Here is a 115,343-nt window from a genome sequence, read left to right on the forward strand (position 1 = left end):
ATCGAGGCGCCCCTCGCGGGCTGGACGTCGCCGCTCATCCTGACGTTCGCGGGAACGGCCGCGCTGTCCCTCGTGGGGCTCCTCGTGTACGAACCGCGGCGGACGGAGCCGCTGATCGACCTGCGGTTCTTCCGGAGCGCGCCGTTCAGCGGCGCGACGGTGATCGCCGTGTGCGCGTTCGCCGCACTCGGCGGCTTCCTCTTCATCAACACCCTGTACCTCCAGGACGTACGCGGGTTCTCCGCCCTGCGCGCCGGCCTCTGCATGCTCCCCATGGCGGCCCTGACGTTCGTCTGCGCACCGCTCTCGGGAAGGCTCGTCGGCAGCCGCGGACCACGGCTGCCGCTCCTGGTGGCCGGGGTCGCGATGGCGGCGAGCGGGGTGCTGTTCGCCGCCTTCGAGGCGGAGACGTCCACGCCCCTGCTGTTCACCGGTTACGTCCTCTTCGGCCTGGGCTTCGGCATGGTGAACGCGCCGATCACCAACACCGCCGTGTCCGGGATGCCGCGCGCCCAGGCGGGCGTCGCCGCCGCGGTCGCCTCGACCAGCAGGCAGGTCGGCACGACGCTGGGCGTCGCCGTGATCGGCGCGGTGCTCGCGGCCGGGGTGCACGGACGGTCGTACGACGACACCTTCGTGGCGGCGAGCAGGCCGGCCTGGTGGATCCTCACCGGCTGCGGACTGTGCGTACTGCTGGTGGGGGCGCTGACCAGCGGGCCGTGGGCGCTGAGGACGGCGCGGCGGACGGCGGCCCGGCTGGAGGGGGCCGGGACCGGCCGGGACCCGGCGGGCGCGGTGCGCTGAGGACGGGCCGGGCACAGGCGTGGGCCCGGACCGCCGTACGCGGCCCGGGCCCACTGCTGTGCCGGAAAACAGGTCAGCCCTGGGCGTCCTGGGCGCCCTCCGCGGTCGCCTCGCCGCCGTCTTCGCCCTCTTCCCCGGCGGTGCGCTCGCGCATCTTGCGCAGCAGCTCGTCCTTCTGCTCGGCGGCCGTCCTGCGGTCGGCGTTGCGCGTGGGGCCGTTGTCCGCGAGTTCGGCGCGGGACATCCTCTTGCGCTGCCCGCCTACGCCGAGAAGGTTGTTGCGGCTCTTTGCCACGGGGTTCTCCCGAAGTGATGAGAAGTGATCTGCGGATTCGTCGGGTGGGGGGCGGACGTGCGATCCGCCGCGCGCTCACTCGTAGATCTGGAAGAACATGCTTGTGAGGGTACCGGGCCGCGGCGCCGCCGGTCACCAGATTTTCCGCCGCCCGGCCCCGGCCGGTGAACGCGAAGACCCCGGCTCCGCCGTGCGGAACCGGGGTCTCGGGGACGTACGCGTACGTCCGGACGGCGTCAGCAGGTCAGCAGCCGAGGAGGCGGCCGCCCAGGTAGGACTGGATCTGGTCCAGCGAGACGCGCTCCTGCTTCATGGTGTCGCGCTCGCGCACCGTCACCGCGTTGTCGTCGAGGGTGTCGAAGTCGACGGTCACGCAGAACGGCGTACCGATCTCGTCCTGGCGGCGGTAGCGGCGGCCGATGGCGCCCGCGTCGTCGAACTCGATGTTCCAGTTCTTGCGCAGGTCGGTCGCCAGACCCTTGGCCTTCGGCGACAGCTGCGGGTTGCGCGACAGCGGCAGCACGGCCACCTTGACCGGGGCCAGGCGCGGGTCGAGGCGCATCACGGTGCGCTTCTCCATGACGCCCTTGGCGTTCGGGGCCTCGTCCTCGATGTACGCGTCGAGCATGAAGGCGAGCATGGCGCGGTTCACGCCGGCCGCCGGCTCGATGACGTACGGGGTCCAGCGCTCGCCGGCCTCCTGGTCGAAGAACGACAGATCCTGGCCCGAGGCCTTGGAGTGGGCCTTGAGGTCGAAGTCGGTGCGGTTGGCCACACCCTCCAGCTCGGAGAACTCGCTGCCGCCGAAGTTGAAGCGGTACTCGATGTCGGCGGTGCGCTTCGAGTAGTGCGAGAGCTTCTCCGCCGGGTGCTCGAACCAGCGCATGTTCTCCTCACGGAGACCAAGCTCGCGGTACCAGCTCCAGCGCTGCTCCATCCAGTATTCCTGCCACTGCTCGTCCTCGCCCGGCTTGACGAAGAACTCCATCTCCATCTGCTCGAACTCGCGCGTGCGGAAGATGAAGTTGCCCGGAGTGATCTCGTTCCGGAAGGACTTGCCCATCTGCGCGATGCCGAACGGCGGCTTCTTGCGCGACGTCTGCTGCACCTGGGCGAAGTTGGTGAAGATGCCCTGCGCGGTCTCGGGACGCAGGAAGGCGCGGGAGCCGGTGTCCTGGGTCGGGCCGAGGTGCGTCTCCAGCATGCCGGAGAACTGCTTGGGCTCGGTGAACTGGCCCTTGGTGCCGCAGTTCGGGCAGTTGACGTCGGCCAGGCCGTTCTCGGGGGCGCGGCCGTTGTGCTTGGCCTCGTACGCCTCGATCAGGTGGTCCGCGCGGTGCCGCTTGTGGCAGGCGGTGCACTCGGTGAGCGGGTCGGAGAACGTCGCGACGTGACCGGACGCCTCCCAGACCTCGGGCGCCAGGATCACGGAGGAGTCGAGACCGACCACGTCCTCGCGCGCGACGACCATGGAGCGCCACCACTGGCGCTTGATGTTCTCCTTGAGTTCGACACCCAGCGGTCCGTAGTCCCAGGCGGCCCGGGAGCCGCCGTAGATCTCACTGCACGGGTAGACGAAGCCACGGCGCTTGCTCAGGCTGACGATGGTGTCGATCTTGTCGGCGGCCACGGTGCTCTCTTCATTACGACGACGACGAACGCGAATGATTCAGATTACCGGCGCTCACACCCCTCGGATCAAATCGGTGTCCCGGTAAGGGAGCCGGGCCCGGATCACACCCGACATTATTGACAATCGTTTCCAGTTTTGTTGAAAATGGGTGTCATGAACGTACGACGACGCCTCATACCCACCGCCGCGACCGCCGGAGCCGTCGCCCTCGGCCTGATGGCCGTGAGCGCCTGCTCTTCCTCCTCCGGCGCCGCCGACAAGGACGGCAACGGCAAGCTCGACGTGGTGGCGTCGTTCTATCCCCTGCAGTACCTGGCCGAGGAGATAGGCGGCGAGCACGTCGCCGTGTCGACCCTGACGAAGCCCGGCGTGGAGCCGCACGACCTGGAGCTCAGCCCGAAGCAGACCGCCGGGCTCGGCGAAGCCGACTTCATCCTCTACCTCAAGGGCCTCCAGCCCGCCGTCGACGAGGCCGTCGCGCAGTCCGGTGTGAAGAACACCGTCGACGCCGCCGGCCTCACCCACCTCGAAGAGCACGGCACCGAGGCCGGCCACGACGAGCACGAGGGCAAGGAGCACGAGGGCGAGGAGCACGCCGACGAGCACGCCGCCGAAGACGGGCACGACCACGCCGGCGCCGCCGGCGACCCCCATGTCTGGCTGGACCCCGTGAAGTACTCCGAGGTCGCCGAGGGCGTCGGCAAGGCCCTGGAGAAGGCCGACCCCGACAACGCCGCCGCGTACGAGAAGAACACCGCCGCCCTGGTCGGCAAGCTCGACGGCCTGCACGCGAAGTTCGAGAAGGGCCTGAAGAACACCGACACCAGGACCTTCATCACCACCCACGCCGCCTTCGGCTACCTCGCCGAGCGCTACGACCTCAAGCAGGAGGGCATCAGCGGCCTCGACCCCGACTCCGAGCCCAGCCTGTCCCGCATGAAGGACCTCCAGAAGACCGCCGAGCAGGACGAGGTCACCACGGTCTTCTTCGAGACGCTCGCCAGTGACAAGACCGCCAGGACCCTCGCGGGCGACGCCGGCCTCAGGACCGACGTGCTGGACCCGCTGGAGGGAATCACGGACAAGTCCAAGGGCGCTGACTACACCGAGGTCATGGAGTCCAACCTCGCCGCGCTGGAGAAGGCCCTCGGCGCGAAGTGAAGCAGGCCTCCTCCCACCACCCGGCATCACCCGCAGTATCGGAGGCGCGAGCCATGAAGCCAGAGCCAGAGCAGCCCGTCATATCCCTGCGCGGCGCCACGGCCACGCTCGGCTCCCGCCCCGTGCTGCGCGGCGTCGACCTCGCCGTGCACCGCGGTGAGGTCGTCTCCCTGCTCGGCGCCAACGGCTCCGGCAAGTCGACGGCCGTGCGTTCCGTGATCGGCCAGGTGCCGCTCACCGGCGGCGCCGTCGACCTCTTCGGTACGCCGCTGCGCCGCTTCCGCGACTGGGCGCGCGTCGGGTACGTACCGCAGCGCACCACGGCCGCGAGCGGCGTTCCCGCGACCGTGTACGAGGTCGTCTCCTCCGGCCGCCTCTCCCGCGCGAAGCTGCGCTGGCCCTCGAAGGCCGACCGCGCCGCCGTGCACCGCGCCATCGAGCTCGTCGGGCTCGCGGACCGCGCCAAGGACTCCGTGAACGCCCTCTCCGGCGGCCAGCACCAGCGCGTGCTCATCGCGCGGGCCCTCGCCGCCGAGCCGGAACTGCTGATCATGGACGAGCCGATGGCGGGCGTGGACCTGGCCAGCCAGGAGATCCTCGCGTCGACCCTGCGCGAGCAGGTGGTGGCCGGTACGACCGTGCTGCTCGTCCTGCACGAACTCGGTGCGCTGGAGCCGCTGATCGACCGCGCGGTGGTCCTGCGCGACGGCTGCGTCACGCACGACGGTCCGCCCCCGGAGTCCCTGGGCCAGCACGCGCTGCCCGGCCACGACCACGTACACCCGCACGCGGCTTCCGAGCCCGTCCGCACAGGACTGCTGACCTGACTGATGGAAATCCTCGAAACAGCCTTCATGCAGCGGGCCCTGCTCGCCGCCGTCCTCGTCGGCGTCACCGCCCCCGCCGTCGGCATCTACCTCGTGCAGCGCCGCCAGGCCCTGATGGGCGACGGCATCGGCCACGTCGCGATGACCGGCGTCGGCCTCGGCTTCCTGCTGAGCGCCAACCCGGTGTGGATGGCCGCGCTCGTCTCGATCGCCGGCGCCGTCGCGATGGAGCTGATCCGCTGGTACGGGCGCATGCGCGGCGACATGGCGCTGGCCATGCTCTTCTACGGCGGCATGGCGGGCGGTGTCCTGCTGATCAACCTCGCGCCGGGCGGCTCCAACTCGAACCTCACCTCGTACCTCTTCGGTTCGCTGTCGACGGTCTCGGACGCGGACGTCGTCGCGATCTGCCTGCTCGCCGCCTTTGTGATGCTGGTCACTGTCGGTCTGCGGCGCCATCTCTTCGCGGTCAGTCAGGACGAGGAGTTCGCACGGGTGACCGGTCTGCCGGTGCGCGCCCTGAATCTGCTGATCGCGGTCACCGCGGCCGTCACGGTCACCGTCGCCATGCGCGTCGTCGGGCTGCTGCTGGTCAGCGCGCTGATGGTGGTGCCGGTGGCGGCGGCGCAGCAGATCACCCGGTCGTTCAAGGTCACGTTCGTCCTGTCCGTGGTCATCGGCACGGTCGTGACGCTGGCCGGCACGGTGACCTCGTACGAGTACGAGGTGCCGCCGGGCGCGACGATCGTGCTGCTGGCCATCGCCGCCTTCTTCGTCCTGACCGCGCTGGCCGCTCCCCTCGCGAGGCGCCGGGCACGGGCCCTGGACGGGGCGGGGACCGGGTCCGCGGGCGGCTGTAGCGTGGAGGCGGGCGGCCTGCCGGACACCCGGCGCCCGGCTGACGACGTGAAGGTCTGACCGGCGGTCGGCAACGACCTGGCAGAATGGCCCGGCATACGTACGGGCGACCAGAGGAGGCACCTGTGACGACTGCGGGAACCCCATCCCCGGTGCGTGGCCGGTCCACCCGGCAGCGGGCCGCCGTAGCGGCCGCGCTCGACGAGGTGGACGAGTTCCGCAGCGCGCAGGAGCTCCACGACATGCTCAAGCACCGGGGCGACTCGGTCGGGCTGACGACGGTCTACCGCACTCTGCAGTCCCTCGCCGACGCCGGCGAGGTGGACGTACTGCGCACCAGCGAGGGCGAGGCGGTGTACCGGCGCTGCTCCAGCGGTGAGCACCACCACCACCTGGTGTGCCGGGTGTGCGGCAAGGCCGTCGAGGTCGAGGGCCCCGCGGTCGAGAAGTGGGCGGAGGCCATCGCGGCCCAGCACGGGTACGTGAACGTCGCCCACACCGTGGAGATCTTCGGCACCTGTGTGGAGTGCGCGGCGAAGGTCTGAGACGTACGGGAGGGCCCGCGCCGGACGCGTCCGGTGCGGGCCCTCCCGTGTTTGTTGCACGCAGGCGTGTCCTGAGCCCTCTGAGCCGCCGCAGGTCGCGGGCGAGGACCGCCGGCAGTCGCTCCGCGTCGGCCGGGTCGCCGGGTCCCCGCTCGGGGAGGGCCTCCACGCCCGCGGCGTTCGGGTCGCCGGTGAGCAGGACGACGTGGTCGCGGGTCTCCTGGTGGCCCCGGAAGAACGAGCAGCGCATGGTCGGAGCGACGTACTCGTCGGCGGTCGACACGCCCGCGCCGGTGACCGCCGTACGGTGTTCGCCGTACGGTGTTCGCCGTACGGTGTTCGCCGTACGGTGTTCGCCCTGCCACGCCGCCGTGCGCAGCACGTGCCTGGCCCGGAGGCGCGGGGCCGACCGGACGAACAGGGCGACCGGTCCGTACACGAGGACGTTCATCGCCCCGGCGCCGCCCGGCGCATCGTCAGCAGCAGGCCGAGCCCCGCGACCAGCGCCCGCCGGAGCGCGTCGGGCCGCCGGACGCGGTCGCGCACCCGGATGCCCGCCGCGATGTCGCCGCGCGTCGGCCGGCAGGTCAGCTCGACGGTCTCCGCGGCCTGGATCATGTCCCGCCCCTGATCATCCATGGGGCGGAATCCTCGCCACGTCGTCCGGGCGGGTCCGCGCCGCCCTACATGCTGCCCGCGGCGAGCTGCTCCTCGTTCGGGACGGCGCCGCCGAAGCGGCGGTCGCGGGAGGCGTACTCGACGCAGGCGCGCCACAGGTCGCGGCGGTCGAAGTCGGGCCACAGGACGTCCTGGAAGACCATCTCGGCGTACGCGCTCTGCCAGATCAGGTAGTTGGACGTGCGCTGCTCGCCGCTGGGGCGCACGAAGAGGTCCACGTCCGGCATGTCCGGGTAGTACAGGTACTTCGCCAGGGTCTTCTCGTTGACCTTCGACGGGTCGAGCCTGCCCGCCGCGACGTCGCGCGCGATCGCCTGCGCCGCGTCCGCGATCTCCGCGCGCCCGCCGTAGTTGACGCAGAAGTACAGCGTCATCGCGTCGTTGTCCTTGGTCTGCTCCTGGGCGACCTGGAGCTCCTGGACGACGGACTTCCACATCTTCGGCATGCGGCCGGTCCAGCGGATGCGGATGCCGAGCTCGTCCATCTCGTCCCGGCGGCGGCGGATGACGTCCCGGTTGAAGTTCATCAGGAAGCGCACCTCCTCGGGCGAGCGCTTCCAGTTCTCGGTGGAGAAGGCGTACAGGGAGAGGTTCTTGACGCCCATTTCCAGGCAGCCCTTGAGCACGTCGAGCACGACGCCCTCGCCGACCTTGTGGCCCTCGGTGCGCGGCAGTCCGCGCTCCTTCGCCCAGCGGCCGTTGCCGTCCATGACGATCGCCACGTGCTCCGGAACCAGCTCGCCGGGGATCTTCGGCGGCCGCGCACCGGACGGGTGCGGTTCCGGCGTCTTGTATTCGCGCCGGTTACGGCCGAGAATCCCGCGTCGCGCCATGAGCTTTTCTCCCTCGATTCACTTCTCTACTTCTCCACGTACCGCAGCGAGCGCAGTCCGCGTTCCAAGTGCCAGTGCAGATAGGCCGACACCAGCCCGCTGCCCTCCCTGACGTGCCGGGCCTCGCAGCTGTCCGCGGTCTCCCAGTCCCCCGTGAGCAGCGCGCTGAGCAGACCGACGGCCTCCGCCGAGGGTACGACGCTTCCGGGCACCCGGCAGTCGCCGCACACGACGCCGCCGGCCGCCACCGAGAAGAACCGGTTCGGCCCGTCGAGGCCGCAGCGCGCGCAGTCGGTGAAGCTGGGCGCGTAGCCGTTGACGGCGAGCGAGCGCAGCAGGAAGGCGTCCAGGATCAGGTGGGGGGCGTGCTCGGCGCGGGCGAGGGTACGCAGGGCGCCGACGAGCAGCAGGTACTGCTGTACGGCGGGCTCGCCCTCGTGGTCGGTGAACCGCTCGGCGGTCTCCAGCATCGCCGTACCGGCGGTGTAGCGGGCGTAGTCCGTGACGATGCCACCGCCGTACGGGGCGATGATCTCGCCCTGCGTGCACAGCGGCAGTCCGCGCCCGACCAGCTCGCTGCCGCGCGAGAAGAACTGCACGTCGACGTGCGAGAAGGGCTCCAGGCGGGCCCCGAACTTCGACTTGGTCCGCCGGACCCCGCGCGCGACGGCGCGTACCCGCCCGTGACCGCGGGTGAGCAGTGTGATGATCCGGTCCGCCTCGCCCAGCTTCTGGGTGCGCAGCACGATGCCGTCGTCGCGGAACAGACTCATACGTCCATTCTCGCCCACCGCACGGCCGCACCCGCCTCACCGGACGCCGCAGTGCATGGCGTACGTCACAGGGCCGGTCTCGCCGATCCCGTGCCACCGGGTCTGTGCCACCGGGCCCAGGTCACCGGGCCGCTTCCCCTCCGGTCACCGCCCACGCCGGCTGAGGGCATTGGCCGCCGCGACCTTGGCGTGCATCGTCTCGGCGAGGGTGGCGGGACGCGCGTCGCCGGGAGGGCAGTCCCATTCCCGTCCGCCGACGACGGGCCGGAGCCGGAGCCGCGGCCCCTCGTTCCCCCTGACACACCCCACGCGCCCGGTGCGCGTATCGATGACGTAATCGCCTTCTTCCATTCCCTTTGACACCATGCACGCCTCTTTCTTACCCTTTTCCCTTTTCTTCCCCCACCTTGAGGCCACGCATCGGAAATCGGCAGGACGACATGCTCTACAACCCGTCGTCACCACAAGGGAGTTAACCCATGGCCAACACATGCGGCAGCCCGCCCCCATCAAGGCGACCTATGAGAAGTCATAAGTACGGCTTATGAGGTCATAGGCAGGAGTCAGGTACCTGACCGGGTATTTTCCTGCCTAGGGTGACGCTTGAGACAGTTGTCCAGTTGTCGCCGCTCGAAGGGAACCCCCATGCCCCGCCCCCTGCGGATAGCGATCGTCGGTGCCGGCCCCGCCGGGATCTACGCCGCCGACGCCCTGCTGAAATCCGAGGCGGCCTCCGAGCCCGGCGTTTCCATCGACCTCTTCGAGCGGATGCCCGCGCCCTTCGGTCTGATCCGTTACGGCGTCGCGCCCGACCACCCCCGCATCAAGGGCATCATCACCGCCCTGCACCAGGTCCTCGACAAGCCGCAGACACGCCTCTTCGGCAACGTCGACTACCCGTCCGACATCGGCCTGGACGACCTCCGCACGTTCTACGACGCGGTGATCTTCTCCACCGGCGCGAGTGCCGACCGGGCGATGGACATCCCCGGCATCGGGCTGGACGGCTCGTACGGGGCGGCCGACTTCGTCTCCTGGTACGACGGCCACCCGGACGTCCCGCGCACCTGGCCGCTGGAGGCCGAGAAGGTCGCCGTCCTCGGCGTCGGCAACGTGGCCCTGGACGTGGCCCGCATCCTCGCCAAGACCGCCGACGAACTGCTGCCCACCGAGATCCCGCCGAACGTCCACGACGGCCTCGCCGCCAACAGGGCGCGCGAGATCCACGTCTTCGGGCGGCGCGGCCCCGCGCAGGCGAAGTTCAGCCCGATGGAGCTGCGCGAGCTCGACCACTCCCCGAACATCGAAGTCATCGTCAACCCCGAGGACATCGACTACGACGAGGGCAGCATCGCCACCCGCCGCGCCAACAAGCAGGCCGACATGGTCGCCAAAACGCTGGAGAACTGGGCGATCCGGGACGTCGGCGACCGGCCCCACAAGCTCTTCCTGCACTTCTTCGAGTCGCCCACCGAGGTCGTCGGCGAGGACGGCAGGGTCGTCGGACTGCGCACCGAGCGGACCCGCCTCGACGGCACGGGCAACGTCACCGGAACCGGCGAGACGCAGACGTGGGACGTGCAGGCCGTCTACCGGGCGGTCGGCTACCTCTCCGACGAACTGCCCAAGCTGCCCTTCGACTTCACCACCGGCACCGTTCCGCACGAGGGCGGCCGCGTCGTCGAGGCGGGCGAGCACCTCACGTCGACGTACGTCACGGGGTGGATCAAGCGCGGCCCCGTCGGCCTCATCGGCCACACCAAGGGCGACGCCAACGAGACCGTCGCCAACCTGCTGGCGGACCACGGCGCGGGCCGCCTGCCCGCGCCCGCCGCACCCGCCGAGGACGCCGTGGTGGACTTCCTCGCGGCCAGGGACGTGGCGTACACGACGTGGGAGGGCTGGCACCACCTCGACAGCGCCGAGCGCGCGCTGGGCGCCGCCGAGGGACGCGAGCGCGTGAAGATCGTGGACCGCGAGGCGATGCTGCGGGCGAGCCGGGCCCCGGCTCGGGACTGAGCCCGGGGGACCGGGCCCCGGACGGCCAGGGCGAGGACCTGGCGTCCACGGCCGGTCGGACCGCCGGGGCCGCCCTGCTCGCCGGGGAGCAGGGCAGGGGTGAGCGGCGGGCGGTTCAGGACGGCGTGCGGGCGGTCTCCAGCAGCCGGACCGTGTCCTCGGGGCGGATCAGCAGCGCGCCGCCCACGGTCGTCAGCACCTCGCGCTCGGCCGGGCTGTACGGGCCGTCGGCGAGGGCGATCCTGGCACCCTGGAGCAGAATCGATTCGCGACCGCCGGGAGCGAGGTGCGGGGCCAGCGGTCCGAGCGCCTCGTGCAGTTCGATGGCGAGCGCGGCGCCGCAGGGCTCGTCGACCCCTTCGTACGCCCCGGGAAGCCGTCCGGTGTCGGCGGCGAGCGCGTCGATGAGGGTGGTGAGCTGGTCCTCGGTGCAGTCGTCGAAGCCGGCCGCGCGCACCGCGGCGACGGCGGTCACCCTGACCGTACGGGAGGAGGTGCCGCCCGCGGTGAGTACGGCGAGGGCGACGGTGTGGACGGCGTCGCGCAGCATCGCGGAGAGGCGGGCGGAGGTGGGGTGGTCGAGCGCGTCGGTGCTGAAGTGGTGCCGGCAGGCGGCGCATTCGACGACCGGGCCCGCGTAGCCGCGCGGCAGCAGCGGGACACCGAGGACGGTGAGGCGCCTGCGGCCCGTGCGGCGGCGGTAGTTGCGGTCACCGCCGCAGCCGGGGCAGAAGAAGTCACCGTCACCGACGGTGCTCCAAGCGGTGCTCATGCCCCATACGTATCGTTTCCGCCCTCGAACTGGCAGCACGTCGCACCTCCATGTCCGGCAACACTGCCGCTTTGACGTGATGTTAGCCACATCAGTGATGCGGCGTCAGTACCCCGGCGCGACGAGTGGCGGCCCCGCACACCGGTTCGGGTGGACGGGGCCGGACAAAACGTGAGGTCAGGAACCGGCCTGGGCGCGGCGGCGGCGCACCGAGTACGCGACGAGTCCGCCACCGGCCAGGACCGCGGCGGCGGCGACAGCGGACGCACGCATGCGGAACTCCAGGTCGAGGCAGGTGCGAAGAGATGTCCGAGTGGACTGGGCCGGCCTTCCGTCACCCCCTGACGTACCGTCAACTACCCTCATGTGCCAGGAATCCGGGCATCAGCCCATGATCTTCCTTAATCGAACCTGAAGCCGTGACGCACCTCACATACGCGGACGCCGGGCGGGCCGATTCCTCGGCCCGCCCGGCGTCCGCCCGTACGAGGTGCGAGGACCGGGGTCCCCGTCCCCCTTAGCGCGTGGCCCTGTTCACCGCCGACACGACCGCCTTCAGCGAGGCGCGCGTGGTGTTGGCGTCGATGCCGATGCCCCACAGCACCTTGCCGTCGATCGCGCACTCGATGTACGACGCGGCCTGGGCGCTCGCGCCCTCGCTCATCGTGTGCTCCTGGTAGTCCAGCAGCCTGGCGTCCACGCCGACCGCGCCCAGCGCCTCGAAGAAGGCCGAGATCGGGCCGTTGCCGGTGCCGGTCAGCACGGTGTCGACGCCGTCCACGACCGCCTCGACGGTCAGCGTGTCCTGGCCGTCCGTGTCGGTGGTGGTCTGGCCGGAGCGCAGCTGGATGCGCCCCCAGGCGTTGTCCGGGTTGGGCAGGTACTCGTCCTGGAAGACCGACCAGATCGCCTTCGGCGTGACCTCGCCGCCCTCGGCGTCCGTCTTGGCCTGGATGATCCGGGAGAACTCGATCTGCATGCGGCGCGGCAGGTCCAGCTTGTGGTCGTTCTTCAGGACGTACGCGATGCCGCCCTTGCCGGACTGCGAGTTGACCCGGATGACCGCCTCGTACGAACGCCCCACGTCCTTCGGGTCGATGGGCAGGTACGGCACGGCCCACTCGATCTCGTCGACCGTCCTGCCGGCGGCGGCCGCCTCGGCCTCCATCGCGTCGAAGCCCTTCTTGATGGCGTCCTGGTGGGAGCCGGAGAAGGCGGTGTAGACCAGGTCGCCCGCGTAGGGGTGGCGCGGGTGGACCTCCATCTGGTTGCAGTACTCGCTGGTGCGGCGGATCTCGTCGATCTGCGAGAAGTCGATCTGCGGGTCGACGCCCTGGGAGAAGAGGTTCATGCCCAGGGTGACCAGGTCGACGTTGCCGGTGCGCTCGCCCTGCCCGAACAGGCAGCCCTCGATGCGGTCGGCGCCCGCCATGATCGCCAGCTCGGCGGCGGCGACGGCGGTGCCCCGGTCGTTGTGCGGGTGCACGGACAGACAGACGTACGCCCGCCGGGACAGGTTGCGGGACATCCACTCGAAGCGGTCCGCGTGCGTGGACGGGGTCGAACGCTCCACGGTGGCGGGCAGGTTGAGGATGATCTCCCGGCCCTCCTCCGGCTGCCACACGTCACAGACGGCCTCGCAGACCTCCAGCGCGAAGTCCAGCTCGGTGTCGGTGAAGATCTCCGGGCTGTACTGGTAGCCGAAGACCGTCTCCGGGCCCAGCAGCTTGTCGGCGTACTCCATGACCAGCCGCGTGCCGTCCACGGCGATCTGCTTGACCTGCTCCTTGGAGCCGCGGAAGACGACGCGGCGGAAGGTCGGCGCGGTGGCGTTGTACAGGTGCACAGTGGCGCGGCGGGCACCGACCAGCGACTCCACGGTCCGCTCGATCAGCTCTTCGCGCGCCTGGGTCAGGACGGAGATCGTCACGTCCTCGGGGATCGCGCCCTCTTCGATGATGGAGCGTACGAAGTTGAAGTCGGTCTCGCCGGACGAGGGGAAGCCGACCTCGATCTCCTTGTAGCCCATGCGCACCAGCAGGTCGAACATCTCGCGCTTGCGGGCGGGGGACATCGGGTCGATCAGGGCCTGGTTGCCGTCGCGCAGGTCGGTGGACAGCCAGCGGGGCGCCTTGGTGATCCGCCGGTCCGGCCATGTGCGGTCGGGGATCTCGACGGCCTCGTACGGGCGGTACTTGTGGACCGGCATCCCGGACGGCTTCTGCAGCTGCGTCGCGTTGGTGATCGGCGTGGGACGTCCAACAGGGGCGTTCATTGCGTGGGGCTCCTCGGTGTCCTGCGGAGGGGACGGCCGACGGTGTCGCTGCAGCACCAGACTCCGCGGGGAGGGGGTCGGCCTATAACTACAGACCCTCGCCGCGGCAGCTAAGGAGGAGCAGCCCGTAACGCATGATGTGCCGCAGCCTAGCCCAGGGGCGCCGGAAACGCCGGTCCTGTATCAGTATGCGGGACCGGTTGCCGATAAGGGGTTGAGAGTGATCCTTCACTCGATTTCGTCAATCCCGGTGACAAGGGGCGACATGTGCGTTACGCAGTGCCACATTGCCGTCATGAAGGCCACGCATCCCGTTCTGTGCACCATCGTGCCGCCCCACATCCTCGACAAGCTGGCCCGGGCCGACGACCCCGCGCTCGCGGGCCCCGCCCGCCGGACCCTCGAGACGGACGCCGCGCAGCGCGCCCGCCGCCAGTTCGCCCCGGTGCTCGGGGCCACGCCGGCCGCCCCGCCCGGGGACACGGCCGCCCGCACGCCCCACCGCACCGTCCACGACGCGGAGCACCTCCGGAGCCTGCCGGGCCGCAAGGTGCGCGGCGAGGGCGACGAGCCCCACCCGGACGCGACCGTCAACCGGGCGTATGCCGGTCTCGGCGCGACCTTCGAGCTGCTGCTGAAGGCGTTCGGCCGCGATTCGGTCGACGGCAACGGCCTGCCGCTCGTCGCGAGCGTCCACTACGGCGAGAACTACGGGAACGCCTTCTGGGACGGCCAGCAGATGGTCTTCGGCGACGGTGACGAGATCTTCCGCGACTTCACCCTCCCCGTGGACGTCATCGCCCACGAGCTGGCCCACGGCGTGACGCAGTACACGGCCGGCCTCACGTACTTCGGCCAGTCCGGCGCGCTCAACGAGTCCGTGTCCGACGTCTTCGGCTCCCTGGTCAAGCAGTACGTCGACGACCAGAGCGCCGACCGGGCCGACTGGCTGATCGGCGCGGGCCTGCTGACCGAACGGGTCACCGGAGTGGCCCTGCGCTCCCTGAAGGCGCCCGGCACGGCGTACGACGACGACCTGCTCGGCAAGGACCCGCAGCCCGCGACGATGGACGGCTACGTCCACACCTCCCGGGACAACGGCGGCGTCCACATCAACTCCGGCATCCCCAACCACGCCTTCTACCTGCTCGCCACCGCCCTCGGCGGCAAGGCGTGGGAGCGGGCGGGGCAGATCTGGTACGACACCCTGACCGCAGGGAGCCTCCGGGCGGACGCGGACTTCGCCGACTTCGCGCGGGCCACCGTGGCGGCCGCGCACACCCGTTTCGGTGACGGCGCGGAACGGGAGGCCCTGCTGAAAGCGTGGTCCCGGGTCGGGGTGCCTACCGGCTGAGCCGTATCCGTACTAGAACGGAAGCCATGCGGATCGGGGTGAGGCGCACGGGCGGATTCGCCGGCATCGAACGGTACGCCGAGGTGGACACCTCCGGACGGGCCGACGCGGGCGAGTGGCAGACCCTGGCGGAGGAGGCGGTCGCCGAGGGCCGGGGCACGCCGCCCGGCGGCGTACCGGACGGCTTCAGCTACCGGATCACGGTCGACGGCAGGACCGTGTACTGCGCGGACCCGCGGCTGACCGAGGCCCAGAGCCGGCTGATCTCGCAGGTCCTGAAGGAAGGGGCCTGAGGGAAGGGGGCGTGCGGGAAGGGGCCCGGGCGCCCGGAACCCAAGGGGCGCCCGGCGTCGGCCGGGCAGGACCGCCGGCTCAGAACCCCAGCTTGCGCAGCTGCTTCGGGTCGCGCTGCCAGTCCTTCGCGACCTTCACGTGCAGGTCCAGGAAGACCGGGGTGCCCAGCAGCGCCTCGATCTGCTTGCGCGACTTCGTCCCGACGTCCTTCAGGCGCTGGCCCTTGGGGCCGATGATGATGCCCTTCTGGCTGGGGCGCTCGATGTAGACGTTCGCGTGGATGTCCAGCAGCGGCCTGTCCGCCGGGCGGTCCTCGCGCGGCAGCATCTCCTCGACGACGACCGCGATGGAGTGCGGCAGTTCGTCCCGTACGCCTTCGAGGGCGGCCTCGCGGATCAGCTCCGCGACCATCACCATCTCCGGCTCGTCGGTGAGGTCGCCCTCGGGGTAGAGCGGCGGGCTCTCGGGCAGCAGCGGGATCAGCAGGTCGGCGAGGAGCGAGACCTGGCTGCCGCCGACGGCGGAGACCGGAACGATCTCCTGCCACTCGAAGCCGAGCTCCTTGGAGAGCTGGTCGATGGCGATGAGCTGCTCGGCGAGCTGCTTGGAGTCGACGAGGTCGGTCTTGGTGACGATCGCGACCTTCGGCGTCTTCTTGATGCCCGCGAGCTCCTTGGCGATGAACTTGTCGCCGGGGCCGAGCTTCTGGTCGGCGGGCAGGCAGAAGCCGATCACGTCGACCTCGGCCCAGGTGGTCCGTACGACGTCGTTGAGCCGCTCGCCCAGCAGCGTGCGCGGCTTGTGGAGCCCCGGGGTGTCGACCAGGATCAGCTGCGCCTCGGGACGGTGCACGATGCCGCGCACGGTGTGACGCGTGGTCTGCGGGCGGCTGGAGGTGATGGCCACCTTCTGGCCGACCAGAGCGTTCGTCAGGGTGGACTTGCCCGCGTTGGGGCGGCCGACGAAGCAGGCGAAGCCGGCCCGGTGGGGGGCCTCGGAAGACTGGGTGCGAGCGCTCATGCGTGTCATTCTCCCCGATGTACGCCGCCGGGCCGACCAGTGTCGGCCCGGCGGCTCACGCGGGGGCGGCCCCGGGTGCCGGAACCGGCCGCGGGGGCGGCTCCTGCTGTCAGAGGCCGGCCTTGGCGCCGCACACCGGCCAGGCGCCGATGCCCTGGCCCTGGAGGACCTTGTCGGCGACGGCGGCCTGCTGCTGCGGGGTGGCCTGGTGGGCGCTCGCGGCGTACTTCGTGCCGCCGTACGCGGCCCAGGTGGACTGGGTGAACTGGAGACCGCCGGAGAAGCCGTTGCCGGTGTTCGCGTTCCAGTCGCCGCCGGACTCGCACTGGGCGACCGCGGACCAGTCGACCGTCGGGGCGGCGGAGGCGCTGCCGGTGCCGGCGAGAACCAGCATGCCGGTGGCTCCCGCGGCGACGAAGGAACCGGTGACGCGGCGGCGCAGGGCGGTGCGGGTCAGGGAGGAGAACACGTGGGTGACCTTTGTTCGGGGGCGGGGGGCTGCCCTCGGAGCGGAGGCTCCCTGCTGGGCATGTACTCCACCGTCGCAACGCGGGGCGCCGGGATCCACGGTCCTTCGGGAGCACGCGCGGGCCTTCCGGCCCCGCCCCTTGACAGCTCGGGCGCGGGCCGCAAGACCCGGGTCGAAGGTCCCACGGCCCTGGCGGCACGAGCGTCCCGCCGGGGCCGCCCGGCGCCGCTGCGAGGGCCCCCCGGCCCCCGCGGCGGCAGGAGTGCGCCTCGTCACACGAGACCACCGCCACACCGGCCACGGTTGCCCGGGGCCCGGGGCGGAGCGGGCAGCGCCGCGCCCTAGGCGCCGGCCGCCACGCTCTCCCGCAGGGCGCCGTCGGGGCCCGCCAGCAGGACCGGCGTTCCGGGGCCGCCGAGATCCCGTACCGCCGCGCGGTCCTCCGCCGGCACGGAATCCGCCGCCGTCACCACCGCCGCCGCCTCCAGCGACTTCGCGCCGCTCGCGACGGCCATCGCGACCGCGGTGCGCAGCGCGCTGAGCCGGAGGGAGTCCAGTGCGACGGTTCCGGCGACGTACGTACGTCCCGTCTCGTCCCGTACGGCCGCTCCCTCCGGCACCCCGTTGCGGGCACGCGCGCTCCGCGCCAGCGTGATGATCTTGCGGTCCTCGGCGTCGAGTCCGGTGCTCGGCGTGGTCTCAGTCATGCCCCGAGCATAGGGAGCGGCCACCGCTCAGCCCGCGACCGGGTGCATCGAGCCGCGCCGCCCCTCCGGTGAGGCCGGCCCCTCCGGCTTCGCCGCCGTGTCCGCCTCCGGGAGTGGCGTGTGCGGCACGATCGCCAGGCCGGGGCGGGCCGGCTCCATGACCAGCGTGCCGGCGACGGGGTGTTCCCTCTCCTTGCGGAGCTGGCCGCCGGGCGCGCTGTCGCGCGCGCTCTCCGGCGGCGTACACACCGTGCTCGCCGGGGACGCGGTGGTCGTGCTGGTGGCGGCGGTGAGTGCGGGGCCGCGGAGGGGGAAGCGGCGGTCAGGCCCGGTCGAGCCGCAGGCGCTCCGCCTTCGGCAGGCCGGCCACCACCAGGTCGTACGAGTCCTCGATCAGCTCCCGGACCATGCGGTCCGGGAGCTGCCCGTCGACGGTGACCGTGTTCCAGTGGCGCTTGTTCATGTGCCACCCGGGGACGATCTCCTCGTGCTCCGCGCGGAGCCTCGGGGCGATCTCCGGGTCGCACTTGAGGTTGACCGTGAGCGGTTCCGCGTCCAGGGCGCTGAGCGCGAAGAGCTTCCCGAGGACCTTGAAGACGGAGGTCTCGGGGCCGAAGGGGAACTCCTCGGCCGCCCCGCCGAAATCCAGGCAGAACGCCCTGAGTTCCTGCGGCGTCATGCCGCCTCCTCCTTCTCCTCCGGCTCCACCAGCACCGTGACGATCTTGTTCCGGCGGCCGGCCGGGGACTCGGCGGTCAGGCGCAGCACACGGCCGTCGGGCAGGTCCACCGTCACGGACGCGCCCGCGATCGGCACCCGGCCGAGCGCCTTGGCGAGCAGCCCGCCGACCGTCTCCACGTCCTCGTCGTCGAACTCGTCGAAGCCGAAGAGCTCGCCGAGGTCGCCGATGTCGAGCCGGGCGGTCACCCGGTAGCAGCCGTCGTCCAGCTCCTCGACGGGCGGCAGTTCGCGGTCGTACTCGTCGGTGATCTCGCCGACGATCTCTTCGAGGATGTCCTCGATGGTCACGATGCCGGCCGTGCCGCCGTACTCGTCGATGACGACGGCGACGTGGTTGCGCTCCTGCTGCATCTCGCGCAGCAGGTCGCCCGCGTTCTTCGTGTCGGGGACGAAGACGGCGGGGCGCATCGCGGTGGAGACCAGTTCGGACTCCGAGTCGCGGTTGATGTGGGTCCTGCGGACCAGGTCCTTGAGGTAGACGATGCCGACGATGTCGTCCTCGTTCTCGCCGGTCACCGGTATGCGGGAGAAACCGGAGCGCAGGGCGAGGGTGAGGGCCTGACGGATCGTCTTGAAGCGCTCGATGGAGACCAGGTCGGTCCTGGGGACCATGACTTCGCGTACGAGCGTGTCACCGAGCTCGAAGACGGAGTGCACCATGCGGCGCTCGTCGTCCTCGATCAGGGACTCCTGCTCGGCCAGGTCGACCATCGCGCGCAGCTCGGCCTCGCTGGCGAAGGGGCCCTTGCGGAAGCCCTTGCCGGGGGTCAGCGCGTTGCCGATGAGGATCAGCAGTTGCGGGACGGGGCCCATGACGCGGGCGAGCGGCAGCAGGACGTACGCGGAGGCGGTCGCCGTGTTCATGGGGTGCTGGCGGCCGATGGTGCGCGGGGAGACGCCGACGGCGACGTACGAGACGAGGACCATCACCACGATGGCGACGGTCAGCGCCTTCCAGGTCGCGTCGAACTCCCGCAGGCAGGCGTACGTGACGAGGACCCCGGCGGCCATTTCGCAGGCCACCCGCATCAGCAGGGCCACGTTCAGGTAGCGGGTCGGGTCGGAGGCGACCTGCGCCAGCCTGGCGCCGCCGCGCCGGCCCGACCGTACGGCCTCGGCGGCCCGGAAGGTGGAGACGCGGGCGATGCCGGCCTCGGCGCAGGCCGCCAGCCAGGCGACCACGACGAGCAGGACCGCGCCCGTGATCAGTTGCGCGGTCATGAAACGGTCGGCGCGGGGGACGGACCGGTCAGGCCCTTCTCCGACCGCCAGCCGTCCACGATGGCCGCCTGGAGGCCGAACATCTCGGCCTTCTCGTCCGGCTCCTCGTGGTCGTAGCCGAGCAGGTGCAGCACGCCGTGGACGGTGAGGAGCTGGAGCTCCTCGTCCATGGAGTGCTGCGTCTCCGCGTCCTCGCCCTGCTTCCGGGCGACCTCGGGGCAGAGCACGATGTCACCGAGGAGCCCCTGCGGGGGCTCCTCGTCGTCCTTGGACGGCGGACGCAGTTCGTCCATCGGGAAGGACATGACATCGGTCGGGCCCGGGAGGTCCATCCACTGGATGTGGAGCTGCTCCATGGCGGCCGTGTCCACGACGATCACCGAGAGCTCGGAGAGCGGGTGGATCCGCATCCGGGCGAGTGCGTAGCGGGCGATGTCGAGGATCGCCTGCTCGTCGACCTCGGTTCCGGACTCGTTGTTGACGTCGATCGACATGGTGCTGGTTCTACCCCTGCTCGTCCGTCACAGCCCTTTTTGGCTGTCGTCGTACTTCTCGTACGCGTCGACGATACGGCCGACCAGCTTGTGCCGGACCACGTCCTGCGACGTGAGGCGGGAGAAGTGCACGTCGTCGAGGCCCTCCAGGATGCCCTGCACCTGGCGCAGACCGCTCTTGGTCCCGCCGGGCAGGTCGACCTGGGTGACGTCGCCCGTGATGACGATCTTCGAGTCGAAGCCGAGCCTCGTCAGGAACATCTTCATCTGCTCGGCGCTGGTGTTCTGCGCCTCGTCGAGGATGATGAACGCGTCGTTGAGGGTCCGGCCCCGCATGTACGCCAGCGGGGCGACCTCGATCGTGCCCGCCGCCATCAGGCGCGGGATCGAGTCGGGGTCGATCATGTCGTGCAGGGCGTCGTAGAGCGGGCGCAGGTAGGGGTCGATCTTCTCGTAGAGCGTGCCGGGCAGGAAGCCGAGCCGCTCGCCCGCCTCGACGGCGGGCCTGGTCAGGATGATCCGGTTGACCTGCTTGGACTGAAGGGCCTGGACCGCCTTGGCCATGGCGAGGTAGGTCTTGCCCGTACCGGCGGGGCCGATGCCGAAGACGATCGTGTGCTTGTCGATGGCGTCGACGTACCGCTTCTGGTTCAGCGTCTTGGGGCGGATGGTGCGGCCGCGGCTGGAGAGGATGTTCTGGGTGAGCACCTCGGCCGGGGTCTCGGTGACCGCTCCCGCGACGGCGCCGTCGGCCGCTCTGAGCATGGCGATCGATCGTTCCACTGAGTCCTCCGTCATCGGCTGTCCGGTGCGGAGCACCAGCATCATCTCGGCCAGCAGGCGCTGGACCAGGGCGACCTCGGTCGCGTCACCGGTCGTGCTGACCTCGTTCCCCCTGACGTGGATGTCCACGCCGGGGAAGGCGTTCTCGATCACGCGCAACAGGGAGTCGCTGGAACCCAGAACCATCACCATGGGGTGCCTGTCCGGGACGGTGAACTGGGCGCGGGCCTGCGGTTGTGTGGGTGTCTGAGTCATGGGCCGGCACTATGGCCTGCGCATACCTCCTGTTGCAGGGTTCTCGCCGATCGACAACCTCTGGAACATCAAGCCTACGTCGGTGCACCGGCAAGACCGAGAGCTTTTCGGCGCGGCAGCGCTCGGCTCACTGCGCCCTGCGGAAGCCGATCGTCGGGACCGCCCTGCGCAGGGGCCACACACGGACCGCCGCGGCCGGCAGGAGCTCGTCCAGGAAGGCGTAGCGGCGCAGTGCCTGGGGGTCCTGCCCGTCGAGCGCCTGTACCCGCTCCCACCAGCCCGCGATCTCCGACCAGCCGGGCGCCGACAGGGACCCGCCGAACTCCTGCACCGACAGGGCGGCGGTCAGTCCGGCGAAGGCCAGGCGGTCGGCGAGCGGCCAGCCCGCGAGCGTACCGGTGACGAATCCGGCGACGAAGACGTCACCGGCTCCGGTCGGGTCGAGCGCCTCGACGTCGATGGCGGGGACCTCGGCGGTCTCCCCGGTCGAGCCGTCCACGGCGTACGCCCCCTCCGCGCCCAGCGTGACCACCGCGACCGGCACCTTGCCGGCCAGGGCACGGGCGGCGGCGCGCGGGCAGTCGGTGCGGGTGTAGCGCATCGCCTCCTCGGCGTTGGGCAGGAACGCCTCGCAGTGCTCCAGGCCGGTGAGGCCCGCCAGGTCCCAGCGGCCCGTCTCGTCCCAGCCCACGTCGGCGAAGATCCTGGCGCCGCGGCGGGCGGCCGAGGCGATCCACTCCTCGGTGCGGCCGGGGGTGAGCGCGGCGACGGCGGCCCGCGCGCGGGGCGGGCAGTCGGGGAAGGGGCCGGGTTCGGCGGGCGGCGGGGCCTCGTGGCCGTGGGACACCATGGTCCGCTCGCCCTCGTACGCCATGGAGACGGTGACCGGTGAGTGCCAGCCGGGGACGGTCCGGGACATGTCCAGGTCGATGCCCTCGCCGTCGGCGAGGGCGTCCCAGCAGTACTCCCCGTAGTGGTCGTCGCCGAAGGCGGCGGCCAGCGACGTGTTCAGGCCGAGCCGGGCCAGCGCGGTGGCCATGTTGGCGACGCCTCCGGGGCTGGAGCCCATGCCGCGCGCCCAGGACTCGGTGCCGCGCACGGGGGCGCTGTCGAGGCCGGTGAAGATGATGTCGAGAAAGACCGTGCCGGTGAGGAACACGTCGCAGCGGGGGCCGTCGGGGGCGCGGAGCCCGTCCAGGGGATCGAGGTGCGTGGCCCCGTCCTGCTGCCTGGTGTGGTCCGTCGCCGCTGCGTGCTTTCTCGCCGTGCTCACCCTGTGCTCCCGTGGTGTGGTGCGGATTCAGGCCAGTGTGCCCGATACGCGCCCACGGGGGATCGCGGCCGTGCGACGGCGCTTCGCCACGTCCGCGGAGCGACGCGGGTGCCGTCCGTGCCCCGTGGTCCCCGGCCCCGCGCGAGGCGGCCGGCCGGGCGCGGTTCGACTTCCCGTCCCCGCTCGGAAAGTATGGGGCCGCTGATCAACGCTTTGCCGGCCGCGGACCGCATCGGCTGTCCGCACCGCCCGGCCCCTGGAACACCCCGGAGGTATCCCGCCGTGAGCTTTGGCGACCCCAACAACCCGTACGCCCAGCAGCCACCGCAGGGCCAGCCCGCCGGCTACGGCTACCCGCAGCAGGGCCAGCCCGCCGGTTACGGCTACCCGCAGCAGGCCCCGCAGGGCGTACCGCCGCAGGGCATGCCTCCGCAGTACGGGTACCCGCAGCAGCCTCCCTACGGGGCCTACCCGCCGGCCGGCATGCCGGGCATGCCCGGAGCCGGTCTGCCTCCGCTGGCCAACTGGGGACAGCGGGTCGGCGCCTACCTGCTCGACATGCTGATCATCGCCGGTCCGATGTACGCGCTGGGCTTCATCGACCTCGCGGGCAGCGAAGACCCGACCACCCCGGGAGTCCTGGGCCTCGTCGGCATGCTGTACGCCTTCGCGATGGCCTTCTTCCAGCTCTACAAGGAGGGGAAGACCGGCCAGTCCACCGGCAAGAAGGTCCTCGGGATCAGCCTCCGCCGGGAGCGGGACGGCCTCCCCCTCGGTTTCGGCATGGCCTTCGTCCGCAAGCTGGCCCACTTCCTGGACAGCATCGCGTGCTACCTGGGCTGGCTGTGGCCGCTGTGGGACGACAAGAAGCAGACCTTCGCCGACAAGGTGTGCAGCACCGTCGTCATCCAGGTCGGCAAGGGCTGAGCGCACCGCGCTCGGCGTTTTCGCGCCGCTCCGCGTCCGGAGGGCGTGCCACCCGCCGGTGCGGGTGGCACGCCCTCCGGACGTCCGGCCCCGCGGACCGCCGCCCACGGGAGGACGCGCCTACGGGAAGACGTACGCGTCGACCTCTGCGAGGTACGCCGCCCTGCGCTCCTCGTCGTGGTCGAGGAAGGCCGCCAGGAAGGAGTTGCGGGCGATCTCGCGCAGCTGCTCCCGGCCGAGGTCGAGCGCCTCGTGCACCGCGTGGAAGGTGTCGCCGACGTAACCTCCGAAGTAGGCGGGGTCGTCGGAGTTCACGGTGACCAGCAGCCCGGCCTCCATCATCTCCTTCAGCGGGTGCTCCTCCAGGGTGTCGACGGCCCGCAGCCGTACGTTCGACAGCGGGCACAGCGTCAACGGCACCCGGTCCCGCACCAGCCGTTCGACGAGCTCCGGGTCCTCCATGGAGCGCAGCCCGTGGTCGACTCGCTCGACGCCGAGGACGTCCAGGGCCTCCCAGACGTACGCCGGCGGGCCCTCCTCCCCCGCGTGCGCGACCTTGCGCAGCCCCAGCGCGGCGGCCGCCTCGTACACCTCGCGGAACTTCGACGGCGGATTGCCGACCTCCGCCGAGTCCAGGCCGACGGCCGCGATCCGGTGCAGGTACGGCTTGGCGGCCTCCAGGGTCTCCAGCGCCGACTCGGCGGACCGGTCGCGCAGGAAGCACATGATCAGCTGCGTGGAGATCCCGTACCGCTCCTCGCTCCGGTCCAGGGCGCGGGCCAGGCCCTCGACGACCGTGCCGATCTCCACCCCGCGCGCGGTGTGCGCCTGCGGGTCGAAGAAGATCTCCGCGTGCCGTACGCCCTGTCCGGCCGCCCGCGCCAGGTAGGCGTCGGCGAGCCGGTCGAAGTCGTCCTCGGTGCGCAGGACGGCCATGAGCGCGTAGTACAGGTCGAGGAAGGACTGGAGGTCGTCGAAGCGGTAGGCGCGGCGGAGCTCCTCGGTGGTGGCGTAGGGGAGTTGCACGCCGCCCCGCTCAGCGAGCTCGAAGGCCAGCTCGGGTTCGAGGGTGCCTTCGATGTGGAGGTGGAGTTCGGCCTTGGGGAGGTGCATGGGGGGTCTTCTCGTTCAGGGATTCAGGGGTTCACGGATGGCGCTTGGGGAGGGGGACCCGCAGCAGGTCGGCGGCGACGGTCAGTTCGCCGTCGAAGCCGGCCGCGCGGGCCTGGCGTTCGAAGGCTTCGGGCTCGCTGTAGCGCTGCGAGAAGTGGGTGAGGACCAGGTGGCGCACGCCGGCGTCGCGCGCCGCCCGAGCCGCCTGTCCCGCCGTCAGGTGGCCGTGCTCGACGGCCAGTTGCTCGTCCTCGTCGAGGAAGGTCGACTCGATGACGAGCATGTCGCAGCCCTCGGCGAGGGCGTGCACCCCGTCGCAGAGCCTGGTGTCCATGACGAACGCGAAACGCTGCCCGCGCCGCACCTCGCTGACCTGCCCGAGCGTCACGTCGCCGAGCCGGCCCTCGCGCTGGATGCGGCCGACGTCGGGGCCCTTGATGCCGTGCTCGGCGAGCAGCGCGGGCAGCATACGGCGCCCGTCGGGCTCGGTGAGCCGGTAGCCGTACGACTCCACGGGGTGCGAGAGCCTGCACGCGTCGAGGACGTACGACGGACCCGTGGCCACCGCGCCGTCGGCGGCGACCGGCGCCTCGGTCAGCCGCACCGTCTCGCGGTAGGCCGTGGCGTACCGCAGGCGGTCGAAGAAGCGCTGCCCGCTCGCCGGGTAGTGCGCGGCGACGGGGTGCGGGACGCGGTCGAGGTTGATGCGCTGGATCACCCCGGCGAGGCCGAGCGAGTGGTCGCCGTGGAAGTGCGTGACACAGATCCGGTTGATGTCGTGCGCGGCCACGCCGGCCCGCAGCATCTGGCGCTGGGTGCCCTCGCCGGGATCGAAGAGGATGCCCTCGCCGTCCCAGCGCAGGAAGTAACCGTTGTGGTTGCGGTGCCGGGTGGGGACCTGACTGGCGGTGCCGAGGACCACGAGTTCTCGTACGGACACAGGAACTGCCTTATCCGGGGGGCCAGTTGAGGCCGCGTCCGCCGAGGACATGGGCGTGCGCGTGGAAGACGGTCTGGCCCGCGCCCGCGCCGGTGTTGAAGACGACGCGGTAGCCGGTCCGGTCGATCTTCTCGTCCTCGGCGACCCTGCCCGCCTCGGCCAGCACGTCCGCGAGGACCCGCGGCTCGGCGGCGGCCAACGAGGCGGCGTCCGGGTGGTGCGCCTTGGGGATGACCAGGACGTGCGTCGGGGCCTGGGGGTTGATGTCGCGGAACGCGACGGTCGTCTCCGTCTCACGGACGACCGTCGCGGGCACCTCACCTGCGACGATCTTGCAGAACAGACAGTCCGCCTGCGGTTGTCCCGTCATGGTCCCGGCCTCCTCGGATGCGGCTGGATCAGCATGTACCGATGTGCTCATGCGTTGATCGAGTATGGCCGCATGCTATCCGTCCGTGCCACGGCCCCGGGGCGGGAAATGCCCCGTCAGGACCAGCGGCCGGTGCGCCCCAGCAGCAGCGCGGCGGCCGCCGTGCCGGCGGTCGACGTACGCAGCACACTGCGCCCCAGCCGGTACGGCTCCGCCCCGGCCTCGGCGAAGACCGCCAACTCCTCCGGGGACACGCCCCCTTCGGGCCCCACGACGAGCACGATGGAACCCGCGCCGGGGAGGTCCGCGGTGGCCAGCGCCCCGCTGCCCACCGACGGGTCCTCGTGCAGTACGGCCGCGAAGTCCGCCGTGGCCACGAGTGCGGCGGCCTGCCTGGTCGTCAGCGCGTCCGCGACCTCGGGGAAGCGCAGCCTGCGCGACTGCTTGCCCGCCTCGCGCGCGGTGGCCCGCCACTTGGCGAGGGACTTGGCGCCCCGGTCGCCGCGCCACTGCGTGATGCAGCGCGACGCCTGCCACGGCACGATCGCGTCGACGCCGGTCTCCGTCATGGTCTCGACGGCCACCTCGCCGCGGTCGCCCTTGGGCAGCGCCTGGACGACGGTGACGCGCGGGGACGGCTCCGGCTCCGCCGTCACGTCCGTCACCTCGACGACGAGCCGGTCCTTGCCCTCGGCGGCCACCACCACGGCCACCGCCCCCGTGCCGCGCCCGTCCGTCAGTACGACGTCCTCGCCCGCGTGCAGCCGCCGCACCGAGACGGCGTGCCGCCCCTCGGGGCCTTCCAGTACGTACGGCCCCTTCGCCGGTACGGCGTCGACGACGAACACCGGCGCCGTCATGCCGCGCCGCCCGCGCCGCGCAGGGCCAGCGCCGCGCGCGCCGCGTCGGTCTCGGCCGCGAGGACCTCGACCAGCTGCCCGGCGGGCATCTCGCGCGCCATCCGGTGCCCCTGCCCCGCCCACAGCGCCATGCCCTGGGGGTCGCCCGCCTTGGCCGCGGCCTTGCGCAGGCCGGAGGTGATGTGGTGCACCTGGGGGTAGGCGGCGGGGGCGTACGGGCCGTGCTCGCGCATGAAGCGGTTCACCAGGCCGCGGGCGGGGCGTCCCGAGAACGCCCGGGTGAGTTCCGTACGGACGAACAGCGGGTTGGTCATGGCCTGCTTGTGCAGGACGTTGGCGCCGGACTCGGGGCAGACCAGGAATGCCGTGCCGAGCTGCGCGGCGTCCGCGCCCAGCGCGAGGACCGCGGCGATCTGCGCGCCGCGCATCAGGCCGCCCGCCGCGACGATCGGCAGCTGCACGGTCTCGCGCACCTGTGTGACGAGGGACAGCAGGCCGATGCCCGCGCCGTCGTTCTGGGGGTCGTCGCGGTGCGTCCCCTGGTGGCCGCCGGCCTCGATGCCCTGGACGCACACGGCGTCGGCGCCGCTCCACTGCGCGACCTGGGCCTCTTCGGGCGTGGTGACGGTCACGACGGTGAGGGTGCCGGCCTTCGCGAAGGAGTCGAGGACGGGGCGGGCGGGGCAGCCGAAGGTGAAGGAGACGACGGGAACGGGATCGTCGAGGAGGATGGCGAGCTTGGCTTCGTAGCCGTCGTCGGTGCAGTGGTCGGATTCGCCGAGGGGGGTTTCGTACCAGTCGGCCTCACCGGCGAGCTGGTGGCGGTAGACCTCCACGGACGCCGGGTCCGCGTGGCTCGGCTGCGGCATGAAGAGATTGACGCCGAAGGGCCGGCCGGTCAGGCCCCGCAGCTGCTTGATCTCCTCGTACATGCCGTCCGCGGTCTTGTACCCGGCGGCGAGGAACCCGAGGCCGCCGGCGTCACAGACGGCGGCGACGAGTTGAGGACTGGAGGCGCCGCCCGCCATGGGGGCCTGCACGATCGGATAACGGCAGAGATCGGTCAGTGCGGAGGACATGAACGCATAGTTTCATGCCCTCCGCACTGCGCCGAATCGCCGTTACCCGGGGGCGGCCCCCGGAGCCCCGGCCGCGTGCCTGCCGCCCGTCGAACGCGTCCTTCAGCCGCGAGAAGAGACCCTGCCGCCCCGGCCGACCGCACCCCCCGGGGGACGCCCCCCGGACCCCCGGCCGGGCCCGCCCGCGCCTACCGCCCGTTGAACGCGTCCTTCAGCCGCGAGAAGAGACCCTGCTGCCCCGGCTGGAACTGGCCCGTCGGGCGCTCCTCGCCGCGCAGCTTCGCGAGCTGGCGCATCAGGTCCTCCTGCTGCGCGTCCAGCTTCGTCGGAGTCAGCACCTCGACGTGCACGATCAGGTCGCCGCGGCCACCGCCCCGCAGGTGCGTGACACCGCGCCCGTGCAGCGGGATCGACTGGCCGGACTGCGTGCCGGGCCGTACGTCGATCTCCTCCACTCCGTCGAGCGTCTCCAGCGGGCACTTCGTGCCCAGCGCCGCCGCCGTCATCGGGATGGTGACCGTGCAGTGCAGGTCGTCGCCGCGCCGCTGGAACACCGCGTGCGGCAGCTCGTGGATCTCGACGTACAGGTCACCGGCGGGGCCGCCGCCGGGGCCGACCTCGCCCTCGCCCGCGAGCTGGATCCGGGTGCCGTTGTCGACACCGGCCGGGATCTTGACCGTCAGCGTCCGGCGCGAGCGCACGCGCCCGTCACCGGCGCACTCCGGGCACGGGGTCGGTACGACCGTGCCGAAGCCCTGGCACTGCGGGCAGGGGCGCGAGGTCATGACCTGGCCCAGGAAGGACCGGGTGACCTGCGAGACCTCACCGCGGCCGCGGCACATGTCACAGGTCTGGGCGGAGGTGCCGGGTGCGGCGCCCTCGCCCGAGCACGTCGTGCACACGACGGCCGTGTCGACCTGGATGTCCTTGGTCGTGCCGAAGGCCGCCTCGTTGAGGTCGATCTCCAGCCGGATCATCGCGTCCTGGCCGCGCCGCGTGCGCGACCTCGGGCCGCGCTGCGACGCCGTGCCGAAGAACGCGTCCATGATGTCCGAGAAGTTCCCGAAGCCGCCCTGGCCGAAGCCGCCGGCTCCGCCGCCCGCCTGCGAGAGGGGGTCGCCGCCGAGGTCGTAGACCTGCTTCTTCTGCGGGTCCGACAACACCTCGTACGCGGCGTTGATCTCCTTGAAGCGCTCCTGCGTCTTGGGATCGGGATTCACGTCCGGGTGGAGCTCGCGCGCCAGCCGCCGGAATGCCTTCTTGATCTCGTCCTGGGACGCGTCGCGGCGTACGCCGAGTACGGCGTAGTAGTCGGTGGCCACTTACGACTCCGCCAGGATCTGTCCGACGTAACGTGCCACTGCGCGTACCGCTCCCATCGTTCCGGGGTAGTCCATGCGGGTCGGTCCGACCACGCCGAGTTTGGCGACTGCTTCGTCGCCCGAACCGTAGCCGACCGCGACGACGGACGTGGAGCTGAGCCCCTCATGGGCGTTCTCGTGCCCGATTCGTACGGTCATGCCCGAGTCCGTTGCCTCACCCAGCAGCTTGAGGAGCACGACCTGCTCCTCAAGCGCCTCCAGCACCGGCCGGATGGTGAGGGGGAAATCATGTCCGAAGCGGGTCAGATTGGCGGTGCCGCCGATCATCAGCCGCTCCTCGGTCTCCTCGACCAGGGTCTCCAGGAGAGTGGACAGGACCGTCGAAACGGTTCCCCGGTCCTCCTTGTCGAAGGATTCGGGAAGGTCCTGCACCAGCTGCGGTACGTCCGCGAAGCGGCGTCCCACGACCCGGCTGTTGAGCCGGGCCCGCAGGTCCGCCAGGGACGTCTCGCCGAACGGCGCGGGGCAGTCGATCATGCGCTGCTCGACCCGTCCGGTGTCCGTGATGAGCACGAGCATCAGACGGGCCGGGGCCAGCGAGAGGAGTTCCACGTGCCGCACCGTCGAGCGGGTCAGCGACGGGTACTGCACGACGGCGACCTGCCGGGTCAGCTGCGCGAGCAGCCGGACCGTACGGGCCACCACGTCGTCGAGGTCGACCGCTCCGTCCATGAAGTTCTGGATGGCGCGGCGCTCGGGCGACGACAGGGGCTTGACACCCGCGAGCTTGTCGACGAACAGCCGGTAGCCCTTGTCCGTCGGGATGCGCCCGGCGCTCGTGTGCGGCTGGGCGATGAAGCCCTCGTCCTCCAGGACGGCCATGTCGTTGCGGACCGTGGCCGGGGAGACGCCGAGCTTGTGCCGCTCGGTGAGCGCCTTGGAGCCGACGGGCTCCTCGGTGCCCACGTAGTCCTGGACGATGGCGCGCAGCACCTCGAGTCTGCGTTCGCTGAGCATCGCGCACACCTCCAGCTGTCGGTCGTTGGCGTCTGTCTGGCACTCACTGCGGGGGAGTGCCAGCAATCCCCGGGCCAGTGTACGGCGGCGAGGTGCACACCTAGCAAGGGCGGCCGGTCACCTTACCCCGCGACGGCCCTGTTCAGCGGGCGGGGACCCCCGGGATGGGACTAGCGTCACGGTATGGACGTCAGTTGGGAAGAGGCAGGCTGGGAACGGCTCGCACCGGGGGTGGGACGGCGGCGCATGCCGGTCTGGGACGCGACGGTGGGCCTGGTGACCGGGGACGGCGAGGGCGGCGGCTCCGCGCTGCTGGTCGACACGGGGTCGACGCTGCGCGAGGGCGCGGAGCTCCGTGCCCAGGCGCAGCGGCTTCTGGGCCCCGGCCGGAGAGTGACGCACATCGCTCTCACCCACCCCCACTTCGACCACGTCCTGGGCACGGCGGCGTTCGCGGGAGCCGAGGTGTACGGGGCGGTCGGCGTCGACGACCTGCTGCGGCGGGACCGGGACGCGGTGCGGGACGACGCCGTACGGCACGGGGTCGAGCGGAGCGCGGCGGCGGAGGCGGCGGACGTCCTGGTCGCGCCGCACCACCTGGTCTGCGGCGAGTGGACGCTGGACCTGGGCTGCGGCCGCCAGGTGCTGCTGGCGAACGTCGGCCCCGGACACAGCGGTCACGATCTGGTGGTACTGGTGCCGGGCAGCCCCGAGGTCGTCTTCTGCGGCGACCTGGTGGAGGAGTCGGGCACTCCCCAGGCCGGCCCGGACGCCCACCCCTCCCACTGGCCGGCGGCCCTGGACCGGCTGCTCGCGCTGGGCGGCGAGGACGCGATGTACGTGCCGGGGCACGGGGCGGTGGTGGACGCGGCGTACGTCCGCGCGCAGCGCGACGCGCTGGCGGCCCGTTTCGCCGTGTCGTGACGCGGGCCGGGACCGCCCGGCTGTCGCTATCGTCGGCTGAATGCGCAGTCGACAGTACGGGCCCGATCTCACCCCGCCGTGGAAGAAGACCGCCCCCGTCCCCGAAGTCCCCGCCGAGGCCGATCTTGTCGTGGAGGAGGTCACCACCGGTTTCTGCGGTGCGGTGATCCGGTGCGAGAAGACGGCGCAGGGGCCGGTCGTGACCCTGGAGGACCGCTTCGGGAAGCACCGGGTGTTCCCGATGCAGCCGCGCGGCTTCCTCCTGGAGGGCCGCGTCGTCACCCTGGTGCGCCCCTCCCCCGCCTCCGCGGCCCCGGCCCGGCCCGCCCGTACGGCATCGGGTTCGGTGGCCGTGCCGGGGGCGCGGGCGCGGGTGGCGCGGGCCGGGCGGATCTACGTCGAGGGGCGCCACGACGCGGAGCTGGTCGAGCGGGTCTGGGGCGACGACCTGCGCATCGAGGGTGTGGTCGTCGAGTATCTGGAGGGCATCGACGACCTCCCGGCGATCGTCGCGGACTTCGCCCCGGCCCCGGACGCGCGGCTCGGTGTCCTGGTCGACCACCTGGTGCCGGGATCGAAGGAGTCCCGTATCGCGGCGCAGGTCACGGACGCGGACGTGCTGGTCGTCGGTCACCCGTACATCGACGTGTGGGAGGCGGTGAAGCCGTCCGCGGTGGGCATCGGGGCCTGGCCGGTGGTCCCCCGGGGCCAGGACTGGAAGACGGGCGTGTGCCGGGCGCTGGGCTGGCCGGAGAACACGGGGGCGGCGTGGCAGCGGATCCTGGCGTCGGTCCGTTCGTACAGGGACCTGGAGCCGGCGCTGCTGGGTGCCGTGGAGCACTTGATCGACCACGTCACTGTCGGCGCCCCCGAGGGACGGTAACGGCGGGAGCTCCCAGTCGCTGTCATGGCAGCGAGCAGGCCGTCGGCTCCGCATCCGCGGAGGTGCTCCGTCGATGGGCTCATCCACTCGACCCAGCAGGGTTCCGTCCCCGCGTAAACGGGGGTTTCCGGCCCGCTCGCCCTCCGGTCGGCCGGGGTGCCGGGCCTCAGCTCCGCACAAGCTGGCCCGCGCCCCGTGCCCCGGGGTCAGTCCACCAGGTCCCGGACCACCGCGTCCGCCAGCAGCCGCCCCCGCAGCGTCAGAACCGCCCGCCCCGCAGTGAACGGCCCGTCCGCCAGCAGCCCGTCCGCCAGCGCCCGCTCCGCCGCCGCCAGCCCCGCCGGGGCCAGCAGGGACAGCGGGCAGCCGTCCGCGAGCCGCAGTTCCAGCAGGATGCGCTCCACGCGCCGGTCCTCCGCCGGGAGCACCTCGCGCCCGGCTCCGGGCGAGCGCCCGTCCCCCAGTGCCTGCGCGTACGCGCCCGGGTGCTTGACGTTCCACCACCGCACCCCGCCCACGTGGCTGTGCGCGCCCGGACCCGCGCCCCACCAGTCCGCCCCGCGCCAGTACAGCTCGTTGTGCAGGCACCGCGCCGCGTCCGAAGTGGCCCAGTTCGAGACCTCGTACCACGCGAAGCCCGCCGCCGACAGCGCGGACTCCGTCATCAGGTACCGGTCGGCGTGCACGTCGTCGTCGGTCATCGGCACCTCGCCCCGCCGGATCCGCCGCGCCAGCTGCGTCCCCTCCTCCACGATCAGCGCGTACGCGCTCACGTGGTCGGGTCCCGCTCCGATCGCCGCGTCCAGCGACGCCTGCCAGTCCGCGTCGGACTCCCCCGGCGTGCCGTAGATCAGGTCGAGGTTCACGTGCGCGAAGCCCGCCGCCCGCGCCTCCGCGACGCATGCCTCCGGCCGGCCGGGCGTGTGCGTACGGTCCAGGATCTTCAGCACGTGCTGCTTCGCGCTCTGCATCCCGAACGAGATCCGGTTGAAGCCGCCCTCCCGCAGCTCCGCCAGATAGCGCGGGTTCACCGACTCCGGGTTGGCCTCCGTCGTGATCTCCGCGTCGTCCGCGAGCCCGAACTCGTCCCGGATCGCTCCCAGCATCCGTACGAGGTCCCCGGCCGCCAGCAGCGTCGGCGTACCCCCGCCCACGAAGACGGTCCGTACCGGCCGGGGGTCGTCGCCGAGGACCTTGCGGGCCAGGCGCACCTCCTCCACCAGGGTGTCCGCGTAGTTGTCGCGCGAGGCCAGCGCACCGCCCGAGCCGCGCAACTCGGTCGCCGTGTAGGTGTTGAAGTCGCAGTAGCCGCAGCGGGTCGCGCAGTACGGAACGTGCAGGTAGAAGCCGAGCGGCCGCTCGGCCGCGCCGGCCAGGGCGTGCGGTGGCAGCGCCCCGTCTTCGGGCATGGGCTCACCGTCGGGCAGTACAGAAGGCATGCCCCCATTGTCACAGCTCCGGTCACATCGCCTGGAGGACGAGCAGCGCCAGGTCGTCGTCGGGCGGCGTGGGCGAGAAGTCGTGCACCTCGCGCATGATCCTTTCTGCGACCCCCTGCGCGCTCAGCCCCACGCACCGCCCCAGCGCCGTCGCCAGCCCGTCCGCGTCGTCGAACATGCGCTGCCCGGAGCGCCGCTCGGTCACGCCGTCCGTGACGCAGAGCAGGGTGTCGCCCGCTTCCAGGACGAAGGTCTCGCTCTCGTACGTGACGCCGTCGACGACCCCGAGCAGCATCTGGGAGGCGGCGGCGGGCCGTACGCTCCCGTCGGGCCTCAGGAGGAGCGGCAGCGGGTGCCCCGCGCAGGCGAGGGTGCAGCGCGCCCCGCCGCCGTCCTCGGCCGGGAACGGCACCAGCTCGCCGTACAGGAGCGAGAGGAAGCGCGGCTGCGGCGCTTCCCACAGCCCGGCCGCCGCCCCGGCACCGACCGCTCCCGCGATCCCGGCCCCGGGGACCCCGGGAGCCCCGGCTGCGGCCGCCGCCAGTCTGGCGGTGGCCTCCGCCGTCTCGACCGCGTCGTCGAGCAGCAGCCCGTTGAGCCGGCCGAGGACCTCGCCGACCGCCCGGCCCTCGCGCGCGAGCAGCCGCAGCCAGGGCCTGACGAGGCCGGTGACGACCGCCGCCTCGGGCCCGTTGCCCTGGACGTCGCCGAGCGAGAAGGACCAGCTGCCGCTCGCGCCGGGGAAGACGTCGTAGAAGTCGCCGCCCGCGACGCCCTGCCCGCGCGGCTCGTACACGAGGGCCTTCGCGACGCCCGGGATGTCGGCCATCTGCCCCGGCAGCAGGGCCCGTTGCAGGACGCGGCTGATGGTGGCCTGCCGGGTGTACTGGCGGGCGGCGGCGACGGCGAGGGCGACCCGGCGTACGAAGTCCTCGATGAGGCCGGTCACCTCGTCCGGCATCCGGGCCACCCCCGCCCGCCCCAGCACCAGCGTCCCGAGCCCGCGTCCGCCCGCGATCAGCCGGTACGCGACCGCGGCGCCGTCGCCGCCGTCCAGGGCGGGCCACGGCACGGGCACCGGTCCGCCGCGCACGGAGCCGGGCGCCTGGGGCGGCTCCTTCTCGACGCGCCTGCGCAGTTCCTCGATGCTGCACTCGCGCTGGTGCCAGACGCGGGCGAGCCGCGGCGCGGCACCCTCCTCCTCCAGCCACACCGCGCACCAGTCCGCGAGCCTCGGCACGAGGAGCTGCGCGGCGAGCGCCGCGATCATGTCCTCGTCGAACTGGCCCGTCAGCAGGTCGGACGCCTCGGCGAGGAAGGAGAGCGCGCCCCGGTTGATCCAGTCGCTGTCGTACTCGCGCGCCGTCCGCCGCGGTACGGGCGCCAGGATCTCGGCGGCGCGCAGCCCGCGCTGAAGCGCCTGGCCGGCGCCGTCCGCCGGTCCGGAGGGCAGGGCCGGGTGCACGCCCTCGACGGCGAGCCGGGCCCAGACGGTCTTGAGGCCGGTGCGGTAGGTGACGCCCCAGCACGCGGAGAGGGCGGCGACGAGGTGCAGGCCGCGCCCGAACTCCTGGCCGCCCGGCCCGGACGGACCGGGCCGGACCGCGGGATCGTTGTGCACGACGCGGGCGGGGTGGTGGTCGGAGACCTCGACGACCAGCGCGGCGGGATCCTCGTCCGTCGCCTCCTCCAGGTGGCACACCAGCTCGACGTTGGTGCCCGCGTGGACGACCGCGTTGGTCACCAGTTCGTTGACGAGGACCACCGCGTCGTCGGCGACCCGGTCGGTGAAGCCGTCGGCGGCCGGCAGCCCGAGTCCGGTCCACTCGGCGAGCGCGGCCCGGACGAACCGCCGGGCGGCGGCCGGCGCGAGCGGGTTCCCGGGCAGGCTCGTCCAGGCGACCGAGCGCGCGTCGGGCAGGCTGCCCGGAAGGTGCGTCGAGCGGTAGGTGGTCTCCCGCTGTCTCGGAATGGACCCCACAGTGCGGCTCCCCGTCGGTTCTGTGATGACGCCCCCGGCGCCATGGAACAGAGTGACAGACCGATGCCGTCCATAAGCGCGGAGTCACCGAAGTGGGTGCACGGAAGGGCGCGGGCGGTGCCGTGACCGGCTCCGCCCGCGCGCCCCGCTGCCGTACCGCTGCCGTTGTCGGCTATGCCTCGCGCGACCCCGCGTACATCTCTTCGATCAGGTCCTTGTACTCGCGCTCCACGACCGGCCTCTTGAGCTTGAGACTCGGCGTCAGCTCGCCGTGCTCGATGTCCAGGTCGCGCGGCAGCAGACGGAACTTCCTGATCGTCTGCCAGCGCTGCAACCCTTCGTTGAGCCGCTCCACATAGCCCTCGATCAGTTCCTCGGTCTTCCGGGAGGCGACGACTTCGGCGTACGACCTGCCCTCCATGCCGTTCTCCCCGGCCCAGCCGAGGATCGTCGGCTCGTCGAGCGCGATCAGCGCGGTGCAGAAGTTCCGGTCCGCGCCGTGCACCAGGATGTTGGAGACGAACGGGCACACCGCCTTGAACCGGCCCTCGACCTCGGCCGGCGCGATGTACTTGCCGCCCGACGTCTTGATCAGGTCCTTCTTGCGGTCCGTGATGCGCAGGTAGCCGTCCACCGAGAGCTCGCCGATGTCGCCGGTGTGGAACCAGCCGTCCGACTCCAGCACCTCGGCGGTCTTCTCCGGCAGCCCGTGGTAGCCCTGCATGATGCCGGGGCCGCGCAGCAGGATCTCGCCGTCGTCCGCGATGCGCACCTCGGTGCCGGGGAGCGGCTTGCCGACGGTGCCGGTGCGGTACGCCTCACCGGGGTTCACGAAGGAGGCGGCACTGGACTCGGTGAGCCCGTACCCCTCCAGGATGTGGATCCCGGCGCCGGAGAAGAAGAAGCCGATGTCGGGCGCGAGCGCGGCGGAACCGGAGATGCAGGCGCGCAGCCGGCCGCCGAAGGCCTCGCGGATCTTGGAGTAGACGAGCGCGTCGGCGGCCTTGTGCTTGGCGGACAGGGCGAAGGGCGCGGAGGCCGTGCCCGTACGCCGGAAGTTGTCCTGGGTGACCTTGGCGTACTCGCGGGCGACCTCCGCCGCCCACTGGAAGATCTTGTACTTCGCGCCGCCGCCGGCCCGCGCCTTGGCCGCGACGCCGTTGTAGACCTTCTCGAAGATCCGGGGCACGGCGGCCATGTACGTCGGCTGGACCACCGGCAGATTCTCGATGATCTTGTCGACCCGGCCGTCCACGGCGGTGACGTGCCCGACCGCGATCTGTCCGGAGGTCAGCACCTTGCCGAAGACGTGCGCGAGCGGCAGCCAGAGGTACTGCACGTCCTCCTGGCTGATCAGGCCGGTCGCCGGAATGGCCTTCGCCATGTACGACCAGCAGTCGTGCGGCAGCCGTACGCCCTTGGGCCGGCCCGTGGTCCCCGAGGTGTAGATCAGCGTCGCGAGCTGGTCGGCGGTGATGGCGTCGACCCGCTCGGTGACGGCCTGCGGGTGCTTCTCCAGATGGGCCACCCCGCGCGCCTCCAGGTCGGCCAGCGTGAGCACCCATCCCTCGGGATCGCCCTCGGCCGGCTCGACGCCCTCGGCGTCGATGACGACGACGTGGGCGAGGTTCGGCAGGTCGGCCCGGCGCTCCCGTGCCTTGGCGAGCTGCGACGCGTCCTCCGCGATGAGCACCCGGCTCTCGGAGTCGGCCAGGATGTAGGCGGACTCCTCGGCGTTGGTGGACGGGTAGACCGTGGTCGTCGCGGCGCCGGCGCACATCACGCCGAGGTCGGCGAGGATCCACTCGACCCGGGTGTTGGAGGCGAGCGCGACCCGTTCCTCCGGCTGCACGCCGAGGTCGATCAGACCTGCGGCGACGGCGTACACGCGCCCGGCCGCCTGTTCCCAGCTCAGCGACTTCCAGGCGTCGGCCCCCTGCCCCGGCGCGGCCGGTACGGGGTAGCGGTAGGCCTCGGCATCGGGCGTGGCTGTTACGCGCTCAACGAAGAGGGCCGCCACCGACGGCGGCCGGTTCTCGATCAAGGTCTGTGTATCGCTCACGACGTCCTCCGGGCCTGCGGCATGCTGCACGACTGGCTGGTGTTTAACTGGCGAGTAACCTTCGAGTGGTGATCAGAGTAAAGCGCACGGGCCCGGGGCGTAAGAGGATGTGGCGCGCGGCTTCATAACGGAACGGACCGGCCGCGCCGCCGCCGTCCACCACGCGCGAAAGCGCCCCTCCGGGGTGCGGAGGGGCGCTTTCGCGTGCTGCCGGCGTACTGACCGCCGCTGGTGCCGGGGCTGCCGCTACTTCTTCTTGCCGCCGGAGTCGTCGCTGGACAGCACCGCGATGAAGGCCTCCTGCGGGACTTCCACGCTGCCGACCATCTTCATCCGCTTCTTGCCTTCCTTCTGCTTCTCCAGCAGCTTGCGCTTACGGGAGATGTCGCCGCCGTAGCACTTGGCGAGGACGTCCTTGCGGATGGCGCGGATGGTCTCGCGGGCGATGACCCGGGAGCCGATGGCGGCCTGGATGGGGATCTCGAAGGCCTGGCGCGGGATGAGCTCGCGCAGCTTGGCGACGAGCCGCACGCCGTACGCGTACGCCGCGTCCTTGTGCGTGACGGCGGAGAAGGCGTCGACCCGGTCGCCGTGCAGCAGGATGTCGACCTTGACGAGGGACGCGGCCTGCTCGCCGGTGGGCTCGTAGTCGAGGGAGGCGTAACCGCGCGTCTTGGACTTCAGCTGGTCGAAGAAGTCGAAGACGATCTCCGCGAGCGGCAGGGTGTAGCGGATCTCGACGCGGTCCTCGGAGAGGTAGTCCATGCCCAGCAGCGTGCCGCGGCGGGTCTGGCAGAGCTCCATGATGGCGCCGATGAACTCGCTCGGGGCGAGGATCGTGGCGCGTACGACCGGCTCGTGGACGTCCGAGATCTTGCCCTCGGGGAACTCGCTCGGGTTGGTGACCGTGTGCTCCTTGCCGTCCTCCATGACGACGCGGTAGACCACGTTGGGCGCGGTGGCGATCAGGTCGAGCCCGAACTCGCGCTCCAGGCGCTCGCGGATCACGTCGAGGTGCAGGAGGCCGAGGAAGCCGACGCGGAAGCCGAAGCCGAGCGCCGCGGAGGTCTCCGGCTCGTACACCAGGGCGGCGTCGTTGAGCTGGAGCTTGTCGAGGGCCTCGCGCAGGTCGGGGTACTCGGAGCCGTCCAGCGGATACAGGCCCGAGAAGACCATCGGCTTCGGGTCCTTGTAGCCGCCGAGGGCCTCGGTGGCGCCCTTGTGCAGGGAGGTGATCGTGTCACCGACCTTGGACTGACGGACGTCCTTCACACCGGTGATGATGTAGCCGACCTCGCCGACGCCGATGCCGTCGGACGGCGTCATCTCGGGGGAGGAGACGCCGATCTCCAGCAGCTCGTGGGTCGCGTTGGTGGACATCATCCGGATGCGCTCGCGCTTGTTGAGCCCGCCGTCGATGACACGTACGTAGGTGACGACGCCGCGGTACGAGTCGTACACCGAGTCGAAGATCATCGCGCGGGCGGGCGCGTCGGCGTCGCCGACCGGGGCCGGGATGTCGCGGACGACGCGGTCCAGCAGCGCGTCCACGCCGAGGCCGGTCTTCGCGGAGACCTTCAGCACGTCCTCGGGCTGGCAGCCGATGAGGTTCGCCAGCTCCTCGGAGAACTTCTCCGGCTGGGCGGCCGGCAGGTCGATCTTGTTGAGCACCGGGACGATGGTGAGGTTGTTCTCCATCGCCAGGTAGAGGTTGGCGAGGGTCTGCGCCTCGATGCCCTGGGCGGCGTCGACGAGGAGCACCGTGCCCTCGCACGCGGCGAGCGAGCGCGAGACCTCGTACGTGAAGTCCACGTGGCCCGGGGTGTCGATCATGTTCAGGATGTGGGTCGTGCCCACGTCCGGACCCTCGTTGGGCGCCCAGGGCAGCCGGACCGCCTGGGACTTGATCGTGATGCCGCGCTCGCGCTCGATGTCCATCCGGTCGAGATACTGAGCACGCATCTGCCGCTGGTCGACCACACCGGTCAGCTGGAGCATCCGGTCGGCGAGCGTGGACTTGCCGTGGTCGATGTGCGCGATGATGCAGAAGTTGCGGATCAGCGCCGGGTCGGTACGGCTCGGCTCGGGCACGTGGGTAGGAGTCGCGGGCACGCAGGGTCTCGTCTCGGGGCGATGTTGGATCGATACGTAGCTTCCATGGTCCCACGGACGGCGGGCGGGGCTCGGTTTGGGCCGCCCGGCGGGCCGCTGGTACGCTGAGCAGCTGTGTCTCACAAGCCTCGGAGTAGCTCTCCGGTCGGCGGGGCACTCATCGAAGATCCAACGAACCTGTAGAGGCTCTTTCGTGGCGAACATCAAGTCCCAGATCAAGCGGAACAAGACGAACGAGAAGGCGCGCCTGCGCAACAAGGCCGTCAAGTCTGCGCTCAAGACGTCGATCCGCAAGGCCCGCGAGGCTGTCACCGCCGGTGACCTCGAGAAGGCCACCGTGGCCGTCCGCGAGGCTTCCCGCAAGCTCGACAAGGCAGTCTCCAAGGGAGTCATCCACAAGAACGCCGCCGCCAACAAGAAGTCGGCGCTGGCGCACAAGGTTGCCTCCCTGCAGGGCTGAGCATTCGCTTGTACGACCCTTGTATGACCCGCACGACCGCCGGTAGGGACTCAGCGGGCCCTCTCTTCCGCTCCTGATCCGGCGACCTCGCGCCGCACGCGGCCTGCGTTCGCCACGCGGGTGCGGCGCATCAAAGCTTTGACAGGCTTCAGGGCTTCTCGCGTCGGCCCCGGCCGCCCGTCCTTCCGAGGACGGGCGGCCGCGGCCTTCGTGCTGCTGTTCACGCCTCACGCCGCTGTTCTGCTGTTGCGCCGCTTGCGCCGCCGCTGTCACACCGCTACCTGTGGCGGGCGGCGCGGGCGACGGTGACGACCGCCTTCTCCAGCGCGTACTCCGGATCGTCGCCGCCGCCCTTGACGCCGGCGTCGGCCTCGGCGACGGCCCGCAGCGCGAGGGCCACGCCGTCCGGCGTCCAGCCGCGCATCTGCTGCCGTACCCGGTCGATCTTCCACGGGGGCATGCCGAGCTCGCGGGCGAGGTCGGCGGGGCGGCCGCCGCGGGCGGAGGACAGCTTGCCGATGGCCCGTACGCCCTGGGCGAGGGCGCTGGTGATCAGGACGGGGGCGACGCCGGTGGACAGCGACCAGCGCAGGGCCTCCAGGGCCTCGGCCGCCCGGCCCTCCACGGCGCGGTCGGCGACCGTGAAGCTGGAGGCCTCGGCGCGGCCCGTGTAGTACCGCCCGACCACGGCCTCGTCGATGGTCCCCTCGACGTCCGCGCACAGCTGGGCGACGGCACTGGCCAGCTCGCGCAGGTCGCTGCCGATGGAGTCGACCAGGGCCTGGCCCGCCTCGGGGGTCGCGGAGCGGCCCAGCACGCGGAATTCGGACCGTACGAACGACAGGCGCTCGGCGGCCTTGGTGGTCTTGGGGCAGGCGACCTCGCGGGCCCCCGCCTTGCGGGCGGCGTCGAGCAGCCCCTTGCCCTTGGCTCCGCCCGCGTGGAGCAGTACGAGCGTGATCTCCTCGGCTGGGGCTTCGAGGTAGGACTTCACGTCCTTGACCGTGTCGGCGGAGAGGTCCTGCGCGCCGCGCACGACGACCACCTTGCGCTCGGCGAAGAGCGAGGGGCTCGTCAGCTCGGCGAGGGTGCCGGGCTGGAGCTGGTCGGGCGTGAGGTCGCGTACGTCGGTGTCGGCGTCGGCGGCGCGGGCGGCCGCCACCACCTGCTGCACGGCGCGGTCGAGCAGCAGGTCCTCCTGCCCCACGGCGAGGGTCACGGGGGCGAGCGGGTCGTCGGTCGAATTCTTCCTGGTGGCCATCGTGGTCCAGCATCCCATGCCCCGCTGACAGCCCCGTCCGTGTTGGAGAATGGGCAGGTGAGCGATGTGAGACACGTACTGGTGCTGCCCGACCGGGATGCCGCGGAGGAGGTGGCCGTGGAGGTCTGCGAGCGCTTCGGAGCCGTTGAGGAACCGCAGCTCGTACGGGACGCGCTGGCCGGCGAGGACGATGCCGAGGACGCGCAGTGGCTGGTCGTGGTGGAGGACCCGGACGGCAGGCTCGACACCGGGGAGCTGCACGCGCTGGCCGGCGAGTACGAAGGATGGCTGGAGCGCCCTTAGCCCTGCTTTCCGCTCCCTCCTCCCTGCTTGCCGCTCCCTGCTCCCGGCCTCCCGCTTCCCGCTCTTCTCTCCCGGATCCTCGGCGCGGTCGCCGTCAGACGCCCGGGGCGCTGTCGCTCGTTCCGCTCGGCCGCGGGACGCGGTCGAGGGTGATGCCGAAGTGGTCGCGGCAGGCGGCGAGGGTCTCGGCCTCGGTGGCGAGGGGCAGTTCGGTGTGCTCGCCGTCCACGGTCGTCACGAGGCGGTCGCCGTCCTTGCCGCCGGTGAGGGTGATCCGGCCCCGGCCGTCGGCGGTGCGGCGGGAGCAGACGAGGGAGCGCGCGAAGTGGGAGCATCGAGGGCGCTGCCGAACCGGTGGAAGGGACGGAGCTGGCGCCGGAGTCGGCCGACGCCTTCGCCGCGAAGCTGAACGGCTGGGACCCGCGCAACCGGAAGCCCTGGGTCCATTTCTGCGTCACACCACGCGCCGTGAAGGTATGGCGCGAGGAGAACGAGCTGGCCGAGCGCGAACTGATGCGCGAGGGCCGCTGGCTCGTCTGACGCGTGTCCCTATACGGCGTCCGGGCCTGCCGGCACCGCACGCAGGCCGGGGCCCGAACCGGTCACCGCGATCGACCCGTCGGTGTCCGTGCGCAGCACCGCGGCGCCGCCGGTGCGGAGCGCGGTGAGCGTACGGGACGAAGGGTGGCCGTACGGGTTGTCGCGGCCGCAGGACACCAGGGCGAGCCGGGGGCGGACACGGGCGAGCAGGGCGGGGTCCTGGTAGGCCGAGCCGTGGTGGGCGACTTTCAGGACGTCCACCGGTGGGAGCGTCGGATGGGCCCTCAGCAGACCTTGCTGGGCAGGGGGCTCGAGGTCGCCCAGGAGGAGCAGGGTGAGGTGGCCGGAGCGGGCGAGGAGCGTGACGCTGGCGTCGTTCGGCTCTTCGGGGGCAAGGGCGGCCGGGAAGGGACGCGGCCACAGCGTCCGCCAGGACAGCGGTCCGACCCGGCGCCGCTCCCCCGGGCCGGTGAGGAGGAGCGGCACCCCTGCGGCGGCGGCCGTCCTGCGGACGAACGCGCTCTGTTCCCGGGGCTCCTGGAGCGACGTCGTCCGGATCTCGCCCACCGACCGGCCGCGCAGCACGCCCGGCAGCCCCGCCACGTGGTCCGCGTGGAAGTGGGTGAGCAGGACGAGCGGGACGCGGGTGACGCCGAGTGCGCGCAGGCAGCGGTCGACGCGCCGCGGGTCCGGTCCCGCGTCCACGACCACGGCCGTCCCTTCGCCCGCCGCCAGGACGGAGGCGTCTCCCTGTCCGATGTCGCACATCGCGAACTTCCAGCCCGGCGGTGGCCAGCCGGTGACGATTCTGGTGAGTGGCGAGGGCCGCAGGATCGCGAGCACCAGGAGCAGCACGAGGCCCGCGCTCAGCCACGGGTGGCGCAGGACCCTGCGGGCGGCGAACACGGCGACGGCGGTCACGACCGCCAGCAGCAGCCCGCCGCGCCAGCCGTCCGGCCAGTCGGCCTCCGCGCCCGGAAGCGCGGCTCCGGCGCGGGCGACGGAGGCGATCCACCCGGCCGGCCACGCGGCGCACCGGGCCAGCAGTTCGGCGGCGGGCATCGCCACCGGAGCCACCGCCAGGGCCGCGAAGCCGAGCACCGTCGCGGGGGCCACCGCGAACTCGGCGAGCAGGTTGCAGGGGATCGCCACCAGGCTCACCCTGGCCGCCATCATCGCGACGACGGGTGCGCACACCGCCTGGGCCGCCACGGCCGCGGCCAGCACCTCCGCGAGCCTGGGGGGCATGCCGCGCCGTTGCAGCGCGGCGCTCCAGCGCGGCCCGACGGTGAGGAGGGCGCCCGTGGCCAGTACGGAGAGCAGGAATCCGTAACTGCGGGCCAGCCACGGGTCGTACAGGACGAGCAGCAGGACGGCGGCGGCGAGAGCGGGGATCAGCTGCCTGCGGCGCCCCGTGCCGATGGCGAGCAGTGTGACGAGCCCGCAGGCCGCGGCCCGCAGCACGCTCGGCTCGGGCCTGCACACCACGACGAAGGCGAGCGTGAGCGCCCCGCCGAGCAGCGCGGTCGTCCGCAGGGAGATGCCGAGGCGCGGGGCGAGTCCTCCCCGTTCGGCGCGCAGGGCCTTGCCGGGCGGGCCGATCAGCAGGATCAGGACGATCGTGAGGTTGCTTCCGGACACGGCGAGGAGGTGCGTGAGGTCGGTGGCCTCGAACGCCTCGTGCAGCTCGGGCCCCACCCTGGAGGTGTCGCCGACGACCAGGCCCGGCAGGAGCGCCCGCGCGTCCGGGGCGAGCCCTTCGGTCGCCTCGCGCAGTCCGGCCCTGAGTCCACCGGCGGTGCGCTGCACGGCGGTCGGCGGGCGTACGGTCTGCGGTGACCTGCCGTCCGGTACGCGCAGCACCGCGGCGACGCGGTCCCCGCCGCCCGTCGGGGGCGCGAGCCGCGCCGTGAGCCGCAGCCCGGTGGACGGCAGCAGCCGTTGCCACCGGGACGCCGGGTCCCGGGCCGGTGCGACCACCAGGACCGGCGTACGCACGGCGGCCGTCGCCCGGTCCGGGCCGGCGGCGCGGTTGACGGGGGTGACGCGGGTGATGTCGGCGTTGAGTACGACCGACCTCGGCATCGTGTGGTCGCCGTGCACCCGGGGCCGGGTCGTGCGCGCGTCCGAGGTGACCGTCAGCTCCACCGTGACCTGCGCGTACTGGCGCGCCAGGGCCGGCACGGGGCCACGGTGGAGGTCGGCCGCGTGCAGCCCGCCCGAGACGGCGCCCGCTGCCGCGCACAGCAGCACGGCGGCGACGGCCGTGATGCTCAGCCCGCGCCGTACCCCGGCGTCGCGCTCCTCCCGCGATGCCCGGACCACCAGCAGCCCGGCCGCCACGACCACGCACCCCACCGCGAACCCGGCCGCCCGGCGTCCCGAGACCCCCACGGCCACGGCGGCCGCCACCCACGCGGCCAGCGCGGGCGGCACCAGCCGCAGATCCGCGGGCCCCTCCTGCCAGGGGTCGGACGCGCCCAGCCGGTGCCCGGACGCGGCGTGAACCGCCGGGCGTGTCACGGCCGTACGAGCGGCCGGAGGTCCGCGAACCGGCGGTCGCCGATCCCCTTCACCTCGCGAAGCTCGTCGACGGAACGGAATCCGCCGTGCTCGGTCCGGTAGTCGATGATGTGCTGCGCCAGCACCGGTCCCACTCCGGGCAGCGTCTCCAACTGCTCGGCGGTGGCGGAGCCGAGGCCGATCGGAGCCGCTGCCCGGCCGGACGCCGGAGCGCCGCCGCCGGCAGCCGGCCCGGCGGCCCCGGCCGGTGCGGGGACTCCCACCACCACCTGCTCGCCGTCCATGAGCAGGCGCGCGCGGTTGAGTCCCACGGTGTCCGCGCCCGCCTTGACGCCACCCGCGGCCCGCAGCGCGTCGGCGACCCGCGATCCGGCCGGCAGTCGGTGGATGCCCGGCTGCCGTACCCTGCCGCTGACGTCGATGACAATGCGCCCCTCGCCGGGCACCGGTCCCGGCCCGTCGGCGGTCGCCGTCGGGGGCGGCCCCGGCGACGGTGACGGTTCGGGCCGCGCCGCGGCCGGTCCCTCGCCCACCACCTCGGGGGGCTGCACGGACTGTGGCCGCCCGGTCCAGAAATGCTGGGCGGCGAGGACAGCGGCCACGACAAGAACAACGGCCAGCGCGGCCAGCGTCCTGGGTTCGAGCCCGCACCGCGACTGCACCCAGACGGGCAGCCGCTCCCGCACGGCCGACCGGACCCGCCCCACCCTCGTGCCCACGCCCCCACCCAGGCTCATGCCCATGCCACCAGCGGCCCCGCCGTCCGGTGCTGCAGCAGCCGTGCTCGCCCCGGTGGCGGGCGCGGACGGACGCGTGGGGACGGACGGGCCCATGGGCGCGGACGGGCGCCGGGACGGTCGCGGGGCCGGACCATCCGTCGCCGCCGGGCCGCCGGTCTGCCGGGCCAGCGGTTCCGGCCCGGGCGGTCCAAGGCCGCGGCCCACTGGCCGCACCGGTCGCGGTGCGGGCGCCAGGAGCGCCTCCGCTCGGCGGCGCAGCGCCGTGGACCGGACGGATTCAGGAACCCGGCGGCGCAAGCGGCGCCCGCCGCGGCCGTGCCCGTGGCGCGCCCGGACGCCGGACGACCGGGCGTCGGACGACCGGGGGTCGGAGGCCGGAGCGCGGCCTGGTCCACTGGTTGCGGAGTGTGATCGGAGAGCCATGCCACGAGACGGTAGGCACATCCGCCCGACGCCGCCGATCACGGCCGATTCCCGTGGAGAACTCGCCGGTTGTGGATATCCCGGCCACCCCGCGGGGCCACAGTTCGCGGAACCACAGCTCCGCCTCACGGATCCGCAGTTTCACGGGACCACAGAGGAGACGGGGGAACGTCAGTGGGGCGAGACCACGACCCCCAGCAGGCCGGGCCCCGTATGCGCGCCGATCACCGCGCCCACCTCGCTGACATGCAGCTCCGCCAGCCCGGGAAGCCGGTCGCGCAGCCGCCCCGCCAGCCGTTCGGCCCGCTCGGGGGCCGCCAGGTGGTGCACCGCGATGTCCACACTGCGCGCCTGCGCCCGTTCGGCCACGATCTCCTCCAGCCGGGCGATCGCCTTGGACGCCGTACGTACCTTCTCCAGCATCTCGATACGGCCGCCGTCCAGCTCCAGCAGCGGCTTCACGGCGAGCGCCGACCCCAGCAGCGCCTGCGCCGCGCCGATGCGGCCGCCGCGGCGCAGGTAGTCCAGCGTGTCCACGTAGAAGTAGGCCGACGTGCCCGCCGCACGCTTCTCCGCCGCGGCCACCGCCTCGTCCACCGTGCCACCGGCGTCGGCGGCCTCCGCCGCCGACAGCGCGCAGAAACCCAGGGCCATCGCGACCATCCCGGTGTCCACCACCCGCACCGGCACCGGGGCATCCCGCGCGGCGAGCTCGGCCGCATCGTACGTACCGGAGAACTCGGAGGACAGGTGCAGCGACACGATCCCGGTCGCGCCGGCCTCCGCAGCCGCGCGGTAGGCCGCGGCGAAGACCTCGGGGCTCGGCCTCGACGTCGTCACGGACCGGCGTTTCTGGAGCGCCAGGGCCAGTGAGCGGGCCGAGATCTCGGTGCCCTCCTCAAGGGCCCGGTCGCCGATGACGACGGTCAGCGGCACCGCGGTGATGCCGTGCCGCTCCATCGTCTGCTGCGGCAGGTAGGCCGTTGAATCGGTGACGATCGCGACATGGCGGGACATGAGCGGGAGGTTACCCCGGCGGGGGCGCCCGGCGGCAGTCCGGCCCCGCCGATGATCCGTTCCGGTCCGTTCAGTTCCGTTCAGTTCCGTAGTCCGTTCCGGACCGTCGAGCCGTCTCAGACGGTGCCCTCGGGGCGGGCTTCCTTCTGCCACGGGTAGGTGGTCCGCCACCGGGGGTCAGGCGCCGTGATCGCCTCCGGACCGGCGCCGGCCCGGCCCGCCGCGCCGGCCCCGTCGGCCGCCCGAGCGGCCCCGTCCGCCGCGCCCGCCGCCGGGGACGTGCCCGCGTCCGCCACCGGGGACGCGCCCGCGCCCGGGGACGTGGCCCAGTGCCGCAGCGCCCCCGACTCCACCTCGATCTGCGCGCTCAGCGACGCGAGGTCGTCGTCCGCGAACCGCTGCGCCCGGTCCCGCGCCGCCCACCGCAACGAGTCCGCCGCGTGCGTCACCCGTTCCGTACGCTCGCGCAGGTCCGGCAGCCGCTCCGCCACCCGTGCCTTGTCCGGCTCGCGCTCCAGCCGCTTCAGGTCGTCGTCCAGTTCGTGCCCGTGCGCGCTCAGCCGTTCGAACAGGCCGATCGACTCCGACAGCGAGGCGTCCTGGGCGGCGCCCGCCTGCAGCGCCTCCTGGGTGGCCCTCATCGACGTACGCAGAGAGAGCCTCAGCTGGGCCAGCTCCCCGGCGACGCCCACCTGCCCGAAGCTCTTCGCCCGCAGGGTGGTGTCCTCGACGCTGCGCCGCGCCTGCGTGATCGTGCGGTCCACGCCACGCTTGGCCGCACCGACCGCCTTCACGCCCACGTAGACCCCCGTCGCCACGAACGCCACAAAGAGCAACGCCAGGATCAGGATGACGGTGCCGGGTTCCATGAGCGCCCCTCCGTTGTCGGTCCACCCGGGCCCCTCGGCCCGCGTGGTCTCTCCACCGTAAACGGAACGGGCAGGCCGAGGGTTCCACCGGAACCCCCAACCTGCCCGTAGGGGAAAGTACCTACCGCCGCACCCCGCGTTACGCGGGAACGATGTTGACCAGCTTCGGCGCCCGCACGATCACCTTGCGGATGCCCGCCCCGCCCAGCGCCGCGACCACCGCCGGGTCCGCCAGCGCCAGCTTCTCCAGCTCCTCGTCACCGATCGCCGGCGAGATCTCCAGGCGCGCCTTGACCTTGCCCTTGACCTGCACCACGCACGTCACGGTCTCGTCCACGACGTACGCCGGGTCGGCGACCGGGAAGTCCTGGTACACCACGGAATCCGTGTGCCCCAGCTTGCGCCACAGCTCTTCCGCGATGTGCGGGGCCAGCGGCGCGATCAGCAGCACCAGCCGCTCGGCGACCGACCGCGACACCGGCCCGCCCGCCTTCGTCAGGTGGTTGTTCAGCTCGGTGACCTTGGCGATGGCGGTGTTGAAGCGCATCCCCGCCATGTCCTTGCCGACGCCGTCGACCGCCTTGTGCAGGGCGCGCAGCGTGTCCTCGTCGGGCTCGGTGTCGACGACCGTGGCCTCGCCGGTCGTCTCGTCGACGACATTGCGCCACAGCCGCTGCAGCAGCCGGTACTGGCCGACCACCGCGCGCGTGTCCCACGGCCGCGACACGTCCAGCGGACCCATCGCCATCTCGTACAGCCGCAGCGTGTCCGCGCCGTACTCGGCGGCGATCTTCTCCGGGGTGACGGCGTTCTTCAGGGACTTGCCCATCTTGCCCAGGACGCGGCTGACCTTCTCGCCCTGGTACCAGAACGCGCCGTCGCGCTCCTCGACCTCGGCCGCCGGCACCGCGATGCCGCGCGAGTCCCGGTAGACGAACGCCTGGATCATGCCCTGGTTGTAGAGCTTGTGGAACGGCTCGGACGAGGAGACGTGCCCCAGGTCGAACAGCACCTTGGACCAGAACCGCGCGTACAGCAGGTGCAGTACGGCGTGCTCGGCGCCGCCGACGTACAGGTCGACACCGCCGTGCGGCTGCCCCTCGCGCGGCCCCATCCAGTACCGCTCGATCTCGGGATCGACCAGCTTCTCGCTGTTGTGCGGGTCCAGGTAGCGCAGCTCGTACCAGCAGGAACCGGCCCAGTTGGGCATGGTGTTGGTCTCGCGCCGGTACTTCTTGGGACCGTCGCCCAGGTCCAGGGTGACGTTCACCCAGTCCTCGTTGCGCGACAGCGGCGTCTCCGGCTCGGTGTCCGCGTCGTCCGGGTCGAAGGTGCGCGGCGAGTAGTCCTCGACCTCCGGCAGCTCCAGGGGCAGCATCGACTCGGGCAGCGGGTGGGCGATGCCGTCCTCGTCGTAGACGATCGGGAAGGGCTCGCCCCAGTAGCGCTGCCGGCTGAACAGCCAGTCGCGCAGCCGGTAGTTGACGGTGCCCTCGCCGATGCCCCGCGCGGCCAGCCACTCGGTGATCTTCGCCTTGGCCTCGACGACGCCCAGCCCGTCCAGCGAGATGTCCTCGCCCGACGAGTTCACGATCTTCGCGTCGTACGAGCCGAAGGCGTCGTCCCACTGGGCCGGGTCCGTGCCCCGCCCGTCCGACGGCTCGACGACGCAGCGCATCGGCAGCTCGAAGGCGCGCGCGAACGCGAAGTCGCGGGAGTCGTGCGCCGGTACCGCCATGATCGCGCCGGTGCCGTAGCCCATCAGCACGTAGTCGGCGATGAAGACGGGCACCTGCTCGCCGCTGACCGGGTTGACGGCGTACGCACCGGTGAAGACGCCGGTCTTGTCCTTGGCCTCGGCCTGCCGCTCGACGTCGGACTTCGAGGCGGCCTGGGCGCGGTACGCCGCCACGGCCTCGGCCGGGGTGGCGTGGCCGCCGGTCCACACGTCGTGCGTGCCCTCGGGCCAGGCGGCCGGAACGATCTTCCCGACCAGGTCGTGCTCGGGTGCCAGCACCATGTAGGTCGCGCCGAACAGCGTGTCCTGACGGGTGGTGAAGACGGTGATCGCGTCGTCACCGGCCGGGTTGTGGCATCCCACGGCGAAATCGACGCGCGCGCCCTCGCTCCGTCCGATCCAGTTGCGCTGCTGCAGCTTGATCGCCTCGGGCCAGTCCAGGCCGTCCAGGTCGTCCAGCAGGCGGTCGGAGTAGGCGGTGATGCGCATGTTCCACTGGCGCAGCTTGGCCTTGAAGACGGGGAAGTTGCCACGCTCGGAACGGCCGTCGGCCGTGACTTCCTCGTTGGCCAGTACGGTGCCCAGGCCCGGGGCCCAGTTCACGGGCGCCTCGGAGGCGTACGCCAGGCGGTACCCGCCCAGGACGTCGGCGCGCTCGGCGGCGCTCAGCTCACTCCAGGGGCGCTCGTCCGGTGTCGCACGCTCCCCGCTCTCGAACTGCGCCACCAGCTCGGCGACGGGCCGCGCCCGGCCGGCCTCCGTGTCGTACCAGGAGTTGAAGATCTGCAGGAAGATCCACTGGGTCCACTTGTAGTAGTCCGGGTCGATCGTCGCGATGGACCGGCGCTTGTCGTGGCCCAGGCCCAGCCGGCGCAGCTGCTGCTTCATGTTGTCCATGGCGGCCTCGGTCGACACCCGGGGGTGCGTGCCGGTGGCGACCGCGTGCTGCTCGGCGGGCAGGCCGAAGGCGTCGAAGCCCAGCGTGTGCAGGACGTTGTGGCCGGTCATGCGCTGGTGACGGGCGAAGACGTCGGTCGCGATGTAGCCGAGCGGGTGGCCGACGTGCAGTCCCGCGCCCGAGGGGTACGGGAACATGTCCATGATGAACTTCTTCGGCCTGGCGGCCAGCGCCGCGTCGCCCGCCAGGTCGCCGCTGGGATTCGGCGTCTCGTACGTGCCCTCCGCGTCCCAGAAGTCCTGCCAGCGTGCCTCGATGTCAGCGGCCATCGCGGCCGTGTAGCGGTGCGGCGCTGCCACCTCGGCAGCAGAATTCGTCTCGCTCATGATCCTCAAAGCTCCATCAATCGTCTCTGCCAGCGGCTGCGACATTCAGGCTGTGACATTCACGGACATGCACGCTGTGACATCCAGGAATGAAAAATCCCCTCGCACAGGAGGGGACGCCGCGCCGATGCCGACCGGATCTTTCATCCGTCGGGGCTGATCAGCGCGGCTCGCCAAGCAGAAGGCGTACGGCACGCATGGCGTCAGGGTACCGCAGGGCCCGGGACGGCCGCATCGAGCGTCCGCCCGGCGGACCGAGCACCCCTCGCCACCGGGGTTACTCCGCGTATCGACCTTATCCGGGGCAACGTCCGGGCGAGTTTTCCCACAGCCCGCGCGCTAAACCTCCAAACGCCGTACTGCCCGGTATGGAGCGACCTAGCATGCGGCAACGGGACCACTTTGCCGAAGCATTCGGAGTCGCCCCCATGAACCCTCATCCGGACCCTCTCCCGAACCATCGCCCGAAACCTCGACCGGCTCCCCACCCGGACCCCCGCCCGTCCCCCCGCCGAAGGCCCCGCTCCCCCCTCCCCCTCCCCGCACTGGGCCGCCCCGCCCAAGGGGGCCTGACCGCCGCCGCGCTGATTCTCATACCCCTGCTCGCCACAGCCGGCAGCGACAGCCTGCGAGCCGCGCTCGACTTCACCACCGGCGTCCTCTCCCTGGTCTCCCTGACCGCCGCCGTCGCCTGGGGCCTGCTGGCCACCGACCGGCTGCTGCTCCGGCCGCGCCACCGCCTTCTCGCCCAGGCCGTCCACCGGGCCACCGCGGTCGCCTCGCTGGGCTTCCTGCTGCTGCACGTTGCGGTCAAGGTCTCGCTGGGACATGTGGCGCTCCTCGGAGCCCTGGTCCCCTTCGGCCTCGGAATCAGCGGTACGGCCGGCCTCATCGGATTCGGTTCCCTGGCCGGATTCCTCATGGTCGTCGCGGCTTCGACAGGGGCGCTGCGCAGCGCGTTCGCCGCTCCGGGGCGCATCGCCGGCCGCTGGCGGGCGCTGCACATGCTCGCCTATCCGGCCTGGGGGTCGGCCCTGGTGCACGGCCTGTTCGCGGGCCGGCCCGCCGCCGGCTGGGTCGTCACGCTGTACGTCCTGTGCCTTGCGGCGGTCGCGACGGTGCTCTCGTTGCGCCTGCTCCCTCCCCCGCTCAAACGGGCCGCCGCCGAGCGGATCGTGGCCCTGGCCACGTCCGGCTCCCTGGCCGGGGCGTCCGGCCCGGAGCCCCGCGACGCCACGCTCTCCCCACTGCCGGGCGGCGGTTCCGCCCCGCCACAGCGTCCGGCGGCCCCCGCGCCACCGCCGCACGAGGCCGGGCGCTTCCCCGACGGGCTCCGCGCGGCGCCGGACACCGGCATATCGGCGGCGTACCGCGCCGTGTCCGCCCCGGCCGCCTCCGCCGCTTCGGCCCCCACCGAACAGCTTCCCCTGGCGCAGCACCTCCCCCCGGCCGGGCCCCCGACCGAGGAGATCCCCTTCCAGGCCGCGCCTCCCCCGCCCCGCTGGCCGACTCCGTCACCCCCTCCCCCCGCGCAGGCCGCCCGTCCGCCGTACGACCCGGACCGCGCCGCGTACGGTCCGGGAGCCGCCCCCGCCCCCGGCTTCCCCGGGTACGCCCCCGAGCGCCCTGCGCACACCCCCTGGACGCCCGCCGGACCGATCCCCCACCCCCGCCCCCACGGCGGCACCGAGCCCGCGCCGGGTCCGCTCTACCGGCCCGCCGCCGGAGAACCCTGGCACGCACCCGCAGGAGACCGACGTTGAACGTCCCCCTTCCAGACGTCCCCGAGGTACGCGTGGTCGGCCTTCCCCAGCTGACGGCCGGCTTCGACCTGGTCGAGCGCCTCGACCTCGGTATGCACCTGAAAGTGCACGGCCCGCTGGAGCCGATGGCCGGGGAGCGCCTGGCCGAACTCGCCGACCGCATCGCGCTGCGCGGCCGCGGCGGCGCCGGCTTCCCCTTCGGCAGGAAGCTGCGGGCGGTCGCTCAGGCCTCCATCCGGCGCGGCGTGCGGCCCGTGGTCGTGATCAACGGCAGCGAGGGCGAGCCCGCCTGCCGCAAGGACACCGTCCTGCTCAACCGCGCCCCGCACCTCGCGCTCGACGGCGCCCTGCTCGCGGCCGAGGCACTCGGCGCCCGCACCCTGGTCGTCGGCGTCACCCGCAACTCGACCGAGGCCTCCGTCCGCGCCGCCTTCGCCGAACGCGGCCTGTCCGACCGGCGCGGTCAGCCGTTGCGCGCGCGGATCGTACGTACCCCCGAGCGCATGGTCTCCGGCGAAGCCTCGTCCCTGATCCGCGCGGCGAACGGCGGCCCGGCCCTGCCGCCCGGCCGCCGCGAGCGCGCCTCCGAGACAGGGGTGGGGGGCGCGCCCACCCTGCTGTCCAACACGGAGACCTTCGCGCAGCTCGCCGTCGCCGCCCGCACCGGCGCCCGCCGCTACGCCCACACCGGTCTGGTGGACGAGCCGGGCACGGTCATGCTGACCCTCTCCGGCGCGGTCGCGCGGCCCATGGTGGTCGAGGTGCCCACCGGAGTGCCGCTGCGTTACGTCCTCCAGATGGCCGGTGCCCCGCCGCTGCCCCAGGGCGTGCTGACGGGCGGCTACCACGGCGACTGGATCGACGCGGCCGCCGCACACGACGCCGTGATCTCCCGCGAGTCCCTCGCCTCCCTCGGCGGCGCGCTCGGCGCGGGCGCGATCCTCCCGATCGGCCCGGAGACCTGCCCGCTGGGCGAGTCGCTGCGCGTCGCGAACTGGCTGGCGGCGGAGACGGCGGGCCAGTGCGGCCCCTGCCGGCTGGGGTTGCCCGCCGCCGCCGGCGGCCTCGCCGACGTACTCAACGGCGGCGGTCAGGCCGCGCTGGAGGCCCTGCGCGAAGTGACGCGGGCCGTGAAGGGCCGGGGCGCGTGCAAGCACCCCGACGGCTCGGTGCGCTTCTTCGTCTCCACGCTCAACGCCTTCACCGACGACCTGGCGGCGCACGTCCTGGGCGGCGGCTGCGGCCGGGAGACGCTGGGCGTGCTGCCGCTGCCGGGCCCCGGTCACGAGGAGGAGGGCCTCCCGAGCGGCGAGAGGTTCGCGGTGGACTGGACGCTGTGCAAGGGCCACGGGCTGTGCGCCGACATCGTCCCGGAGCTGATCCGGCTCGGCCCCGACGGCTACCCGACCCTCGCGGACGCGTCGGTTCCGGTACATCTCCAGGGGCGCGCCCAGCGCGCCGTGCGCCGCTGTCCCGCGCTGGCGCTGCGCATCGAGCGGGAGACCCCCGAACGGCCGGGGCGGACCGCGCTGCCGGGCGGCGGCAGGAAGGCCCTGGGCAGCGGCCGGGGCTGAGCCGGCCGGGGCTGAGCCGGCCTCCGGAAAGAGAAGATCCCGTCCGGTCGAATCGACCGGACGGGATCTTCTTTCTGTGGAGCTAAGGAGAATTGAACTCCTGACCTCCTGCATGCCATGCAGGCGCTCTACCAACTGAGCTATAGCCCCGTGCGTTCCGCCGTTCTCCGGGTTTCCCCGGCGGCTCCGCCAACATTACCGGTCCCCCCGGCGCTCCACCAAATCCTTTGCCGGCACTCCGGCTTTGTCCCGTATGACCGATATTGCACTCACGCTGTGGCGAAGGAGTAGAACCGCTTGAGCGTGCAGTGCTCGTCGAGCAGTCGGCCGTAGATCGGCTCACCCTCGAGTTCGCGGTACGTCTCGATGGGGTCGCCTTTTATGATCAGCGCCCGGGCGCATTCCTCGCACCAGTACTGGTAGTCGGCGTTGACCGGTTCCATGTCCCTGACGATGGGCGTGCCACTGCCGCACCAGTCGCATTTCCGCCTGTGTGCGCCCATCACTCAGTTCCAGCTGTGGCGGCAGGCCGTGCACACGTACGCGATACCTCCGTTGTCGCTGCCGGGCAGGGCACGGACCGCATCGAGGATGCTCGCGGGCATCGCGCTCCCCCTCCCCGTCAGACCGTCGTCCCCCTCCGGCCGTCCGATTCTGCCATGGCTCCGCAAGGGGGGTCAGCGGCGCGGGCGCAGGAGGCCCGCCGCAGCACCGAAGACCGACGCGGCGGCCGACGCAAGGGCGCATACCCACAGCGCATCGGCGTATGCATACGCCCCTGGCGCATTCAGCCGGTTCAGGAAGAGAGTGCCGAATGTCGCCATGCCGAGCAACCGGCCGAGCTGTGTGACGGTGACGAGCAGCCCGCCGGCGTCCGCCGCGTCCTCGGGCCGTACGGTCGCGAGCGCGCCCGTGAGCGTGGGGCTGAATCCGAGCGCCGGGCCGGCGCCCACGCCCGCGAAGGCGACGTACAGCCCGGGGCCGCCGCTGCCGCCGCCCCGCAGCGCCAGGCCGACGGCGGCGGACGCCGGCGCGGTCAGCGCGAACCCGCCGGGAACCAGCGCTCCTTGCAGTCGCGCGGGCCGGCGCCGCCCGGTCGGTCCGGCCCCTCCGAGGACCACCGCTGCCGGCGCGAGAGTCAGACCCGAGCGGAGGGCCGAACACCCGAGGTCGCCCTGGGCGTGGACGCTACGACGCCCTGGCGACCGACGACGCCTACCGCGGCCTCTTCGCCGTCCCGCACCTGCCCGAGTTCGCCGTACGCCATGTGGTGCGGACGCTTCTCACGGCGCCCGGGCCCGACTGCCCGCCGGTCTTCCGGGACGAGGAACTGCCGAGGGCGGCCGCGCAGTTGCGCGGCGCGTACGGGCGGCACGTGGGCGAACCTGTCTGGGAGACGTTCGTCCACCGGCTCTGCGCGGCCAGCCCGTTCTTCGCGCGGCTGCGGGAGAGCGGCGATGTCGTCCCGCCGGGCCCGCACGTGGAGACGTTCCGGCACGAGGCGGCCGGCGAGATACGGATGGCCTCGGTGTCGCTGTCCGTCAACGGGATGCCGGAATGCCGGATCGTCGCCTGCACGCCCGACGACGAGGAGAGCCTGCAGCGGATGGAATCCCTCAACCGGCACAACAGGAAATCCCGGCCCCTCCTGAAGGAGGAACCGGGATCCTGATTGCGGTTGTGGAGCTAAGGAGAATTGAACTCCTGACCTCCTGCATGCCATGCAGGCGCTCTACCAACTGAGCTATAGCCCCGCTGTTCTCCGCGCTGTGCGCCGCGAACAAGAAGAACTTTAGCCTGCGACCTGCCGGAAAGCGAAATCCGTCAGTCGTCGTCGCCGAGCACCGGTTCCGGGAGCGTCCCGGCGTTGTGCTCCGTCAGCCGCCAGCCGCGGGCGCCCTCGCCCAGCACCGACCAGCAGCAGTTGGAGAGCCCGCCGAGGCCCTCCCAGTGGTACGACTCCAGACCCAGGAGCCGCCCGATGGTGGTACGGATGGTGCCGCCGTGACTGACCACGACGAGCGTGCCGTTGTCGGGCAGCTTGTCGGCGTGCGCCAGGACGACGGGAGCCGCCCGGTCGGCGACCTCGGTCTCCAGCTCGCCGCCACCGCGCCGCACCGGCTCGCCACGCTTCCACGCCGCGTACTGCTCGCCGAACCGCTCGATGATCTCTCCGTGCGTCAGGCCCTGCCAGGCGCCCGCGTACGTCTCGCGCAGTCCCGAGTCGTGCGTCACGTCGAGGCCGGTCAGGGCCGACAGCTCGCCGGCCGTCGCCGCCGCCCGCTTGAGGTCGGACGCGATCATCGCGTCCGGCTTCAGGGAGGCGAGCAGCCTGGCGGCCCGGCGCGCCTGGGCGACGCCGGTCTCGGTCAGCTCGATGTCCGTACTGCCCTGGAAGCGGCGCTCCAGGTTCCAGGAGGTCTGGCCGTGTCGCCACAGGATGATCCTGCGGCCCCGGCTCCGCTTGCCGATGTCGCTGGCGTTCAGCTCGGGTCTCCGTCCACTTCGCCGGCCGCATGCAGCTTCGCGTGCTCTTCGGCCAGGCCGCGGGTCTTGACGGCGTCCTCGGGCAGGGCGATCTCGGGGCAGTCCTTCCAGAGGCGCTCCAGCGCGTAGAAGACGCGCTCCTCGCTGTGCTGGACGTGGACGACGATGTCGACGTAGTCGAGAAGCACCCAGCGGGCCTCGCGGTCGCCCTCGCGGCGCACGGGCTTGGCGCCGAGGTCCTTGTTCAGCCGCTCTTCGATCTCGTCGACGATCGACTTGACCTGGCGGTCGTTGGGCGCCGAAGCGACCAGGAAGGCGTCGGTGATGGAGAGCACATCGCTGACGTCGTACGCGATGATGTCGTGCGCGAGCCGGTCTGCGGCCGCCTGGGCGGCGGCGTTGATGAGCTCGATGGAACGGTCAGTGGCGGTCACAAGCAGGCTTTCGTCGGCGGTCAGAGATACCCCCAGGGTCTCACGGACCGCCGACAGCGCCGACGGGATTACTCCGCCTTGAAATCCTGGCCCAGTACGACCGTCACGTCGGTGTTCGCGGTCGCTTTGCCCTTGCGCACCGCGCCGGCCGGCAGACCCAGCGTCTTCGCCACCTCCTGCGCCGTCGCCCGCTGCGCCGCGTCGCCATAGCTGACCTGCGACGACGCGATCACGGAGGCGGCCTTGCCGGCGTCCACGAACGCGTATCCGCCGTTGACCAGGTCGATCCTCGCGGCCTCGGTGGCGTCGGCGTTCCCCTGGGCGTTCCGGACGCCGACGCGCACGGCCGCGCCCTGCTCCGGGCTGCTGGCCGAACCGCCGAGGATGTCCTTCACCACACTCTCGGCGGCGGAGTCGCTCAGCGTGCCGTCGGGCTGGACCGGCAGCCGCGTGGTCCGGTAGTCGCCGGCCTTGGCGTGTCCGGCGAGCTTGGCGAGCGAGGCGCCCAGCTCCTTCTCCGGCAGCGAGGGGTCGAGGATCTGCGCCAGCGCCCGGACGGTGACGGTCGCGGCCTGCGGGTCGTCCGAGATCTTCTTCAGTACGCCCTGCATGACCTGCCCGAAGCGCCGGAGCTGCTCGCCGTCGGCCTCGCCGGGCGCGCGGTAGGTGGCGTACGCGACGGCCATGCGCCCGCTCAGCGTCTGCCCCTTGCCCTGCCGCACCACGGGTGACGCGCCCTTCTTGGAGTCGGGCACATCGGTGTCGGTGTCGACCTCCACGGTGCCGACCAGCTCGACGAGGTTCTCCAGGTACGGGGTGTCCAGCCGCCAGGAGCCGCCGATCTTCGTCCCCAGTACGGAACCGAGCGCCTCGCGCGTGCCCGCCGAACCGTCGTCGTCGACGGACTTGCCGAGCGTGGTCGTGGTGCCGTCGTCACTCGCCACGGAGAGCGAGTTGGGGAGCAGGACGGTGGTGCCCTTCTCCGTGGTGACGTTGTCCACGAGCAGCGCGGTGGAGGTGGCGCCCTGCCGGGTGTGCAGGTGCACCACGATCACGTCGCGCTTCTGCGGGCCGCCCGCCGCGGTGCCCGGTGTGTCTTTCCCCGCGGAGAGGCCGGGGAGCATTCCGGCGTACCAGAGGTAGCCGACGCCGCCCGCGACCACCAGCGCCACCGCGGCGGCCAGGGCGACGACGCGGTTGCGGCCGCGGCGCCTGGCCTCCTCGCGGCGTTCGGTGCGGCTCTCGGTGAACTTCAGCCAGTCGATGACGTCTTCGGAGTTCTCGTCCGGCTCCTCGACGAAGGAGAACTGCTCGGTCGCGTACTCGGGCGCGGGGCGGCGCTGCTGGGGCACGGAAGCGACCTGGGGCTCCGGCTCCGGTTCCGGTACATGAGCGGGGGCGGGCGCGGTCTGCTGGGGGATCCACTGCTGCTGAGCGGTGTCGACGTACCCGTACTGCTGCTGTTCCTGCTGCTGTTCCTGCTGCTGGGCGTACGGGTCGTACGACGGCTGCTGCGCGTACGGGTCGTAGCCGTACCCCTGCTGCTGTTGCACGTCGTCGTACTGCTGCGCCTGCTGCTGCGCCTGCTGGTACACCGGCTGCCCGTACGCGTCGTAGCCGATGATCTCCGGCTGCTGGGCATACGGGTCGTACGGGTCGTACGGGTACTGTCGGTCGTTCACCGGTGGCCCTCTCCCTGCTTGTCTGTGCTCCCCGTACGGCCGGGCCGACCACTCAGCGGTGGTACAGCTCGCGCTTGTCGATGTAGCGGACCACACCGTCCGGAACGAGGTACCAGACAGGCTCACCCGCGGCGACCCTCGCCCGGCAGTCGGACGACGAGATCGCCAGGGCCGGCACCTCCACCAGGGAGACGCCCCCCTTGGGCAGACCGTCGTCCGTCAGGTCGTGGCCGGGCCTGGTCACACCGATGAAGTGGGAGAGCGAGAACAGCTCCTCCGCGTCCCGCCAGGTGAGGATCTGGGCGAGCGCGTCGGCGCCGGTGATGAAGAAGAGGTCCGAGTCGCTGTTCAGATCACGCAGGTCCCGCAGCGTGTCGATGGTGTAGGTCGGGCCGCCGCGGTCGATGTCGATCCGGCTCACCGAGAACTGCGGGTTGGACGCGGTCGCGATGACCGTCATCAGATAGCGGTCCTCGGCCGGGGAGACCTGCTTGTGGCTCTTCTGCCACGGCTGCCCGGTCGGCACGAACACCACCTCGTCGAGGTGGAACTGGGCGGCCACCTCACTGGCGGCCACCAGGTGCCCATGGTGAATCGGATCGAACGTCCCGCCCATCACGCCGAGTCGGCGCTTGCCCGGACCGCTCGGCACTTGCTGCTCTCCCATGCGTGCAGAGCCTACTGGCCCCCTGCCGCGGCCCCGACTCAGCGGTCCCGGTTGAAGCGCGTGGTGATCCACAGCAGGAGCATCAGCGCGAGGAACGCGCCGACGCCGGTGACGTAGGGGCTGAGGGACGCGTGGTTCCCGCCGTGCTCGCCGCCCTCACCGGAGGCGAGGGTCACGAGGGAGGCGGCGGTGGTGTGGAGGCTCATCTTCGGCAGGACCTATCGGGAGTCGGGAGTCGGAGGGGAGACTTCACGAACATCGTATGCGGGCGGCCCGGGCACGCTCACGCCGACTCAGTCGTTCACGCAGTGTCCGGCTCCGGGAACCGGCCGAGCGCGGTGCGCGTGAGCACCTGTGCCGGGCCGTCCGGGGGACGGAAAACACTCGCAGACAGGGGGCCATCCATGACCGACGGCAATCACGAGAACGTACCGAGCCGCAATCGCCGGCGCTTCCCGGACATCTCGTCCCGGGCGTACGAACACCCGGCGGACCGCTCGGCCCTGGTGGCCCTGCGCAAGCTCACCGGCTTCGACACGGTGTTCAAGGCACTCAGCGGACTGCTTCCCGAGCGCAGCCTGCGGCTGCTCTTCCTCTCCGACTCGGTACGGGTGGGCGAGACCCAGTTCGCGCATCTGCACGCGATGCTGCTGGACGCCTGTTACATCCTGGACCTCAAGAAGGTCCCTCCGATGTACGTCACGCAGGACCCGAAGCCCAATGCCATGTGCATCGGTCTCGACGAGCCGATCATCGTGGTCACCACGGGCCTGGTCGAGCTGCTCGACGAGGAGGAGATGCGCGCGGTCGTCGGCCACGAGGTGGGCCACGCCCTGTCCGGGCACTCCGTCTACCGGACGATCCTGCTGTTCCTCACGAACCTGGCGCTCAAGGTCGCCTGGATCCCGCTCGGCAACATCGCGATCATGGCGATCGTGACGGCGCTGCGCGAGTGGTTCCGCAAGTCGGAGCTGTCCGCCGACCGGGCCGGCCTGCTGGTCGGCCAGGACCTCCAGGCGTCGATGCGCGGTCTGATGAAGATCGCCGGCGGCGACCACCTGCATGAGATGAACGTGGACGCGTTCCTGGAGCAGGCCGAGGAGTACGAGGCGGGAGGCGACCTGCGCGACTCCGTGCTGAAGATCCTCAACGTCCTGCCGCGCTCGCACCCGTTCACCACGGTGCGGGCCGCCGAGCTGAAGAAGTGGGCCGAGAGCCGCGACCACCAGCGGATCATGGACGGCCACTACCCGAAGCGCGACGAGGACGGCGACATGTCCGTCACGGACTCCTTCCGCGAGTCCGCCTCCCACTACGCCGACACGGTGCGCACCAGCAAGGACCCGCTGATGAAGCTCGTGGGCGACCTCGCGGGCGGCGCGGGGGACCTGGGCGGCAAGCTGAGGGACAAGTTCAACGGAGGCGGAGGCGGAGGCAAGGCGAGCCCGTCCGACAGCTGAGCGCCGCGTCCGGGCAGCACCCCGGGTCAGCCGTTGTCCCGGGGGCTGGGCATGGCGCTCGGCGCGAGCGTCCCGCACAGCGCCACCGCGGCCCGGCCCGTCGCGTACGGATCGGTCCCGTCGGGTCCCCGGTCCGCGGCCCGCTCCCCGGCCGGAACGGGCCGCAGGCGGTCCGCCGCGTCGGCCGAGCATGCCTGGGGCCCGGCCTGGACGTACGAGAAGAGCAGCTCGGCCCGGTGCATCCGCAGGTCGTCGCGGTCGAAGCGGAAGTGCAGCTCGCGGCGGACGCTGAACAGCGACGCGCCGTCCGCCCGCGGCGGCCCGGCGGAGTCCCCCGCCGGCCGCAGCGCGTACACGAAGGTGTGGTCGGAGGTCACTTCGAGACGGCCGGACTCCCTCTCCTCGACGCGCAGTACGCCCTGTACGCGCACCTGCGGGACGGCGAGCGTCACCTCCGCCGGGTCGAAGCGCACCAGCCAGCCCGTGGCCGCGTGCCTGCCGTCGGCGGCGGGGGCGACGAAGCTGCGGTCGAACTGCGTCAGCTGGTCGGGGTCGAGCAGCATGCGCACCGGACGGACGGTGGAGCCTCTCAGTACGTCCGGGGCGAGGGACGACGCGACGAGGTAGTCCTTCGCGACGGTCAGGGCGGACAGCACCTGGCCCTCCGAGAAGTGCGCGGTGCGCCGTGCGGCCGGCAGAGTGACGCCCTCCGCGCCCGTCCGGAACTGCGCGGCCGGGCTGCGCTCGAAGAGCTCGGCGGGCACTCCGCCCGGCACCGTGCCCTCCGGGGCCAGCGGTACCACCGACGTCCGCAGCGGGCCGGCGCGCGGGGCGGGCGACGGCTGGTAGGGATGGCGTACGCCCAGGTAGATCGCCATGGCGAAGGCGAGCGCGACCACCAGGGCGAGTGCCAGCGCCTGCTTGGCCCCCGTGCCCCTGCGGCCGCCCCTGCCGTCGTCGCCGGGTGCCGCCCGGTCGGGCCGGCTGCGCACGGCCCGCTCGTGGTCGTTCATCCGCTCCCGGGCGGAGAATTCCTGGAGACGGGCAGCCCGCACGAACGATTCGTCGAAGACGACGGACCGGTACTCGTCGTCGCCACCCAGGGGGCCTTCGGGTGGGACGTCCGGCGGCTCTCCGCGCCCTGCCATATCTTCAGGGTAGGTCGGCGCAAGCGGAGGTGAACGCCCCGGTGCGTGCCAAGTTGTGGCTGGTTCCCACCCGGCCGGCGCTCGGGCCCGGCCGGTCCGGCGGCCCGTTCGGCGAAGGGGCCGGTCGCGGGCGCTCGCGCCGGTCAGGGCGTGGTGTGCGGAGCCGCGGGCGCGGCCGGCGCGGAGTACTCGGCGGAGGCCGAAGGACCGCCGGGCCGGGGGTTGTCGCTCGTCGCGGGCAGCGGCACCTGGTCGTGCCGCCCCGCCGACGCTCCCCGGTAGACCGCCGTGAAGGCGAGCGCCACCATCCCGATGCCCATCAGCAGGGCCAGCATCCACGCCACGGGCCGGTGCCAGCGCGCGTTCCCGCGGTACGGGCGCAGGGCGCCGCCGTGCCGCCCGTACGGGCCCGTGCCGTCGCCGTACTCGTCGTCGGCGTCCAACGGGCCGTACACGCCGTCGTGGCCGTGTCCGCGGGCGCCGTACCCGGGTCCGTACCCGTCGTCGTAGAGGTCGTCGTCCGGGGGGACCTTGCCGGCCCGCGCCCTGGCCGCCTCGGCCTCGGCGCGCGCCTGGGCGGCCGCCAGCAGCCGCTCGACAGCGGTCGGCTCATGGACCTCGGCGGCCCGTACGAAGTCCTCGTCGAATACCACGGAGGCGAAGTCCTCGTCCGCGCCTCCGCGGTCGTCGTTGGGCTCCCAGCCGTCCTGGAACGGCTTGCCCCCCACGTCGTCCGGCACCCGTTCAGCGTAGACCGGAACGGTCGTTTTGGGCAGAGAACGTGCGAACGAGGGGTTCGCTAACGCGTGTGACCGTCACCCGTCACGATGTACTTCGTCGAGGTCAGCTCGGGCAGGCCCATCGGACCGCGGGCGTGCAGCTTCTGCGTCGAGATCCCGATCTCGGCACCGAAACCGAACTGACCGCCGTCCGTGAAACGGGTGGACGCGTTCACCGCGACCGTCGTCGAGTCCACCAGCTGCGTGAAGCGGCGGGCCGCGGCCTGCGACGTCGTGACGATCGCCTCGGTGTGCCCGGAGGTCCAGCGGCGGATGTGCGTGACGGCCCCGTCCAGCGAGTCGACGACGGCGGCGGCGATGTCGTACGAGAGGTACTCGGTCTCCCAGTCGTCCTCCGTGGCGGCCACGACGGCCGCCTTGGACCCCTCGGCGTACGGGAGCACCCGCTCGTCGCCGTGGACCGTGACGCCCGCCTCGGCGAGCGCGTCCAGGGCGCGCGGCAGGAAGGCACCGGCGATGTCGCGGTGGACGAGGAGCGTCTCGGCGGCGTTGCAGACGCTGGGCCGCTGCGCCTTGGAGTTGACGAGGATGTCGACGGCCATGTCGATGTCGGCCTCGGCGTCCACGTAGACGTGGCAGTTGCCGGTGCCCGTCTCGATGACGGGGACGGTGGACTCCTCGACGACCGTACGGATGAGGGACGCGCCGCCGCGCGGGATCAGCACGTCGACCAGGCCGCGGGCGCGCATCAGTTCCCGTACCGAGTCGCGGGACTCCCCCGGCACGAGCTGCACGGCGTCGGCGGGCAGGCCGGCCCCGGCGATCGCGTCGCGCACGACGCCGACGAGCGCGGTGTTGGAGGCGTACGCCGACGAGGAGCCGCGCAGCAGCACCGCGTTGCCGGACTTGAGGCAGAGCGCCGCGGCGTCCACGGTCACGTTCGGCCGGGCCTCGTAGATGATCCCGACGACGCCGAGCGGCACGCGCACCTGCCGCAGGTCGATGCCGTTGGGCAGGGTGGAGCCGCGCACGACCTCGCCGACCGGGTCGGGCAGCGCGGCCACGTCCCGGACGTCGGAGGCGATGGCGGCGACCCGCTCCGGGGTCAGCGTCAGCCGGTCGATCACCGTGTCGCTCGTCCCGGCGGCCCGGGCCTTGGCGATGTCCTGGGCGTTGGCCTCGACGATCTCGTCCGTACGGGCCACCAGCGCGTCGGCGACGGCCAGCAGCGCGGCGTCCTTGGCGGAGCGCGGAAGTGGCGCGATCGCGTCGGCGGCGACGCGGGCCCGGCGTGCGGTCGACACGACCGGGGACCCGGCCGCGGTCGCGTCGGCGGGGCTCGTGTCGGCGAGAGGAGAGTGCGAGGTCATACCCGCAGACTAATGCGCGCTCCACCGCCGGCCACCGGGTATCCCGTTCCGCGAGACGGCTCGCGCCGAGGCCCGGACTCCCCGGCGGTGCGGCGGCCGGTCAGTACGGGTGCACACCGACCGGCGCCGCGGGCGGCGGGCCGTACCCCTCGGCGATCCGCTGGTGGTAGGTCTCCCGGTCGATGACCTCCAGGCCCACGATCTCCCACGGCGGCAGCTTCGACGTGGACCGGTGCTCACCCCACAGACGCAGCGCGACGGCCGCGGCGTCGTGCAGGTCCCGTGCCTCCTCCCAGTAGCGGATCTCCGCGTGGTCGTTGGCGTACCTGCTGGTCAGCAGGAAGGGATGGTCGTGGGCGAGCTGTTCGAGACCTCGCCTGACCTCCTGCAGCGGCGTCTCGGCCCCCGAGACGCTGAGGGTGATGTGCCAGAGCCTCGACGCTTCCCGGCTGCCGTGGGCCTCCCGGCCGGGGCCCGGCGCCTGGTCCGGCTCCGGTCCTGTGCCGAAGTCCGCTCCCGCCCCGACACTGGTCAGGGTTCGCCCGACCGTGCCTCGGGGCAGCGCCCCCGGACGTACTCGTCTCACCGGCGGCCTCCTCTGATGTGTCGCTGTGCCGTACCCCTGGATCCCCGCAACAAAGTTGACCAGTCCTGGGCCCGGCGCGGGGCGGTTTTCGTGAAGGTCTCTGCCACGGGACCGGTCTTTCAGCCGTTCCAGGGGTGGAGAACGACCAGATCGTCCCTGTGTACGACTTCGCGCTCGTACGCGGGCCCGAGCTCCTTCGCCAGGTCGTGGGTGGAGCGTCCGAGCAGCTGCGGGATCTCCTTGGCGTCGTAGTTCACGAGCCCCCGGGCGACGGCCAGGCCCGCCGTGTCCCGCAGCTCCACGGGGTCGCCCGCGCTGAACTCCCCCTCGACCCCGGCGATCCCGGCGGGCAGCAGCGACGTACGCCGCTCCACCACGGCCCGTACCGCCCCGTCGTCGAGGGTGAGCGCGCCCTGCGGGGTCGAGGCGTGCGCGAGCCACAGCAGCCGGTCGGCGCTGCGGCGGCCGGTGCGGTGGAAGTACGTTCCCGTGTCGCGGCCCGCGAGGGCGTCGGCGGCGTGGCTGGCGGAGGTGAGGACGACGGGGATGCCGGCGGCCGCGGCGATACGGGCCGCCTCGACCTTGGTCACCATGCCGCCGGTGCCGACGCCGGCCTTGCCCGCGCTGCCGATGGAGACGTGCGCGATGTCGCCGGGGCCGTGCACCTCGTCGACGCGCGAGGCTCCGGGGGTGCTGGGGTCGCCGTCGTAGAGCCCGTCCACGTCCGAGAGGAGCACCAGCAGGTCGGCCCGTACGAGATGGGCGACGAGGGCGGCGAGCCGGTCGTTGTCGCCGAAGCGGATCTCGTCCGTGGCGACGGTGTCGTTCTCGTTGACGACCGGGACCGCGCCCATGGTGATGAGCTGGTCGAGGGTCCGGTAGGCGTTGCGGTAGTGGGCGCGGCGGCTGGTGTCGTCGGAGGTCAGCAGCACCTGGCCGACGCGCACGCCGTACCGCGCGAAGGAGGCCGTGTAGCGGGCCACGAGCAGTCCCTGGCCGACGCTGGCGGCGGCCTGCTGCCGGGCCAGGTCCTTGGGGCGGCGGGCGAGCCCCAGCGGCGCCAGCCCGGCGGCGATGGCGCCGCTCGACACCAGCACGATCTCCTTCTCGCCGCCGCTGCGCGCCTTGGCGAGTACGTCGACGAGCGCGTCGACGCGGTCCGCGTCGAGCCCCCCCGACGCGGTGGTCAGCGATGAGGAACCGACCTTGACGACGATCCTGCGGGCCTCCGTGACGCCCTGCCTTGCCCCTGACACGTACAGACCCCACTCTTGCTCGCCGGTTCTCCCCGCAATGTACGTGAGCCGCTCCCGGCGGCGCCTGCCCATTCCGCCCGCTGGACCGCCGGCCGGCCGTCGTGCGGGCGGCGTTCGCGCCGTCCGGGCTCCGGGCCGGACACTGCCTCCGGTCCGTCTCCCGCCGGTTCCGCAAGGGGACGGGAGACGGACCGGAGGTCTGGTGAGTCCCCGTCAGGAACGGGCCGGGCGGCGGCCCGCCAGCGCGCCGCGGGCCATCCTGCGCAGCTTGCGCACCACGCGCCGGGCGAAGGACGGCCTGGGGACGGCGCGCTGGGGCGCGGCCCCCCTGGGCGCCGTGACCCGCACCCCGTCGACCCACTCCGAGACCGTGACCGCGAACATCTCGGCGGGCACGCCCGCCGCCTCGTCCCCGAAGTGCGGATACCCGAGGTAGGGCTTGCCCTCCGCGCCCTTGCGGATCACCTCGGGCACCTTCTTCTCCTGGAGGAACGTGAGGTGGTTCTCCAGGAGATCGGCCCGGCCCTCGGCGACGTAGTGCATCCGCAGCCGCTCGGGCACCTTCAGCCGGCGGGCCACGCCCGGCGTCCAGTACTTCTCCATGAGCGGTCGCGCGAGGTCCAGCTTGTCCCGGCGCGTGCCGGCCGCGGCCTTCAGCCAGCGGTGGTCGAACTGCGGCAGCAGCGTGATCACGAACGGCCGGATCATCAGCTCGTCGCGCTTCTCACCGGGCGGATAGAGCTCGGCGATCAGGTCCATCAGGGCCTTCGCCGAGTCGAAGCGCATCGCGTAACTGCCGCTCTGCGTGATGTGCTTGCCGTCGTCGCGGCGCACGATGTAGAGGCAGACGTAGTCGGCGATGACCGAGACCCCGGCGCTGCGTACATATGCCTCAAGGGTGAAGCGCGCGTCCTCACCGGTGTACAGCTGCTGGTCGAAGCGCAGCTTGTGCTTCTCCAGCAGTGCGCGCCGGAAGAGCTTCTCCGCGCTGAGGGTCATTTTGATGTTGGACGAGAAGACGTCCGTACGTTCGAGGGTGCGCCCGAACATCGACTTGGGCGCGCCGCGTCCGATGCCCTCGATCTTGCCCAGCACGACGTCCGTGCCGTTGCGGTCGGCCATCGCGACCATCCGCTCCAGGGCTTCCGTTCCGAGATAGTCGTCGGCGTCGAGGAAGAAGACATAGCGGCCGCGGGCCATGTCGAGACCTACGTTGCGGGGCTTGCTGGGGCCACCGGAATTCTCCTGGTGGACCACGCGCGTCCTGACCTTGCTCCTGGCCGCGAACTCGTCGAGATATTCTCCGGTCCCGTCGGTCGAGCCGTCGTCGACGGCCACGATCTCCATACGGTCCGCGCCCAGGGTCTGGGCCTCGACCGATTCCAGACAAGGGATCAGGTAGGGCATCGCCTCGTAGGCGCCGATGATCACGGTTACATCGGGAATTTCAACTGAGGCCATGCCCGTCTCATTCTCTTTCATCGACATCCAAGACCGTCGCCACATGGGTATGGGTTGTTCACCATCGTTACTTTTCCACGTGTCGCCTGCCACAACACGCAGGAACGGCCCGGCAGAACGTCTCGAAAGACTCCCTGCCGGGCCGAATTCAGATCTCCGTGCGAATGTCGCCCGGGTTTCGGGGGTCAGCCCGCCACCGTCGTGTCGAGCCCCGTGGCCTCCGGCGCGGAGTCGCTCGGGTCCGCCGCGGTGACGGCGGTCTCGACGCCGGAGCGTTGGGCCACCCCCAGGTTGCGGGCCTCGGATTTGGCCGCGAGCGCCCGTACGGCGTCGTTGAACTGCACGATGGACGCCGGTTCGTCGGGGCCCAGGAGGTACGCCTTCAGCTCGCGCCGGGCCTCTGCCAGCGGGTCGGCGCTCTCGCCGCCCGTGATGGCGGCGAGCAGTTCGCCGAGCTGCCGCGCGTCGTTGGAGAGGATCACGGCGGCGCGTACGGCGGTGTTCTGCTTCTTGAACTCCTCGGCGCCCAGCTCCGCGGAGTCGGTCACGGCGTACGGCTTGCCGCTCGCGATGAAGTCCGAGACGACGCTGGAGATGTCGGAGACCATGCCGTCCGACTCGTTGAAGCAGTCGTACAGGCGCGGCTCGGCGCCGGTGACGACCCGGTGCTCCCACCACCCGAACGAGCGCCAGTACGCGGCGTTCCACTCGTCCCCGAGGAGCGCCAGCTCGGCCTCGCGCGCCGGATCGGGCAGGGCGTCACGTGAGGTCTCCGCCTCGTCCCTGGCGGTTTTCGCCTTGCCGTTGCCGTTGCCGCCGGCCCCGAGTTCGCCGAGGCGTGCCTCGATACGGGCCAGCTCGGCCCGCGCCGCGCTCTGCCCGGCCCGGAGCGCGGACGCCTCCTTCGCCCAGCGCGGGTCGGTGGCGCGCTCGGCCGCGGCCTTCTCCACCATGGCGGTGATGCGTTCGTGGACGGCCTTGGCCCGGGGGCTGCGGGTACCGGTGAAGGGGTGCGGCTTGTAGAGCACCCGGACCGGCTCCGGGGACTCCAGCAGGCGCCTGACGATGTTCTCGCCGGCGAGCAGGAGCGAGGTGTTGCCCGGGTTGTCGTCCCAGCCCTCCCAGGTGGGGGCGTACAGGACGGTCGGGACCGGGTGCTTCGGCGTACCGCTCCAGGTCTGGATCGGGGCGAGCTGCGGGCGGCCCACCTCGACGACGTCCTCGTCGCGGACGCCGACGTCGGCGAGCGCGTAGCGGTCGCGGCCGGCCCGGCCGGCGCTCCACACCTCGTCGTACACCTTGCTGTACGGGTTGATGCTCGCGACCTTGTCGCTGTCGCCGTGCCCGATGAAGACGTGCTTCATGGTGGGCACGCGCAGCATGTGGATGTTCTTGCCGACGTTGGCGGCGTAGAGCGCGACACGGACCGTGGAGAGGTCCATGTTCATCAGGTGCGTGGCGCTCGGGACGCAGATGACCGGCACCGACGTCGGGGCGAGCTGGGGCACGATGTGGCGCTCGCGCAGGACGATCAGCGGTTTGCCGTCGAGCTGCTTCATGGTGTCGAGCCACATGTTGACCTGGTACGCCGACTCCCGGGACCCGGAGAAGTAGAGGACCGTGGTCGGGCGGTAGTCGCGCAGCCAGCCGTCGACGCCCTCCAGGACGGTGTCCGCCGGCGGGACGCGGCGGCCGCGCCGCGTGAACGGCAGCAGCGCCGTGACGTAGGCGACCGCCAGGACCAGGGAGAGCGCGAGGCCGGCGTAGCCGAGGACGTCCCGGCCGCTCTCGACCGCGGCCAGCACGCCCGCCACGGCGAAGACGTCGAGGTGCAGCATCTTCTCCGCGGACCGGTTCAGCAGCCGCCTCGGCGGGGCCGCCGGGATGCGCAGCATGGAGAGGTCGATGTTGCGGGTCACCACCGGCATCCTGCGGCGCAGGCGGATCAGGGTGACGAGCGCGCCGTGCGGGGCCTGGAGTGCGTAGAACAGCAGCAGGGAGGCGATCGTCACGTAGAAGATCGTCTGCTCGGCCAGTTCCATGCGGGCCAGCAAAAGGATCAGCAGCAGCTGGCGCACCAGGAAACGGATCGAAAGACCGGCCCGGACCTTGCCCAGACGATTGATCAAATAGCTGCCGCGCTGGTGCAGATGCTGGTCCGCGAAGTACGTCGCGGCCACGGCGGCCGCGAAGAACCAGAGGTTCGGGATCAGTGCGGCCAGCATTATGCACGGATATCCCAGCCCCAGGACGGCGGCGGCGGCCAGTTCGGATCCACTGCCCACGCGGGCCAGGCGGATGGCGGTCGAAATCACGAAGAACCTGCTCCAGGGGGTGCCGGCTATGTACAGCGTAAGAGGAATATGAAGTTCGGATCCACGAAGTCGGGCCTCTGCATATCGCTTTATCGGCGACTACAGAGGCCCGGATCGTGGATTGTCAAGCAGTATCACACATCTTCTTGACGATTCAGGACGGCGGCCAATGCCTGTTCGAATCCCGACGCCTCGGAAGCGCCACGCGTCGGATCCACCTGCCGTACGTCGATGACGTGACCGGTGAGTTCCGAGAGCAGTACGTCCAGCGACGTACGCGCCACGGCCTCGGAGGACAGCAGCGAGCCCGCGGGCTCGTCGCCGAACGCCTTGGTGCGCATCGGAGTCGCCGTGCGCTCCGGGTTGACGCAGTTCACGCGCACGCCGTCGGCCGCCCACTCGTCGGCGAGGGCCTGGGTGAGGTTCACCATGGCGGCCTTCGTGGAGGAGTAGAGGCTGTACTCGGCGCGGCCTCGGGTGTAGCTGCTGGAGGTGTAGAGCAGCAGCTGGCCCTTGGTCTCGGCCAGGTACTTGTGCGCGGCGCGGGCGATCTGCACCGGGGCCAGGTAGTTGACGTTCAGCGCTTCCTGGATGGTCGCGCCGTCCGTCTCGGCGAGCTTGCCGATGCGGAGCACGCCCGCCGTGTTGATCACGTAGTCGACGCGGCCGGTCTCCGCGTACGCCTTCGACAGGGCGTCGTCGACGTGCTCGGGGTTCTCGACGTGCGTGCCGGTGGTGGAGCGGCCCAGGGCGTACACCTTGGCCCCGTAGCTCTCGGCGAGAGCCGCGATGTCCGCGCCGATGCCGTACGAACCGCCGAAGACGACGAGCGTCTTGCCGGCGAGGAGCTCGCGGTACGCGGCCTCGTCGGCCTGCTGCGGGGCGGCGGTGGAGGCGAGCTGGAACAGCTTGTCGGCGATGAAGACGTCGACCGGCTGCGTCACCTTCATGTTGTACTCGTCGCCCGCGACGACGTAGATCGGCACGTCCGGCAGGTACTTCAGGACGACCGAACAGTCGTCGGTGGCCTGGAAGTTCGGGTCACCGGCGGCGACTTCGTACGCCTTGCGGATCGTGGAGAGCTTGAAGGCCTGCGGGGTCTGGCCGCGGCGCAGCCGGGACCGGTCCGGGACCTCGGTGATGAACTCGCCGTCGCCGCCGTGCGTGCGCGTCACGATGATCGTGTCCGCGGACGGGATGGCGACGTCGACCGCCTCGTAGCGCTCCAGCGCGTCGACGCAGTCCTGGATCACTCGCTGTGACAGGAGCGGGCGCACCGCGTCGTGGAAGAGGACGTTGCGGTCCTCACCCTCGGCGAGGCCCTCGCCGAGCGCGGAGATGGCGCGCTCGGTGGTCTCGTTGCGCGTCGAACCGCCCTCGATGACCTGGGTGACCTTGGTGAGGCCGGCCTTCACGACGATCTTCTCGACGTCCGGCACATAGCCCGGCGCCATGAGGACGATGATGTCGTCGATGCCCTCCGCCTGCTCGAAGATCGCCAGCGTGTGCTCGATGACCGCCTTGCCCGCGATCTTCAGCAACTGCTTGGGGATCGACAGACCCACGCGCTGACCGGTCCCACCGGCGAGCACGACTGCTGTGGTTCGGGGCTTGGCTATGGGCTGCACGGACACAGACGACCTACCTTGCGTGGACTGGAAGACCACACGATGGTTGCACTCTCCGTGACCGCCCCGCAAGGTGGACGCCCCCCTACCGACACCTGTACGAAACCTTTTCCGGCCCCCAACCGCCGTACGGAAACAGGCACTTGCGTCCGTACGGCGACCGGGGCCGGTGCGGGAGGCGTCCGGGGGTCCACTCCCGAGGGTGAGCGATGCCACAGGGGCGGCCGACGGGCCGGACCCCGCCCGCCGGCCCGTCGGCGCTCGCTCCGGAAGGGGCCGCCCCCTTCGGAAGGGGCCGGACTAGAAGGGGTTGAACTCGTCGTACTCGCGCTGGGGGTCGTCGCGCTGGGCCTCGCGGTCCCGGCGGCGCGTCGCCGCCGGACGCGGGGCGTCCAGGCGGTGGTCCTCGCCACGGCGGCCGAGCATCTCCGCGCCCGCCATCACCGTCGGCTCCCAGTCGAAGACGACCGCGTTCTCCTCGGGGCCGATCGCGACCGCGTCGCCCGCGCGGGCACCGGCCTTCATCAGCTTCTCCTCGACGCCGAGGCGGCTGAGGCGGTCCGCGAGGTAACCCACGGCCTCGTCGTTGCTGAAGTCGGTCTGGCGCACCCAGCGCTCCGGCTTCTCGCCGCGCACGCGGTAGACGCCGTCCTCCTCGGTGATCGTGAAGCCCGCGTCGTCGACCGCCTTCGGACGGATGACGACCCGGGTCGACTCCTCCTTCGGCTTCGCGGCGCGCGCCTTGGAGACGACCTCGGCCAGCGCGAAGGAGAGCTCCTTGAGACCGATGTGCGCGACCGCCGACACCTCGTAGACGCTGTATCCGCGCGCCTCCAGGTCCGGGCGGATCATCTCCGCGAGCTCCTTGCCGTCCGGGATGTCGATCTTGTTGAGGACGACGACGCGCGGCCGGTCGCCCAGACCGCCGTACTGCGCCAGCTCCTCCTCGATCACGTCGAGGTCGGTCAGCGGGTCACGGTCGGACTCCAGCGTCGCCGTGTCCAGTACGTGCACGAGCACCGAGCAGCGCTCGACGTGGCGCAGGAACTCCAGGCCCAGACCGCGGCCCTGGCTCGCGCCGGGGATCAGGCCCGGGACGTCGGCGATCGTGTAGACGGTCGAACCCGCCGTGACGACACCGAGGTTGGGGACGAGCGTGGTGAACGGGTAGTCCGCGATCTTCGGCTTGGCCGCGCTCAGCACCGAGATCAGCGAGGACTTGCCGGCGCTCGGGTAGCCGACCAGCGCCACGTCGGCGACGGTCTTGAGCTCCAGGACGATGTCGCCGCCCTTGCCCGGCTCGCCGAGCAGCGCGAAGCCCGGCGCCTTGCGGCGGGCCGAGGCCAGCGCCGCGTTGCCGAGGCCGCCGCGGCCGCCCTCGCCGGCGACGTACGTCGTGCCGTGGCCGACCATGTCGGCCAGCACGTTGCCGTCCTTGTCGAGGACGACGGTGCCGTCGGGGACGGGCAGGATCAGGTCCTGGCCGTCCTTGCCGGAACGGTTGTCGCCCGCGCCGGGCTGGCCGTTGGTGGCCTTGCGGTGGGGGCTGTGGTGATAGTCCAGCAGGGTGGTCACGGACTGGTCGACGACGAGGGTGACGTCGCCGCCACGCCCGCCGTTGCCGCCGTCCGGGCCGCCCAGCGGCTTGAACTTCTCACGGTGTACGGAGGCGCAGCCGTGGCCTCCGTTACCCGCGGCGACATGCAGTTCGACGCGGTCCACGAAGGTGGTCATGGGTGGGTCCTCCAGTACATGCGGAAATGCCTACATACGTAACGCGCCGAGGGCGGCCGCGCTTCCCCGGTACCCGGGAAAGAGCGTCCGCCCTCGGAAAGTGCTGTGCGTACCGCTCGACGAAGGCCGGAATTACTCGGCGATCGGAACGATGTTCACAACCTTGCGGCCACGGTGCGTGCCGAACTCGACCGCACCGGCGGCGAGTGCGAACAGCGTGTCGTCGCCGCCACGGCCGACGCTCGTGCCCGGGTGGAAGTGGGTGCCGCGCTGGCGGACCAGGATCTCACCGGCGTTGACGGTCTGACCGCCGAAGCGCTTCACGCCGAGCCGCTGGGCATTGGAATCGCGACCGTTCCGAGTGGACGATGCGCCCTTCTTGTGTGCCATGTCTCAGTCCCTTTACTTCGCAGCCGTGGGGATACCGGTGACCTTGATCGCCGTGTACTGCTGGCGGTGACCCTGGCGACGGCGGTAGCCGGTCTTGTTCTTGTACCGAAGGATGTCGATCTTGGCACCCTTGTGGTGGTCCACGACCTCGGCGGTGACCTTGATGCCGGCCAGGACCCACGGGTCGCTGGTGACGGAGTCGCCGTCGACCACGAGCAGGGTCGAGAGCTCGACCGTGTCGCCAACCTTGGCCGTGGGAATCTTGTCAACCTCAACGATGTCGTCGACAGCAACCTTGTGCTGGCGACCACCGCTGCGCACGATGGCGTACACGCTGATCTCTCTTTCGCTCGGGACGGGACCCCTGATGCCAGCCGTTCGCACGGGCCCTGGGGCCCGTGGCGCATCCGAATGGAGGAGCGGCCTCTAACGGAACCCCGGGGGGCGCCGGAAGGGAGATGCTCAGGAGATGGCGTGCATAAAAACACGCCGACGGTCAAGAGTACGGGCCCCCGCAGGGAGGGTCAAACCGGGGTTCCGGGAGACCGGGGGCACCGGTCTCCCGGAACCCCGGGGCGTCACTCCCCCGCCGCGATCTCCAGCATCCGGTCGACCACCCGGGCGGAGGCGCGGCCGTCCGAGGGCTCGCAGAAGTCCTTCACGAACTGCTCGTACTTCTCCTTGTACCGCGCCGACACCGAGTCGATGTTCCGGATCGCGACGACCAGGTCCTCCGAGGTCTTGAGCAGCGGGCCGGGCGCGCGCTCGGTGAAGTCGAAGTAGAAGCCGCGCAGCGTGTCGCGGTAGTGCTCCAGGTCGTACGTGAAGAACAGCATCGGGCGGCCCGAGTGCGCGAAGTCGAAGAGCACCGAGGAGTAGTCCGTGATCAGCACGTCGGCGATCAGGTAGAGGTCGGCGATGTCCGGGTACGCCGCCACGTCGTGGACGAAGCCCTGCCCGGCGCCCGGGATGCTGTCCAGGACCTTGTTGTGCTTGCGGTACAGGAAGACGTGGTCCTCGCCGAGCGCCGCCTCGGCGGCGGTCAGGTCGACCTGCTGGTCGAGCTTGAACCGCTTGCCGTCGTAGCGCTGGTCGTCGCGCCACGTCGGCGCGTACAGCACGATCTTCTTCCCCTCGGGGATGCCCAGCTGCTCGCGCACCCGCGCGGCCGTCTTCTCCCGGTCCGGCGCGTGGAAGACGTCGTTGCGCGGGTAACCGGACTCCAGCACCTCGCACTTGAGCTGGAAGGCGTGGGTCATGATCGGGGTCGTGAAGGCGTTCGGCGACACGAAGAGGCTGAACTGCCGCGAGCGCCGCGGCAGGCTCGCGATGTAGGCGAGGTTGGCCTTGGGCGTGCCCAGCAGGTCGGCGCCGATGCGCTTGAGCGGCGTACCGTGCCACGTCTGCACGACGACCTGGCCCTCGCGCCGCGTGAACCAGTCGTTGATGCCGACGTTGGTCACGACGTACCGGCTGCGGGCCAGCGCCTCGTACCACTCCTCGCTGCCCCAGGCGACGCCGCGGACCCCGGCCGGCAGGACCGCCTGCTGGTCGGCGACGACGGCGATGTGCTCGATGTCCGTCCCGCGGCTCACGAACTCCTGGTACACGGCCCGGGGCGAGTCCGAGAACTGCTTGCCGCCGAAGCTGTTGTAGAGAACGGCCTCGCGCAGCGGAAGACGTTGCTGCGCCGGGTAGTAGGTCTCCCTGAGCTGCCGCTGCCGGTAGCCGCCGCGGACCTGAGGGCTCAGCGCCGAACCGGAGTTCAGGAAGAAGCGGTTGAAGAAGCGGCGGTCCACGGTGTACCTGCGGTGCTGTCCCTTGTGGGCCATCGGCAGCGTGCCGACGAGGTCGGGGCGGAGCGTCACCGGGATGTCGTTGGCGTGGTCCCACTCGGCCGCGGCGCGGAAGGTGAAGTACCAGCGCCCGCCGCGCAGCGGAAGCGTCCCTCCGTACGTCTCCATCGCGTCCGGGGTGACGAGCGCGGAGAACCGGCCGTCGGCGACCTCGACGGGCAGCACCTTCTCCTCGTGCCGGGTGCCGTGCCGGAGGACGAGCCGCAGCGGCTCCTCCGGGCCGGGGTACGTGCCCTGGAGGGAGAGCTCCCCCCGCGCCGTCCAGCGCATCCGGTCGACGACCGGCTGGACGACCCTGGTCTGGAGGAAGAAGGTGCCCGCCCCGTCCGTGTGGGCGGCCACCTCCCGGCCGCCGGCCAGCTGGTACGTACCGGTGCGCAGGCTCCGGGCGACCGTGGCGCGGCGGGAGGTGCCGTCGGCGAACACGATGCTGACGCGGGAGTTCTGCACCTTCTTGGGCCGCACCCCGTCGACGGGCAGGTCCGCGAAGGGGACGCACGCCGCGCTCCTGGCCCAGCCGTCGCCGTAACTCCCCTCCCGGTTCTCCAGAGGGTACCGGGCGGCCGTCCTGGAGCCGGGGTGGTCGACCCGGAGCTCCACGGGGGCCCTGCCCCGCGTGGTCTCCGGGCAGGAGCGCACCGTCACCTCCATGCCGTCCCGTACGGCCTCGTGCGCCTCGATCTCGGCCGGCACCACGTCCACGGTGAGCCGGAAGCAGTCCTCCTCGAAGCCCGCGACGACCCGCACGCCGCTCTCGACGACCTGGACCTGGCTGTGCCCGCCGCGGCCCGCGTCGTTCTTGTACACCCGCCCGACGGAGAGGCCGCCGGGCCTCGGTATGCCGATGCCCAGGAACCAGGTGCCGGACTGCCAGCGACCGCGGGAGCGCAGCCGCCTCGGGTCGATCGTGATCTCGAAGCCCGACCAGTCGTACGCGTGCAGAGCGCCCGGCGCCGACCTGGTCGCCTTCGGCTCCAGGACGGTCTTCAGCCTGAGCGGGACGCTGCCGCCACCGCCCTCCTTGCGCAGCCCGGCGATACGGACGGAACGCTTCCCCGTCGCCGCCGGGGCATTGGGCACGTACGCGTAACCGCGCAGCACCAGACGGCCGTCCCGCCACTCCATGTCGGTCAGCCTGCTGCGCACCGGCAGCTCACTGCGCTTGAGGTTCTTCACCAGGGGCGGCAGCGCGCCCAGCTCCACCCCCGGCAGCTCGACGCGGGCCCGCCTGAGGCCCTTGACCTGGTAGACACCCGGGTTCTCGCGGTCGTACCGCAGGACCTCGACCAGCTCGTCCGCACGCCCCTCGGCGGCCAGGTGCCACTGGATGCGGCCGATCGGGGGCAGCTTCGCCACCTTCTTCGGACCGGCCTGCGCCACGAAATCCCTCGCCGCGGCGAGGAATCCGGCACGGTCTTCCTCCGAGGCCTCCGGAAAGTACTTCATGCTCCGGTTCAACTGCTCGGGGACTGTGCCGGTGCCTGCGGGGGTGGACGCCATGGGTGACGGGCCTTTCAAGAAAAACCGGAGATGAACTCCAGGGAAAGAGATCTTTTACAAGACTTCCTGGCGCCTCCGAAGGTTGCACGGACCTCCTGGACACACAGGCGTCGCGTACGTCACTCCGAGGGGGCGGGCAGCAGTGTGGGCCGTCCCGGACGGTGAAGGTCCGGGACGGCCCACAGAGCTGTTACCGCGTGAGGTGCTGCCCGAAGGTCAGTCCTCGGCGGGGGCGGAGACCGCCGACTGCGACGGCTGCTCCGCCGCCGCGGTCTTCTTCGAAGCCGACGCCTTCTTGGCCGTCGTCTTCTTGGCCGCGGTCTTCTTGGCGGCCGTCTTCTTGGCGGCGGTCGCCTTCTTCGCGGGGGCCTTCTTCGCGGCGGCCTTGCGCGTCGCCTTCTTGGCCGGAGCCGGAGCCCCGGCCTCGGCGACGGGCTCGGTGGCCGGCTCGGCGGCGGCGCTCTTGTCCGTCACCGGCGCCTCGACGACCAGCACGGCCGCCTCCTCCGCGCCCTTGGGCGATCCCGCGGGCGCGGACGCCTTGCGGGTCGCGCGACGGCGCGCACGCGGCGGAGCCGCCGTCGCCGGCTCCTCGACCGCGGGCTGCCCGGCCCCGGCCACCGGCTCCGCGGCCTTCGGCTCCACGGCCGCGGGCTGCTCGGTCTTCGGCTCCTCGGTTACGGGGGCCGGGGTGACGACCTGGACCGCCTCGGCCGCCGGCGCGTCGGCGCTCTTCGGCGCACCGGCCGGAGCCGTCGCCTTGCGCGTCGCACGACGCCGCGTACGGGCCGGGGCCGCCTCCGGCTGCGGCTCGGGCGCGGGCTGCGCCGGCGCCGCCTCGGGCTCAGGCTCGGGCTCCACCACGGCCTCGGGCTCCGGAGCGGGCTCCGGCTCCGGGACGTACGCCGCCTTCGGCGCACCGGCCGGAGCCGTCGCCTTGCGGGACGCGCGACGGCGGGTGCGGCCGCGGCCGGCGGCCGCCTCGGCCTCCGCGGGGCTGCTGTACAGCTCCTCGTCCGGCACGAACTCCGGCTCGGGGAGCGCCGTCGGCGCGGCCACCTCTGCGGCGAGCTCGGCCTCGGTCTCGACCTCGGCCTCGGTCTCCGGCAGCTCCGCGTGCTCGTGATCGAGCTCCGCGCCACCGCGGCCGCGCTTCTTGGAGCGCTTGCCGCCACCACCGTTGCCGGCGGCGGCCGGCTGCTCCATGTGCACGATCACTCCGCGCCCGTTGCAGTGGACGCAGGTCTCGGAGAAGGACTCCAGCAGACCCTGGCCCACCCGCTTGCGCGTCATCTGGACCAGGCCCAGCGAGGTGACCTCGGCGACCTGGTGCTTCGTACGGTCGCGTCCCAGGCACTCCAGCAGGCGCCGCAGCACCAGGTCGCGGTTGGACTCCAGGACCATGTCGATGAAGTCGATGACCACGATGCCGCCCAGGTCGCGCAGGCGCAGCTGACGGACGATCTCCTCGGCCGCCTCCAGGTTGTTCCTGGTGACGGTCTCCTCGAGGTTGCCGCCCTGACCGGTGAACTTGCCGGTGTTGACGTCGACGACGATCATCGCCTCGGTCTTGTCGATGACCAGCGAACCGCCGCTCGGCAGGTAGACCTTGCGGTCCAGCGCCTTCATCAGCTGCTCGTCGATCCGGTACGTCGCGAAGACGTCGACCTCCGACGTCCAGCGCGACAGCCGGTCCGTCAGGTCCGGGGCGACGTGCGAGACGTAACCGTGGATGGTCTGCCACGCGTCGTCACCGCTGACGATGACCTTCGAGAAGTCCTCGTTGAAGATGTCGCGCACGACGCGGACGGTCATGTCCGGCTCGCCGTAGAGCAGGGTCGGACCGCTGGTCGCGCCGCTGCTCTTCGACTTCTTGACGATGTCTTCCCACTGCTGCTGCAGGCGCTCGACGTCGCGGCGCAGCTCGTCCTCGCTCGCCCCCTCGGCGGCGGTGCGCACGATGACGCCCGCGTCCTCGGGGACGATCTTCTTGAGGATGGTCTTCAGACGCGAGCGCTCGGTGTCGGGCAGCTTGCGGCTGATGCCGGTCATCGAGCCCTCGGGCACGTAGACCAGGTAGCGGCCGGGCAGCGAGACCTGGCTGGTGAGGCGGGCGCCCTTGTGGCCGATCGGGTCCTTCGTGACCTGCACGAGGACCGACTGGCCGGACTTGAGGGCGGACTCGATGCGGCGGGGGCCGTGGCCCATGCCCAGCGCGTCGAAGTTCACCTCACCCGCGTACAGGACGGCGTTGCGGCCCTTGCCGATGTCGACGAAGGCGGCCTCCATCGACGGCAGGACGTTCTGGACCTTGCCCAGGTAGACGTTGCCGACGTACGAGGTCGACTGCTCCTTGTTGACGTAGTGCTCGACGAGGATGTTGTCCTCGAGCACACCGATCTGGGTGCGGTCGCCGTGCTGACGGACGACCATCACGCGCTCGACGGCCTCGCGGCGCGCCAGGAACTCGGCCTCGGTGATGATCGGGACGCGACGGCGGCCCTGCTCCCGGCCCTCGCGGCGGCGCTGCTTCTTCGCCTCCATACGAGTCGAGCCCTTGATGGACTGGACCTCGTCGAAGCCGGTGCCCGGCTCGCGCTCCGCTTCCTTCTTGCGCGGCTCACGGACCTTGACGACCGTACGCTCCGGGTCGTCGACGCCGTTGGCCTCGGTCTCCGGGCCCGCGTCACCGCTGCGGCGGCGACGACGGCGGCGACGGCGGCTGGAGGCGGAACCCGCGCCCGACTGGTCGGCTTCGTCCTCGTCGGCCTCGTCGGCACGCTCGTCGGCGTCCTCGTCGGCCCGGTCGGCCGCGGCCTCGTCGGACGCGTCCGGCTCCTCGGACTCGTCCGCGTCGGCGGGCTCACCCCGGCGACGGCGACGGCCACCGCGGCGACGGCGGCGCGCCCTGCGGTCCTCGGCCTCGTCGGAGTCGTCGTGCGCGGTGTCCTCTTCGTCCCGCTCCTCCTCCTCGACGAGCTCGGCGGGCTCCTCCGGGGCGGGCGCGGTCTCCACGACACGCTCGACGCGCTCCGCGCGCTCGTCCTCGGCGGGCTCACCGCGGCGACGGCGACGGCGGCCCCGCTGCGGGGCGGCCTGCGGCGCGGGAGGCGCCTCGACGACCGTCTCCAGCTCCTCCTCGTCCTCTTCCACGTCCTCGACGAAGTCCGGCTCCGTCATCCGGGCGGCAGCGGCAGCCGCGGCCGTCTCGGGGGTCTGGAACATCGGCTCGGTGAAGACCGGCGCCTGGAACACGGCGACAGCGGGACGTGAGACCCGGCGGCGCGAACGCGACGGCTCCTCGGCCGCGGGCTTCGGCGCGGCAGCGTCCGGCTTCGGCGCGGCGGCCTCGGCAGGGGCCTCTTCGGCCTTCGGCGCGGCGGCCTCGGCGGCAGCGGCCTCGGCGGCGGCCTTGCGGCCACCGCGACGACGCGGCGTGCGCCCGCGCGGCGCCTCTTCGGCCTCGGCCGCCACGGGCTCCGCCGGGGCGGGCTCCTCGGCGGGGGCCTCTTCGGCCTTCGGCTCGGTCTCCGGTTCGGTCTTCGGGGCACCGGCGGGCGCGGTCGCCTTGCGGGTCGCCCGGCGACGGCCACGCCCACGCGGCGCCTCGTCGGCCGTCTCGTCGGCGGCAGGAACGGCAGGGGCGGCAGCGGCAGGAGCCGCGGGCGCCTCCACAGCGGCCTCGGGCGCCTCGGCCTCGACCGGGGCCGGGGTCTCCGCCCCGGCGGACTTCGGGGCACCGGCGGGCGCCGTCGCCTTGCGGGTGGCACGGCGGCGCGTACGGGCCGGCGGAGCGGCCTCGGCGCTCTCCGCGGGCTGTACGGGCTCGGCCTGCGCGACGGGCTCGGGCGCGGCGGCGGCCCCGACCTCGGCGGCAGCCGTGTCCGTACTCTTCGGCGCACCGGCGGGCGCCGTCGCCTTGCGCGTCGCACGGCGGCGCGTACGGGCCGGCGGAGCGGCCTCGTCCACGACGGCGGGCTCCTCGGCGGCAGCCGCGGGCGCCTCCTCGGCCTCGGCGGGCTTCGGGGCACCGGCGGGCGCGGTCGCCTTGCGGGTGGCACGGCGGCGCGTACGGGCCGGCGGAGCGGCCTCGGCGCTCTCCGCGGGCTGTACGGGCTCTGTGCTCTCTGCGGGCTCGCTCACGGCGCCCTCTCCGGCCGGTATGGCCGGAGCCGCGGCCTCTACGGTTTCGGCGGTCACTACGGCCTTCGCGCCCCCGGCCGGAGGACCGGCGGGGCGCGAGGCCGCGCGGCGCCGACGGCGCGGCGGCAGCGTGTCGCTGGGCGAGTGGTCGTTGTCGGTCTCCCCGGCGGTACGCGCGGTACCTGCCGAGGGCTCGGTGGAATCGTTCGGCTCGAGCATGCGGGCGGTTCTCCCGTCACGCCCCCGGGCGCCACGCCTGATTCCGGTCCGGTCCGGTCCACGCGATGAGCGCGGTACCGCCGTCCGGGGCGCGGGCGCCGCACGGGAGCTGTTGTCTAGCTCGCCGGTTCCGCACGCGGTATGCGTACGGCCTGGCGAAAGTCTTCTGGTCAGTGCGCGGCCCGACCCAGGTGGCTCCCGAGTCCCAGGGCTGCGCTGCAACGACCGCCCTACGCGGAACCTGCACCTTCCGGCGCCGTCGCGGCGGTCAGTCCGGCGGCCTTGGATGGGGCGGCCGTGACTGCCTCGCGGTCGGGCGCGAGCGGGTCGGTCACCGTGCCGGACTCCTCGTCGAAGAGCCCCTGCGCCAGCCTGGTCACCGCTGCGGGGACCGGCGGCGCCAGGTCGGCCACAGCTCGGAGACCGGACAGGACGTCGTCGGGTCGTACGGCGGGTGTCGCATGCCGAACAACCAGCCGCAGTATCGCACAGGGCCCGTCCCCCGGCCTATCGGACGGCGGACGGACTGCCTGCAGATCCACGACGGCACTGCGTGCGTCGAAGGACCGCATGCCGTTCTTGGTACGGCGCTGGACCTCGACGCTCTCGGCCGTCAGGAAGGACCCGACGGCCTTCTCCGCGTCTTCGGGAGCGACACCGTCGAGGCGCAACTCCCACACGGAGGCCTGCAGCCGGTCGGCGAGACCCGACGTACGCGCCTCGACCGCGTCCGTGATGTCGAGCCCCTCCGGCAGCGACTCGTCGAGCAGCTCGCGCAGCTCGTCCACGTCGCGCGCGGCGGTCAGTGCGATCTCCAGGTACTCGGCCTCGCTGCCCGTGCCGGTGGGTGCGGCATTGGCGTACGAGACCTTCGGGTGCGGGGTGAAGCCGGCCGAGTACGCCATGGGTACGTCGGCGCGGCGCAGTGCCCGCTCGAAAGCGCGCTGGAAGTCACGGTGGCTGGTGAACCGGAGGCGGCCGCGCTTGGTGTAGCGCAGTCGGATGCGCTGCACCGCCGGTGCGGGCGGCGGGCCTTCGGGCTGTCGCTTGCCCAGTGGTTCTTCTCCTCGTGCGGGGCGGCGCGCTGTCCGCGCGTCGCCCTCCGGCGTGGGGGTCCGCCCCCTCGCGTCCCGGCGGCCGGCTCATCCCCGCTCGGCCGGGTTTCCGCCAAGCAGGGAGGTCTCGGACGCGGGTGCCGCGCTGGGGGCAGTCGTCTTACTACCCAGAGTACGCGCAGGAGCCCCCACCGGTTCCACGGCCTCGGCCATGCGCCCGGCCGGCCGGGTGTCCGCGGGCCCTCCGACGAGCGCGCGCCACGCGTCGCGCCGCGCCTGACGCACCGCCTCCCGCGCGCTGCGCAGCGCCTCGCGCGCCGCCCGGCCCGCTTCGACGGCCGCCCGCCGCACCGGTGCCCAGAGGGTGTCGCGCACCCAGTGCCCCACCGGCGTGCACACGCTGAGCCACACCCAGCGCACCGGCCGCCCCACCAGGTTCCGTCCGAGCCACTTCAGCGCGCGCCCCACAGCCCGGGAGACGTAACCGGCGATGCGCCAGGCGTGCCCGAACGCGGCGGCGGTCTCGCGCCCGACGGGGACCAGCACCGCGCGCCACAGCCACACGAGGGGCGCGACCAGGACGGTCGTCACGCACCAGGCCACCGCGCGCCAGAGGCCGGCGGCCAGCCAGACGACGCCCCGGGCCGACGGCACGAGAACGTACTCCCACAGCGCCACCGACTCGAGCACCGTCCGGCCCAGCCAGGAGAGCCCGCGCCCGACCGGCGTGAGGACGTACGTGTACAGCCACACCAGCGGCACCACGGCGAGCATCCGGGCCACCCACGCCACCGCCGCGCCCACGGCACGCGCGGCGGCGGCGACCGCATGCCCCACCGTGCGCCCGAGCCAGGCCAGTCCGCGCCCGGCCGGGGTCAGCACCCGGCGGTACAGCCACACCGCCGGCACGACGATCCCGTACCGGACGACGGGCACCAGGACGTACTTCCACAGCAGCACCCACGGCATGATCAGCACGGCGTGGGCGACGTACCCGAGCGCCTTCGCGACGGGGACGAGGAGGTTCCCGTACAGCCACACCAGCGGTGCGGCGACCAGCAGCCGGAAGACCGCGGCGAGCGCGCGGCCGACCGCCTTCCCGCAGACGGCGAGCAGGTCCCACACCATCCGCACCGGGACGACCAGGACCAGCACGACGATGCGCACCGGGATCCTGACGACGGCAGTCAGACAGCCCTCCGCCTGTGGTGCCTCGCGCAGGGGCGCGGGCGGCTGCGGCCGCTTCTCGAAGTCCATGCCCATGAAGACGCCTCGGCCCGCCGTCCGGATCCAGAATCGGAGCATGCCTTCGCGCTCGTCCTCGAGGACGCCGCCGTTCGCCTCGATGACCTTCCGCCTGCCGGTGTTGTCGCGGTCGCACGGCAGCGGAACGGACTCCATGCCGTGTTCGCGGGCGTACGGCAGACAGGCGCGCGGCATCGCGGCGGCATACCCCTGCCGGCGGGCGCCGGGCCGTACGGCGTGGCCGACGCGCCCGCCCGTTTCGCGCGGTCGGGGCGTGAGGCGGTGACGCGAGCCGACGCGTCCGAGGAGGTGCCGCCGTCCACGTACCACCACCAGGTGGCTTCCCCCGACTCGTCCTCGGCCAGGAATTCCCCCATCACCGCGGGGAAGGGGGCGCGAAAGCGGATGTCAGGGGCGGTGAGCTGCGGCATCGCGCCGGTACGCGTGAAGGCCCGGCCGGGGGCTTCCCGGCCGGGCCTTCGCGCGGCTCAGCTCTTGCCCGCCTACGCGTTCACTCGGTTACTTGACGACCGTCAGCGGGAGCAGCTTCTTACCGGTAGGGCCGATTTGGATGGCCGTGTCCATCTGCGGGCAGACGCCGCAGTCGAAGCACGGGGTCCAGCGGCAGTCCTCGACCTCGGTCTCGTCGAGCGAGTCCTGCCAGTCCTCCCAGAGCCAGTCCTTGTCGAGACCGGAGTCCAGGTGGTCCCAGGGCAGGACCTCCTCGTACGTGCGCTCACGCGTCGTGTACCAGTCGACGTCCACGCCGAAGTCGGGCAGCGTCCTCGCCGCGGCGTCCATCCAGCGGTCGTAACTGAAGTACTCGCGCCAGCCGTCGAAGCGGCCGCCGCCCTCGTAGACGGCCCGGATGACGGAGCCGATGCGCCGGTCGCCGCGCGAGAGGAGGCCCTCGACGATGCCGGGCTTGCCGTCGTGGTAGCGGAAGCCGATGGAACGGCCGTACTTCTTGTCGCCGCGGATCTTGTCGCGCAGCTTCTCCAGGCGGGCGTCCGTCTCCTCGGCGGAGAGCTGCGGCGCCCACTGGAAGGGGGTGTGCGGCTTGGGCACGAAGCCGCCGATGGAGACGGTGCAGCGGATGTCGTTCTGGCCGGAGACCTTGCGGCCCTCGGCAATGACCTTGACGGCCATGTCGCCGATCTGGAGGACGTCCTCGTCGGTCTCGGTGGGCAGGCCGCACATGAAGTACAGCTTCACCTGGCGCCAGCCGTTGCCGTACGCCGTCGAGACCGTCCGGATCAGGTCTTCCTCGGAGACCATCTTGTTGATGACCTTGCGGATGCGCTCCGAACCGCCCTCGGGAGCGAAGGTCAGGCCGGACCGGCGGCCGTTCCTGGTCAGCTCGTTGGCGAGGTCGATGTTGAACGCGTCCACACGGGTCGAGGGCAGCGACAGGCCGATCTTGTCCTCCTCGTACCGGTCGGCGAGGCCCTTGGCGACGTCCGCGATCTCGGTGTGGTCCGCGGAGGAGAGGGAGAGCAGGCCCACCTCTTCGAAACCGGTCGCCTTGAGACCCTTCTCCACCATGTCGCCGATGCCGGTGATGCTTCGCTCCCGCACGGGGCGCGTGATCATGCCGGCCTGGCAGAAACGGCAGCCGCGGGTGCAACCGCGGAAGATCTCGACGGACATCCGCTCGTGGACGGTCTCGGCGAGGGGTACGAGGGGCTGCTTGGGGTACGGCCACTCGTCGAGGTCCATGACGGTGTGCTTGGACACGCGCCACGGCACGCCGGAGCGGTTGGGGACGACGCGGGCGATACGGCCGTCGGGCAGGTACTCGACGTCGTAGAAGCGCGGGACGTACACGCCGCCGGTCCTGCTCAGCCGCAGCAGCACCTCGTCACGCCCGCCGGGCCGGCCCTCGGCCTTCCAGGCGCGGATGATCTCGGTGATCTCCAGGACGGCCTGCTCGCCGTCGCCGATCACCGCGCAGTCGATGAAGTCCGCGATCGGCTCGGGGTTGAAGGCGGCGTGCCCGCCCGCGAGGACGATCGGGTCGTCGAGGGCGCGGTCCCTGGACTCCAACGGAATGCCCGCCAGGTCCAGGGCGGTGAGCATGTTGGTGTAGCCGAGCTCGGTGGAGAAGCTCAGCCCGAAGACGTCGAACGCCTTGACGGGGCGGTGCGCGTCCACCGTGAACTGCGGCACACCGTGCTCACGCATGAGCGCTTCGAGGTCCGGCCACACGCTGTAGGTGCGTTCGGCAAGAACCCCCTCGCGCTCGTTCAGTACCTCGTAGAGGATCATGACGCCCTGGTTGGGCAGGCCCACCTCGTACGCGTCCGGGTACATGAGTGCCCAGCGGACATCGCAGGAGTCCCACGGCTTGACGGTGGAGTTGAGCTCACCGCCGACGTACTGGATGGGCTTCTGCACATGCGGGAGCAGAGCTTCGAGCTGTGGGAAGACCGAATCGACAGACATCGAGAACTTTCCTGAGCTGGCTGGGGGACGACTGTCAAGCGTACCCCGGCCCTCAGCGGCCCGGAGCCGCCCGCAGTTTCGGCCTGGAAGCCTTCGCCCACACCTGCGGCAGCTCCCGCTCCCGTGCCTGCGCGGCCGCCTCCTCCCGGCCGTACAGCAGTCCCCATGTGAAGGCCGTCTCCCCCGCCGCGTGGGCCTGGACCGCCAGCTCGCGCAGGGCGCCGCGGGCCACGACGCTGTCCTGGTGGTCACCGAGGAGGGACTGGGCCGCCTTCACGCGCTTCGCCAAGCGTTCGGCGGGCTTGCCCAGGGCGGGCGCGGCGGTGTCAGCGGCGTAGCGGGTGCGTTTGGCCGCCTTGCGGGCGTTGTGCAGGGCCAGGTCGCGGTCCTCGCCGGGCGGGAGGGCCAGTGCGCGCTCCATGAGGGCGGCGAGGCGGGCGTGGTCCTTGCGGACCGCCTTGGAGAGGACCTTCGCGGCCGGCCGGGACGCGGCGGGGAGCAGGGGCGGATCGGCCAGCAGGGCGTGCAGGGCGGTGAGGAGGTCCAGGTACCGCTCGCTGTCGAGTACGGCGATGACCTCGTGGCGGGAGGCGTGGTGGCGGGGCACGGACCAGATGCGCAGGCGGGCTTCGGCCGGGCCGAGGACGAGTGGCTGGGGAAGAGCGGCGATGCGGCTCCGGAGGCGCTGGTCGAGGACCTCCTGGTCGCGGTCCGCGCCGAGCTCCCGCGCCAGCCACTTGAGCTCTCCGGCGATCGGGTCGGTGGCCGTCCGGTCCAGGACCTTGCGGTAGGTGCGGAAGGTACTGCGCAGGCGGCGGGTGGCGACGCGCATCTGATGCACGGCGTCGGGCAGGTCGCGCCGGACCGCCGGGTCGTGGGCGACGAGCACGTCGTACTGCTGCCGGAGGTACGTCAGGACGTGGTCGCCCGCGGTGGGGGCGGAGACGGACTGATTGGCCTTCTCCGCCTTCCCGGCCTTGTTCGACTGCTTGGTCTTCTCCGCCTTCTTCGCCTTCTCCGCCTTCTTCGCCTTCTCCGCTTTCTTCGGCCTCTTCGGTTCCTTCCGCGGCCGTGACGGCTGCGTGTCCGCCAGCCCCCTGGCCAGTTTGGACGCCCACGCGGCGGGGCGCAGGCCGGCCGCGCGGAGCCTCTTCTCGACGGCGTCGAGGAAGGCCGGGTCTCCGCCGTCGGCGAGTTCGACCTCGATCTCCGTCCAGTGCGCCGTGGTGCCGTGCGCTCCGACCCGTTCGGCGGTGACCGAGTCGACGCTCACCTCGGCGAGCAGTTCGCCCCGCGCGCCGACGAGGTGGCGGACGTCGCGCGAGGAGCGGAGCCGCATGAGGGGGGTGAGCAGGTCGCCGCGGGTCCGGGAGCGGACCAGCGCCGCCAGCGAGTCCGGGACGGTCGCGGCCAGCGGGGCGCGGATCTCGTCGCGCACGCCCGGGGAGACCGGCAGTTTGAGGTGCCAGCCGGCGTCGTCGCCGCCGGTGCGGCGGCGCAGGGTGACGGAGTCGGCGGCGAGCCTCAGGTCGTCCGTGTCGTAGTAGACGGCGTCGAGTTCCATGACGCCTCTGTCCTCCACGGCCGAGACACCGGCCGCCTCGGTCAGGTCGGGCAGCCGGGTCTCGCCGGTGGCTTCGTACTTCCGCTCGGTCTCGCGCTTGGTGTCCGCCATGAATCGAATGTAGACGCGAAAGGGCTTCCTGGCAGCTGTTATGCCGTTATGGGCCGCTGCACTCTGATCGACTGGAGCAGTCCGATCGCGACCCAGACCGCGAACATCGACGATCCGCCGTACGAGACGAACGGCAGCGGCAGCCCCGCCACCGGCATGATGCCGAGCGTCATGCCGATGTTCTCGAAGGACTGGAAGGCGAACCAGGCGATGATGCCGCCGGCGACGATCGTGCCGTACAGCTCGGTCGTCTCGTGTGCGATGCGGCAGGCGCGCCAGAGCACCACGCCGAGGAGGAGCAGGATCAGGCCCGCCCCCAGGAAGCCGAGCTCTTCGCCCGCCACCGTGAAGACGAAGTCGGTCTGCTGCTCGGGTACGAACTGTCCCGTGGTCTGGCTGCCCTTGAAGAGGCCGGTGCCGGTGAGGCCGCCGGAGCCGATCGCGATGCGTGCCTGGTTGGTGTTGTAGCCGACGCCCGCCGGGTCGAGTTCGGGGTTGGCGAACGCGGCGAAGCGGTTGATCTGGTACTCGTCGAGCAGACCGATCTGCCAGACGACGACGGCTCCGGCGGCACCCGTCCCGATCAGGCCGAAGACCCAGCGGTTGGAGGCCCCCGAGGTGAGCAGCACACCGAGGATGATCACCGCTATGACCATGACCGAGCCGAGGTCGGGCATCAGCATGATGACGACGATCGGTACGACGGCCAGGCACAGCGCCTTGACGACGGTGATGTGGTCGGGGTGCTCCTGGTCGCCCGCGTCGACGCGGGCGGCGAGCAGCATGGCCATGACCAGGATTATCGTGATCTTGGTGAACTCGGACGGCTGGAGGGAGAAGCCGCCGCCGAGCACGATCCACGCGTGCGCGCCGTTGACGGTCGCGCCGAGCGGGGTGAGTACGGCGAGCACCAGCACGACGGACAGTCCGTAGAGGACGGGGACCGCGCCGCGCAGGGTGCGGTGTCCCAGCCAGATCGTGCCGATCATCAGGACGATGCCGATGCCGGTGTTGAGGACGTGGCGCCAGAGGAAGTACTCCGGGTCGCCCTGGTTGAGCTGGTCGCGGGTACGGGTCGCGGACCAGACGAGCAGCGCGCCGATGACGGACAGCGCGAGCGACGCCCAGAGCAGCGGCCAGTCGAGCCGGCGCAGCACGGAGTCGCGGGCGGTGAGCTTGGCGAGGGTGCCGCGCTCGGGGGCGTACCGCTGGACGGAGAAACCGTGCGGGGCGGCCATCAGTCCCTCCTGCCGATCGCGATCTGCTGGTCCGCCGCCGGGTCCTTGGGCTTCTCGGGCACGTACGGCCTGATGTCCGGGGCGTTGATGGTGCCGTCCGCACCGACCTTCGGAAGCTCCTTCTGCGGCTTGGGCAGCAGGGCCTTCTTCGGGTCGATGTCGCCGTCGTCACTGACGCCGTAGAGGGCGTCGTAGATGTTGCGCACGGCGGGGCCGGAGGCGCCGGAGCCCGTACCGCCCTGGGAGATCGTCATGACGATCGTGTAGTCGTCGGTGTAGGTCGCGAACCACGAGGTGGTCTGCTTGCCGTAGACCTGGGCGGTGCCGGTCTTGGCCCGCATCGGGATCTTGTCCTGCGGCCAGCCGCCGAACCGCCAGGCGGCGGTGCCGCCGGGCTCGACGACGGAGCGCAGGCCCTTGTCGAGGTCTCGGACGGTTTCGGCGTCGACCGGCAGCTTGCCGTGGGCCTGGGGCTCGATCTCCTCGATCTTCTTGCCGTCGGGGCTGATCACGGCCTTGCCGAGGGTGGGGTTGTAGAGGGTGCCGCCGTTGCTGATGGCGGCGTAGGCGGTGGCCAGCTGGATGGGGGTGATGAGGACGTCACCCTGGCCGATGGCGAAGTTGATGCTGTCGAAGGCCTTCAGCTGGTTGCCTTCGAGGCAGCTCTCGTAGGCGATCTGCTCGACGTAGCTGCCGCCCTTCTTGCCCTGCTTGCACCAGGCGTCCTTGTTGGCTTTCCAGAAGGCCTGCTTCCACTGGCGGTCGGGGATGCGGCCCTTGACCTCGTTCGGCAGGTCGATGCCGGTCTCGGAGCCGAATCCGAAGTCATGGGCGGTCCGGTAGAACCAGTCGTCGGCGCCCTTCTTCGGCTTGATGCCGCCGTCGCGCTGCCACTCCTCGTGGCCGAGACGGTAGAAGACGGTGTTGCAGGAGTACTTGAGTGCGTCGCCGAGGGTGATGGGGCCGTGCCCCTTGGACTCGAAGTTCGCGAAGCTCCGGTTGCCCATGCTGTAGGAGCTGCTGCAGTTGTAGAGGTCGTCGAAGGGGTGACCGGCCCGCACGGCCGCGCTCGCCGACACCACCTTGAAGACGGAGCCGGCGGGTGCCTGGCCCTGGATGGCCCGGTTGAGCAGCGGGTAGTTGGAGTTCTTGTCGGTGAGCCGGGCGTACTCCTTGCCGGAGATGCCGCCGATCCAGGCGTTGGGGTCGTAGTCGGGCTGGGAGGCCATCGCGACGACGCGGCCGGTCTTGGACTCCATGACGACGACGGCGCCCGCGTCGGCCTCGTACGGGCGGCCGGTGATCTTGTCGGTCTCCTTGCGGACGGTTTTCATCGCCTGGTGGAGCTCGTACTCGGCGACGGACTGGACCCGGGCGTCGATGGAGGTGACGACGTTGGAGCCGGGCACCGTCGGGTCGTTCTCCGCCTCGCCCATGACGCGGCCGAGGTTGTCGACCTCGTAGCGGGTGACGCCCGCCTTGCCGCGCAGTTCCTTGTCGTACGTACGCTCCAGTCCGGAGCGGCCGACCATGTCGGAGCGCAGGTACGGCGACGGGCCGTCCTTGGCCTTCTCGATCTCCTCGTCGGTGACGGGCGAGAGGTAGCCGAGCACCTGGGCGGTCCTGGCCTTGCCCGGGGCGGGGTAGCGGCGTACGGCGGCGGGCTCCGCCGTGATGCCGGGGAAGTCCTCGGCGCGCTCGCGGATCTGGAGGGCCTGCTTGGTGGTGGCCTCGTCGGTGACGGGGATCGGCTGGTAGGGCGAGCCGTTCCAGCAGGGCTGGGGGGTCTCGGAGTCGCAGAGCCTGACCTTGTCGGCGACTTCCTTGGACGTCATGCCGAGTACGTCGGCGAGGCGGGCCAGTACGGCCTTGCCGTCGTCCTTCATCTTCATCAGGTCGGTGCGGTTGGCGGAGACGACGAGGCGGGTCTCGTTGTCGGCGAGCGGCACACCGCGGGCGTCGAGGATCGAGCCGCGGACGGCGGGCTGGACGACCTGCTGGACCCCGTTGCCGGCGGCTTCGGCGGTGTACTCGTCGCCGTTGCGGATCTGGAGGTACCAGAGGCGGCCGCCGAGGGTGAGCAGGAGGGAGAGGACGAGGACCTGGATGACGACGAGCCGGACCCGGACCCTGGGGGTCCGCCCGGTCTCGGGAATGTTGCTCATGCGGCGGTCCCCTCCTCGAAGTCGAAGTCCTCGGAGCCGAAGTCCTCGGAGCGGGCGGTCACAGGCGCTTGACCCCCTTGATGCGTCCGGCCCTTGCCGCCCGCGAGCGTGCGGCCTTGACCCTCAGTCCCCCGCGCTGGTCGCCGATGCGCAGGCCGGTGCCGGAGGCGAGCCAGCCGGTGGACACGTCGGCGCCGTTGCTGCCGCTCTGGCTGTCGGCGAGCGGATCGTTCTCGGCGCGTCTGGCCAGCCACATGACGACCGGTACGACGAAGGGGGCGAGCAGCAGGTCGTAGAGCGCGGAGGTGAACAGCAGGTTCACGAGGCCCACGTGGCGGGCGGCGGTGTCGCCGACCAGGGCGCCCACCCCGGCGTACAGGAGGGTGGAGCCGACGGCGGCGACGACGACCGCGAGCATCGGGGCCGTCGCGGACCTGAGCTGGCCGTTCTCCGGCTTGGCGAGACCGGCGAGGTAGCCGATGACGCACAGGACGAGCGCGTAGCGGCCCGCGGCGTGGTCGGCGGGCGGGGCGAGGTCGGCGAGGAGGCCCGCGCCGAAACCGATGAGGGCGCCGCTGGTGCTGCCGTACACGAAGGCGAACCCCAGCACGGTGAGGAGCATCAGGTCCGGTACGGCGCCGGGGAGTTGGAGCCTGGCGAGAACGCTGACCTGGACGACCAGGGCGACGACCACCAGGGCGGTGGAGAGCAGCATCCGGTTGAAGCGCATGGGGTTCAGCTCCTACGGGGTGCCGTCGGCGGGAACGGGGCCGTCGGCGGGGGGCGCCGAGGGGGTGACCGTGACGGTCACCGTGGGGGTGGGCTTGGGTCCGGCGGGCTTGGGAGGCAGGACCATGTCGCGCGGGTCCTTGCGCGGGGCCTCGACGACGACGCCGACGATGTCGAGCTTGGTGAAGCCGACGTACGGGCGGACGTAGACGGTGCGGGTGAGGTCGCCGCCGGACGGGTCGACACGGGTGACCCGCCCGACCGGGACGCCCGGTACGAACGGCTTGTCGGCCTGCGAGCCGAAGGTCACGAGACGGTCGCCCGCCTTCACCTTCGCCTTGCCGTTGAGCATCTGCACGCGCAGCGGGCGGTCGCCCTGGCCGTTGGCGAAGCCGAGTTCGTCGGTCTTCTCCAGGCGGGTGCCGACGGTGAAGTCGGGGTCGTTGGCCAGCAGTACGGTCGCGGCGTCCGGGCCGACGGTGGTGACGCGGCCGACGAGTCCGTCGCCGTTGAGCACGGTCATGTCGCGCTGGATGCCGTCATTGCTGCCGACGTCGATGGTGATGGTCCAGGAGAACCCCTGGGCCGCTCCTATCGCGATGACTTCGGCGCCCTTGATGCCGTACTGACCGGCGCCGGCCGTCTTGAGCATCTTGTCGAGTGCGCGTGCGCGGTTGCGGTTGCGGTCGTCGCTGCCGAGTTTCTGCTTGAGCGCGGCGTTCTCGCGCTCGAGGACGGCGAGGCGGTCGTGCCGCTCACCGGAATCCCGGACGGCCCCGATGGCGTTGCCGATCGGATCGACCGCGGTGGCGACCCCGTTCTCCACCGGTCCGAAGACGGTGGCGGCGGCCCGCCTGGCGCCGTCGACCGGCGACTCCTCGCCGCCGCGGATGTCCACCGTAATCAGAGCGAATGCGATGGCGATCAGCAGCACCAGGAGCAGCCGGCTCTCTCGTGTGTCCCTCACGTGCGGCGGCCGTGCCTTCCTCGTCGGAATTCTCGTGTCTGTATATCAACGATCCGCCGCACGAGACGGCAGGCCTCGTACGGCGGATTCGTTGAGACGGCTCATCGGCGGGGCTGGGCGTCCAGTACCTGCTGGAGCGCCTCGAACTCCTCGACGCACTTGCCCGCCCCGAGCGCGACGGAGTCGAGCGGGTCCTCGGCGATGTGGATCGGCATGCCGGTCTCGCGGCGCAGGCGCTCGTCGAGGCCGCGCAGCAGGGCGCCGCCGCCGGTGAGGACGATGCCGCGGTCCATGACGTCGCCGGAGAGCTCGGGCGGGCACTTGTCGAGCGTCGTCTTCACGGCGTCGACGATGGCGTTGACCGGCTCCTCGATGGCCTTGCGGACCTCGGCGGCGGAGATGACCACGGTCTTGGGCAGACCGGAGACGAGGTCGCGGCCGCGGATCTCGGTGTGCTCGTCCTTTTCGAGGTCGAACGCCGAGCCGATCGTGATCTTGATCTGTTCGGCGGTGCGCTCGCCGAGCAGGAGGGAGTACTCCTTCTTGATGTGCTGGATGATCGAGCTGTCCAGCTCGTCGCCCGCGACCCGGATCGACTGTGCCGTGACGATTCCTCCGAGCGAGATGACGGCGACCTCGGTGGTGCCGCCGCCGATGTCCACGACCATGTTGCCGGTGGCCTCGTGGACGGGCAGGCCCGAGCCGATGGCGGCGGCCATGGGCTCCTCGATGATGTGCACCTGGCGGGCGCCGGCCTGGGTGGACGCCTCGATGACGGCGCGGCGCTCGACTCCGGTGATGCCGGAGGGCACGCAGACGACGACCCGGGGACGGGCCAGGTAGCGGCGCTTGTGGATCTTGAGGATGAAGTAGCGGAGCATCCGCTCGGTGATCTCGAAGTCGGCGATGACGCCGTCCTTCAGCGGCCGGACGGCAACGATGTTGCCCGGCGTCCGGCCGATCATCTTCTTGGCCTCGGAACCGACGGCGAGGATGCCGCCGGTGTTGGTGTTGATGGCGACGACGGAGGGCTCGTTGAGCACGATGCCTTTGCCCCTGACGTACACCAGCGTGTTGGCGGTCCCGAGGTCGACAGCCATGTCACGGCCGATGAACGACATTGAGTTCCCCTTGTTCCCCATGAGGATGCGTCGGGCCTTCCCAAGTGAAGCGGTTGGCTTTCAAGGTCGGCGAAGTGGGTGCTGCAGGAGTGGAGACTTCCATCGTAGTGCCGCCTGCGCGGACACGGCGCGAGGGTCCTTCGCCATTGTGAGCGGAACACGAACCCGTCCCAGTAATGGTGACGCCGTGTCGGGGGGATGCGTTCCCGCCTTCTCCACGCATATGCCGAAGGACGACCGAATTACTTCGGTCGCCCCAGGCCATGACCTCTATATGGCTGACGCCCTGTCAGGAAATACCGGGGAAGAAAAGCTTCAGCTCCCGCTCGGCGGACTCCTCGGAGTCCGAGGCGTGGATGAGATTCTCCCGCACAATGGTCCCGAAATCTCCACGAATGGAGCCGGGCGCTGCGGCGATCGGGTCAGTGGGACCCGCCAACTGGCGTACACCCTCGATGACGCGCTCGCCCTCGACGACGAGCGCGACGACCGGACCGGAAGACATGAACTCCACCAGCGGCTCGTAGAACGGCCGGCCCTTGTGCTCGCCGTAGTGCTGCTCCAGCGTCTCGTGGTCGAGGCTGCGCATCTCCAGCGCGGTGATGGTCCAGTTCGCCTTGCGCTCGATGCGGCCGACGACCTCGCCGATCAGCCCGCGCCTGACCGCGTCGGGCTTGAGAAGGACGAGAGTGCGCTGAGTCATGTACGGCTCCTTGCGGGCATAGCGGATGCGATGCCCAGAGGCTACAAGGACACGCCGCAGGCCCAGCACCCGGCACGGGCAGCGGGCCTACTGCGCCCGCGCCTGTGCCTCCGTCCGGGGCTCCGTCCCCGCTTCCGCCTCTGCCTGCGCCGCCCAGCGGGCCTTCGCTTCGTCGATCTTGCGGCCGTAGTGGATCGAGGCCCACCACAGGCCCGCGAAGACCGCGCCCAGGAAGAACATCACCGGGACCACGAAACCACTGACGATCAGCCCAACCTGGAGCGCCCAGCCGAGCTGTAGCCCACCTGGCCTATCGATCATGCCGCAGAGCAGTACGGACAGCAGCATCGCGATGCCGCAGACCGTCCAGACCGCGGTCATCGACAGGTCGTCGGACTTCATCGCGACCAGGCCGGCGAAGGCCACCACGAAGAACTCACTGATCAGAGTGGATGCACAGAGCGTACGCACAGGAGTCAGCCCCTCCCCAGGAGCAGCCGGGCCTCGCCGACCGTGATCACGGAACCGGTCACCAGGACGCCACCGCCCGAGAACTCGCCCTCTTCCTCGGCGAGGGTGACGGCAGCCTCCAGCGCGTCGTCGAGGCGCGGCTCGACCTGGACGCGGTCGTCGCCGAAGACCTCGACGGCGATCGCGGCGAGCTCGTCGACGTCCATCGCGCGGGGCGTGGAGTTACGGGTGACGACGACCTCCGCGAAGACCGGCTCGAAGGCTTCGAGCATGCCCTTCACGTCCTTGTCGCCGCTCGCGCCGACGACCCCGATCAGGCGGCTGAAGCTGAACGCCTCACCGACGGCCGCCGCCGCCGCCCGCGCGCCCGCCGGATTGTGCGCCGCGTCCAGGACGACGGTGGGGCTGCGGCGGACGACCTCCAGGCGGCCCGGCGAGGTGACCGAGGCGAAGGCCTTGCGGACGGTGTCCATGTCGAGCGTGCGCGCCTGCTCCGCGCCGATGCCGAAGAACGCCTCGACGGCCGCCAGGGCCACCGCCGCGTTGTGCGCCTGGTGCGCGCCGTGCAGCGGCAGGAAGATCTCCTCGTACTCGCCGCCGAGCCCGCGCAGGGTGACCAGCTGGCCGCCGACCGCGACCTCGCGGGAGACGACGCCGAACTCCATGCCCTCGCGGGCGACCGTCGCGTCGACCTCGACCGCCTTCTTCAGCAGGACCTGGGCCGCGTCGACCGGCTGCTGCGCCAGGACGACCGTGGCGCCCTGCTTGATGATCCCGGACTTCTCGACGGCGATCTCGCCGGGCGTGGCGCCGAGCCGGTCCGTGTGGTCCAGGTCGATCGGCGTGACGACGGCGACGGACGCGTCGATCACGTTCGTCGCGTCCCAGCTGCCGCCCATGCCGACCTCGACGACCGCCACGTCGACGGGCGCGTCGGCGAACGCGGCGTACGCCATGCCCGTCAGCGTCTCGAAGAACGACAGGCGGTGCTCCTGCATGGAGTCGGTCATCCCGACGTACGGCTGGATGTCCTTGTACGTCTCGATGAAGCGCTCGGGGGCGATCGGGGCGCCGTCCAGGCTGATGCGCTCGGTGATCGACTGCACGTGCGGGCTGGTGTACCGCCCGGTGCGCAGCTCGAAGGCGCCGAACAGCGCCTCGATCATGCGGGCGGTGCTGGTCTTGCCGTTGGTGCCGGTGATGTGGACCGAGGGGTACGCGCGCTGGGGCTCGCCCAGGACGTCCATCAGCGCCGCCATGCGGACCAGCGACGGGTCGAGCCTGGTCTCCGGCCAGCGGCCCAGGAGCTCCTGCTCGATCACGCGCAGCGCCTTGTCCACCTCCGGGTCCTGCGGGCGGCGGACGGCTTCGTCCTCCTGCTGCGGGACCCCTTGGGTGCGCAGGGTGCGGCTGCCTGCCTCGATCACCGCCAGGTCGGGGGTGGGGGCGCCCCCTGCTCGAGCGGAGTCGGGAGCTCGGGGGAGGCCGGTCTCGGCCTCGACGATCTCTTCGAAGGCGTCGGATGCGTCGCTGTCATCGTGCGGGGGGAGCTGGCTCACGGGTCCAGTCTACGGAGCACCGCCGACAGCGCCTCGCCAGGACCGCCGGGACCTTCCGCGCACCGCGCACGACATGCCGAGGGGCCCCCGCGCGCGGCAGCGGGGGCCCCTCCGCGTCGTACCGTCGTACGCGCGTCCTACTTCTGCGGCAGCGCCGCGAGCTGGGCGGTGATCCGCTCGATGTCCGCATCGGCCTTGGCGAGCCGCCCGCGGATCTTGTCGACCACGTTGTCCGGGGCCTTGGCCAGGAACGCCTCGTTGCCGAGCTTGCCGTGCGCCTGGGCCTTCTCCTTCTCCGCCGCCGCCAGGTCCTTCGCCAGGCGCTTGCGCTCCGCCTCGACGTCGATCGTGCCCGACAGGTCGAGCTCGACCCGGGCGCCCGCGACCGGCAGGGACGCGGTCGCGTGGAAGCCCTCGCCGGCCGGCTGGAGGCGCAGCACCTGGCGGATGGCCGCCTCGTGCGGCGCGAGCGCCGTACCGTCCAGGGTCAGCCGGGCAGGGACCTTCTGGCCGGACTGCAGGCCCTGGTCGGAGCGGAACCGGCGGACCTCGGTGACGACCTGCTGGACGAGTCCGATCTCCTGCTCGGCCTCCGCGTCGCGGAAGGCCGAGTCCTTGGGCCAGTCCGCGATGACGAGCGACTCCTTGCCGGTGAGCGTGGTCCACAGCGTCTCGGTGACGAAGGGGACGACCGGGTGGAGGAGGCGCAGCATCACGTCGAGGACCTCGCCCAGGACGCGTGCGGAGACCTTGGCGGGCTCGCCGCCCGCGAAGAAGGTGGTCTTGGACAGCTCGACGTACCAGTCGAAGACCTCGTCCCACGCGAAGTGGAACAGCGAGTCCGAGAGCTTCGCGAACTGGTAGTCCTCGTAGTACGCGTCGACCTCGGCCACCGTGGCGTTCAGCCGCGACAGGATCCACCGGTCGGTCGCCGACATCTGCTCGGCGGGCGGCAGTTCGCCCTCGACCGTCGCGCCGTTCATCAGCGCGAAGCGGGTGGCGTTCCAGATCTTGTTGGCGAAGTTGCGGGAGCCCTGGACCCAGTCCTCGCCGATCGGCACGTCGACGCCCGGGTTGGCGCCGCGCGCGAGGGTGAAGCGGACCGCGTCGGAGCCGTACTCGTCCATCCAGTCCAGCGGGTTGACCGCGTTGCCGAAGGACTTCGACATCTTCTTGCCGAACTGGTCGCGGACCATGCCGTGCAGGGCGATGGTGTGGAACGGCGGGACGCCGTCCATCGCGTACATGCCGAACATCATCATCCGGGCGACCCAGAAGAAGAGGATGTCGTAGCCGGTGACCAGGACCGAGTTCGGATAGAACTTCTCGACGCTCGGGGTCCGTTCGGGCCAGCCGAGCGTGGAGAACGGCCACAGGCCGGAGGAGAACCAGGTGTCCAGGACGTCCGTGTCCTGGTGCCAGCCCTCGCCGCTGGGCGCCTCGTCGTCGGGTCCGACGCAGACGACCTCGCCGTTCGGGCCGTACCAGACCGGGATCCGGTGGCCCCACCACAGCTGGCGCGAGATGCACCAGTCGTGGAGGTTGTCGACCCAGCCGAAGTAGCGGGGCTCCATCTCCTTGGGGTGGATCTTGACCCGGCCGTCGCGGACCGCGTCGCCGGCCTCCTTGGCCAGCGGGCCGACCTTGACCCACCACTGGAGGGACAGGCGCGGCTCGATGGTCGTCTTGCAGCGCGAGCAGTGCCCGACGGAGTGGACGTACGGACGCTTCTCGGCGACGATCCGGCCCTCGGCGCGCAGGGCGGCGACGATGGCGCTGCGCGCCTCCAGGCGGTCGAGGCCCTGGAAGGGACCGTGGGCGGTGATGACCGCCCGCTCGTCCATCACGGCCAGGTTGGGCAGGCCGTGGCGCTGGCCGATCTCGAAGTCGTTCGGGTCGTGCGCGGGCGTCACCTTGACGGCGCCCGTGCCGAACTCGGGGTCGACGTGCTCGTCGGCGACGACCGGGATGCGGCGGCCGGTGAGCGGCAGCTCGATCTCGGTGCCGACGAGGTGCGCGTACCGCTCGTCGTCGGGGTGGACGGCGACGGCGGTGTCACCGAGCATCGTCTCGGCGCGGGTCGTCGCGACGACGATCTCGGCGTCCCCGGAGCCGTACCGGATGGAGACGAGCTCGCCGTCGTCCTCCTGGTACTCGACCTCGATGTCGGAGATGGCCGTCAGACAGCGGGGGCACCAGTTGATGATGCGCTCGGCGCGGTAGATCAGCTCGTCGTCGTACAGCTTCTTGAAGATCGTCTGGACGGCCCTGGACAGGCCCTCGTCCATGGTGAAGCGCTCGCGCGACCAGGCGACACCGTCACCGAGGCGCTTCATCTGGCCGGAGATCTGCCCGCCGGACTCGGCCTTCCACTGCCAGACGCGCTCGACGAACGCCTCGCGCCCCAGGTCGTGGCGGGACTTGCCCTCCTTGGCGAGCTCGCGCTCGACGACGTTCTGGGTGGCGATGCCGGCGTGGTCCATGCCGGGCTGCCAGAGGGTCTCGTACCCCTGCATGCGCTTGCGGCGGGTGAGGGCGTCGATCAGCGTGTGCTCGAAGGCGTGGCCGAGGTGGAGCGATCCCGTGACGTTGGGCGGCGGGATGACGACGGTGTACGGCTCTTTGCCGCTCTTCTCGTCCGCTTCGAAGTAACCGCGTTCCACCCAGCGCTCGTACAGCTTCCCCTCTACCTCGGCCGGCGCGTACTGGGTCGGCAGTTCGGGGGCGGGGGCTGCTGGCTGCTGCTGAGAGTTCTCGGTCACGGGCCCAGTTTACGGGCGTCACAGCCCCGTACCGAAACCGGATTCTTGGTAACGGTGCGCCCCCCGCCGCCCCGGGACGCCGGTGGTTCCGTCAGGATGTCCGCAACGCACAAGCATCTGGAGGGGAACCCAGTCCATGAGTTACAACCAGCCGGGCCCGTACGGCGGGCAGCAGCCCGGTCCTTACGGCCAGCAGCCGCCGCAAGGCCAGCCGAACCCGTACGGACAGCAGCCCCCGCAGGGCCAGCCCGGCTACGGCTACCCCCAGCAGGCCCCGCCGCCGCAGGGCTACGGCTACCCCCAGCAGGGTCAGCAGCCGCCGTACGGACAGCAGCCCCCGTACGGCCAGCCCCAGCACCCGGGCCCCTACGGCCAGCAGCCGCAGTACCCCGGCGGCATGGTCCCGCCGCCGGGCGCGCCGAAGAAGAAGACCGGCCTGATCGTGGGCGCGGTGGTCGTGGCACTGGCCGTGATCGGCGGCGGCCTGTACTTCCTGACGTCGGGCGGCGGCAGCTCGGTCGCCGACGACGGCAAGAAGTACGAACTGACGACGCCGGCGACGGTGCTCGGCGGCGAGTACAAGAAGTCGTCCGCGCCCAGCGGTGACGGCATGAGCGCCAGCGACATCAAGGAGCTCGAGGGAGACGGCGTCGCCAACGCCAAGGACGCCAACGGCCAGTACACGTCCGGCGAAGCCATGACCCAGAAGGGCATCAACTTCACCGGTGTCTACGGCGAGGTCGACGACCCGGGCAAGGTCGTCGACGCCATGTTCGCCGAGATGAGGAAGAAGTCCGAGGAGGACTCGGCCGACGGGAGCCTGAAGCTCATCGGCAGCCCCCAGGAGTTCACACCGGACGGCTTCGAGAACGGCATCATGAAGTGCCAGGAAGCCGAGTTCAAGATGGGTGAGGCCGGGGCGGGCGCGGAGGGCATGCCGGGCGCCATGAAGATGCCGTTGTGCGTATGGGGCGACCACAGCACGGTCGTGTACGTCGTGCAGACCGACGCCGGCGCCATGCTGACCGGCAAGAGCCAGCCGCTGGAGACCGCCGCGGCCAACGCCGCCAGGCTCCGCGACGACATCCGCGTCGAGATCAAGTGACGCGGTAGATACGGACACGCAAGCGAAAGGGGCGCCCGGCCAGTCGACTGGCCGGGCGCCCCTTCGTCGTACGTACCGAACCGCTACGCGGACTTCTCGTGGCGGCCGTCGTGCTTGATGATGCGCGGCTCGCGCGGGACCAGCGTCGGGTTGACGTTGCTGTGGACCACGTCCGCCGTGATGACGACGCGTGCCACGTCCTTGCGGGACGGGACCTCGTACATCACCGACATCAGGACCTCCTCCATGATGGCGCGCAAGCCGCGCGCGCCCGTCTGGCGGAGGATCGCCTGGTCCGCGATCGCCTCCAGCGCCTCGCGCTCGAACTCCAGCTCCACGCCGTCGAGTTCGAAGAGCCGCTCGTACTGCTTCACCAGTGCGTTGCGCGGCTCGATGAGGATCTGCAGCAGCGCCTCGCGGTCCAGGTTGTGGACCGAGGTCAGGACGGGGAGACGGCCGATGAACTCGGGGATCATCCCGAACTTCACCAGGTCCTCCGGCATGACCTCCTGGAACTGGTCGCTCGCCTCGATCTCCCGCTTGGAGCGGATCGTCGCGCCGAAGCCGATGCCCTTCGCGCCCGCCCGCGACTCGATGATCTTCTCCAGACCGGCGAAGGCGCCGCCCACGATGAAGAGCACGTTCGTCGTGTCGATCTGGATGAACTCCTGGTGCGGGTGCTTGCGGCCGCCCTGCGGCGGGACCGAGGCCGTCGTGCCTTCGAGGATCTTCAGGAGCGCCTGCTGGACGCCCTCGCCCGACACGTCGCGCGTGATCGACGGGTTCTCGCTCTTGCGGGCCACCTTGTCGATCTCGTCGATGTAGATGATCCCGGTCTCGGCCTTCTTGACGTCGTAGTCGGCCGCCTGAATCAGCTTCAGGAGGATGTTCTCGACGTCCTCGCCGACGTACCCGGCCTCCGTCAGCGCCGTCGCGTCCGCGATGGCGAACGGGACGTTGAGCATGCGCGCCAGCGTCTGGGCCAGCAGCGTCTTGCCCGAGCCCGTGGGGCCCAGCAGGAGGATGTTGGACTTCGCCAGTTCGATCGCGTCGTCGCGGCCCGCGCCGCCGCCGTTCTCGCCGGCCTGGACGCGCTTGTAGTGGTTGTAGACCGCCACCGAGAGGGCCTTCTTGGCCGGCTCCTGGCCGACCACGTAGCCCTCGAGGAACTCGTAGATCTCCCGCGGCTTGGGGAGTTCCTCCCACCGCACCTCGGAGGTCTCTGCGAGCTCCTCCTCGATGATCTCGTTGCAGAGGTCGATGCACTCGTCGCAGATGTACACACCGGGACCTGCGATGAGCTTCTTCACCTGCTTCTGGCTCTTGCCGCAGAACGAGCACTTGAGCAGGTCGCCGCCATCACCGATGCGTGCCACGAGGTGCTTCCCCTTCGCCTGGGAGACGCCACGTTCAGCGACTCCTGGTGCCTCATATTCGACGGTACCTTGCCTGGCCCCCGGTTCGGGCCCCCCTTGGCACGGTTCACATTGACGTGTACTGCGCCAAGGGGCGGGTTACCGCGTGTCAGGCGCCCACGGGCGCGTTCTTGCGGGTGGAAACGATCTGGTCGATCAGACCGTACGCAAGCGAGTCCTCGGCGGTCAGGATCTTGTCGCGCTCGATGTCGTCGCGGATCTTCTCGATCGGCGTGGTGGAGTGCTTCGCGAGCATCTCCTCCAGCTGTGAGCGCATCCGCAGGATTTCCTGCGCCGCGATCTCCAGGTCGGAGAGCTGCTCGCGACCGGTCTGCGAGGACGGCTGGTGGATCAGCAACCGCGCGTTGGGCAGTGCCATGCGCTTGCCCGGCGTACCGGCGGCGAGCAGCACGGCCGCGGCGGAGGCCGCCTGTCCCATGCAGACCGTCTGGATGTCCGGCTTCACGAACTGCATCGTGTCGTAGATGGCCGTGAGGGCCGTGAACGAGCCGCCGGGGCTGTTGATGTAGATGGAGATGTCGCGGTCCGGGTCCATCGACTCCAGGCACAGCAGCTGCGCCATGACGTCGTTGGCGGAGGCGTCGTCGATCTGCACGCCGAGGAAGATGACGCGCTCCTCGAAGAGCTTCGCGTACGGGTCGTACTCACGCACGCCCTGCGAGGTGCGCTCGACGAAGCGCGGCACGATGTAGCGGTTGTCCACCTGCGGGCCGGTGTAGAGGCCGCTCGCGGAGAAGTCGTTCATGTGGGTTTTCACCATCCTGGTGGCGTTCGGTGGGCTGGGGAGGCTCGGCTGCGGGGATCAGGCCCCGGTACCGCCGCCGCCCGGAACGCCCGAGGCAAGGCTGATGATCTCGTCGATGAGGCCGTACTCCTTGGCCTCCTCCGCGGTGTACCAGCGGTCGCGGTCACCGTCGCGGATGATCGTCTCGACGCTCTGGCCCGAGTGCCGGGCGGTGATCTCCGCCATGCGCTTCTTCGTGCGCAGCAGCTGCTCGGCCTGGATCTTGATGTCCGAGGCGGTGCCGCCGAGGCCGGCCGAGCCCTGGTGCATCAGGATGTCGGTGTTGGGGAGCGCGAAGCGCTTGCCCGCGGTGCCGCCGGTCAGCAGGAACTGTCCCATCGAGGCCGCGAGGCCCATGCCGATGGTGACCACGTCGTTCGGGATGTACTGCATGGTGTCGTAGACCGCCATGCCGGCCGTCACCGAGCCGCCGGGGCTGTTGATGTAGAGGTAGATGTCCTTGTCCGGGTCGGCCGCAAGGAGGAGCAACTGCGCTGTGATCTTGTTGGCGATGTCATCGTCGACCTGCTGGCCGAGGAAGATGATCCGCTCGCCGAGCAGCCGGTTGTAGACCTGGTCGCCGAGGCCTCCACCGATGGACGGCTCACCCGCGGCGTACGGCATCAGATTCGTCACGTATACACCTGCTCGTCTCTGACGGCTTCAACCGTCTCAGCGTCTTCGTACCGGAGGGCGGGGACTCCCCACTCTCCTCTTCATGGACCCTAACGCGCAGGTGGGACAACGCCATCCCGCTTCCCGAACTGTTCGCTGGGAGCGCAAGGTACGGGCCCGTACCCGCGTACGAGGACGGGCCCGTACCCGCGTACGAGGACGGGCCCGTCCTCGTGGATCAGGCAGCTCGGGCAGACCGGGCCGAAGCTCAGGCCCCGGTGGTCTTCTCGGCCTCGGCGGAAGCCTCGGCGGCGTCGGCGGTCTCGGCCGCCTCGTCCTCGTCGTCCTCCAGGTCGACAGGCTCACCGTTGGTGTCGGTGACCTTGGCGGCCTCGACGACAACGGCGAGCGCCTTGCCGCGGGCGACCTCGCCGACGAGCATCGGCACCTGGCCGCCCTCGACGACGGCCTGGGCGAACTGGTCGGGGCTCATGCCGGAGGACTGCGCGCGCCGCATGAGGTGCTCGGTGAGCTCCTCCTGGTTGACGTTCAGCTTCTCCTTGTTGACGAGCTCGTCGAGGACGAACTGCGTCTTGATGCCCTTGACCGCCTGCTCGCGCAGCTCGGCGTCGAACTCCTCGGCCGTCTTGCCCTGGATCTCGAGGTACTTCTCGATGTCCAGGCCCATCTGGCCGAGCTGGTGGTGCTCCAGGTTGTGCTTGCGGGTCTTGACCTCGTCCTCGAGCAGCTTCTCGGGGATCGGGACCTCGACCAGCTCCAGCAGCTTCTCCAGGACGCGTTCCTGGGCCTGCGTGGCCTGGTCGTACTGCTTCATGTTCTCGAGGCGCTTGCGGCTGTCGGCCTTGAGCTCGTCGAGGGTGTCGAACTCACTGGCCATCTGCGCGAAGTCGTCGTCCAGCTCGGGCAGCTCGCGGGCGGCGACCGCGGTGACCTTGACGGTGACCTCGGCCTCCTTGCCCTCGGCGCTGCCGCCCTTGAGCGAGGAGGTGAAGGTGGCCTCGCCACCGGCCTCCAGGCCGGTCACGGCCTCGTCGATGCCGTCGAGGAGCTCGCCGGAACCGATGGTGTACGAGACACCCTCGGCGACGCCGTCCTCGAGGACCTCGCCGTCGACCTTGGCCTCCAGGTCGATCGTCACGACGTCGCCGTCGGCGGCGGGGCGCTCGACCGGGTTGGTGGAGGCGAAGCGGCCGCGCAGCTCCTCCACGGCCTTGTCGACGTCCTCGTCCTCGACCTCGACCGCGTCGACCTCGACCTCGATGCCGGAGTAGTCCGGGATCTCGATCGTCGGGCGGATGTCGACCTCGGCGGTGAAGGACAGCAGCTCGCCGTCCTTCAGCTCGGTGATGTCGACGTCGGGCTGGCCGAGAACGTTCAGCTCACCCTCGTTGACAGCCTCGGTGTAGAACTTCGGAAGGGCGTCGTTGACGGCCTCCTCCAGCACAGCACCACGGCCGAACCGCTGGTCGATGACTCGGTTCGGGATCTTGCCCTTGCGGAAGCCCTTCACCGTGACCTGCTGGTTGATCTTCTTGTACGCCGCGTCGAGGCTGTCCTTGAGCTCCTCGAAGGGCACCTCGATGCTGAGCCGAACCCGGGTCGGGTTCAGGGTCTCCACGGCGCTCTTCACGGTTCGGTCTCCTTGGGGGCTGACTTCTGAGGTTCTGCTGGGCCGCGCGGGAGGCGGCTTCGCCGATCGGGTCCGGTACATCAGACACACGGACCCGCACTCTGCATAGTAACGGCAAGCAGGAAGACTCCCACAACGCGATCTTGATCGGGATCGCGCGGGATCATGCCTGGTGATGGTCGGGGTGGCCGGATTCGAACCGACGACCTTCCGCTCCCAAAGCGGACGCGCTACCAAGCTGCGCCACACCCCGTCGGTGCGACACGTAGGGTACATGCCCACAGGCAGTGCGGCCCCCGCTTTGCGGCGGTGCCCACCGGGTGTGCACCGCGGGCCCGGAACCCGCTACGATGCTCTTCGTGCCGCGGTCGCATGACCTGCGGTGCGCACTGTGCGGGCGTAGCTCAATGGTAGAGCCCTAGTCTTCCAAACTAGCTACGCGGGTTCGATTCCCGTCGCCCGCTCCACATGGCTCAGGGCCAGGTCAGAGGATCATCCTCCAGCCTGGCCCTGATGCGTTCCGGATCTTCTTTCAGCCCTGCGTGCCCGCCGCGTGCCCGTTCGGCTTAGGATCTTGCTTCCTGGCCTGCTCTACGACGGCACTCACGGCCTGGCCGATCAGCCGCTCTCGCTCAGCCGTGGCGTGCTGATAGATCAGCGCGGCGCGGGCGGTGCTGTGGCCCATTCTCGTCATCAACTCTCGTGTGCTCGCGCCGGTCGCAGCAGCGAGGGTGTTGCCGGTATGGCGAAGATCATGGAAGTGCAGGCCCTTGATGCCGACTTCCTCACACGCCTTACGCCAGAGCTTGCCGAAGTGGTTCCGGCGGGGGGTCGCCTTCTTGGCCCCGACGAAGACCCGGCCGTCGGCACCCTGTTCGGCGTACACGGCAAGGTGGTTGGCCAAATCGGTGTGGATCACAGCCGGGACGGCCACAGTGCGCTTACCGGCCGCGCTCTTCGGCTCCTTGACCAGTCGCCGCCCGCTGTGGAGTTCGGCCACGTTCCGCCGGACGCGCAGGGTGCCTGCATCGAGATCGATGTCTCGGCGCGTAAGTCCGATCAGTTCACCCCAGCGGAGACCCGTGAAGGCCGCCAGGAGGACGAGAACCCGGTACCGGGGCTGGATGGCGCCCGCGAGCGCGTATACCTCCTGGATGGTCGCGGTGGGCCGCTCAGGGGTGGCGGCTGTGCTCGCCCCCTTGACCCGGCAGGGGTTACGCCGGATCAGCCGGTCTTCCACGGCAGTCATGAGCACAGCCCGCAGAAGCGCGTACGACTTGGCCACCGAGGAAGCGCCGGCGCCCGCGTCCAGGCGAGCCACCCGCCAGGCCCGGACCCTGGCCGAACTGATGTCGGCCAGGGCGATGGTGCCGAAGGTTGGTTCAAGGTGGTTCCTGAGGAGCGACTGGTACAGGTCGGCGGTCGAGGCACTGATGCCCCGCTCCTTGATCCATGTGGAGGCATAGGAGCCGAAGGGGACGTTGGCGGCATCCGGGTCGGTCCAGTCCCCCGCGCGCAGCTCGGCTTGGCGCTCAGCCAACCAGTCGTCAGCCTCCCGCTTCGTACGGAAGGTGTGGGGCGCCGGGCGGTCGATGCCGTCAGGCGCCTGATAGCGAGCCTGGTAGCGCCCTGAGGGCAGCTTGCGCACACGACCGAAAGACCGCTTCTTGCCCGCCATCAGACCACGCTCCTGAAGCGCCGTGCGATCGGCTCGACGGTGTTGGCAACAACGAAGTTCGAGACCGCGCTTTCGGGGATGCGGACATGTCGACCGACCTTCACGAAGGTGATCCGTCGTTCCTCGATGAGCCGCCGGGGGAACCGGGCGGTGGTGCCGAGAAGTTCGGCGACTTGGTCAACGCTTAACAGTCGGTCCATGGTCACCACTCCCCGTTGGTGTCGTCGGCTTCGAGTTCTGCGAGTGCTTCGCGTGCGGTGTCGCGGTTGGTCTTGATGTCGCGGGCGATGGACTGGGCAAGCCAGGATTCACCCGGGGTGTGACCGTGTCCGGCGTAGCTCCAGTGGGCGATCACGAGTGTGGAGCCCTCCGAGTCGTCGGGGTCGGGCAGGCCACGTTCGCGGCGCTCCTGGGCGGCGCGGTAGTCGGCGCGGACCTGTCGCCGGGCGGACAGTGTCGAGGAGTAGGCGCGGGACTTGGTCATGAAGTGGCCCCGGAAGCCGAGCATGTGCGACCAGCGGGCAAGCATCCGGTCCGGGTAGTCGGCATCCAGGTCCCAGCAGGCTTCGATCAGGCGCCGGGTATGGGCGGGCAGGTGGGGCAGCTTGTCGAGTTCGTTCAGCTCGCCGATCCGGCGGTCTACGGTGCCGGTACTCTCGGCTGCCTTGGTGGCGTACTTGGCGACGTAAGAAGCGACGGCCGAGTCGGTCAGCTCCACACCCTGAAGGCTCCCGATGCCCTGGACGTCGACCTGCTTGCCCCACGTCAGCGTGCGGGCCGGGTGGCCGTCGGCGGACGGCACGGTCACCGCGACCCGGGCGGCAGCCGCCTTGATGGCGTCGTCAAGAAGGGCGACCGATGCCCAGGACGGCGGAGTCGTATCGGGGCCGTCGGGGCCATCGAGGCGGACCACGGCGTGGAAGTGGATAGCTCCACGCTTCTGGAACTCGGCGACCTTCCCGAAGGAGACCCGGCAGACCTCGCCCAGGGCCCGTTGGGAGAGTCCGGCACGAGCGGCGATCTCCCGGCGAAGGTAGATCGTGAACCGCTGCCACAGCTGACCAGCGTGGTTGTTCCACAGCACCGCGCCCGCGTAGTCGTACCGGGCCGGGTCGAGGGCTGTTCCGAGTGCGGGATCGTCGTCCGGGTGCGAGGCACCGCAGCGGCAGTGGCCCGAGGCGGGACGGTTGTGGACCGGTCCGAAGGACGGAGCGGTCAGCGTCGCGAACACGCCGGGATGCTGACGGATCTCACCGGGGATGCCCATGCGACTGTCCCCCGAGATCCCCGCGCGCATCAGGTGGTAGACGTCCCCCGCGTAGGTCCAGGCACACGAGGGGCAACGGGAGGCCCGCCGGTTGCCGCAAGCGACCCGTAATCGTCCACCAGGCTCATCAACGGTCGAGTACGAGTAGAGGACATCCCCGGTGTGGCGGTCGCGGGTGACGGTGGTCCCGGTCAGGTGGATCGGGTCTGAGCAGCCGCCCGTCCGCCGGATCTGTTCCTGCCAGCGGTCGAAGCCCGGGGTGGAGGCGACCCGCAGGAGGTCGGCGAGGGTCAATGGGTCGGTGCCCACAGTCGCCGCCAGGGGAGCGACGACGGCCGGGGCAACGGGGAGTCGGGTCACGCGGCCACCGCCATCGGCTGGGCGGTCTCGAAGATCGGCTGCTCAGAGCGCTCCATCGCGGCGGCATTGACGCCCGGCACAGGGCCGAGCGTGACCAAGGTCGCCATGCGCATTGCCAGGTGGAACCGCTTCTCCACGGGGAAGCGGGCGACGTGAGCGGCGGTGTGACCCGGCTCGGCCTCGTCGTCCACCCAGAGCCGCATGTACCCGCTGGCGCATGCGGCCGACCAGTACAGCTCCCCCAGCCCCAGCCGGGCGGCTCCCTGGACGATCCAGTCACACAGCTTCTGGTCATCCGTCCTGCGGTACCGGTACGAGGTCGGCATGTCCGAGGCGTAGAGCGCGACGGCGCGTTCCATGTTCGACAGGTCCCGGACCGGGACCGGCGCGGACTCCACGACCGTGAGCGTTGCGGGCATGATGGAAGCTCCCTTCAGGGGAGCCGGGGCGGTGACTTGCTTGGCGGTAGGGCGCCGCCCCGGCGCGGCTAACTGGCTTGAGCCAGTCACTGGCTTAAGCCAGTTGAACATAGGCGGCTGCCCGCGTCAAGGTGCTGGCTTAAGCCAGTTGTTATGCTCGTTCCATGACGACGCCCGGAGCCTCATCGCAGCAGCCAGCGAGCAGGCGCATCGCGGAGGACCTACGCACGGACATCGAGAGCGGTCAGCTCTCCCCCGGAGACAAGCTCCCCTCCGAACGCGCCCTAGCTGAGCAGTACGGCGCAGCGCGGAACACCGCCCGCGAGGCGATTCGGATCCTCGCGGAGCAGGGACTGGTGACCGCCCAGCAAGGCCGGGGAGTCTTCGTTCGCGAGCCTCAGCGGCTCTTCCGGTTCGGCAGTGACCGCTACTCGCTCAAGAACCGCGAGACGGGACTCACGCCATTCCGGCTCGAAGCGAAGCGGCAGGGCAAGGAAGCGCGCATCGAGGTCGTGAGCATCGAGCGAGAGACCCCGCCGCGGGATGTTGCCGAGCGGCTCAAGGTGCCGGCGGATGAGGCGAGCGTGGTGCACCGGGAGAACCACTACTTCGCCGACGACGAGCCGGTTCAGATCGTGTCGACGTTCCTGCGCTGGGACGAGGCGCAGGGGACGCTCCTCATGCAGCCGAAGACCGGTAAGCACGGGATCTACGGCCGACTCGAAGAGCTGGGGCACGTGATGACCCGCGTCCGAGACGAGATCAGCACCCGGATGCCGACGCCAGAGGAGGCGGCCGTTCTCGGCCTTCTCTCTGGGGTACCGGTGCTTGAGGTTCTTCACACCAGCCTGGATCAAGACGGTGTGCCGTTCGAGGTGTCCCGGTACGTGCACCGAGGAGACCAGACCGGATTGCTGTACGAACTGCCTGTCGAGTAATCGAGGAGCCACAGATGGGAAGCGCAGTCATCCGCCCGTTCGAAGAAGCCGACCTTTCTGGCGCCGCATCAGCACTGGTCGAAGTGCACGCCACGGACGGATACCCCGTCGAAGGTGTGGCCGACCCAGAGGGCTGGGTGCGATCGACGAACGTACTGGCTTCGTGGGTTGCCGACATGGGCGGAAAGATCGTCGGACATGTATCGATCATGCGGCCGCAGGGTGAGGACGCGGCATCCCTCTGGATCGAGCAGAGCGGAGACGACGAGGACCACGTCGCAGTGCTGGCCCGGCTCTTCGTGCTCCAGGAGGCTCGGAAGCACGCCGTTGGCGAGAAGCTCATGCGGGCCGCGATGGAATACGCGCAGGACCGAGGCATCCGCCTTGTCCTCGATGTCATGACCAAGGACACTGCCGCCATCCGCTTGTACGAGCGCCTGGGCTGGTTCAAGATCGGCGAAGCTTCGCACTCGTACGGCGAGGACCAACAGATCGAAGCCATCTGCTTCGCCGCTCCCAGCGCGTAAGACCCAGGGGACTGTTACAGGTTTCTCTACCTCATCAAGGCCCCCGCGCACAGCGCGGGCGCGCGCCGCCTCTGCGGCGCGGCCTGCCTCCTGTCTCCGCCCCGGCTGGCCGCGCCCGGCGGCGCGCTGCGTGCTCGGGGATGGGGAGGAAACCCGCTGTGGCTGGGGCGGTCGGCTCCACGGCTTTAGGCAGCCACTTTGGGGCGAGCCTCTAAGATCATGGCCCCGATTCGGGCTATTGCGGGCAGGTCCAGTGACTGCCCGAATCGCGGCCAGCGTAAGGGGCCATGATCACTCGCCCCAAAGCAGCTCCAGCCCAAAGCCGCTCCACCGACCTAACAGGTCTAGGTGGCGGCCGAGTTGGGCATCGCGCGGTCTGCTAGTCTTCGCGCGCACCCTTATCAGCGCATGCAAAGCGGCCCTGACGTGTGGCCTCTGCGGGGAGACACGTCACGGCTCTTGCATGCCCAACCCTCCAAGGAGGAACCTTCGTGCAACCGAAGGATGAGCAGGATTGCTACGTAAGTTACTACGTACGCAATAACTTAGACAACGCCCCGGACAGTACAGCACCCAGGGGTTACAACTCAAGTCGACGGCGAATCCCTGAAATGATCACGGCCGTGGCGAGCTTGATCGCGGCTCTCACAGGAGTGGCAGCGCTACTCCTGTCGAAGCTGTAGGCAACTGCTTGCGCGTGCCCCAGGCGTGCCCGCAGCAGCGGAGACCAACGGGGCGTGACGGGGACTGGCGGGGCTCCCCGCCATAACGTGCAGGTCAGCGCCTTGGCAGGTCAGCGGTGGTTCGCGTACGCAATCTTCCAAACTAGCTACGCGGGTTCGATTCCCGTCGCCCGCTCCACGGACTCCGGCCCGGCTCGGTGATGACGTCAGACGACCTCACCGAGCCGGGCCGGAGTCGTTTCCGGAGCCTCTGCGCACCAGAGCCCCGCCGTCCGGCCGGGCCGTCCGACGACGCCGGCTGCCCGCGCCGCTCAGAAGCTGATCTGGTTGATGGTCTCCGCTATCGAGTTCATGAAGCGGTTGATCGACGGCGCCATGCCGGTGGACGCGAGGAAGAAGCCGAAGAGGACGGCCACCACCGCCGGTCCCGCCTTGATCGAGCCCCCGCGGATCAACACCACCAGGACGATCGCCAACAGAAGCACCACAGACAGTGAAATGGCCACAACTGATCACACCCTCGGTCGGTCCGCCTTGCCGGCCCGGGAGCGCACGGCCCGGCGCACTCCCGCAGAGACCATCGTGCCACCAACTCACCAGTGGTGGCTGCCGGGTGACGGAACGTCGGTGGCCGGACGGCGCCGCGAGGAGGTCCTGCGTACACGCCGGGGCGCGGGCGCCGCATATGCGCGCCGCTCATTCTGATGCCCCGTCCCGGAGTTGACAACCCTGATCATTTCACTATCCACACATCACGTTCGCCGGAAATTCGGATGGCGCGGAAGAACACACGGCGCCGGTCGGCAAAGGAGCAACCAAAGGGACATATCACCAGAGTCACCCACTGGCGGTATGCACCCTTTAGTCGGGATGAGTTACCCCATACGGGGGCGGACATGTGAGCCGTGCCATAAGGGCTCATCGCCATGTCGACTTCTCTGCTCACAGGCCGCTCACATGAATAACAGGGGCCCGGGAACGAGGTTTTACGGAATCCTTCCGGCGACGCTAGGGTGCCTCAGATGTTTCACGCTCCTCACGGATATCAGAGGGCCCCGCTCCCCCCGGCCCGGGAGCAGGAGCCCGAAACACCACACGCACGGACCCTCGCGCCCGCCGCCCCCGTCCCGGTCCCCAGCGCCGCATCCGCCCCTGTTCCCGTCCCCGCCCGCGCCCCCGCCCCGAAGCAGCGCGACGCGTTCTTCGACAACGCCAAGTACCTGGCGATCGTGCTCGTGGCGGTGGCGCACATGTGGGAGCCGGTGATGGACGGCAGCCGCGCCACCCGCGCCCTCTACATGGTCGTCTACAGCTTCCACATGCCGGCCTTCATCGTCATCTCCGGCTACTTCTCGCGCGGCTTCGACCTGAGACCCAGGAAGGTCCAGCGCCTTATCACCGGTGTCGCCGTGCCGTACCTGATCTTCGAGACCCTTTACAGCCTCTTCAAGCAGTGGGCCGACGACGACCCCGGCCACCCCATCAGCCTGCTCGACCCCTGGTACCTGACCTGGTTCCTGGTCGCGCTGTTCGTCTGGCGGCTGACCACCCCGGTCTGGCGCTCGCTCCGCCACCCCCTGCCGGTCGCGCTCGCCATCGCCGTCCTCGCCTCCGTGACCCCCGGCATCGGAGACGACCTCAACCTCCAGCGCGTCCTCCAGTTCCTGCCGTTCTTCGTGCTCGGTCTGCTGCTGAAGCCCGAGCACTTCACGACGGTGCGGCGCCGCGAGGTCAGGCTGCTGGCCGTTCCCGTCGTCCTGTCCGTCCTGGCCTTCGCGTACTGGGCCGCCCCCCGCCTCGAACTCGGGTGGTTCTACCACAGCAGCGCCGCTCAGGACAGGGGTGCTCCGTGGTGGACCGGGGTCGTCATGACCTTCGCGCTCTTCGGGTGCTCGCTGCTGATGACGGCCTGCTTCCTGTCCTGGGTCCCGGGCCGCACGATGTGGTTCACCGTGCTGGGCGCCGGCACCCTGGGCGGCTACCTGCTGCACGGCTTCCTGGTGAAGGGCGCCGACTACGCGGGGCTGTTCGACTCGTACCCCTGGCTCTCCAGCCCGCTCGGCGAGGTCTTCCTGACCGTCGCGATCGCCGTCGCGGTCACCCTGATGTGCACTCCGCCCGTGCGGCGGCTGTTCCGCTGGGCCATGGAGCCCGAGATGAACTGGGCTTTCCGCCGCGACCCGGCCGAGGAGGCCCGGCAGCGGGAGCGCCGCCCCGCGGGCAAGGTCTCCTAGAAGGACTTCTGGGCGGGCCCCCGGTGCGGGGCCCGGTTCCAGGGGGCGGCGTGCTTTCCCCTGTGCGGGCGTGAAACGGACCCCGGTCCTCCCGTGGCATGCGACGGGAGGACCGGGGTCCGCTCTGTGTACGGGGTCCGCCTCCTCGGCCGGGCTCCGGTCCTTCCGGGGCAGGCGGCGGTTTCGGCGAAGGCCGGGGCGACCGGGGCCGTCCGCCGCGCCGCGCAGAAGTGCGAGGACTTCGGCCGCTGACCTCGGCGGCGCCGAGGCGTACCGATCCGGCGGTCGGGCGGCCGAGGCCCGCGGCGCACCGGAGGAAGGCGGACTTGCCGGAGCCGGAAGGGCCCATGACGGCGGTGAAGCTGACGCGCGGGAGGGCGGGGTCGACGGTGCGCAGGACGCGCCCGGCGAAGGTGCCGCGGCCGGACCGCCCTTGCCGGTCCCGGCGCTGTCGGCGCTCTTGTTCCCGCGCGGTCCCATGGCGGCCGCACGTGGAAGGGGGGTGAGGAAACCCCACCTCCGGGATCGCGGCGTCATCTGCTCGCGAAACCGACCACTGGCGCAGCCTTGACCGTTCCTCGACCACCGGCAGGCACCGATCGCGGTTCGCGGTGACGCTGGTTACGTGCCGTGGCAGATCAGGAGGAGGGCGCGGTCGTCGTTGACGTCCTTGGCCACCGCTTCGATCAGGTGCCACGCAGCGCCCTGGAAGCCCGGCGCCACGTAGCGGTCGGCCTCGCCGGTCAGGCAGTCGATGCCTTCGGCGATGTCCCGGCCGGACGCTTCCACCAGGCCGTCCGTGAACAGCATCAGTACGTCGCCGGGTGCCAGTGAACCCTTGCACGCGTCGAACCGGGCCCCGTCGTACACGCCGAGCAGCGGGCCCTCGCCGGACTTCTCCTCCCAGCGGCCGCTGCCCGCGTGGAGCTGGAGTGCGGGGAGGTGGCCCGCCGACAGGAGTTCGTAGTCGCCGGAGTCCAGGTCCAGGACCAGGTGGATGGAGGTCGCGAAGCCCTCGTCCCAGTCCTGGCGCAGGAGGTAGCCGTTGGCGGCGGGGAGGAAGCCGTGCGGCGGGAGCGAACCGAGGAGGCCGCCGAAGGCACCGGACAGGAGCAGGGCGCGCGAGGCCGCGTCCATGCCCTTGCCGGACACGTCGGTGAGGACGACTTCCAGGGTGCGGCCGCCGTTCGTGCGGGCCGCGACCACGAAGTCGCCCGAGAAGGACTGCCCGCCGGCGGGGCGCAGCGCCATCTCGCTGTGCCAGTTCTTCGGCAGCCGCGGCAGCGCGCTCTGGACGCGGATGCGTTCGCGGAGGTCGAAGAGCATCGTGCCGCCGCGCCGCCAGGGAACGCCGACCCTGGCCCTGAACTGGGCGATGATCAGGCCGAAGAAGCCGCAGGCCGCGACGGTGAGGACGGTGCCGGGGGTGACGCGGGCCGCGCCTTGTGTGTAGGGGCCCAGGACGATCGACTCGACGATCAGCGCGCCGGCGGCGGCGGCGTACAGACCGAGCAGGCTGGCCGGGCGCAGCAGGAGGCCGCCGGCCACGATCGGGAGCACCAGGAGGGACGGTGCGCACCAGACCGGCGACGCGATCGTGCCGGCGGCGATCGCCGGGACCGTCAGGAGGAGACCGGCCAGGGCGATCCAGTCCGAGCCGTCGCCCCGGAAGTAGTCGACGCCGGATTTGCGCAGCGCGATACGGGCCCGGTGCGCAGACTTGCGCGTCCGGGCCGAGAACGATTCGGTTCCCACTCCACCTGCCATTGCGCTGGACCCTATCCACCCCGGGCGGTGCTCCGCAGGGGGACCCCTGCGACATTGTGTTCGAAATCGGGTCGCTCTTGTGCCAGGGGTCTGGTAGCGATGGCATATGACCACCGAATTACGCGCGGTGCAGGCATCCGAGTGGGACGACTGGTTCGCGGCCTTCGCACTCGCCTTCGGGGGTGTGGCGCAGAGCGCGGAGGCCCGGGAACTCGACCGGGCGGTGACCGAACCCGCCCGCTTTCTGCCCCTGGAACGAGGGGCGTTGGCGGCTGGCCGGCGATGCCAAGGGGGGTGCGTCGTGCGAACGGACGGACGAGGCGGCGGATCTGGCACTGTCCGTACGGGAGTTGGGCGAGGCGTACCTCGATGGTGTCGGCCTGGCCGCGCCGGCGGCGGCGGGGCGGGCGCGGGAGCTGCGGCCGGGGGCGCCGGCGGAGGCGTCGGTGGCGTTCGGGGCGGGGGTCGCGCCCTGGCTTCCGCACGGGTTCTGACCACCGCGGGGCCGGGACGCGACCGGCGCCGCCCAGCGGGACACGGTGGCCGGAGGGGACGCGCCGGGGCGCTCCCCGCAGGGCGTCGGACGCGACCACCCCGAAGCGCACGCCGTGCCCGGATGTTCGACGCCCGAGGAGACGCCCCGGCGTGGCACCGGCCCCGACGCCCCCGCGCCGCACCGTCCGGAAGCAACGCCGGAACGCAGCCGCAGGAGCCGCTCCGGTGCGCGTGCGCTCAGCCTTGGCAGGCCGGGCACCAGAAGAGGTTGCGGGCGGCCAGGCCGGCGGTGCGGATCTCGCCGCCGCAGATGTGACAGGGCAGGTTCGCCCGGCGGTAGACGTAGACCTCGCCGCCGTGGTCGTCGACGCGGGGCGGGCGGCCCATCGCTTCGGGCATGTGCTCGGGGCGGACGGTGTCGATGCGGTTGTTGCGTACGCCCTCGCGCATGAGCGCGACCAGGTCCGCCCAGATCGCGTCCCATGCGGGGCGGGTCAGGTCCTTGCCCGCGCGGTACGGGTCGATGCCGTGCCGGAAGAGGACTTCGGCGCGGTAGACGTTGCCC

General features: G+C 71.2%; 100 protein-coding genes, 4 tRNA genes and 2 pseudogenes (2 of these 106 running past the window's edge). 24 read left to right on the plus strand and 82 right to left on the minus strand.

Going from position 1 to position 115,343, the window contains the following annotated elements; translation table 11 throughout:
- A protein-coding gene (locus tag ABD374_RS22670) for an MFS transporter (protein ID WP_344497435.1) crosses the window boundary here: on the plus strand, positions 1–804 show its 3' portion. It extends 651 nt beyond the left edge of the window; only the last 804 of its 1,455 coding nucleotides appear in the window; its start codon lies beyond the left edge, outside the window; the stop codon is at positions 802–804.
- A gap of 73 nt (positions 805–877) precedes the next feature.
- Here the strand turns inward: ABD374_RS22670 and ABD374_RS22675 are convergent, their stop codons facing one another.
- Together ABD374_RS22675 and ABD374_RS22680 are read right to left on the minus strand one after the other, a co-directional pair.
- Positions 878–1,099 (minus strand): DUF6243 family protein, encoded by a 222-nt coding sequence (locus ABD374_RS22675; protein ID WP_344497436.1) that lies wholly within the window; start codon positions 1,097–1,099, stop codon positions 878–880.
- 244 nt (positions 1,100–1,343) lie between these two features.
- On the minus strand, positions 1,344–2,729 hold the full coding sequence (locus ABD374_RS22680; protein WP_344497437.1) for a glycine--tRNA ligase: 1,386 nt from the start codon (positions 2,727–2,729) through the stop codon (positions 1,344–1,346).
- A 156-nt stretch (positions 2,730–2,885) separates the two neighbouring features.
- On the opposite strand from ABD374_RS22680, the gene ABD374_RS22685 reads away from it, so the two are divergent.
- From ABD374_RS22685 to ABD374_RS22700, 4 genes are all read left to right on the plus strand, one after another.
- The gene (locus ABD374_RS22685; protein ID WP_344497438.1) at positions 2,886–3,893 is read left to right on the plus strand and encodes a metal ABC transporter substrate-binding protein; all 1,008 of its coding nucleotides are present in this window, start codon (positions 2,886–2,888) and stop codon (positions 3,891–3,893) included.
- Positions 3,894–3,946: 53 nt separating this feature from the next.
- A complete protein-coding gene (locus tag ABD374_RS22690) occupies positions 3,947–4,720 on the plus strand; it encodes a metal ABC transporter ATP-binding protein (protein ID WP_344497439.1) in 774 nt (257 codons plus the stop codon).
- Between the two features lie 3 nt (positions 4,721–4,723).
- Complete coding sequence (locus ABD374_RS22695; protein WP_344497440.1) at positions 4,724–5,638, plus strand: metal ABC transporter permease; 915 nt, start codon at positions 4,724–4,726, stop codon at positions 5,636–5,638.
- A 65-nt stretch (positions 5,639–5,703) separates the two neighbouring features.
- Entirely contained in the window at positions 5,704–6,123 is a 420-nt protein-coding gene (locus tag ABD374_RS22700; RefSeq protein ID WP_344497441.1) for a Fur family transcriptional regulator, read from the plus strand.
- A gap of 447 nt (positions 6,124–6,570) precedes the next feature.
- On the opposite strand, the gene ABD374_RS22705 is transcribed toward ABD374_RS22700, so the two are convergent.
- From ABD374_RS22705 to recO, 3 genes are read right to left on the minus strand one after another with little or no spacing between them, the layout of a single operon-like run.
- Positions 6,571–6,762 carry a hypothetical protein gene (locus tag ABD374_RS22705; protein WP_344497442.1) on the minus strand — a complete coding sequence of 64 codons (192 nt, stop codon included), beginning with the start codon at positions 6,760–6,762 and terminating at the stop codon, positions 6,571–6,573.
- A gap of 44 nt (positions 6,763–6,806) precedes the next feature.
- The gene (locus ABD374_RS22710) at positions 6,807–7,634 is read right to left on the minus strand and encodes an isoprenyl transferase (RefSeq protein WP_344497443.1); all 828 of its coding nucleotides are present in this window, start codon (positions 7,632–7,634) and stop codon (positions 6,807–6,809) included.
- A 26-nt stretch (positions 7,635–7,660) separates the two neighbouring features.
- A complete protein-coding gene (gene recO / locus ABD374_RS22715; RefSeq protein ID WP_344497444.1) occupies positions 7,661–8,407 on the minus strand; it encodes a DNA repair protein RecO in 747 nt (248 codons plus the stop codon).
- A 645-nt stretch (positions 8,408–9,052) separates the two neighbouring features.
- Here recO and ABD374_RS22725 point away from each other — a divergent pair.
- A complete protein-coding gene (locus ABD374_RS22725) occupies positions 9,053–10,426 on the plus strand; it encodes an FAD-dependent oxidoreductase (protein ID WP_344497446.1) in 1,374 nt (457 codons plus the stop codon).
- Positions 10,427–10,541: 115 nt separating this feature from the next.
- On the opposite strand, the gene ABD374_RS22730 is transcribed toward ABD374_RS22725, so the two are convergent.
- Positions 10,542–11,237 (minus strand): TerB family tellurite resistance protein, encoded by a 696-nt coding sequence (locus ABD374_RS22730; RefSeq protein ID WP_425577305.1) that lies wholly within the window; start codon positions 11,235–11,237, stop codon positions 10,542–10,544.
- 478 nt (positions 11,238–11,715) lie between these two features.
- Positions 11,716–13,473 (minus strand): 2-isopropylmalate synthase, encoded by a 1,758-nt coding sequence (gene leuA / locus ABD374_RS22735; protein ID WP_344497448.1) that lies wholly within the window; start codon positions 13,471–13,473, stop codon positions 11,716–11,718.
- A gap of 295 nt (positions 13,474–13,768) precedes the next feature.
- On the opposite strand from leuA, the gene ABD374_RS22740 reads away from it, so the two are divergent.
- Both ABD374_RS22740 and ABD374_RS22745 read left to right on the plus strand, forming a co-directional pair.
- Entirely contained in the window at positions 13,769–14,827 is a 1,059-nt protein-coding gene (locus ABD374_RS22740) for a M4 family metallopeptidase (protein WP_344497449.1), read from the plus strand.
- 26 nt (positions 14,828–14,853) lie between these two features.
- Positions 14,854–15,120 carry a protealysin inhibitor emfourin gene (locus ABD374_RS22745; RefSeq protein WP_344497450.1) on the plus strand — a complete coding sequence of 89 codons (267 nt, stop codon included), beginning with the start codon at positions 14,854–14,856 and terminating at the stop codon, positions 15,118–15,120.
- Positions 15,121–15,199: 79 nt separating this feature from the next.
- Here ABD374_RS22745 and era read toward each other — a convergent pair whose 3' ends face one another.
- The 9 genes from era to ABD374_RS22790 all read right to left on the minus strand — a co-directional run bounded on the left by era (position 15,200) and on the right by ABD374_RS22790 (position 22,009).
- Positions 15,200–16,141 (minus strand): GTPase Era, encoded by a 942-nt coding sequence (gene era, locus ABD374_RS22750; RefSeq protein WP_344497451.1) that lies wholly within the window; start codon positions 16,139–16,141, stop codon positions 15,200–15,202.
- Between the two features lie 109 nt (positions 16,142–16,250).
- On the minus strand, positions 16,251–16,610 hold the full coding sequence (locus tag ABD374_RS22755; protein ID WP_425577306.1) for a transglycosylase family protein: 360 nt from the start codon (positions 16,608–16,610) through the stop codon (positions 16,251–16,253).
- A gap of 341 nt (positions 16,611–16,951) precedes the next feature.
- Complete coding sequence (locus ABD374_RS22760) at positions 16,952–17,317, minus strand: cytidine deaminase (protein ID WP_344497452.1); 366 nt, start codon at positions 17,315–17,317, stop codon at positions 16,952–16,954.
- Between the two features lie 27 nt (positions 17,318–17,344).
- Entirely contained in the window at positions 17,345–17,566 is a 222-nt protein-coding gene (locus tag ABD374_RS22765; protein WP_425577307.1) for a hypothetical protein, read from the minus strand.
- Between the two features lie 73 nt (positions 17,567–17,639).
- A complete protein-coding gene (locus ABD374_RS22770; protein ID WP_344497453.1) occupies positions 17,640–17,996 on the minus strand; it encodes an MmcQ/YjbR family DNA-binding protein in 357 nt (118 codons plus the stop codon).
- A complete protein-coding gene (locus tag ABD374_RS22775; RefSeq protein WP_344497454.1) occupies positions 17,993–19,279 on the minus strand; it encodes a hemolysin family protein in 1,287 nt (428 codons plus the stop codon). The genes ABD374_RS22770 and ABD374_RS22775 overlap by 4 nt, the downstream gene beginning before the upstream one ends.
- Positions 19,276–19,773, minus strand: coding sequence for an rRNA maturation RNase YbeY (ybeY, locus tag ABD374_RS22780; protein WP_344497455.1), 498 nt, complete (start codon positions 19,771–19,773; stop codon positions 19,276–19,278). The genes ABD374_RS22775 and ybeY overlap by 4 nt, the downstream gene beginning before the upstream one ends.
- A 27-nt stretch (positions 19,774–19,800) precedes the next feature.
- Positions 19,801–20,811, minus strand: a complete 1,011-nt coding sequence (locus tag ABD374_RS22785) for a PhoH family protein (RefSeq protein WP_344497456.1) — start codon at positions 20,809–20,811, stop codon at positions 19,801–19,803.
- 127 nt (positions 20,812–20,938) lie between these two features.
- Positions 20,939–22,009, minus strand: a complete 1,071-nt coding sequence (locus ABD374_RS22790; RefSeq protein WP_344497772.1) for a carbohydrate kinase family protein — start codon at positions 22,007–22,009, stop codon at positions 20,939–20,941.
- A gap of 357 nt (positions 22,010–22,366) precedes the next feature.
- On the opposite strand from ABD374_RS22790, the gene ABD374_RS22795 reads away from it, so the two are divergent.
- Positions 22,367–23,011, plus strand: coding sequence for an RDD family protein (locus ABD374_RS22795; RefSeq protein WP_344497457.1), 645 nt, complete (start codon positions 22,367–22,369; stop codon positions 23,009–23,011).
- A gap of 120 nt (positions 23,012–23,131) precedes the next feature.
- On the opposite strand, the gene ABD374_RS22800 is transcribed toward ABD374_RS22795, so the two are convergent.
- The 7 genes from ABD374_RS22800 to hrcA all read right to left on the minus strand — a co-directional run bounded on the left by ABD374_RS22800 (position 23,132) and on the right by hrcA (position 29,712).
- The gene (locus tag ABD374_RS22800; RefSeq protein ID WP_344497458.1) at positions 23,132–24,124 is read right to left on the minus strand and encodes an adenosine deaminase; all 993 of its coding nucleotides are present in this window, start codon (positions 24,122–24,124) and stop codon (positions 23,132–23,134) included.
- A gap of 31 nt (positions 24,125–24,155) precedes the next feature.
- Complete coding sequence (locus tag ABD374_RS22805) at positions 24,156–25,064, minus strand: ribonuclease Z (RefSeq protein ID WP_344497459.1); 909 nt, start codon at positions 25,062–25,064, stop codon at positions 24,156–24,158.
- A gap of 10 nt (positions 25,065–25,074) precedes the next feature.
- A complete protein-coding gene (locus tag ABD374_RS22810) occupies positions 25,075–25,434 on the minus strand; it encodes a histidine triad nucleotide-binding protein (protein ID WP_344497460.1) in 360 nt (119 codons plus the stop codon).
- A 116-nt stretch (positions 25,435–25,550) separates the two neighbouring features.
- Complete coding sequence (locus tag ABD374_RS22815) at positions 25,551–26,294, minus strand: 16S rRNA (uracil(1498)-N(3))-methyltransferase (RefSeq protein ID WP_344497461.1); 744 nt, start codon at positions 26,292–26,294, stop codon at positions 25,551–25,553.
- Positions 26,291–27,373, minus strand: a complete 1,083-nt coding sequence (locus ABD374_RS22820) for a nitronate monooxygenase (RefSeq protein ID WP_344497462.1) — start codon at positions 27,371–27,373, stop codon at positions 26,291–26,293. Before ABD374_RS22820 ends, ABD374_RS22815 begins: the two co-directional genes overlap by 4 nt.
- 188 nt (positions 27,374–27,561) lie before the next feature.
- Complete coding sequence (gene dnaJ / locus ABD374_RS22825; protein ID WP_344497463.1) at positions 27,562–28,695, minus strand: molecular chaperone DnaJ; 1,134 nt, start codon at positions 28,693–28,695, stop codon at positions 27,562–27,564.
- Positions 28,696–29,712: a heat-inducible transcriptional repressor HrcA gene (gene hrcA / locus ABD374_RS22830; protein ID WP_344497773.1), complete on the minus strand. Its 1,017-nt coding sequence runs from the start codon at positions 29,710–29,712 to the stop codon at positions 28,696–28,698.
- Positions 29,713–29,895: 183 nt separating this feature from the next.
- Between hrcA and ABD374_RS22835 the strand changes: the two genes are divergently transcribed.
- Together ABD374_RS22835 and ABD374_RS22840 are read left to right on the plus strand one after the other, a co-directional pair.
- A complete protein-coding gene (locus tag ABD374_RS22835) occupies positions 29,896–30,636 on the plus strand; it encodes an MBL fold metallo-hydrolase (RefSeq protein ID WP_344497464.1) in 741 nt (246 codons plus the stop codon).
- 40 nt (positions 30,637–30,676) lie between these two features.
- The gene (locus ABD374_RS22840; protein ID WP_344497465.1) at positions 30,677–31,519 is read left to right on the plus strand and encodes a DUF3097 domain-containing protein; all 843 of its coding nucleotides are present in this window, start codon (positions 30,677–30,679) and stop codon (positions 31,517–31,519) included.
- A gap of 206 nt (positions 31,520–31,725) precedes the next feature.
- Here ABD374_RS22840 and hemW read toward each other — a convergent pair whose 3' ends face one another.
- The 4 genes from hemW to lepA all read right to left on the minus strand — a co-directional run bounded on the left by hemW (position 31,726) and on the right by lepA (position 39,113).
- Positions 31,726–32,958 (minus strand): radical SAM family heme chaperone HemW, encoded by a 1,233-nt coding sequence (gene hemW, locus ABD374_RS22845; protein ID WP_344497466.1) that lies wholly within the window; start codon positions 32,956–32,958, stop codon positions 31,726–31,728.
- A 22-nt stretch (positions 32,959–32,980) separates the two neighbouring features.
- The gene (locus ABD374_RS22850; RefSeq protein ID WP_425577308.1) at positions 32,981–34,939 is read right to left on the minus strand and encodes a SpoIIE family protein phosphatase; all 1,959 of its coding nucleotides are present in this window, start codon (positions 34,937–34,939) and stop codon (positions 32,981–32,983) included.
- 172 nt (positions 34,940–35,111) lie between these two features.
- Positions 35,112–37,001, minus strand: coding sequence for an AMP-dependent synthetase/ligase (locus ABD374_RS22855; protein ID WP_344497467.1), 1,890 nt, complete (start codon positions 36,999–37,001; stop codon positions 35,112–35,114).
- Positions 37,002–37,247: 246 nt separating this feature from the next.
- On the minus strand, positions 37,248–39,113 hold the full coding sequence (lepA, locus tag ABD374_RS22860) for a translation elongation factor 4 (RefSeq protein ID WP_344497468.1): 1,866 nt from the start codon (positions 39,111–39,113) through the stop codon (positions 37,248–37,250).
- Positions 39,114–39,306: 193 nt separating this feature from the next.
- Between lepA and rpsT the strand changes: the two genes are divergently transcribed.
- Positions 39,307–39,573 (plus strand): 30S ribosomal protein S20, encoded by a 267-nt coding sequence (gene rpsT / locus ABD374_RS22865; RefSeq protein WP_093800898.1) that lies wholly within the window; start codon positions 39,307–39,309, stop codon positions 39,571–39,573.
- A gap of 277 nt (positions 39,574–39,850) precedes the next feature.
- Here the strand turns inward: rpsT and holA are convergent, their stop codons facing one another.
- Positions 39,851–40,834 (minus strand): DNA polymerase III subunit delta, encoded by a 984-nt coding sequence (holA, locus tag ABD374_RS22870; protein ID WP_344497469.1) that lies wholly within the window; start codon positions 40,832–40,834, stop codon positions 39,851–39,853.
- Between the two features lie 57 nt (positions 40,835–40,891).
- Between holA and ABD374_RS22875 the strand changes: the two genes are divergently transcribed.
- Positions 40,892–41,137: a hypothetical protein gene (locus ABD374_RS22875; protein WP_344497470.1), complete on the plus strand. Its 246-nt coding sequence runs from the start codon at positions 40,892–40,894 to the stop codon at positions 41,135–41,137.
- Positions 41,138–41,231: 94 nt separating this feature from the next.
- Here the strand turns inward: ABD374_RS22875 and ABD374_RS34690 are convergent, their stop codons facing one another.
- Positions 41,232–41,375, minus strand: a complete 144-nt coding sequence (locus ABD374_RS34690) for a hypothetical protein (RefSeq protein WP_425577310.1) — start codon at positions 41,373–41,375, stop codon at positions 41,232–41,234.
- Positions 41,376–41,491: 116 nt separating this feature from the next.
- On the opposite strand from ABD374_RS34690, the gene ABD374_RS22885 reads away from it, so the two are divergent.
- Positions 41,492–41,677 (plus strand): hypothetical protein, encoded by a 186-nt coding sequence (locus ABD374_RS22885; protein ID WP_344497471.1) that lies wholly within the window; start codon positions 41,492–41,494, stop codon positions 41,675–41,677.
- Between the two features lie 9 nt (positions 41,678–41,686).
- Here the strand turns inward: ABD374_RS22885 and ABD374_RS22890 are convergent, their stop codons facing one another.
- The 5 genes from ABD374_RS22890 to leuS all read right to left on the minus strand — a co-directional run bounded on the left by ABD374_RS22890 (position 41,687) and on the right by leuS (position 50,271).
- Entirely contained in the window at positions 41,687–44,200 is a 2,514-nt protein-coding gene (locus ABD374_RS22890; RefSeq protein ID WP_344497472.1) for a ComEC/Rec2 family competence protein, read from the minus strand.
- Positions 44,197–44,937, minus strand: coding sequence for a ComEA family DNA-binding protein (locus tag ABD374_RS34695; protein WP_425577311.1), 741 nt, complete (start codon positions 44,935–44,937; stop codon positions 44,197–44,199). The genes ABD374_RS22890 and ABD374_RS34695 overlap by 4 nt, the downstream gene beginning before the upstream one ends.
- Before the next feature lie 597 nt (positions 44,938–45,534).
- Positions 45,535–46,380 carry a DegV family protein gene (locus tag ABD374_RS22900; protein WP_344497474.1) on the minus strand — a complete coding sequence of 282 codons (846 nt, stop codon included), beginning with the start codon at positions 46,378–46,380 and terminating at the stop codon, positions 45,535–45,537.
- A 116-nt stretch (positions 46,381–46,496) separates the two neighbouring features.
- Positions 46,497–47,249 (minus strand): hypothetical protein, encoded by a 753-nt coding sequence (locus tag ABD374_RS22905; protein WP_344497475.1) that lies wholly within the window; start codon positions 47,247–47,249, stop codon positions 46,497–46,499.
- A 139-nt stretch (positions 47,250–47,388) separates the two neighbouring features.
- On the minus strand, positions 47,389–50,271 hold the full coding sequence (gene leuS, locus ABD374_RS22910; RefSeq protein ID WP_344497476.1) for a leucine--tRNA ligase: 2,883 nt from the start codon (positions 50,269–50,271) through the stop codon (positions 47,389–47,391).
- A 545-nt stretch (positions 50,272–50,816) separates the two neighbouring features.
- On the opposite strand from leuS, the gene ABD374_RS22915 reads away from it, so the two are divergent.
- Positions 50,817–52,034 carry a ferric reductase-like transmembrane domain-containing protein gene (locus tag ABD374_RS22915; RefSeq protein WP_344497775.1) on the plus strand — a complete coding sequence of 406 codons (1,218 nt, stop codon included), beginning with the start codon at positions 50,817–50,819 and terminating at the stop codon, positions 52,032–52,034.
- On the plus strand, positions 52,031–53,608 hold the full coding sequence (locus ABD374_RS22920; protein WP_344497477.1) for an NADH-ubiquinone oxidoreductase-F iron-sulfur binding region domain-containing protein: 1,578 nt from the start codon (positions 52,031–52,033) through the stop codon (positions 53,606–53,608). Before ABD374_RS22915 ends, ABD374_RS22920 begins: the two co-directional genes overlap by 4 nt.
- A gap of 77 nt (positions 53,609–53,685) precedes the next feature.
- On the opposite strand, the gene ABD374_RS22925 is transcribed toward ABD374_RS22920, so the two are convergent.
- From ABD374_RS22925 to ABD374_RS22935, 3 genes are all read right to left on the minus strand, one after another.
- Positions 53,686–53,758, minus strand: a tRNA-Ala gene (locus ABD374_RS22925).
- A 119-nt stretch (positions 53,759–53,877) separates the two neighbouring features.
- The gene (locus ABD374_RS22930) at positions 53,878–54,111 is read right to left on the minus strand and encodes a hypothetical protein (protein WP_028813478.1); all 234 of its coding nucleotides are present in this window, start codon (positions 54,109–54,111) and stop codon (positions 53,878–53,880) included.
- A gap of 174 nt (positions 54,112–54,285) precedes the next feature.
- Positions 54,286–54,729, minus strand: a complete 444-nt coding sequence (locus tag ABD374_RS22935) for a hypothetical protein (RefSeq protein ID WP_344497478.1) — start codon at positions 54,727–54,729, stop codon at positions 54,286–54,288.
- Positions 54,730–54,851: 122 nt separating this feature from the next.
- Here ABD374_RS22935 and ABD374_RS22940 point away from each other — a divergent pair, with 122 nt between their 5' ends.
- Positions 54,852–55,280, plus strand: a complete 429-nt coding sequence (locus tag ABD374_RS22940; RefSeq protein WP_344497776.1) for an MmyB family transcriptional regulator — start codon at positions 54,852–54,854, stop codon at positions 55,278–55,280.
- Positions 55,281–55,289: 9 nt separating this feature from the next.
- On the opposite strand, the gene ABD374_RS22945 is transcribed toward ABD374_RS22940, so the two are convergent.
- From ABD374_RS22945 to ABD374_RS22970, 6 genes are all read right to left on the minus strand, one after another.
- Positions 55,290–55,362: transfer RNA gene (locus ABD374_RS22945), tRNA-Ala, on the minus strand.
- Positions 55,363–55,432: 70 nt separating this feature from the next.
- Positions 55,433–56,095, minus strand: coding sequence for a histidine phosphatase family protein (locus ABD374_RS22950; protein ID WP_344497777.1), 663 nt, complete (start codon positions 56,093–56,095; stop codon positions 55,433–55,435).
- On the minus strand, positions 56,092–56,529 hold the full coding sequence (gene rsfS / locus ABD374_RS22955) for a ribosome silencing factor (RefSeq protein ID WP_344497479.1): 438 nt from the start codon (positions 56,527–56,529) through the stop codon (positions 56,092–56,094). The genes ABD374_RS22950 and rsfS overlap by 4 nt, the downstream gene beginning before the upstream one ends.
- Before the next feature lie 68 nt (positions 56,530–56,597).
- The gene (locus ABD374_RS22960; protein ID WP_344497480.1) at positions 56,598–58,211 is read right to left on the minus strand and encodes an LCP family protein; all 1,614 of its coding nucleotides are present in this window, start codon (positions 58,209–58,211) and stop codon (positions 56,598–56,600) included.
- 52 nt (positions 58,212–58,263) lie between these two features.
- Complete coding sequence (gene nadD / locus ABD374_RS22965) at positions 58,264–58,878, minus strand: nicotinate-nucleotide adenylyltransferase (RefSeq protein WP_344497481.1); 615 nt, start codon at positions 58,876–58,878, stop codon at positions 58,264–58,266.
- A gap of 38 nt (positions 58,879–58,916) precedes the next feature.
- Entirely contained in the window at positions 58,917–59,084 is a 168-nt protein-coding gene (locus ABD374_RS22970; protein ID WP_344497482.1) for a hypothetical protein, read from the minus strand.
- Between the two features lie 198 nt (positions 59,085–59,282).
- Between ABD374_RS22970 and ABD374_RS22975 the strand changes: the two genes are divergently transcribed.
- Entirely contained in the window at positions 59,283–60,338 is a 1,056-nt protein-coding gene (locus ABD374_RS22975; protein ID WP_344497483.1) for a M48 family metallopeptidase, read from the plus strand.
- A 26-nt stretch (positions 60,339–60,364) separates the two neighbouring features.
- Here the strand turns inward: ABD374_RS22975 and ABD374_RS22980 are convergent, their stop codons facing one another.
- The 26 genes from ABD374_RS22980 to ABD374_RS23105 form a co-directional block, all read right to left on the minus strand.
- On the minus strand, positions 60,365–61,486 hold the full coding sequence (locus ABD374_RS22980; RefSeq protein ID WP_344497484.1) for an SCO2583 family membrane protein: 1,122 nt from the start codon (positions 61,484–61,486) through the stop codon (positions 60,365–60,367).
- Between the two features lie 143 nt (positions 61,487–61,629).
- On the minus strand, positions 61,630–62,226 hold the full coding sequence (locus ABD374_RS22985; protein WP_344497485.1) for an SCO2584 family spore wall biosynthesis protein: 597 nt from the start codon (positions 62,224–62,226) through the stop codon (positions 61,630–61,632).
- A 59-nt stretch (positions 62,227–62,285) separates the two neighbouring features.
- Complete coding sequence (locus ABD374_RS22990) at positions 62,286–63,596, minus strand: glutamate-5-semialdehyde dehydrogenase (protein WP_344497486.1); 1,311 nt, start codon at positions 63,594–63,596, stop codon at positions 62,286–62,288.
- Positions 63,597–63,696: 100 nt separating this feature from the next.
- Complete coding sequence (locus ABD374_RS22995; protein ID WP_344497487.1) at positions 63,697–64,182, minus strand: hypothetical protein; 486 nt, start codon at positions 64,180–64,182, stop codon at positions 63,697–63,699.
- Between the two features lie 119 nt (positions 64,183–64,301).
- Positions 64,302–65,438: a glutamate 5-kinase gene (gene proB, locus ABD374_RS23000; protein ID WP_344497488.1), complete on the minus strand. Its 1,137-nt coding sequence runs from the start codon at positions 65,436–65,438 to the stop codon at positions 64,302–64,304.
- 213 nt (positions 65,439–65,651) lie between these two features.
- Entirely contained in the window at positions 65,652–66,899 is a 1,248-nt protein-coding gene (locus ABD374_RS23005) for a glycosyltransferase family 2 protein (RefSeq protein ID WP_344497489.1), read from the minus strand.
- A 185-nt stretch (positions 66,900–67,084) separates the two neighbouring features.
- Positions 67,085–69,214, minus strand: coding sequence for a coiled-coil domain-containing protein (locus tag ABD374_RS23010; protein ID WP_344497490.1), 2,130 nt, complete (start codon positions 69,212–69,214; stop codon positions 67,085–67,087).
- 134 nt (positions 69,215–69,348) lie between these two features.
- The gene (locus tag ABD374_RS23015; protein ID WP_344497491.1) at positions 69,349–70,848 is read right to left on the minus strand and encodes an SDR family NAD(P)-dependent oxidoreductase; all 1,500 of its coding nucleotides are present in this window, start codon (positions 70,846–70,848) and stop codon (positions 69,349–69,351) included.
- 294 nt (positions 70,849–71,142) lie between these two features.
- Positions 71,143–72,576, minus strand: a complete 1,434-nt coding sequence (obgE, locus tag ABD374_RS23020; RefSeq protein WP_344497492.1) for a GTPase ObgE — start codon at positions 72,574–72,576, stop codon at positions 71,143–71,145.
- A 132-nt stretch (positions 72,577–72,708) separates the two neighbouring features.
- On the minus strand, positions 72,709–72,966 hold the full coding sequence (gene rpmA, locus ABD374_RS23025; RefSeq protein ID WP_344497493.1) for a 50S ribosomal protein L27: 258 nt from the start codon (positions 72,964–72,966) through the stop codon (positions 72,709–72,711).
- A gap of 12 nt (positions 72,967–72,978) precedes the next feature.
- The gene (gene rplU, locus ABD374_RS23030; protein ID WP_028813461.1) at positions 72,979–73,299 is read right to left on the minus strand and encodes a 50S ribosomal protein L21; all 321 of its coding nucleotides are present in this window, start codon (positions 73,297–73,299) and stop codon (positions 72,979–72,981) included.
- Between the two features lie 245 nt (positions 73,300–73,544).
- Positions 73,545–76,322: a CDP-glycerol glycerophosphotransferase family protein gene (locus ABD374_RS23035; protein ID WP_344497494.1), complete on the minus strand. Its 2,778-nt coding sequence runs from the start codon at positions 76,320–76,322 to the stop codon at positions 73,545–73,547.
- A gap of 216 nt (positions 76,323–76,538) precedes the next feature.
- Entirely contained in the window at positions 76,539–80,684 is a 4,146-nt protein-coding gene (locus tag ABD374_RS23040) for an Rne/Rng family ribonuclease (RefSeq protein ID WP_344497495.1), read from the minus strand.
- 230 nt (positions 80,685–80,914) lie between these two features.
- Positions 80,915–81,697, minus strand: coding sequence for a TIGR03936 family radical SAM-associated protein (locus ABD374_RS23045; protein WP_344497496.1), 783 nt, complete (start codon positions 81,695–81,697; stop codon positions 80,915–80,917).
- Between the two features lie 129 nt (positions 81,698–81,826).
- Positions 81,827–83,317, minus strand: coding sequence for a GNAT family N-acetyltransferase (locus ABD374_RS23050; protein ID WP_344497497.1), 1,491 nt, complete (start codon positions 83,315–83,317; stop codon positions 81,827–81,829).
- A gap of 186 nt (positions 83,318–83,503) precedes the next feature.
- Positions 83,504–85,429, minus strand: coding sequence for a TIGR03960 family B12-binding radical SAM protein (locus ABD374_RS23055; protein WP_344497498.1), 1,926 nt, complete (start codon positions 85,427–85,429; stop codon positions 83,504–83,506).
- A 52-nt stretch (positions 85,430–85,481) separates the two neighbouring features.
- The gene (locus ABD374_RS23060) at positions 85,482–87,104 is read right to left on the minus strand and encodes a CYTH and CHAD domain-containing protein (protein WP_344497499.1); all 1,623 of its coding nucleotides are present in this window, start codon (positions 87,102–87,104) and stop codon (positions 85,482–85,484) included.
- Between the two features lie 38 nt (positions 87,105–87,142).
- Positions 87,143–88,342: a rod shape-determining protein RodA gene (rodA, locus tag ABD374_RS23065; protein WP_344497500.1), complete on the minus strand. Its 1,200-nt coding sequence runs from the start codon at positions 88,340–88,342 to the stop codon at positions 87,143–87,145.
- A complete protein-coding gene (gene mrdA, locus ABD374_RS23070; RefSeq protein ID WP_344497501.1) occupies positions 88,342–90,507 on the minus strand; it encodes a penicillin-binding protein 2 in 2,166 nt (721 codons plus the stop codon). The genes rodA and mrdA overlap by 1 nt, the downstream gene beginning before the upstream one ends.
- A gap of 58 nt (positions 90,508–90,565) precedes the next feature.
- Positions 90,566–91,237, minus strand: coding sequence for a rod shape-determining protein MreD (mreD, locus tag ABD374_RS23075; protein WP_344497502.1), 672 nt, complete (start codon positions 91,235–91,237; stop codon positions 90,566–90,568).
- 12 nt (positions 91,238–91,249) lie between these two features.
- Positions 91,250–92,203 (minus strand): rod shape-determining protein MreC, encoded by a 954-nt coding sequence (mreC, locus tag ABD374_RS23080; RefSeq protein WP_344497503.1) that lies wholly within the window; start codon positions 92,201–92,203, stop codon positions 91,250–91,252.
- 101 nt (positions 92,204–92,304) lie between these two features.
- Positions 92,305–93,324 carry a rod shape-determining protein gene (locus ABD374_RS23085; protein WP_093800865.1) on the minus strand — a complete coding sequence of 340 codons (1,020 nt, stop codon included), beginning with the start codon at positions 93,322–93,324 and terminating at the stop codon, positions 92,305–92,307.
- A gap of 289 nt (positions 93,325–93,613) precedes the next feature.
- Complete coding sequence (ndk, locus tag ABD374_RS23090; protein WP_093800864.1) at positions 93,614–94,027, minus strand: nucleoside-diphosphate kinase; 414 nt, start codon at positions 94,025–94,027, stop codon at positions 93,614–93,616.
- Between the two features lie 87 nt (positions 94,028–94,114).
- Positions 94,115–94,498, minus strand: a complete 384-nt coding sequence (locus ABD374_RS23095) for a DUF4233 domain-containing protein (protein WP_344497504.1) — start codon at positions 94,496–94,498, stop codon at positions 94,115–94,117.
- A gap of 5 nt (positions 94,499–94,503) precedes the next feature.
- On the minus strand, positions 94,504–96,057 hold the full coding sequence (folC, locus tag ABD374_RS23100) for a bifunctional tetrahydrofolate synthase/dihydrofolate synthase (RefSeq protein WP_344497505.1): 1,554 nt from the start codon (positions 96,055–96,057) through the stop codon (positions 94,504–94,506).
- Positions 96,058–96,194: 137 nt separating this feature from the next.
- Positions 96,195–98,819: a valine--tRNA ligase gene (locus ABD374_RS23105; protein WP_344497506.1), complete on the minus strand. Its 2,625-nt coding sequence runs from the start codon at positions 98,817–98,819 to the stop codon at positions 96,195–96,197.
- Positions 98,820–98,955: 136 nt separating this feature from the next.
- On the opposite strand from ABD374_RS23105, the gene ABD374_RS23110 reads away from it, so the two are divergent.
- Positions 98,956–99,924, plus strand: coding sequence for a hypothetical protein (locus ABD374_RS23110; RefSeq protein WP_344497507.1), 969 nt, complete (start codon positions 98,956–98,958; stop codon positions 99,922–99,924).
- Positions 99,925–100,007: 83 nt separating this feature from the next.
- Here the strand turns inward: ABD374_RS23110 and clpX are convergent, their stop codons facing one another.
- The 5 genes from clpX to ABD374_RS23135 all read right to left on the minus strand — a co-directional run bounded on the left by clpX (position 100,008) and on the right by ABD374_RS23135 (position 104,663).
- Entirely contained in the window at positions 100,008–101,300 is a 1,293-nt protein-coding gene (gene clpX / locus ABD374_RS23115; protein WP_344497508.1) for an ATP-dependent Clp protease ATP-binding subunit ClpX, read from the minus strand.
- Positions 101,301–101,448: 148 nt separating this feature from the next.
- On the minus strand, positions 101,449–102,120 hold the full coding sequence (locus tag ABD374_RS23120) for an ATP-dependent Clp protease proteolytic subunit (RefSeq protein WP_344497509.1): 672 nt from the start codon (positions 102,118–102,120) through the stop codon (positions 101,449–101,451).
- 42 nt (positions 102,121–102,162) lie between these two features.
- The gene (locus ABD374_RS23125) at positions 102,163–102,768 is read right to left on the minus strand and encodes an ATP-dependent Clp protease proteolytic subunit (RefSeq protein WP_093800857.1); all 606 of its coding nucleotides are present in this window, start codon (positions 102,766–102,768) and stop codon (positions 102,163–102,165) included.
- Between the two features lie 259 nt (positions 102,769–103,027).
- The gene (gene tig / locus ABD374_RS23130) at positions 103,028–104,410 is read right to left on the minus strand and encodes a trigger factor (RefSeq protein WP_344497510.1); all 1,383 of its coding nucleotides are present in this window, start codon (positions 104,408–104,410) and stop codon (positions 103,028–103,030) included.
- Between the two features lie 176 nt (positions 104,411–104,586).
- A tRNA-Pro gene (locus tag ABD374_RS23135) sits at positions 104,587–104,663 on the minus strand.
- 140 nt (positions 104,664–104,803) lie between these two features.
- Between ABD374_RS23135 and ABD374_RS23140 the strand changes: the two genes are divergently transcribed.
- Positions 104,804–104,877 (plus strand) — tRNA-Gly (locus ABD374_RS23140).
- Between the two features lie 65 nt (positions 104,878–104,942).
- Here the strand turns inward: ABD374_RS23140 and ABD374_RS23145 are convergent.
- Genes ABD374_RS23145 through ABD374_RS23160 form a run of 4 tightly spaced genes read right to left on the minus strand, consistent with a single transcriptional unit; the run spans position 104,943 to position 108,134 of the window.
- Entirely contained in the window at positions 104,943–106,088 is a 1,146-nt protein-coding gene (locus ABD374_RS23145; RefSeq protein ID WP_344497511.1) for a tyrosine-type recombinase/integrase, read from the minus strand.
- The gene (locus ABD374_RS23150) at positions 106,088–106,288 is read right to left on the minus strand and encodes an excisionase family DNA-binding protein (RefSeq protein ID WP_344497778.1); all 201 of its coding nucleotides are present in this window, start codon (positions 106,286–106,288) and stop codon (positions 106,088–106,090) included. Before ABD374_RS23150 ends, ABD374_RS23145 begins: the two co-directional genes overlap by 1 nt.
- 2 nt (positions 106,289–106,290) lie before the next feature.
- Positions 106,291–107,715 carry a replication initiator protein RepSA gene (repSA, locus tag ABD374_RS23155; protein WP_344497512.1) on the minus strand — a complete coding sequence of 475 codons (1,425 nt, stop codon included), beginning with the start codon at positions 107,713–107,715 and terminating at the stop codon, positions 106,291–106,293.
- Positions 107,712–108,134 carry a hypothetical protein gene (locus ABD374_RS23160; RefSeq protein ID WP_344497513.1) on the minus strand — a complete coding sequence of 141 codons (423 nt, stop codon included), beginning with the start codon at positions 108,132–108,134 and terminating at the stop codon, positions 107,712–107,714. The genes repSA and ABD374_RS23160 overlap by 4 nt, the downstream gene beginning before the upstream one ends.
- Positions 108,135–108,298: 164 nt before the next feature.
- Here ABD374_RS23160 and ABD374_RS23165 point away from each other — a divergent pair, with 164 nt between their 5' ends.
- Both ABD374_RS23165 and ABD374_RS23170 read left to right on the plus strand, forming a co-directional pair.
- Positions 108,299–109,072 carry a GntR family transcriptional regulator gene (locus ABD374_RS23165; protein ID WP_344497514.1) on the plus strand — a complete coding sequence of 258 codons (774 nt, stop codon included), beginning with the start codon at positions 108,299–108,301 and terminating at the stop codon, positions 109,070–109,072.
- A gap of 14 nt (positions 109,073–109,086) precedes the next feature.
- Positions 109,087–109,599, plus strand: a complete 513-nt coding sequence (locus ABD374_RS23170) for a GNAT family N-acetyltransferase (RefSeq protein ID WP_344497515.1) — start codon at positions 109,087–109,089, stop codon at positions 109,597–109,599.
- A gap of 994 nt (positions 109,600–110,593) precedes the next feature.
- Here ABD374_RS23170 and ABD374_RS23175 read toward each other — a convergent pair.
- Complete coding sequence (locus tag ABD374_RS23175; RefSeq protein ID WP_093800855.1) at positions 110,594–110,788, minus strand: hypothetical protein; 195 nt, start codon at positions 110,786–110,788, stop codon at positions 110,594–110,596.
- A gap of 516 nt (positions 110,789–111,304) precedes the next feature.
- Here ABD374_RS23175 and ABD374_RS23180 point away from each other — a divergent pair.
- Positions 111,305–112,516 carry an acyltransferase family protein gene (locus ABD374_RS23180; protein ID WP_344497516.1) on the plus strand — a complete coding sequence of 404 codons (1,212 nt, stop codon included), beginning with the start codon at positions 111,305–111,307 and terminating at the stop codon, positions 112,514–112,516.
- A 256-nt stretch (positions 112,517–112,772) separates the two neighbouring features.
- On the opposite strand, the pseudogene ABD374_RS34700 reads toward ABD374_RS23180, so the two are convergent.
- Positions 112,773–113,213: pseudogene (locus ABD374_RS34700) on the minus strand (ATP-binding cassette domain-containing protein); the annotation flags it as partial.
- Positions 113,138–114,283: a PP2C family protein-serine/threonine phosphatase gene (locus ABD374_RS23190; protein ID WP_344497517.1), complete on the minus strand. Its 1,146-nt coding sequence runs from the start codon at positions 114,281–114,283 to the stop codon at positions 113,138–113,140. The gene ABD374_RS23190 and the pseudogene ABD374_RS34700, both read right to left, overlap by 76 nt.
- 239 nt (positions 114,284–114,522) lie before the next feature.
- Between ABD374_RS23190 and ABD374_RS23195 the strand changes: the two are divergent.
- Positions 114,523–114,777: pseudogene (locus ABD374_RS23195) on the plus strand (sterol carrier protein domain-containing protein); the annotation flags it as partial.
- A gap of 238 nt (positions 114,778–115,015) precedes the next feature.
- Here the strand turns inward: ABD374_RS23195 and ABD374_RS23200 are convergent.
- Positions 115,016–115,343 carry the end of an Fpg/Nei family DNA glycosylase gene (locus tag ABD374_RS23200; protein WP_344497518.1) on the minus strand. 479 nt of this gene lie beyond the right edge of the window, so only the last 328 of its 807 coding nucleotides appear in the window; its start codon lies beyond the right edge, outside the window; the stop codon is at positions 115,016–115,018.

Origin of the sequence: Streptomyces enissocaesilis (assembly GCF_039533765.1) — a bacterium.
GTDB classification, from domain to species: domain Bacteria; phylum Actinomycetota; class Actinomycetes; order Streptomycetales; family Streptomycetaceae; genus Streptomyces; species Streptomyces enissocaesilis.

Excerpts from the sequence above, each read along its gene's own strand:
- ABD374_RS22685 (WP_344497438.1), top strand. The coding sequence starts at position 2,886 with ATGAACGTACGACGACGCCTCATACCCACCGCCGCGACCGCCGGAGCC.
- ABD374_RS22690 (WP_344497439.1), top strand. The coding sequence starts at position 3,947 with ATGAAGCCAGAGCCAGAGCAGCCCGTCATATCCCTGCGCGGCGCCACG.
- ABD374_RS22695 (WP_344497440.1), top strand. The coding sequence starts at position 4,724 with ATGGAAATCCTCGAAACAGCCTTCATGCAGCGGGCCCTGCTCGCCGCC.
- ABD374_RS22705 (WP_344497442.1), bottom strand. The coding sequence starts at position 6,762 with ATGGATGATCAGGGGCGGGACATGATCCAGGCCGCGGAGACCGTCGAG.
- ABD374_RS22710 (WP_344497443.1), bottom strand. The coding sequence starts at position 7,634 with ATGGCGCGACGCGGGATTCTCGGCCGTAACCGGCGCGAATACAAGACG.
- recO (WP_344497444.1), bottom strand. The coding sequence starts at position 8,407 with ATGAGTCTGTTCCGCGACGACGGCATCGTGCTGCGCACCCAGAAGCTG.
- ABD374_RS22725 (WP_344497446.1), top strand. The coding sequence starts at position 9,053 with ATGCCCCGCCCCCTGCGGATAGCGATCGTCGGTGCCGGCCCCGCCGGG.
- leuA (WP_344497448.1), bottom strand. The coding sequence starts at position 13,473 with ATGAACGCCCCTGTTGGACGTCCCACGCCGATCACCAACGCGACGCAG.
- ABD374_RS22740 (WP_344497449.1), top strand. The coding sequence starts at position 13,769 with ATGAAGGCCACGCATCCCGTTCTGTGCACCATCGTGCCGCCCCACATC.
- ABD374_RS22745 (WP_344497450.1), top strand. The coding sequence starts at position 14,854 with ATGCGGATCGGGGTGAGGCGCACGGGCGGATTCGCCGGCATCGAACGG.
- era (WP_344497451.1), bottom strand. The coding sequence starts at position 16,141 with ATGAGCGCTCGCACCCAGTCTTCCGAGGCCCCCCACCGGGCCGGCTTC.
- ABD374_RS22760 (WP_344497452.1), bottom strand. The coding sequence starts at position 17,317 with ATGACTGAGACCACGCCGAGCACCGGACTCGACGCCGAGGACCGCAAG.
- ABD374_RS22770 (WP_344497453.1), bottom strand. The coding sequence starts at position 17,996 with ATGACGCCGCAGGAACTCAGGGCGTTCTGCCTGGATTTCGGCGGGGCG.
- ABD374_RS22775 (WP_344497454.1), bottom strand. The coding sequence starts at position 19,279 with ATGACCGCGCAACTGATCACGGGCGCGGTCCTGCTCGTCGTGGTCGCC.
- ybeY (WP_344497455.1), bottom strand. The coding sequence starts at position 19,773 with ATGTCGATCGACGTCAACAACGAGTCCGGAACCGAGGTCGACGAGCAG.
- ABD374_RS22785 (WP_344497456.1), bottom strand. The coding sequence starts at position 20,811 with ATGACTCAGACACCCACACAACCGCAGGCCCGCGCCCAGTTCACCGTC.
- ABD374_RS22800 (WP_344497458.1), bottom strand. The coding sequence starts at position 24,124 with ATGCACCTCCCCAAGGCCGAACTCCACCTCCACATCGAAGGCACCCTC.
- ABD374_RS22810 (WP_344497460.1), bottom strand. The coding sequence starts at position 25,434 with ATGACGGGACAACCGCAGGCGGACTGTCTGTTCTGCAAGATCGTCGCA.
- ABD374_RS22815 (WP_344497461.1), bottom strand. The coding sequence starts at position 26,294 with ATGACGGCGCCGGTGTTCGTCGTCGACGCCGTACCGGCGAAGGGGCCG.
- ABD374_RS22820 (WP_344497462.1), bottom strand. The coding sequence starts at position 27,373 with ATGTCCTCCGCACTGACCGATCTCTGCCGTTATCCGATCGTGCAGGCC.
- hrcA (WP_344497773.1), bottom strand. The coding sequence starts at position 29,712 with ATGCTCAGCGAACGCAGACTCGAGGTGCTGCGCGCCATCGTCCAGGAC.
- ABD374_RS22835 (WP_344497464.1), top strand. The coding sequence starts at position 29,896 with ATGGACGTCAGTTGGGAAGAGGCAGGCTGGGAACGGCTCGCACCGGGG.
- ABD374_RS22840 (WP_344497465.1), top strand. The coding sequence starts at position 30,677 with ATGCGCAGTCGACAGTACGGGCCCGATCTCACCCCGCCGTGGAAGAAG.
- hemW (WP_344497466.1), bottom strand. The coding sequence starts at position 32,958 with ATGCCTTCTGTACTGCCCGACGGTGAGCCCATGCCCGAAGACGGGGCG.
- holA (WP_344497469.1), bottom strand. The coding sequence starts at position 40,834 with ATGGCCACCAGGAAGAATTCGACCGACGACCCGCTCGCCCCCGTGACC.
- ABD374_RS34695 (WP_425577311.1), bottom strand. The coding sequence starts at position 44,937 with ATGAGCCTGGGTGGGGGCGTGGGCACGAGGGTGGGGCGGGTCCGGTCG.
- ABD374_RS22900 (WP_344497474.1), bottom strand. The coding sequence starts at position 46,380 with ATGTCCCGCCATGTCGCGATCGTCACCGATTCAACGGCCTACCTGCCG.
- ABD374_RS22905 (WP_344497475.1), bottom strand. The coding sequence starts at position 47,249 with ATGGAACCCGGCACCGTCATCCTGATCCTGGCGTTGCTCTTTGTGGCG.
- leuS (WP_344497476.1), bottom strand. The coding sequence starts at position 50,271 with ATGAGCGAGACGAATTCTGCTGCCGAGGTGGCAGCGCCGCACCGCTAC.
- ABD374_RS22930 (WP_028813478.1), bottom strand. The coding sequence starts at position 54,111 with ATGGGCGCACACAGGCGGAAATGCGACTGGTGCGGCAGTGGCACGCCC.
- nadD (WP_344497481.1), bottom strand. The coding sequence starts at position 58,878 with ATGGGAGAGCAGCAAGTGCCGAGCGGTCCGGGCAAGCGCCGACTCGGC.
- ABD374_RS22970 (WP_344497482.1), bottom strand. The coding sequence starts at position 59,084 with ATGAGCCTCCACACCACCGCCGCCTCCCTCGTGACCCTCGCCTCCGGT.
- ABD374_RS22975 (WP_344497483.1), top strand. The coding sequence starts at position 59,283 with ATGACCGACGGCAATCACGAGAACGTACCGAGCCGCAATCGCCGGCGC.
- ABD374_RS22980 (WP_344497484.1), bottom strand. The coding sequence starts at position 61,486 with ATGGCAGGGCGCGGAGAGCCGCCGGACGTCCCACCCGAAGGCCCCCTG.
- ABD374_RS22990 (WP_344497486.1), bottom strand. The coding sequence starts at position 63,596 with ATGACCTCGCACTCTCCTCTCGCCGACACGAGCCCCGCCGACGCGACC.
- ABD374_RS23005 (WP_344497489.1), bottom strand. The coding sequence starts at position 66,899 with ATGGCCTCAGTTGAAATTCCCGATGTAACCGTGATCATCGGCGCCTAC.
- obgE (WP_344497492.1), bottom strand. The coding sequence starts at position 72,576 with ATGACCACCTTCGTGGACCGCGTCGAACTGCATGTCGCCGCGGGTAAC.
- rpmA (WP_344497493.1), bottom strand. The coding sequence starts at position 72,966 with ATGGCACACAAGAAGGGCGCATCGTCCACTCGGAACGGTCGCGATTCC.
- ABD374_RS23035 (WP_344497494.1), bottom strand. The coding sequence starts at position 76,322 with ATGGCGTCCACCCCCGCAGGCACCGGCACAGTCCCCGAGCAGTTGAAC.
- ABD374_RS23040 (WP_344497495.1), bottom strand. The coding sequence starts at position 80,684 with ATGCTCGAGCCGAACGATTCCACCGAGCCCTCGGCAGGTACCGCGCGT.
- ABD374_RS23055 (WP_344497498.1), bottom strand. The coding sequence starts at position 85,429 with ATGTCTGTCGATTCGGTCTTCCCACAGCTCGAAGCTCTGCTCCCGCAT.
- ABD374_RS23060 (WP_344497499.1), bottom strand. The coding sequence starts at position 87,104 with ATGGCGGACACCAAGCGCGAGACCGAGCGGAAGTACGAAGCCACCGGC.
- rodA (WP_344497500.1), bottom strand. The coding sequence starts at position 88,342 with ATGGCCGCCCCGCACGGTTTCTCCGTCCAGCGGTACGCCCCCGAGCGC.
- mrdA (WP_344497501.1), bottom strand. The coding sequence starts at position 90,507 with ATGAGCAACATTCCCGAGACCGGGCGGACCCCCAGGGTCCGGGTCCGG.
- mreD (WP_344497502.1), bottom strand. The coding sequence starts at position 91,237 with ATGCGCTTCAACCGGATGCTGCTCTCCACCGCCCTGGTGGTCGTCGCC.
- ABD374_RS23085 (WP_093800865.1), bottom strand. The coding sequence starts at position 93,324 with ATGTCGTTCATCGGCCGTGACATGGCTGTCGACCTCGGGACCGCCAAC.
- ndk (WP_093800864.1), bottom strand. The coding sequence starts at position 94,027 with ATGACTCAGCGCACTCTCGTCCTTCTCAAGCCCGACGCGGTCAGGCGC.
- ABD374_RS23110 (WP_344497507.1), top strand. The coding sequence starts at position 98,956 with ATGAGTTACAACCAGCCGGGCCCGTACGGCGGGCAGCAGCCCGGTCCT.
- ABD374_RS23120 (WP_344497509.1), bottom strand. The coding sequence starts at position 102,120 with ATGGTGAAAACCCACATGAACGACTTCTCCGCGAGCGGCCTCTACACC.
- ABD374_RS23125 (WP_093800857.1), bottom strand. The coding sequence starts at position 102,768 with ATGCCGTACGCCGCGGGTGAGCCGTCCATCGGTGGAGGCCTCGGCGAC.
- ABD374_RS23145 (WP_344497511.1), bottom strand. The coding sequence starts at position 106,088 with ATGGCGGGCAAGAAGCGGTCTTTCGGTCGTGTGCGCAAGCTGCCCTCA.
- ABD374_RS23150 (WP_344497778.1), bottom strand. The coding sequence starts at position 106,288 with ATGGACCGACTGTTAAGCGTTGACCAAGTCGCCGAACTTCTCGGCACC.
- ABD374_RS23160 (WP_344497513.1), bottom strand. The coding sequence starts at position 108,134 with ATGCCCGCAACGCTCACGGTCGTGGAGTCCGCGCCGGTCCCGGTCCGG.
- ABD374_RS23165 (WP_344497514.1), top strand. The coding sequence starts at position 108,299 with ATGACGACGCCCGGAGCCTCATCGCAGCAGCCAGCGAGCAGGCGCATC.
- ABD374_RS23170 (WP_344497515.1), top strand. The coding sequence starts at position 109,087 with ATGGGAAGCGCAGTCATCCGCCCGTTCGAAGAAGCCGACCTTTCTGGC.
- ABD374_RS23180 (WP_344497516.1), top strand. The coding sequence starts at position 111,305 with ATGTTTCACGCTCCTCACGGATATCAGAGGGCCCCGCTCCCCCCGGCC.
- ABD374_RS23190 (WP_344497517.1), bottom strand. The coding sequence starts at position 114,283 with ATGGCAGGTGGAGTGGGAACCGAATCGTTCTCGGCCCGGACGCGCAAG.